General features: G+C 67.9%; 117 protein-coding genes, 3 tRNA genes, 1 other RNA gene and 2 pseudogenes (1 of these 123 running past the window's edge). 86 read left to right on the top strand and 37 right to left on the bottom strand.

The genetic code is table 11. From position 1 onward, the window contains the following. From rsmI to lpxC, 19 genes are all read left to right on the top strand, one after another. Nucleotides 1-139: the 3' end of a 16S rRNA (cytidine(1402)-2'-O)-methyltransferase gene (rsmI, locus tag F572_RS0108365; RefSeq protein ID WP_026143129.1), read on the top strand. Its footprint begins 698 nt before the window's first position; 139 of the gene's 837 nt are visible here — the last part of the coding sequence; its start codon lies beyond the left edge, outside the window; its stop codon occupies nucleotides 137-139. 273 nt (nucleotides 140-412) lie between these two features. Then, nucleotides 413-758, top strand: an RNA gene (rnpB, locus tag F572_RS14865) — RNase P RNA component class A. A 287-nt stretch (nucleotides 759-1045) separates the two neighbouring features. After that, complete coding sequence (gene mraZ / locus F572_RS0108360) at nucleotides 1046-1486, top strand: division/cell wall cluster transcriptional repressor MraZ (protein ID WP_017942776.1); 441 nt, start codon at nucleotides 1046-1048, stop codon at nucleotides 1484-1486. Between the two features lie 5 nt (nucleotides 1487-1491). Beyond that, the gene (gene rsmH / locus F572_RS0108355; RefSeq protein ID WP_026143130.1) at nucleotides 1492-2418 is read left to right on the top strand and encodes a 16S rRNA (cytosine(1402)-N(4))-methyltransferase RsmH; all 927 of its coding nucleotides are present in this window, start codon (nucleotides 1492-1494) and stop codon (nucleotides 2416-2418) included. After that, entirely contained in the window at nucleotides 2418-2702 is a 285-nt protein-coding gene (gene ftsL / locus F572_RS0108350) for a cell division protein FtsL (RefSeq protein WP_017942778.1), read from the top strand. The genes rsmH and ftsL overlap by 1 nt, the downstream gene beginning before the upstream one ends. Further along, a complete protein-coding gene (locus F572_RS0108345) occupies nucleotides 2690-4405 on the top strand; it encodes a penicillin-binding protein 2 (RefSeq protein ID WP_017942779.1) in 1716 nt (571 codons plus the stop codon). The genes ftsL and F572_RS0108345 overlap by 13 nt, the downstream gene beginning before the upstream one ends. Next, nucleotides 4402-5943 carry a UDP-N-acetylmuramoyl-L-alanyl-D-glutamate--2,6-diaminopimelate ligase gene (locus tag F572_RS0108340; RefSeq protein WP_017942780.1) on the top strand — a complete coding sequence of 514 codons (1542 nt, stop codon included), beginning with the start codon at nucleotides 4402-4404 and terminating at the stop codon, nucleotides 5941-5943. The genes F572_RS0108345 and F572_RS0108340 overlap by 4 nt, the downstream gene beginning before the upstream one ends. Continuing rightward, entirely contained in the window at nucleotides 5940-7310 is a 1371-nt protein-coding gene (murF, locus tag F572_RS0108335) for a UDP-N-acetylmuramoyl-tripeptide--D-alanyl-D-alanine ligase (RefSeq protein ID WP_017942781.1), read from the top strand. The genes F572_RS0108340 and murF overlap by 4 nt, the downstream gene beginning before the upstream one ends. Next, nucleotides 7291-8373: a phospho-N-acetylmuramoyl-pentapeptide-transferase gene (gene mraY / locus F572_RS0108330; RefSeq protein WP_018158437.1), complete on the top strand. Its 1083-nt coding sequence runs from the start codon at nucleotides 7291-7293 to the stop codon at nucleotides 8371-8373. The genes murF and mraY overlap by 20 nt, the downstream gene beginning before the upstream one ends. Nucleotides 8374-8377: 4 nt before the next feature. Beyond that, nucleotides 8378-9721, top strand: coding sequence for a UDP-N-acetylmuramoyl-L-alanine--D-glutamate ligase (gene murD, locus F572_RS0108325; protein ID WP_017942783.1), 1344 nt, complete (start codon nucleotides 8378-8380; stop codon nucleotides 9719-9721). Next, nucleotides 9718-10923 carry a putative lipid II flippase FtsW gene (gene ftsW, locus F572_RS0108320; RefSeq protein ID WP_017942784.1) on the top strand — a complete coding sequence of 402 codons (1206 nt, stop codon included), beginning with the start codon at nucleotides 9718-9720 and terminating at the stop codon, nucleotides 10921-10923. Before murD ends, ftsW begins: the two co-directional genes overlap by 4 nt. Then, nucleotides 10920-12014 carry an undecaprenyldiphospho-muramoylpentapeptide beta-N-acetylglucosaminyltransferase gene (gene murG / locus F572_RS0108315; RefSeq protein WP_017942785.1) on the top strand — a complete coding sequence of 365 codons (1095 nt, stop codon included), beginning with the start codon at nucleotides 10920-10922 and terminating at the stop codon, nucleotides 12012-12014. Before ftsW ends, murG begins: the two co-directional genes overlap by 4 nt. Beyond that, entirely contained in the window at nucleotides 12011-13441 is a 1431-nt protein-coding gene (gene murC, locus F572_RS0108310) for a UDP-N-acetylmuramate--L-alanine ligase (RefSeq protein ID WP_017942786.1), read from the top strand. The genes murG and murC overlap by 4 nt, the downstream gene beginning before the upstream one ends. Beyond that, nucleotides 13438-14400 (top strand): UDP-N-acetylmuramate dehydrogenase, encoded by a 963-nt coding sequence (gene murB / locus F572_RS0108305; RefSeq protein ID WP_017942787.1) that lies wholly within the window; start codon nucleotides 13438-13440, stop codon nucleotides 14398-14400. The genes murC and murB overlap by 4 nt, the downstream gene beginning before the upstream one ends. Next, a complete protein-coding gene (locus F572_RS0108300) occupies nucleotides 14397-15335 on the top strand; it encodes a D-alanine--D-alanine ligase (protein WP_017942788.1) in 939 nt (312 codons plus the stop codon). Before murB ends, F572_RS0108300 begins: the two co-directional genes overlap by 4 nt. A 65-nt stretch (nucleotides 15336-15400) precedes the next feature. Continuing rightward, the gene (locus F572_RS0108295) at nucleotides 15401-16123 is read left to right on the top strand and encodes a cell division protein FtsQ/DivIB (protein WP_026143131.1); all 723 of its coding nucleotides are present in this window, start codon (nucleotides 15401-15403) and stop codon (nucleotides 16121-16123) included. 23 nt (nucleotides 16124-16146) lie between these two features. After that, entirely contained in the window at nucleotides 16147-17382 is a 1236-nt protein-coding gene (gene ftsA, locus F572_RS0108290; protein ID WP_017942790.1) for a cell division protein FtsA, read from the top strand. 99 nt (nucleotides 17383-17481) lie between these two features. Then, on the top strand, nucleotides 17482-18639 hold the full coding sequence (gene ftsZ, locus F572_RS0108285; RefSeq protein WP_017942791.1) for a cell division protein FtsZ: 1158 nt from the start codon (nucleotides 17482-17484) through the stop codon (nucleotides 18637-18639). Nucleotides 18640-18763: 124 nt separating this feature from the next. Continuing rightward, a complete protein-coding gene (lpxC, locus tag F572_RS0108280) occupies nucleotides 18764-19684 on the top strand; it encodes a UDP-3-O-acyl-N-acetylglucosamine deacetylase (RefSeq protein WP_231291125.1) in 921 nt (306 codons plus the stop codon). Nucleotides 19685-19714: 30 nt separating this feature from the next. On the opposite strand, the gene F572_RS0108275 is transcribed toward lpxC, so the two are convergent. Continuing rightward, complete coding sequence (locus F572_RS0108275) at nucleotides 19715-20152, bottom strand: DciA family protein (RefSeq protein ID WP_017942793.1); 438 nt, start codon at nucleotides 20150-20152, stop codon at nucleotides 19715-19717. Between the two features lie 45 nt (nucleotides 20153-20197). Between F572_RS0108275 and F572_RS0108270 the strand changes: the two genes are divergently transcribed. The 4 genes from F572_RS0108270 (at nucleotide 20198) to F572_RS0108255 (ending at nucleotide 26188) form a co-directional block, all read left to right on the top strand. Beyond that, nucleotides 20198-21088 (top strand): M23 family metallopeptidase, encoded by an 891-nt coding sequence (locus F572_RS0108270; protein WP_026143132.1) that lies wholly within the window; start codon nucleotides 20198-20200, stop codon nucleotides 21086-21088. Between the two features lie 119 nt (nucleotides 21089-21207). Next, on the top strand, nucleotides 21208-24006 hold the full coding sequence (secA, locus tag F572_RS0108265; protein ID WP_017942795.1) for a preprotein translocase subunit SecA: 2799 nt from the start codon (nucleotides 21208-21210) through the stop codon (nucleotides 24004-24006). Nucleotides 24007-24021: 15 nt separating this feature from the next. Then, the gene (argJ, locus tag F572_RS0108260) at nucleotides 24022-25233 is read left to right on the top strand and encodes a bifunctional glutamate N-acetyltransferase/amino-acid acetyltransferase ArgJ (protein ID WP_017942796.1); all 1212 of its coding nucleotides are present in this window, start codon (nucleotides 24022-24024) and stop codon (nucleotides 25231-25233) included. Beyond that, nucleotides 25214-26188 (top strand): Nudix family hydrolase, encoded by a 975-nt coding sequence (locus F572_RS0108255; protein ID WP_018158435.1) that lies wholly within the window; start codon nucleotides 25214-25216, stop codon nucleotides 26186-26188. The genes argJ and F572_RS0108255 overlap by 20 nt, the downstream gene beginning before the upstream one ends. Nucleotides 26189-26210: 22 nt before the next feature. Here the strand turns inward: F572_RS0108255 and zapD are convergent, their stop codons facing one another. Genes zapD through pilB form a run of 5 tightly spaced genes read right to left on the bottom strand, consistent with a single transcriptional unit; the run spans nucleotide 26211 to nucleotide 31525 of the window. Further along, complete coding sequence (gene zapD / locus F572_RS0108250) at nucleotides 26211-26981, bottom strand: cell division protein ZapD (protein WP_017942798.1); 771 nt, start codon at nucleotides 26979-26981, stop codon at nucleotides 26211-26213. A 56-nt stretch (nucleotides 26982-27037) separates the two neighbouring features. Further along, on the bottom strand, nucleotides 27038-27682 hold the full coding sequence (coaE, locus tag F572_RS0108245; protein WP_017942799.1) for a dephospho-CoA kinase: 645 nt from the start codon (nucleotides 27680-27682) through the stop codon (nucleotides 27038-27040). A gap of 5 nt (nucleotides 27683-27687) precedes the next feature. Continuing rightward, nucleotides 27688-28551: an A24 family peptidase gene (locus F572_RS0108240; RefSeq protein ID WP_017942800.1), complete on the bottom strand. Its 864-nt coding sequence runs from the start codon at nucleotides 28549-28551 to the stop codon at nucleotides 27688-27690. A gap of 3 nt (nucleotides 28552-28554) precedes the next feature. After that, nucleotides 28555-29766: a type II secretion system F family protein gene (locus F572_RS0108235; protein ID WP_017942801.1), complete on the bottom strand. Its 1212-nt coding sequence runs from the start codon at nucleotides 29764-29766 to the stop codon at nucleotides 28555-28557. A gap of 43 nt (nucleotides 29767-29809) precedes the next feature. Further along, complete coding sequence (pilB, locus tag F572_RS0108230; RefSeq protein WP_017942802.1) at nucleotides 29810-31525, bottom strand: type IV-A pilus assembly ATPase PilB; 1716 nt, start codon at nucleotides 31523-31525, stop codon at nucleotides 29810-29812. Nucleotides 31526-31739: 214 nt separating this feature from the next. On the opposite strand from pilB, the gene F572_RS0108225 reads away from it, so the two are divergent. The 32 genes from F572_RS0108225 to rplQ all read left to right on the top strand — a co-directional run bounded on the left by F572_RS0108225 (nucleotide 31740) and on the right by rplQ (nucleotide 46807). Beyond that, nucleotides 31740-31824: transfer RNA gene (locus F572_RS0108225), tRNA-Tyr, on the top strand. Between the two features lie 57 nt (nucleotides 31825-31881). Continuing rightward, nucleotides 31882-31955, top strand: a tRNA-Gly gene (locus F572_RS0108220). Nucleotides 31956-32014: 59 nt separating this feature from the next. Beyond that, a tRNA-Thr gene (locus F572_RS0108215) sits at nucleotides 32015-32090 on the top strand. 65 nt (nucleotides 32091-32155) lie between these two features. Continuing rightward, nucleotides 32156-33346, top strand: coding sequence for an elongation factor Tu (gene tuf / locus F572_RS0108210; protein ID WP_018158434.1), 1191 nt, complete (start codon nucleotides 32156-32158; stop codon nucleotides 33344-33346). Nucleotides 33347-33351: 5 nt separating this feature from the next. After that, entirely contained in the window at nucleotides 33352-33663 is a 312-nt protein-coding gene (gene rpsJ / locus F572_RS0108205) for a 30S ribosomal protein S10 (protein ID WP_017941070.1), read from the top strand. Between the two features lie 110 nt (nucleotides 33664-33773). Continuing rightward, on the top strand, nucleotides 33774-34418 hold the full coding sequence (rplC, locus tag F572_RS0108200) for a 50S ribosomal protein L3 (RefSeq protein WP_017941071.1): 645 nt from the start codon (nucleotides 33774-33776) through the stop codon (nucleotides 34416-34418). A 4-nt stretch (nucleotides 34419-34422) separates the two neighbouring features. Continuing rightward, nucleotides 34423-35028: a 50S ribosomal protein L4 gene (rplD, locus tag F572_RS0108195; protein WP_017941072.1), complete on the top strand. Its 606-nt coding sequence runs from the start codon at nucleotides 34423-34425 to the stop codon at nucleotides 35026-35028. Beyond that, the gene (gene rplW / locus F572_RS0108190) at nucleotides 35025-35321 is read left to right on the top strand and encodes a 50S ribosomal protein L23 (protein WP_017941073.1); all 297 of its coding nucleotides are present in this window, start codon (nucleotides 35025-35027) and stop codon (nucleotides 35319-35321) included. The genes rplD and rplW overlap by 4 nt, the downstream gene beginning before the upstream one ends. Nucleotides 35322-35323: 2 nt before the next feature. Beyond that, nucleotides 35324-36145 carry a 50S ribosomal protein L2 gene (gene rplB, locus F572_RS0108185; RefSeq protein WP_017941074.1) on the top strand — a complete coding sequence of 274 codons (822 nt, stop codon included), beginning with the start codon at nucleotides 35324-35326 and terminating at the stop codon, nucleotides 36143-36145. Nucleotides 36146-36157: 12 nt separating this feature from the next. Beyond that, entirely contained in the window at nucleotides 36158-36430 is a 273-nt protein-coding gene (gene rpsS, locus F572_RS0108180) for a 30S ribosomal protein S19 (RefSeq protein WP_017941075.1), read from the top strand. Between the two features lie 9 nt (nucleotides 36431-36439). Then, nucleotides 36440-36781, top strand: a complete 342-nt coding sequence (gene rplV, locus F572_RS0108175) for a 50S ribosomal protein L22 (RefSeq protein WP_017941076.1) — start codon at nucleotides 36440-36442, stop codon at nucleotides 36779-36781. A gap of 2 nt (nucleotides 36782-36783) precedes the next feature. Continuing rightward, nucleotides 36784-37464, top strand: a complete 681-nt coding sequence (gene rpsC / locus F572_RS0108170; RefSeq protein ID WP_017941077.1) for a 30S ribosomal protein S3 — start codon at nucleotides 36784-36786, stop codon at nucleotides 37462-37464. Between the two features lie 10 nt (nucleotides 37465-37474). Beyond that, complete coding sequence (rplP, locus tag F572_RS0108165; protein ID WP_017941078.1) at nucleotides 37475-37888, top strand: 50S ribosomal protein L16; 414 nt, start codon at nucleotides 37475-37477, stop codon at nucleotides 37886-37888. Further along, nucleotides 37888-38082 (top strand): 50S ribosomal protein L29, encoded by a 195-nt coding sequence (gene rpmC, locus F572_RS0108160; protein ID WP_017941079.1) that lies wholly within the window; start codon nucleotides 37888-37890, stop codon nucleotides 38080-38082. Before rplP ends, rpmC begins: the two co-directional genes overlap by 1 nt. A 4-nt stretch (nucleotides 38083-38086) precedes the next feature. Continuing rightward, the gene (rpsQ, locus tag F572_RS0108155; RefSeq protein WP_017941080.1) at nucleotides 38087-38353 is read left to right on the top strand and encodes a 30S ribosomal protein S17; all 267 of its coding nucleotides are present in this window, start codon (nucleotides 38087-38089) and stop codon (nucleotides 38351-38353) included. Between the two features lie 22 nt (nucleotides 38354-38375). Next, a complete protein-coding gene (rplN, locus tag F572_RS0108150) occupies nucleotides 38376-38744 on the top strand; it encodes a 50S ribosomal protein L14 (RefSeq protein WP_017941081.1) in 369 nt (122 codons plus the stop codon). Between the two features lie 7 nt (nucleotides 38745-38751). Then, nucleotides 38752-39066 (top strand): 50S ribosomal protein L24, encoded by a 315-nt coding sequence (rplX, locus tag F572_RS0108145; RefSeq protein ID WP_017941082.1) that lies wholly within the window; start codon nucleotides 38752-38754, stop codon nucleotides 39064-39066. A 17-nt stretch (nucleotides 39067-39083) separates the two neighbouring features. After that, the gene (gene rplE, locus F572_RS0108140) at nucleotides 39084-39623 is read left to right on the top strand and encodes a 50S ribosomal protein L5 (protein WP_017941083.1); all 540 of its coding nucleotides are present in this window, start codon (nucleotides 39084-39086) and stop codon (nucleotides 39621-39623) included. 15 nt (nucleotides 39624-39638) lie between these two features. After that, nucleotides 39639-39944, top strand: a complete 306-nt coding sequence (gene rpsN / locus F572_RS0108135) for a 30S ribosomal protein S14 (RefSeq protein ID WP_017941084.1) — start codon at nucleotides 39639-39641, stop codon at nucleotides 39942-39944. Nucleotides 39945-39958: 14 nt separating this feature from the next. Beyond that, on the top strand, nucleotides 39959-40351 hold the full coding sequence (gene rpsH / locus F572_RS0108130; RefSeq protein WP_017941085.1) for a 30S ribosomal protein S8: 393 nt from the start codon (nucleotides 39959-39961) through the stop codon (nucleotides 40349-40351). A gap of 10 nt (nucleotides 40352-40361) precedes the next feature. Further along, nucleotides 40362-40892, top strand: a complete 531-nt coding sequence (gene rplF, locus F572_RS0108125) for a 50S ribosomal protein L6 (protein ID WP_017941086.1) — start codon at nucleotides 40362-40364, stop codon at nucleotides 40890-40892. 10 nt (nucleotides 40893-40902) lie between these two features. Beyond that, a complete protein-coding gene (rplR, locus tag F572_RS0108120) occupies nucleotides 40903-41256 on the top strand; it encodes a 50S ribosomal protein L18 (protein WP_017941087.1) in 354 nt (117 codons plus the stop codon). Between the two features lie 26 nt (nucleotides 41257-41282). Further along, nucleotides 41283-41789 (top strand): 30S ribosomal protein S5, encoded by a 507-nt coding sequence (gene rpsE / locus F572_RS0108115; protein ID WP_017941088.1) that lies wholly within the window; start codon nucleotides 41283-41285, stop codon nucleotides 41787-41789. Between the two features lie 3 nt (nucleotides 41790-41792). Beyond that, the gene (gene rpmD / locus F572_RS0108110) at nucleotides 41793-41972 is read left to right on the top strand and encodes a 50S ribosomal protein L30 (protein WP_017941089.1); all 180 of its coding nucleotides are present in this window, start codon (nucleotides 41793-41795) and stop codon (nucleotides 41970-41972) included. Nucleotides 41973-41974: 2 nt separating this feature from the next. Further along, nucleotides 41975-42406: a 50S ribosomal protein L15 gene (gene rplO, locus F572_RS0108105; RefSeq protein WP_017941090.1), complete on the top strand. Its 432-nt coding sequence runs from the start codon at nucleotides 41975-41977 to the stop codon at nucleotides 42404-42406. Nucleotides 42407-42409: 3 nt separating this feature from the next. Then, complete coding sequence (secY, locus tag F572_RS0108100) at nucleotides 42410-43756, top strand: preprotein translocase subunit SecY (protein ID WP_026142920.1); 1347 nt, start codon at nucleotides 42410-42412, stop codon at nucleotides 43754-43756. Between the two features lie 15 nt (nucleotides 43757-43771). Next, the gene (gene rpmJ / locus F572_RS15290) at nucleotides 43772-43885 is read left to right on the top strand and encodes a 50S ribosomal protein L36 (protein WP_018881305.1); all 114 of its coding nucleotides are present in this window, start codon (nucleotides 43772-43774) and stop codon (nucleotides 43883-43885) included. A gap of 65 nt (nucleotides 43886-43950) precedes the next feature. After that, the gene (gene rpsM / locus F572_RS0108095) at nucleotides 43951-44307 is read left to right on the top strand and encodes a 30S ribosomal protein S13 (RefSeq protein WP_017941092.1); all 357 of its coding nucleotides are present in this window, start codon (nucleotides 43951-43953) and stop codon (nucleotides 44305-44307) included. Between the two features lie 21 nt (nucleotides 44308-44328). Further along, on the top strand, nucleotides 44329-44718 hold the full coding sequence (rpsK, locus tag F572_RS0108090) for a 30S ribosomal protein S11 (protein ID WP_017941093.1): 390 nt from the start codon (nucleotides 44329-44331) through the stop codon (nucleotides 44716-44718). Nucleotides 44719-44733: 15 nt separating this feature from the next. Next, nucleotides 44734-45354, top strand: coding sequence for a 30S ribosomal protein S4 (rpsD, locus tag F572_RS0108085; protein WP_017941094.1), 621 nt, complete (start codon nucleotides 44734-44736; stop codon nucleotides 45352-45354). Nucleotides 45355-45384: 30 nt separating this feature from the next. Beyond that, nucleotides 45385-46374 (top strand): DNA-directed RNA polymerase subunit alpha, encoded by a 990-nt coding sequence (gene rpoA, locus F572_RS0108080; protein WP_017941095.1) that lies wholly within the window; start codon nucleotides 45385-45387, stop codon nucleotides 46372-46374. Between the two features lie 43 nt (nucleotides 46375-46417). Further along, a complete protein-coding gene (rplQ, locus tag F572_RS0108075; RefSeq protein ID WP_017941096.1) occupies nucleotides 46418-46807 on the top strand; it encodes a 50S ribosomal protein L17 in 390 nt (129 codons plus the stop codon). 108 nt (nucleotides 46808-46915) lie between these two features. Here the strand turns inward: rplQ and uvrA are convergent, their stop codons facing one another. Next, nucleotides 46916-49765 (bottom strand): excinuclease ABC subunit UvrA, encoded by a 2850-nt coding sequence (gene uvrA, locus F572_RS0108070; protein WP_017941097.1) that lies wholly within the window; start codon nucleotides 49763-49765, stop codon nucleotides 46916-46918. Between the two features lie 174 nt (nucleotides 49766-49939). On the opposite strand from uvrA, the gene F572_RS0108065 reads away from it, so the two are divergent. The 7 genes from F572_RS0108065 to lnt all read left to right on the top strand — a co-directional run bounded on the left by F572_RS0108065 (nucleotide 49940) and on the right by lnt (nucleotide 57263). Beyond that, a complete protein-coding gene (locus F572_RS0108065) occupies nucleotides 49940-51310 on the top strand; it encodes an MFS transporter (RefSeq protein ID WP_017941098.1) in 1371 nt (456 codons plus the stop codon). A 110-nt stretch (nucleotides 51311-51420) separates the two neighbouring features. After that, nucleotides 51421-51900, top strand: a complete 480-nt coding sequence (ssb, locus tag F572_RS0108060) for a single-stranded DNA-binding protein (protein WP_017941099.1) — start codon at nucleotides 51421-51423, stop codon at nucleotides 51898-51900. 44 nt (nucleotides 51901-51944) lie between these two features. Next, nucleotides 51945-53297, top strand: coding sequence for a tRNA (N6-isopentenyl adenosine(37)-C2)-methylthiotransferase MiaB (gene miaB, locus F572_RS0108055; protein ID WP_017941100.1), 1353 nt, complete (start codon nucleotides 51945-51947; stop codon nucleotides 53295-53297). Between the two features lie 5 nt (nucleotides 53298-53302). After that, the gene (locus F572_RS0108050; protein WP_017941101.1) at nucleotides 53303-54343 is read left to right on the top strand and encodes a PhoH family protein; all 1041 of its coding nucleotides are present in this window, start codon (nucleotides 53303-53305) and stop codon (nucleotides 54341-54343) included. Then, nucleotides 54333-54845, top strand: a complete 513-nt coding sequence (gene ybeY, locus F572_RS0108045; protein WP_026142921.1) for an rRNA maturation RNase YbeY — start codon at nucleotides 54333-54335, stop codon at nucleotides 54843-54845. Before F572_RS0108050 ends, ybeY begins: the two co-directional genes overlap by 11 nt. Further along, a complete protein-coding gene (locus F572_RS0108040) occupies nucleotides 54838-55764 on the top strand; it encodes an HlyC/CorC family transporter (protein WP_017941103.1) in 927 nt (308 codons plus the stop codon). Before ybeY ends, F572_RS0108040 begins: the two co-directional genes overlap by 8 nt. Nucleotides 55765-55769: 5 nt before the next feature. After that, entirely contained in the window at nucleotides 55770-57263 is a 1494-nt protein-coding gene (lnt, locus tag F572_RS0108035) for an apolipoprotein N-acyltransferase (protein ID WP_017941104.1), read from the top strand. A gap of 16 nt (nucleotides 57264-57279) precedes the next feature. Here lnt and F572_RS0108030 read toward each other — a convergent pair whose 3' ends face one another. Beyond that, the gene (locus tag F572_RS0108030; RefSeq protein WP_017941105.1) at nucleotides 57280-57831 is read right to left on the bottom strand and encodes a zinc ribbon-containing protein; all 552 of its coding nucleotides are present in this window, start codon (nucleotides 57829-57831) and stop codon (nucleotides 57280-57282) included. 129 nt (nucleotides 57832-57960) lie between these two features. Then, nucleotides 57961-58812, bottom strand: coding sequence for a DUF2189 domain-containing protein (locus F572_RS0108025; RefSeq protein WP_017941106.1), 852 nt, complete (start codon nucleotides 58810-58812; stop codon nucleotides 57961-57963). A gap of 251 nt (nucleotides 58813-59063) precedes the next feature. On the opposite strand from F572_RS0108025, the gene leuS reads away from it, so the two are divergent. From leuS to F572_RS0107980, 8 genes are read left to right on the top strand one after another with little or no spacing between them, the layout of a single operon-like run. Continuing rightward, the gene (gene leuS, locus F572_RS0108015) at nucleotides 59064-61655 is read left to right on the top strand and encodes a leucine--tRNA ligase (RefSeq protein ID WP_017941107.1); all 2592 of its coding nucleotides are present in this window, start codon (nucleotides 59064-59066) and stop codon (nucleotides 61653-61655) included. Continuing rightward, entirely contained in the window at nucleotides 61652-62191 is a 540-nt protein-coding gene (lptE, locus tag F572_RS0108010) for an LPS assembly lipoprotein LptE (RefSeq protein WP_017941108.1), read from the top strand. Before leuS ends, lptE begins: the two co-directional genes overlap by 4 nt. Next, entirely contained in the window at nucleotides 62191-63228 is a 1038-nt protein-coding gene (gene holA / locus F572_RS0108005; protein ID WP_017941109.1) for a DNA polymerase III subunit delta, read from the top strand. The genes lptE and holA overlap by 1 nt, the downstream gene beginning before the upstream one ends. A 4-nt stretch (nucleotides 63229-63232) precedes the next feature. Further along, on the top strand, nucleotides 63233-64537 hold the full coding sequence (locus tag F572_RS0108000; protein WP_017941110.1) for a glutamate-5-semialdehyde dehydrogenase: 1305 nt from the start codon (nucleotides 63233-63235) through the stop codon (nucleotides 64535-64537). A 9-nt stretch (nucleotides 64538-64546) separates the two neighbouring features. Beyond that, nucleotides 64547-65197: a nicotinate-nucleotide adenylyltransferase gene (gene nadD / locus F572_RS0107995; protein WP_017941111.1), complete on the top strand. Its 651-nt coding sequence runs from the start codon at nucleotides 64547-64549 to the stop codon at nucleotides 65195-65197. An 8-nt stretch (nucleotides 65198-65205) separates the two neighbouring features. Beyond that, a complete protein-coding gene (gene rsfS, locus F572_RS0107990) occupies nucleotides 65206-65598 on the top strand; it encodes a ribosome silencing factor (protein WP_017941112.1) in 393 nt (130 codons plus the stop codon). 18 nt (nucleotides 65599-65616) lie between these two features. Next, complete coding sequence (rlmH, locus tag F572_RS0107985; protein WP_017941113.1) at nucleotides 65617-66087, top strand: 23S rRNA (pseudouridine(1915)-N(3))-methyltransferase RlmH; 471 nt, start codon at nucleotides 65617-65619, stop codon at nucleotides 66085-66087. Nucleotides 66088-66094: 7 nt separating this feature from the next. After that, nucleotides 66095-66685: a nucleoside triphosphate pyrophosphatase gene (locus F572_RS0107980; RefSeq protein ID WP_017941114.1), complete on the top strand. Its 591-nt coding sequence runs from the start codon at nucleotides 66095-66097 to the stop codon at nucleotides 66683-66685. Between the two features lie 22 nt (nucleotides 66686-66707). On the opposite strand, the gene F572_RS0107975 is transcribed toward F572_RS0107980, so the two are convergent. Both F572_RS0107975 and F572_RS0107970 read right to left on the bottom strand, forming a co-directional pair. Continuing rightward, a complete protein-coding gene (locus F572_RS0107975; protein ID WP_017941115.1) occupies nucleotides 66708-67130 on the bottom strand; it encodes a DNA polymerase III subunit chi in 423 nt (140 codons plus the stop codon). Between the two features lie 16 nt (nucleotides 67131-67146). After that, complete coding sequence (locus tag F572_RS0107970; protein ID WP_017941116.1) at nucleotides 67147-68640, bottom strand: leucyl aminopeptidase; 1494 nt, start codon at nucleotides 68638-68640, stop codon at nucleotides 67147-67149. A gap of 88 nt (nucleotides 68641-68728) precedes the next feature. On the opposite strand from F572_RS0107970, the gene lptF reads away from it, so the two are divergent. The 3 genes from lptF to F572_RS0107955 are packed head-to-tail and all read left to right on the top strand — an operon-like array spanning nucleotide 68729 to nucleotide 71567. Then, a complete protein-coding gene (gene lptF / locus F572_RS0107965; RefSeq protein WP_017941117.1) occupies nucleotides 68729-69856 on the top strand; it encodes an LPS export ABC transporter permease LptF in 1128 nt (375 codons plus the stop codon). Beyond that, complete coding sequence (gene lptG, locus F572_RS0107960) at nucleotides 69853-70926, top strand: LPS export ABC transporter permease LptG (RefSeq protein ID WP_017941118.1); 1074 nt, start codon at nucleotides 69853-69855, stop codon at nucleotides 70924-70926. The genes lptF and lptG overlap by 4 nt, the downstream gene beginning before the upstream one ends. Continuing rightward, nucleotides 70923-71567: a GDSL-type esterase/lipase family protein gene (locus F572_RS0107955; RefSeq protein ID WP_017941119.1), complete on the top strand. Its 645-nt coding sequence runs from the start codon at nucleotides 70923-70925 to the stop codon at nucleotides 71565-71567. The genes lptG and F572_RS0107955 overlap by 4 nt, the downstream gene beginning before the upstream one ends. Nucleotides 71568-71822: 255 nt before the next feature. Here F572_RS0107955 and F572_RS0107950 read toward each other — a convergent pair whose 3' ends face one another. Further along, a complete protein-coding gene (locus F572_RS0107950) occupies nucleotides 71823-72359 on the bottom strand; it encodes an RDD family protein (RefSeq protein ID WP_017941120.1) in 537 nt (178 codons plus the stop codon). Nucleotides 72360-72418: 59 nt separating this feature from the next. Here F572_RS0107950 and F572_RS0107945 point away from each other — a divergent pair, with 59 nt between their 5' ends. Further along, entirely contained in the window at nucleotides 72419-72772 is a 354-nt protein-coding gene (locus F572_RS0107945; RefSeq protein ID WP_017941121.1) for a PilZ domain-containing protein, read from the top strand. 12 nt (nucleotides 72773-72784) lie between these two features. Here F572_RS0107945 and glp read toward each other — a convergent pair whose 3' ends face one another. Genes glp through mobA form a run of 3 tightly spaced genes read right to left on the bottom strand, consistent with a single transcriptional unit; the run spans nucleotide 72785 to nucleotide 75361 of the window. Continuing rightward, nucleotides 72785-74041 carry a gephyrin-like molybdotransferase Glp gene (gene glp / locus F572_RS0107940; RefSeq protein ID WP_017941122.1) on the bottom strand — a complete coding sequence of 419 codons (1257 nt, stop codon included), beginning with the start codon at nucleotides 74039-74041 and terminating at the stop codon, nucleotides 72785-72787. Between the two features lie 20 nt (nucleotides 74042-74061). Next, on the bottom strand, nucleotides 74062-74604 hold the full coding sequence (gene mobB / locus F572_RS0107935) for a molybdopterin-guanine dinucleotide biosynthesis protein B (protein ID WP_017941123.1): 543 nt from the start codon (nucleotides 74602-74604) through the stop codon (nucleotides 74062-74064). A 37-nt stretch (nucleotides 74605-74641) separates the two neighbouring features. Further along, nucleotides 74642-75361, bottom strand: coding sequence for a molybdenum cofactor guanylyltransferase MobA (gene mobA / locus F572_RS0107930; RefSeq protein WP_017941124.1), 720 nt, complete (start codon nucleotides 75359-75361; stop codon nucleotides 74642-74644). Here mobA and F572_RS0107925 point away from each other — a divergent pair. From F572_RS0107925 to F572_RS15675, 5 genes and pseudogenes are all read left to right on the top strand, one after another. Next, the gene (locus tag F572_RS0107925) at nucleotides 75360-76925 is read left to right on the top strand and encodes a nodulation protein NfeD (RefSeq protein ID WP_017941125.1); all 1566 of its coding nucleotides are present in this window, start codon (nucleotides 75360-75362) and stop codon (nucleotides 76923-76925) included. The genes mobA and F572_RS0107925 overlap by 2 nt on opposite strands. A 39-nt stretch (nucleotides 76926-76964) precedes the next feature. After that, nucleotides 76965-77777, top strand: a complete 813-nt coding sequence (locus F572_RS0107920; RefSeq protein ID WP_017941126.1) for a slipin family protein — start codon at nucleotides 76965-76967, stop codon at nucleotides 77775-77777. Between the two features lie 3 nt (nucleotides 77778-77780). Next, nucleotides 77781-78686 carry a site-specific tyrosine recombinase XerD gene (xerD, locus tag F572_RS0107915; protein ID WP_017941127.1) on the top strand — a complete coding sequence of 302 codons (906 nt, stop codon included), beginning with the start codon at nucleotides 77781-77783 and terminating at the stop codon, nucleotides 78684-78686. Between the two features lie 96 nt (nucleotides 78687-78782). Next, complete coding sequence (locus tag F572_RS0107910; protein ID WP_017941128.1) at nucleotides 78783-79496, top strand: DsbC family protein; 714 nt, start codon at nucleotides 78783-78785, stop codon at nucleotides 79494-79496. 430 nt (nucleotides 79497-79926) lie between these two features. Beyond that, a pseudogene (locus tag F572_RS15675) lies at nucleotides 79927-80217 on the top strand (OsmC family protein); the annotation flags it as partial. 176 nt (nucleotides 80218-80393) lie between these two features. On the opposite strand, the gene trxA reads toward F572_RS15675, so the two are convergent. Then, entirely contained in the window at nucleotides 80394-81269 is an 876-nt protein-coding gene (gene trxA / locus F572_RS0107900; RefSeq protein ID WP_017940708.1) for a thioredoxin, read from the bottom strand. Between the two features lie 437 nt (nucleotides 81270-81706). Here trxA and parE point away from each other — a divergent pair, with 437 nt between their 5' ends. Continuing rightward, nucleotides 81707-83593, top strand: coding sequence for a DNA topoisomerase IV subunit B (gene parE, locus F572_RS0107895; protein ID WP_017940709.1), 1887 nt, complete (start codon nucleotides 81707-81709; stop codon nucleotides 83591-83593). A 16-nt stretch (nucleotides 83594-83609) separates the two neighbouring features. Here parE and F572_RS0107890 read toward each other — a convergent pair whose 3' ends face one another. From F572_RS0107890 to F572_RS0107850, 9 genes are all read right to left on the bottom strand, one after another. Further along, nucleotides 83610-83861: a type II toxin-antitoxin system RelE/ParE family toxin gene (locus F572_RS0107890; RefSeq protein WP_017940710.1), complete on the bottom strand. Its 252-nt coding sequence runs from the start codon at nucleotides 83859-83861 to the stop codon at nucleotides 83610-83612. Continuing rightward, nucleotides 83848-84081: a hypothetical protein gene (locus F572_RS0107885; protein ID WP_017940711.1), complete on the bottom strand. Its 234-nt coding sequence runs from the start codon at nucleotides 84079-84081 to the stop codon at nucleotides 83848-83850. The genes F572_RS0107890 and F572_RS0107885 overlap by 14 nt, the downstream gene beginning before the upstream one ends. Nucleotides 84082-84162: 81 nt before the next feature. Then, nucleotides 84163-87243: an efflux RND transporter permease subunit gene (locus tag F572_RS0107880; protein WP_017940712.1), complete on the bottom strand. Its 3081-nt coding sequence runs from the start codon at nucleotides 87241-87243 to the stop codon at nucleotides 84163-84165. 12 nt (nucleotides 87244-87255) lie between these two features. Further along, nucleotides 87256-88893: an efflux RND transporter periplasmic adaptor subunit gene (locus tag F572_RS0107875; RefSeq protein WP_017940713.1), complete on the bottom strand. Its 1638-nt coding sequence runs from the start codon at nucleotides 88891-88893 to the stop codon at nucleotides 87256-87258. Next, on the bottom strand, nucleotides 88890-90149 hold the full coding sequence (locus F572_RS0107870; protein ID WP_017940714.1) for a TolC family protein: 1260 nt from the start codon (nucleotides 90147-90149) through the stop codon (nucleotides 88890-88892). Before F572_RS0107870 ends, F572_RS0107875 begins: the two co-directional genes overlap by 4 nt. Nucleotides 90150-90224: 75 nt before the next feature. After that, nucleotides 90225-90605 (bottom strand): hypothetical protein, encoded by a 381-nt coding sequence (locus F572_RS0107865; protein ID WP_017940715.1) that lies wholly within the window; start codon nucleotides 90603-90605, stop codon nucleotides 90225-90227. 94 nt (nucleotides 90606-90699) lie between these two features. Next, a complete protein-coding gene (locus F572_RS0107860; protein WP_017940716.1) occupies nucleotides 90700-91806 on the bottom strand; it encodes an alkene reductase in 1107 nt (368 codons plus the stop codon). A gap of 91 nt (nucleotides 91807-91897) precedes the next feature. Then, nucleotides 91898-93034, bottom strand: a complete 1137-nt coding sequence (locus tag F572_RS0107855) for a glycerate kinase (RefSeq protein ID WP_081601983.1) — start codon at nucleotides 93032-93034, stop codon at nucleotides 91898-91900. A gap of 10 nt (nucleotides 93035-93044) precedes the next feature. Next, nucleotides 93045-94406: a GntP family permease gene (locus F572_RS0107850; RefSeq protein ID WP_017940718.1), complete on the bottom strand. Its 1362-nt coding sequence runs from the start codon at nucleotides 94404-94406 to the stop codon at nucleotides 93045-93047. A gap of 94 nt (nucleotides 94407-94500) precedes the next feature. On the opposite strand from F572_RS0107850, the gene F572_RS0107845 reads away from it, so the two are divergent. The 4 genes from F572_RS0107845 (at nucleotide 94501) to putP (ending at nucleotide 100914) form a co-directional block, all read left to right on the top strand. Continuing rightward, entirely contained in the window at nucleotides 94501-95106 is a 606-nt protein-coding gene (locus F572_RS0107845; RefSeq protein WP_017940719.1) for a Spy/CpxP family protein refolding chaperone, read from the top strand. 74 nt (nucleotides 95107-95180) lie between these two features. After that, nucleotides 95181-95522 (top strand): cupin domain-containing protein, encoded by a 342-nt coding sequence (locus F572_RS0107840; RefSeq protein ID WP_017940720.1) that lies wholly within the window; start codon nucleotides 95181-95183, stop codon nucleotides 95520-95522. A gap of 94 nt (nucleotides 95523-95616) precedes the next feature. Further along, nucleotides 95617-99306, top strand: coding sequence for a bifunctional proline dehydrogenase/L-glutamate gamma-semialdehyde dehydrogenase PutA (gene putA / locus F572_RS0107835; protein ID WP_017940721.1), 3690 nt, complete (start codon nucleotides 95617-95619; stop codon nucleotides 99304-99306). A gap of 132 nt (nucleotides 99307-99438) precedes the next feature. Further along, on the top strand, nucleotides 99439-100914 hold the full coding sequence (putP, locus tag F572_RS0107830) for a sodium/proline symporter PutP (RefSeq protein WP_017940722.1): 1476 nt from the start codon (nucleotides 99439-99441) through the stop codon (nucleotides 100912-100914). 10 nt (nucleotides 100915-100924) lie between these two features. Here putP and F572_RS15275 read toward each other — a convergent pair. Beyond that, nucleotides 100925-101233: pseudogene (locus tag F572_RS15275) on the bottom strand (GIY-YIG nuclease family protein); the annotation flags it as partial. A 29-nt stretch (nucleotides 101234-101262) separates the two neighbouring features. Beyond that, a complete protein-coding gene (locus tag F572_RS0107820; protein WP_017940723.1) occupies nucleotides 101263-101589 on the bottom strand; it encodes a DUF3634 family protein in 327 nt (108 codons plus the stop codon). A 226-nt stretch (nucleotides 101590-101815) separates the two neighbouring features. Between F572_RS0107820 and F572_RS0107815 the strand changes: the two genes are divergently transcribed. Continuing rightward, nucleotides 101816-102175, top strand: coding sequence for an MbcA/ParS/Xre antitoxin family protein (locus F572_RS0107815; RefSeq protein WP_017940724.1), 360 nt, complete (start codon nucleotides 101816-101818; stop codon nucleotides 102173-102175). 12 nt (nucleotides 102176-102187) lie between these two features. Continuing rightward, nucleotides 102188-102934: an RES family NAD+ phosphorylase gene (locus F572_RS0107810; protein ID WP_017940725.1), complete on the top strand. Its 747-nt coding sequence runs from the start codon at nucleotides 102188-102190 to the stop codon at nucleotides 102932-102934. Between the two features lie 108 nt (nucleotides 102935-103042). On the opposite strand, the gene F572_RS0107805 is transcribed toward F572_RS0107810, so the two are convergent. From F572_RS0107805 to F572_RS0107760, 10 genes are all read right to left on the bottom strand, one after another. Continuing rightward, nucleotides 103043-103342, bottom strand: coding sequence for a type II toxin-antitoxin system RelE/ParE family toxin (locus tag F572_RS0107805; RefSeq protein ID WP_017940726.1), 300 nt, complete (start codon nucleotides 103340-103342; stop codon nucleotides 103043-103045). Nucleotides 103343-103364: 22 nt separating this feature from the next. Next, a complete protein-coding gene (locus tag F572_RS0107800) occupies nucleotides 103365-103619 on the bottom strand; it encodes a YlcI/YnfO family protein (protein WP_017940727.1) in 255 nt (84 codons plus the stop codon). Nucleotides 103620-103682: 63 nt separating this feature from the next. Then, the gene (locus F572_RS0107795) at nucleotides 103683-104186 is read right to left on the bottom strand and encodes a hypothetical protein (protein ID WP_017940728.1); all 504 of its coding nucleotides are present in this window, start codon (nucleotides 104184-104186) and stop codon (nucleotides 103683-103685) included. Further along, entirely contained in the window at nucleotides 104180-104497 is a 318-nt protein-coding gene (locus F572_RS15935) for a hypothetical protein (RefSeq protein WP_017940729.1), read from the bottom strand. Before F572_RS15935 ends, F572_RS0107795 begins: the two co-directional genes overlap by 7 nt. Before the next feature lie 6 nt (nucleotides 104498-104503). Continuing rightward, nucleotides 104504-105676, bottom strand: a complete 1173-nt coding sequence (locus tag F572_RS0107785) for a hypothetical protein (protein WP_017940730.1) — start codon at nucleotides 105674-105676, stop codon at nucleotides 104504-104506. A gap of 45 nt (nucleotides 105677-105721) precedes the next feature. Further along, nucleotides 105722-106204: a hypothetical protein gene (locus F572_RS0107780; protein WP_017940731.1), complete on the bottom strand. Its 483-nt coding sequence runs from the start codon at nucleotides 106202-106204 to the stop codon at nucleotides 105722-105724. A gap of 156 nt (nucleotides 106205-106360) precedes the next feature. Continuing rightward, a complete protein-coding gene (locus F572_RS0107775) occupies nucleotides 106361-107200 on the bottom strand; it encodes a hypothetical protein (RefSeq protein ID WP_017940732.1) in 840 nt (279 codons plus the stop codon). Next, nucleotides 107200-109311: a molybdopterin-dependent oxidoreductase gene (locus tag F572_RS0107770; protein ID WP_017940733.1), complete on the bottom strand. Its 2112-nt coding sequence runs from the start codon at nucleotides 109309-109311 to the stop codon at nucleotides 107200-107202. The genes F572_RS0107775 and F572_RS0107770 overlap by 1 nt, the downstream gene beginning before the upstream one ends. Nucleotides 109312-109525: 214 nt before the next feature. Then, nucleotides 109526-110068 (bottom strand): MFS transporter, encoded by a 543-nt coding sequence (locus F572_RS0107765; RefSeq protein ID WP_017940734.1) that lies wholly within the window; start codon nucleotides 110066-110068, stop codon nucleotides 109526-109528. Nucleotides 110069-110129: 61 nt separating this feature from the next. After that, on the bottom strand, nucleotides 110130-110378 hold a 249-nt coding region (locus F572_RS0107760), incomplete at its 5' end, for an integrase core domain-containing protein (RefSeq protein ID WP_018158313.1).

Here is a 110378-nt window from a genome sequence, read left to right as displayed (position 1 = left end):
CGAGCACGAGCGCCTGCTGGCGGCGCTGCTGCGCGAGCTCCCCCTCAAGCGTGCCGCGCGCCTGCTCTCTGACGCCACCGAGCTCCCACGCAACCGCGTCTACGCCCGCGCCCTCGCCCTCAAGGACGCCGCCGGCTAGGGCTTGTTGTTCCGCCACAGAGAGGTCAAGGGCAAGAGCCGTCGACAGGAAGGTTAGAAGAGGGGAAGAACATCATTGTTGGTAGGAGGGCTGTTGTTGCCGCATCGGCCGGATCTCGGTGTTTGGAGTCCAGTTGAGTTCCTTCCAGTCTTCATGCCTTCCTGTGAATCGCTCTTGACCTTAATCCGTGCGCCTGATGGCGGGCCAGGACCTTGTTGGCCAGGGCCTGGTGAAGCCTTGCGTTCGGGGGCGCGGCGGCGTACAAGGAGCGCGGGAGTCGGCCTGGCAGTCGCTGCATCCTCGGATGTGGAGGAAAGTCCGGGCTCCACAGGGCAGGACGCCAGGTAACGCCTGGGCGGCGCGAGCCGACGGAAAGTGCCGCAGAAAATATACCGCCGATGGCCCTCGGGCACAGGCAAGGGTGAAATGGTGCGGTAAGAGCGCACCGCGCGACTGGTAACAGTTCGTGGCAGGGTAAACCCCGTCCGGAGCAAGGCCAAATAGGGGTGCATGGTGCGGCCCGCATCGCACCCGGGTAGGCTGCTCGAGGCGTCCGGTGACGGACGTCCCAGATGAATGACTGTCTACGACAGAACCCGGCTTACGGCCGGCTCCCACTTTTTCCCACCTCTGAGCCTCCCGTCGCGTCGTCGGTTCGGGCCGGACCCGCTGCGTCCGCGGAAAACTTGTAAAGTGATGCATGAAGTTTGGGTCTCAACGCGAGGCTTTTAATACCCTTCTTTTAGTCCTTGTGCTGGCCTCGAGCGGGTCGCGCTAAGTCTCTGTGATTCAACGCTTATTTTTTGTTTTTTGGGGTCGATTTTCTTGACTCTGGAGGATGCCCGTACCTATAGTGTCGAAAAGTGGGTCAAAGTGGGGAAAGGTGGGTAACCACCGCTACCAGCCATGTTTCGAGGTGTCAGCCAGCTCAATCTGGACGCGAAGGGCCGCCTGGCCATGCCGGCGCGGTATCGCGACGACCTCGCTGCGAGCTGCAACAGCCAGCTGGTGATCACCGTTGACCCCTCCCGCTGCCTGCTTCTCTACCCGTTTCCGGAATGGGAGCGCATCGAGCAGAACCTGATGTCCCGCCCCAACATGAATCCCAAGGTGCGCAACCTGCAGCGCCTTCTGGTGGGTCACGCCACCGAATGCGAGCTGGATGGCAGCGGTCGTCTGCTGCTGCCCACGCCCCTCCGTCAGTACGCCGGCCTGGAAAAGCGGGTGGTGCTGCTGGGGCAGGGCAAGAAGTTCGAGATCTGGGACGAAGCGACCTGGGAGGAGACCTGCGCCCAGGTGCTGGGGGGTGACGTGGATGACGAAGCGCTCGAGTCCATCGCGTTGTGACGGACATGGAAGCCGCCCCCCATATACCGGTGCTGCGCGACGCGGTGCTGGAGGGCCTGGCCGTGCGTGCTGACGGCTTCTATGTCGACGGCACTTTCGGTCGTGGCGGCCACAGCCGCGCCATCCTGGAGCGGCTGGGGCCGGATGGCCGGCTGCTGGCCATGGACCGCGACCCGGAAGCCGTCGCGGCCGCCGCCGCCTTCGCCGACGACCCCCGTTTCGCCTTCGAGGCCGGCGCCTTCTCGAGCATGGCGGATGTCCTGCGTGAGCGCTCGGCCGGGCGCGGCCCCGACGGCGTGTTTCTGGACCTGGGCGTGTCCTCGCCGCAGCTCGATACCCCCGAACGCGGTTTCAGTTTCCAGCATGATGGCCCGCTGGACATGCGCATGGACCCCGCCCACGGTGAGAGCGCGGCCGAATGGCTGGCGCGTGCCGAAGAGGCCGAGATCGCCGACGTGATCTACCACTACGGCGAGGAGCGTCATTCACGGCGTATCGCCCGCGCGATCGTGGCGGCTCGCGCGGAGGCACCGATCAGCCGTACCGGCGAACTGGCCGAGATCGTCCGCCGCGCGGTGCCGAAGCGCGAGCCGGGCAAGCACCCGGCGACCCGCACCTTCCAGGCCCTCCGCATCTATGTGAACCAGGAACTGGCCGAACTGGAGCAGTGGCTGGCGACCATTCCCGACGTGTTGCCGGCCGGTGCCCGACTGGTGGTCATCAGCTTCCATTCGCTGGAAGACCGTCTGGTGAAGCAGGCCCTGCGCAAGCCGGTGTCCGACGTCCGGTTGCCGAAGGGCCTGCCGGTCATGCCGGAGGAGCCGGAGCGCAATCTGCGGCCCGTCGGCAAGCCGATCCATGCCGATCGCGAGGAACAACGGATCAATCCGCGTTCGCGCTCGGCCGTGCTGCGCGTGGGGGAGCGGCTCTGATGGTTGCGCGCGGGCTCCTGGCGGTGACCCTGGCAACTGGCGTGTTTGCGTCGGCGATTGGCGTGGTCGCGGCCAAGCACGAGGCGCGCCAGGCCTTTATCGATCAGCAGCAGGCGCTGAGTCAGCGCGATGCCCTGAACCTCGAGTGGACGCAACTGCAGATCGAGCAGTCGACCTGGGCGACCCAGGGCCGGGTGGAAGAGCAGGCGCGCGAACGCCTCGGCATGATCCAGCCCGACTCCGACCGCATCGTGGTGATCGGGGGTGATGCATGGGCGCGCTGAAGCGACAGATCAGTGGCGGGCGCCTGAAGGTCGTGATCGCCGTGTTCGCCCTCGCGAGCGTTGCGCTGCTGTTGCGCGCGGTCGACCTGCAGGTGCTGGAGCGTGACTTCCTGACCAAGCAGGGCGAGCAGCGCCAGGTCCGCACCCTGACCGAATCGGCCCACCGCGGCATGATCACCGACCGCCATGGCGAACCCCTGGCGATCTCGGCGCCGGTACAGACGGCCTGGGCCAATCCCCAGGACCTCATGGATCAGCGCGCGCGCTGGCCGGACTTGGCGGCGGCGCTGGATGTCGACCCGGAATGGCTGGCGGAGCGCATCGAGACACGCGCCACGCGCGAGTTCGTCTACCTGCGCCGCCACATGCTTCCCGAGCAGGCCGAGCGCGTGGCCGAGCTGCGCATGCAGGGTGTCGGACTGACCCGGGAGTTCCGGCGCTACTATCCGCATGGCGAGGCGACCTCGCATGTACTCGGCTACACCAATATCGACGACCAGGGCCAGGAGGGCGTGGAGCTGGCCTTCGATCAGTGGCTCTCGGGGCAACCGGGGGCCAAGCGCGTCCTGCGCGACCGCCACGGCCGCACCATTCGTGACGTGGCCAGCATCCGCCCGGCGCGGGACGGCAATACCCTGGCGCTCACGCTGGACCAGCGCCTGCAGTACCTGGCCTACCGCGAGCTGAAGGCCGCGGTCGCCGAACACAACGCCCGGGGTGGTTCCGCCGTAATGCTGGATGCCCGCACCGGCGAGGTCCTGGCGCTGGTCAACCAGCCCGGCTTCAACCCGAACAATCGCGGCGCCATCCGCTCCGACCGGGCGCGCAACCGCGCCATTACCGACACCCTGGAGCCGGGCTCGGTGATGAAGCCCTTTACCGTGGCGGCAGCCCTGGATGCTGGCGTGGTGGACGCCAACGCGACCCTGGAGACCGGGCCCGGCACGATGCGCGTCGGGCGGCTGACCGTGCGCGACCTGCGCGACTACGGGACTATCGACCTGACCACCCTGATCGCCCGTTCCAGCAACGTCGGGGCCACCCAGCTGGCGCTGAAGACCCCGGCGGACCGGTTCTGGCAGACGCTGCACCAGGCCGGCTTCGGCCAGGCCCCGGGGACCCACTTCCCCGGCGAGGCTCGCGGTCGCCTTCGTGATTTCACCACCTGGCGCGAGGTGGAGCAGGCGACGCTCGGCTATGGCTACGGCCTGTCGTTGTCGCCGCTGCAGATGGCGGCGGCGTACACCGCGTTTGCCAACGACGGCGAGCGCGTGCCGGTGCGGCTGGTGCGTACCGCCGACGACCTGCGCGATCCGGCCCGGGTGATGACCCCGCGCACCGCGCGCCAGGTGCTGGCGATGATGGAGCACGTGATCGGCACCGAAGGCACCGCCCGTCAGGCGGCGATCGATGGCTACCGGGTGGCCGGCAAGACCGGCACCAGTCGCAAGAGCGGCCCGGGCGGCTATACCGAGGACCGCTATTTCTCCAGTTTCGTTGGTCTGGCGCCGGCCTCCGATCCGCGCTTCGTGATGGCCGTGGTGATCGACGAGCCGGATGCCGGCGTCTACTACGGAGGCGCGGTCGCGGCCCCGGTATTCCAGCGCGTGGTCGGGTCGGCCCTGCGCATGTTCAACGTCCGTCCGGACGCGATGCCCGAGATCCCGATGCGTTTCGCCGCGGAACACGAGGGGGCAACATGATGGCCGCCCGCGATACCCGGAGCGAGACCGGACCGATGCTGGGCGATCTGCTTCAGGGCGTCGATCTGCGCCCCGAGGACGCCCGGATCCCGGTCACCGACCTGGTTCAGGACAGCCGTCGGGCCGGACCCGGTGCCGTCTTTGTCGCACTGGCCGGCACCCACGGGCATGGCCTGGAGCATGCCGCCGATGCTGCCGCGCAGGGTGCCAGTGCGATCCTGTGGGACGAGGGCGAGCCCTCCGAAACCCGCCTCGATGTCCCGTTGATCCATGTACCGGGCCTGCGCGAACGGCTCCCCGAGATGGCGCGCGCGCTGTTCGGGGCCTGGCCGGAGGCGGCCCCGCTGGTGGCGGTAACCGGAACCGACGGCAAGACCTCGGTCACCCACCTGATCGCGCTGGCCCTGGAGGCCCTGGGCCGGTCGACGGGCCTGATCGGCACGCTGGGTTTTGGGCGGCCGGGTCAGCTCGTCGATACCGGCCACACCACGCCGGGCGTGCTTGATCTGCACCGACAACTGGCGGCGCTGGCCGGTGCCGGCTGCGACGCCGTGGCCCTGGAGGCCTCCTCGCACGGGCTCGCGCAGGGGCGCCTGGCCGGAGCCCCGATCGGCGTGGCCGTGCTGACCCGGCTGAGCTCCGATCATCTCGATTTCCACGGCAGTCAGGAGGCCTACGCCGCCGCGAAGGCGCGGCTGTTTGCCTGGCCCGGCCTGCAAACGGCGGTGCTCAACGTCGACGATGCCTTCGGCCGTCAGCTGGCCGGGGCCCTTGCGCCCGGCGTCCAGGCCCTGACCTACAGCGCCGCCGGGGCTCCCGCCGACCTGAGTGCGCGCGACGTGGAGGCCACGCCGGAGGGGTTGCGTTTCACCCTCGTGGCGGACGGCCGGACCTACCCGGTGTGCTCCGCGCTGTTCGGGCTGTTCCAGGTCGGCAACCTGCTTGCGACCCTCGCCACGCTGCAGGCCCTTGGGGTGGAGCGCGAGGCTGCGATCACGGCGCTCAAGGAATTGCCGGGCGTGCCGGGACGCATGGAGCGTTTCCCGCTGCCAAACGGCGTCCTGGCGGTGGTCGACTATGCCCATACCGCCGAGGCGCTCGAGGCAGCGTTGTGTGCCCTGCGCCCGCATACCGCGGGCCGCCTGAGCGTGGTCTTTGGCTGTGGCGGCGACCGCGACCGCGGCAAGCGTCCGGCGATGGGGCAGGTGGCCTGCCGCCAGGCGGACGTGGTCTTCGTGACCGACGACAACCCGCGCGGGGAGGACCCGGCCGCGATTCGTGCCGAGGTCCTTGCCGGCTGTGCCAATGCCGTCGAATGCCACGAGATCGGGGATCGCGCCACCGCGATCGCCAGCGCGCTGGCCGAGGCTGCCGCGGGCGACGTGGTGCTGGTGGCCGGCAAGGGACACGAGACCACACAGGAGATTCGCGGTCAGCGCTATCCGTTCAGCGACCGCGAACAGGTGCAGGCACAGGCGGGCCGGCACCTGCAGGACGCGCGCGGCGACGACCGCGCACACAGGGAGGAGGGGCAATGATTCGGATGACCAGCCAGGAATTGGCCGAGGCGGTACAGGGGCGCCTGCAGGGGGTGCCGGACACGGCCTTCGAAGGGGCGTTCACGGACACCCGCGAGCCGCGCCCGGGTGCGCTGTTCGTCGCGCTGAAGGGGCCCAACTTCGATGCCCACCAGCAGGTGGCCAGTGACCTGCCGGCCCCGGTGCTGCTGGTCGAGCGGGCCCTGGATGTACCACAGCCGCAGGTCATCGTGTCCGATACCCGCGAGGCGCTGGGCCGTCTGGGCCGCCACTGGCGCCGCCAGAGCCGCGCCCGCGTGATCGCCCTGACCGGGTCCAACGGCAAGACCACCACCAAGGAGATGCTGCGCTGCATCCTCGAAGGTGTGGGGTCGGTGCATGCCACCGCAGGCAACCTGAACAACGAGATCGGTACGCCCATGACCCTCCTGGCGATGCCACAGGACGTGGACTATGCGGTGATCGAGCTGGGCGCGAACCATGCCGGCGAGATCGGCCGCATGGTGCGCTGGGTCGAGCCGCAGGTCGCGATGATCACCAACGCCGGGCGCGCGCACCTCGAGGGCTTCGGCAGCCTCGAGGGGGTCGCCCATGCCAAGGCCGAGATCTACTCCGGCCTCCCGGCGCAGGGCGGCACCGCCGTGATCAATCTGGATGATCCCTTCGCCGACTACTGGCTGTCGCTGAACGAACACCACCACTGCCAGCGCTTCTCGCTGGAGGGTGGCGGCGAGGTGGAGGGCATGTGGCAGGCCCCGGACCGGCTACGCCTGGCGATCCTCGGCGCCGGGCGTGATCTGCGCCTGGCCGGCCCCGGGCGGCACCTGGCGGCGAATGCCGTCGCCGCCGCGGCCGCGGCGAACGCGGTGGGTATCGGGATCGATCCCATCGTCGAGGGCCTGGCGCGCTGGAAGCCGGTGCGCGGCCGCCTGCAGGAACTGTGGCATGCCAGTGGCGCGCGGCTGTGGGACGACAGCTACAACGCCAACCCGGACTCGCTGCGGGCCGGGCTGGAGGTGCTGGCGGCCATGCCCGGGCGGCGCATCCTGGTCCTGGGCGCGATGGGCGAGCTGGGCCCGGAGACCCCGGCCCTGCACCAGGAGACCGGCCGTCTGGCCCGGGCCATGGGCATCGATCACTGCCTGGCCTTGGGCGAGGCCGCGCGCGACAGCGCCGAGGCCTTCGGCGACGGCGGTGAATGGTTCGACGATCACACTGCGCTGCGCGCCCGTCTCGAGCCCCTCCTGGCAGAGGGCACCACGGTGCTGGTGAAGGGCTCGCGCAGCCAGCACATGGAACAGATTCTCGAGGGACTGGACCTGACCTCGTCGGCGCCGGAGGTGGCGAATGCTGTACGCGCTGACTGAGTACCTGAGCCAGTTCTATTCCGCGTTCACGGTCTTTCAGTACCTGACCGTGCGCGCCATCCTCGGGGTGGTCACGGCGTTGGCGATCGCGCTGCTGATCGGCCCGGCGATGATTCGTCGCCTGACCGTCGGCAAGGTCGGCCAGCAGATCCGCGACGACGGCCCGGAATCGCACCTGACCAAGGCCGGCACGCCGACCATGGGTGGCGCGCTGATCCTGGTCGCGGTGGCGGTCGCCACCCTGCTCTGGAGCGACCTGACCAACCGTTTTGTCTGGATCGTACTGCTGACCACGCTGGCCTTTGGCGCCGTCGGCGGCTGGGACGACTACCTGAAGCTGCGCTATGGCAACAGCAAGGGCCTCTCGGCGCGCGCGAAGATCCTGTGGCAGACCCTGTTCGCCCTGATCGCGGCCGGCGTGATCATGTACACCGCGCAGGGGCCGGTGGAGACCACCTTCTACCTGCCAGTGTTCAAGGACATCCAGTTCAGCCTGGGCTGGCTGTTCGTCCCGCTGGTCTGGCTGGTCGTGGTCGGTTCCTCCAACGCCGTGAACCTGACCGACGGGCTGGACGGCCTGGCGATCATGCCGGCGGTCCTGGTGGCCGGTGCCCTGGGCATCTTCGCCTACGCGGCGGGCCATGCGGTGTTCGCGGACTATCTCGGCATCCCCGCGGTACCCGGTGTCGGCGAGGTGGTGATTTTCACTGCCGCCCTGGTGGGTGCCGGCCTCGGCTTCCTGTGGTTCAACACCTACCCCGCCCAGGTCTTCATGGGCGATGTCGGGGCGCTGGCCCTGGGCGCGGCCCTGGGCATGCTGGCGATCCTGACCCGGCAGGAGATCGTGCTGCTGATCATGGGCGGTATCTTCGTGCTGGAGACCCTGTCGGTGATGCTGCAGGTCGCCTCGTTCAAGCTCACCGGGCGGCGCATCTTCCGCATGGCGCCGCTGCACCACCACTTCGAACTCAAGGGCTGGCCGGAGCCGCGCGTAATTGTGCGCTTCTGGATCCTGACCGTGGTGTTCGTCCTGATCGGTCTTGCGACCCTGAAGGTGCGCTGATCCCATGACTCAATCCAACGGCGACAACCTGATCGTGGGACTGGGGGCAACCGGACTGTCGGTGGCCCGCTTCCTGCGTGCACGGGGTCTGCCGTTCGCGCTGACCGATACCCGGGCGGCCCCGGCTGCCCTGGATTCGGGCGAGCCGTGGCTGCAGGATGCCTGGGCCGGCCCGCTGGACACGCTCGATGCCACGGGCTTCGCCCGCATTATCGTCTCGCCCGGCGTGGCCCTGGAGCATCCGGTCCTGCAGCAGGCCCGTGCGGCGGGCGCCCGTCTGACCGGCGATATCGACCTGTTCGCCGAGCAGGCGACGGCCCCGGTAATCGCGATCACCGGCTCCAATGGCAAGAGCACGGTGACCGCGCTGGTCGGCGAGCTGCTTCGCGCCGCCGGCTGGCAGGTCGCGATCGGGGGCAACTACGGTACCCCGGCGCTGGAGCTGCTGGACGCCGCGCCCGAGCTGTACGTGCTGGAGCTGTCGAGCTTCCAGCTGGAGCGCAGCGACACCCTGGCCCCGGCGGCTGCAGCCATCCTGAACATCTCGCCGGATCACCTGGACCGCTACGCCGATCTGGACGCCTACGTGCGGGCCAAGGCGCGCATCCTGGATCGCGCCGAACGCGGGGTGCTGAACCGCGAGGACGCCTGGCTGCGCGAGATCGCGCTGCCGGAGAGTCTCAAGGTGATCTCCTTCGGTCTCGATGCCCCGCCGGGCGCGGCGGACTTCGGCGTGCGCCCTGCCCGCGAGGACGGGCCGGACCTGGTGCGGGGCGACGAGGTCCTGCTCGCTGCCCAGCGCCTGCGCCTGCGTGGACAGCACAACTGGGCCAACGCCCTGGCCGCCCTGGCCCTGGCCTGGCCCTGGATCGATGCCGGCGAGCCGCGCGCCCGCGCGCTGGCGGCCCTGGCCGAGTTCGCCGGCCTGCCGCATCGCTCGCAGTGGATTGCCGAGGTGGGCGGGGTCGACTACATCAACGACTCCAAGGGCACCAATGTCGGCGCGACCCTGGCGGCGCTGCGCGGCACCCCGGGCCCGCTGGTGCTGATTGCCGGCGGGCAGGGCAAGGGGCAGGACTTCGCGCCGCTGGCCGATTACATCCCGGGCAAGGTGCGCGGGGTGGTGCTGCTGGGCGAGGATGCCCCCGCGATCGCGCGGGCCCTGGCCTCGGTGGTCCCGGTCCAGCGGGTGGACGACATGGCCTCTGCAGTGGCCCAGGCCGCGGCCTGGGCGGAGCCCGGTGACACGGTCCTGCTGTCGCCGGGCTGTGCCAGCCTGGACATGTACGCGAACTACCAGGCGCGCGGCGACGACTTCGCGCGCGCGGTGCGGGAGCTGGCGGCATGAGTGTCTCCAGCACCCGCCTCGGACTCCCGGATCGTGGCCTGGTCGCCGGCCTGCGCGACCACGTCGATCTGCCCCTGCTGGCGGTCGCGGCCACCTTGCTGGGTATCGGCCTGGTGATGGTCGCGTCCGCCTCCATGGGGCTGGGGGAACGCTACTTTGGCAATACCTGGCACTTCTTCCAGCGCCAGGTGATCTTCGCCGCGATCGGCCTGGCGCTCGCGACCTTTCTGTGGTCGGTGCCGCTGGCCCGCTGGGAACGCGCGGGGCCCTGGCTGCTGATCCTGGTGATGGTGCTGCTGGTCGCGGTGCTGATCCCGGGGGTCGGCCGCACGGTCAACGGCGCGACCCGCTGGATCCCGCTGGGGATGTTCAACCTGCAGGTCGCGGAGCTGGTGAAGCTGCTGGTGGTGATGTACCTCGCCGGCTACATCGTGCGCCACTACTCGACGCTGCGCCTGCACTTCCTCGGCTTCATCCGTCCCCTGATCGTGCTCGGGGTGGGCACCATCCTGCTGCTTCTGCAGCCGGACTTCGGCGGCGCGGCGATCATGCTGGCGATCGGCATGGGCATGCTGTTCCTTGCCGGCGCCAAGCTGTGGCAGTTCGCCGCGCTGGGCGCGACGATCGCGATCGGCATGGCGGTGGTCGCGGTCGCCGCGCCCTATCGTGTCGCGCGCCTGACCGCCTTCCTCGACCCCTGGCAGGACCCGTTCGCTACCGGCTTCCAGCTGACCCAGTCGCTGATCGCGATCGGATCCGGCGGCTGGTTCGGCGCGGGGCTTGGCAACAGCGTGCAGAAGCTGTTCTACCTGCCGGAGGCGCACAACGACTTCCTGTTCGCCGTCTTTGCCGAGGAGTTCGGCTTCGTCGGTGTCGTGGCGCTGATCGCGCTGTTCGGCGTGCTGGTCTGGCGCTGCATCCGGATCGGGTTGTACGCGGAACGCGCCGGGCATGCCTTCGGCTCCCACCTGGCCTTCGGTGTGGCCATCTGGATGGGCCTGCAGGCATTCCTGAATCTGGCGGTGAACATGGGCCTGCTGCCGACCAAGGGCCTGACCCTGCCGTTTCTCAGTTACGGGGGCAGCTCCCTGATCGTCTCCCTGGCGGCGATCGGTCTGGTGATGCGCGTCTACCGCGAGGCGCAGGTCCCGGCACCGAGGGTGGCGTCCCCGTCCCGCCGTCGGCGCGGAGGTGCGGCATGAGTGCCCCGCGTATCCTGATCATGGCCGGTGGCACCGGCGGCCACGTATTCCCGGGGCTGGCGGTGGCGGAGGCGCTGCGGTCCCGCGGCGCCGAGGTGCGCTGGCTGGGCACCGCCCGCGGTGTGGAGGCACGCCTGGTACCGGAATCCGGCATCGAACTGACAACCCTCCCGATCGCCGGGATCCGTGGCAAGGGCCTGATCGGACTGGCCCTCGCCCCCTGGCGGCTGGGGATTTCCCTGTGGGCGGCCCTGGGCCTGATGACCCGCCTGCGTCCGGACGCGGTGATCGGCTTCGGCGGCTTCGCGGCCGGGCCCGGCGGCTTGATGGCGGCCGCCCTGGGGCGTCCGCTGGCGATCCACGAACAGAACGCGGTGGCCGGCCTGACCAACCGCTGGCTGGCGAAGGTGGCGGACCGGGTGTATTCCGGCTTCGAGCACAGCTTCCCCGAGCGGGTCGCGGTCACGGTGGTGGGCAACCCGGTGCGCGCCCGGATTTCCGCCCTGCCGGCCCCGGAGGCGCGCTTCGACGAGCGCGACGGCCCGCTGAATATCCTGATCCTGGGCGGCAGCCTGGGCGCCCGTTCGCTCAATCGCACGCTGCCCGCGGGCCTCGCCAGGGTCGCGCAGCAGCAGCCGCTGAACATCCGCCACCAGGCCGGCGAGCGCACCCTGGAGGAGGCGCGGGCGGCCTACGCCGAGGCGGGTCTGGAGGCCGAGATCAGCGCGTTCATCGAGGACATGGCCGCGGCCTATGCCTGGGCCGACCTGGTGATCTGCCGGGCCGGGGCCCTGACCGTGGCCGAGGTGGCCGCCGCCGGGGTGCCGGCGATCTTCGTCCCCTATCCGCATGCGGTGGACGACCACCAGACCGCGAACGCCGAGGCCCTGGTTCGCTCCGGTGCGGCCTGGCGCATCGCGGATGCCGAACTGAGTGCCGAACGCATCTTCGAACTGATGGCACCGCTGGACCGCGAGACCTTGCGCGGACGCGCCGCACTGGCGCGCGAGCAGGCCTGCCCGGACACCGTGCAGCGGCTGGCGGATGCCTGCATGGAGATGGCGGGTGCCCGCCCGGAGGGGTCGTCATGAGTGCCACGCGCCTGCCACGTCACGCCATGCGCCGCATTCGCCGCATCCACTGCGTCGGGATCGGGGGTTCCGGCATGAGCGGGATCGCCGAGGTCCTGCACCAGCTCGGCTATCAGGTGTCGGGTTCCGATCTCGGACAGTCGGCGATGGTCGAGCGCCTGAAGGGCATGGGCATCCCGGTGGTGGAGGCCCACACCGAGGCGAACGTCGCGGAGGCGGACGTGCTGGTGGTGTCCAGCGCGATCAACCCCTCCAACCCCGAGGTGCAGGAAGCCCGGCGCCGCGGCATCCCGATCGTGCGCCGCGCGGAAATGCTGGCCGAGCTGATGCGTTTCCGTTACGGCATCGCCGTGGCGGGGACCCACGGCAAGACCACGACCACGAGCCTGGTCGCCAGCGTGCTGGCGGAAGCGGGCATGGACCCGACCTTCGTGATCGGCGGGCGCCTGAACAGCACGGCCAGTCATTCGAACCTGGGGGCCGGGGATTATCTGGTGGCCGAGGCCGACGAGAGCGACGCGTCGTTCCTGCACCTGCAGCCGATGATCAGCATCGTGACCAACATCGATGCCGATCACCTGGGGACCTATGGCAACGACTTCGGCAAGCTGCGCGCGACGTTCCTGGAGTTCCTGCATCACCTGCCGTTCTACGGCATCGCCGTGCTGTGCGCCGACGACCCGCAGGTGCGCGACCTGTACCCGGAACTGGAACGCCCGCGCCTGACCTACGGCATCGAGCAGTCGGCCGACGTGCGCGCGCTGAACGTGCGCCAGGAAGGCGTGCGCATGTACTTCGATCTGGCCCTGCCGGGCCAGGAGGCGTTTGCGGTGACCCTGAACCTGCCGGGGCGCCACAACGTGCTGAATGCGCTGGCGGCCGCCGCCGTGGCCCATGAGCTGGAGGTGGCCCCGGCCGCCATCCAGGCCGCGCTGGAGCGCTTCCAGGGGATTGGCCGGCGCTTCCAGGTGCAGTCCTGGCAGGCGCCCAGCGGCCCGGTGACCCTGGTCGACGACTACGGCCATCACCCGCGCGAGATCGCCGCGACCCAGGCGGCCGCGCGCGATGCCTGGCCGGAGCGGCGGCGCATCACCATCTTCCAGCCGCATCGCTACACCCGGACGCGCGACCTGTTCGAGGACTTCGTCGAGGCGCTGTCCGAGACCGACGTGCTGATCCTGCTGGAGGTCTATGCCGCTGGGGAGGAGCCGGTCCCCAGCGCCGACGGACGCAGCCTGGCGCGCGCCATCCGTTTGCGCGGGCAGGTCGAGCCGGTGTTCGTCGAGCATGCCGAGGACGTGGTCGACGTGCTGCGGGGCATGCTGCGCTCCGATGACGTGGTGATTGCTCAGGGGGCCGGCGACATTGGCCGCCTGGCGGGGCTGCTCCCGCAGCAGCTGGCCGATACCGGCGAGGGGGACACATGATGGCGGCCCGCGAGGTGGACGCGATGGCGACCCCGTTCGCCCGGGAGCCGCTTGGCAGGCTGCAGACGCAGGTGCCGCTGGCCGGGTTGACGTCGTGGCGCGTGGGTGGCCCGGCCGACTGGCTGTTCCAGCCCGCGGACCTCGACGACCTGGTCGCGGCGCTGCGCGATCACGCCGTCCATGCCCCCGAGATGCCGGTGACCTTCCTCGGTCTGGGCAGCAACGTGCTGATTCGCGACGGCGGTCTGGAGGGACTGGTGGTGCACCTGTCCGGGGTGCTGAACGAACGCCGCCGACTGGATGGCGACCGGTTGTTGCTGGGGGCCGGGCTGGCCTGTGCCCAGGCGGCGCGCTTCGGCGCCCGCGAGGGGCTGGTCGGGGCCGAGTTCCTGGCCGGCATTCCGGGGACGGTGGGCGGTGCGCTGGCGATGAACGCCGGTGCCTGGGGCGGCGAGATCTGGCCGCTGGTCGAGTCCGTCGCCACGGTGGATGCCCGCGGCGAGCTGCATACCCGTACGCCCGGGGCGTACGCGATCGGCTATCGCAGTGTGCGCGGGCCCGAGGGCGAATGGTTTACCGGCTGCGTGCTGCGGCTGGCCGCCGGCGACCCCGACGTCGGTACCCGGCGTATCCGCGAGCTGCTGCGCGAGCGCTCCGCCAAGCAGCCCCTCGGGCTGCCGTCCTGCGGCTCGGTCTTCCGCAACCCGGAGGGCGACCACGCTGCGCGCCTGGTCGAGGCGGCGGGCCTGAAGGGCCTGCGTCACGGGGGCGCGGAGATTTCGCCCAAGCACGCGAATTTCATCACCCACGACGGGACCGCCCGGGCCGCCGATATCGAGTGGCTGCTGCGCCATGCCCAGGACGAGGTGCAGCGGCAGTTCGGGGTACAGCTGGAGCCGGAGGTGCGAATCCTGGGGCGCCCCGCGGGTGCGAACGAGACAAGCGAGGGAACGGCATGAGCAAGCGAAGCGCACAAGACTATGGCCGGGTCGCGGTCCTGATGGGCGGGTGGTCTGGCGAGCGCGAGGTCTCGCTGCACAGTGGCCAGGCCGTGCTGGCGGCCTTGCAGCGCCAGGGGGTGGATGCCCATCCGCTGGACCTGACTCGCGAGAATGCCCGATGCCTGGCCCTGGAGGGCTTTGACCGCGTCTTCATCGTGCTCCATGGCGAGTGCGGCGAGGACGGCACCCTTCAGGGCTGCCTGGACATGGCGGGCATGCCCTACACCGGCACCGGGGTGCTGGGTTCGGCCCTGGGCATGGACAAGCTGGCCTGCAAGCGGCTGTGGGCGGGCAGCAATCTGCCGAGCGCCCCCTATCGCCTGCTGACCCCGGGATTTGACCCCGAGGCGGTGGCCGAGGCCCTGGGCCTGCCGCTGATCGTAAAGCCGGCGCGCGGGGGTTCCAGCCTGGGGATCACCCGCGTGGATCGCGTAGCCGACCTGCCGGCGGCGTTCGAGGCCGCACGGTTGCAGCCGGGGCAGGTCTTCGCGGAGCAGTGGATCAGCGGGCGCGAGTACACCGTAGCGATTCTGGGCAACGAGCCGCTGCCGGTGGTCGAGATCCGCACCCCCGGTGGCTTCTACGACTACCACGCAAAGTACGAGGCCGACGACACCGGCTACATCTGCCCGCCGCCGCTGGATTCCAGCGCGCTGATGGAACTTCAGTCACTGGCGATCGCGGCCTTCGCGACGCTGGAGGGCTGCGGCTGGGGCCGGGTCGACATCCTGCAGGACGAGCACGGCGAGAACTTCCTGATCGAGGTGAACACCATCCCGGGCATGACCGATCACTCCCTGGTCCCCAAGGCGGCGGCGCAGGCCGGGATCGACTTCGACGAATTGTGCCTGCGCATCCTCGATTCCAGCTTCGAGTGTGGGGGGCTGCGTTGAACGCACGCCGTACAACGCGGCCCGCGCGGCGCCCGCAGCCGCAGGGGCCGTCGCCCCTGCGCCGACTGGCCGGGCCGGGGCTGCGCCTGATGGCGGGCATGGGCCTGGCCGGGGTGCTGGTGCTGGGCTCGCTGGCCTGGCTGCAGTTCGACCCGGATGCGTGGCTGCCGATCGAGCACATCGAGATCACCGGCAACCCGCAGCATGCGGACGTGGCGGCCGTGCGCGAGGTCGCGCAGGCCCATGCCCCGGGCTTTGTCGGGGTCGAGCTGGACCGTCTGCGCACGGCGCTGGAGGCGCAACCCTGGGTCGACGCCGTCCGCCTGCGGCGCCAGTGGCCGGACACGCTGGTGGTAGAGATCCGCGAGCCGGTGCCGGTCGCGCAGTGGGGCGACGATCACCTGGTCGACCGCCACGGCCGGCTGTTCGGGCCGGTGGCGCTGGAGGAGTGGAAAGGCCTGCCAGCCCTCGCCGGACCCGACGGGCGTCAGGTGGTGCTGATGCATCGCTACCTCGAGGTTTCCGCGCGGCTGGCCGATGCCGGGCTGGAGGTGGCCGGGTTGCAGGAGGGCGAGCGCCACGACTGGACCATCCATCTCGCCGACGGCGTGCGCGTGCTGATGGGGCGTGACGCGAACCTGGCCCGGCTGGGCCAGTTGGTCCGCGCGGTGCCGGCGATTCGCGACTACCGCGACGCGCCGGTGGAGCGGATCGACCTGCGTTATCCGCACGGGCTTGCGGTGGCCTGGGCGGAAGCAGCGGATGACGGTGCGGGGAACGCCCGATGACACGAACGACAGGACGCAGAAAGATGATGGCAAAGAAGTCGGAACCCGGTCTGATCGTCGGCCTGGACGTCGGGACCTCGAAGATCGAGGCGGTGGTCGGGGAGCTGACCGAGGAAGGCGAGATCGAGATTATCGGCATCGGCTCCTCGCCCTCGCGCGGGCTGAAGAAGGGCGTGGTGGTGAACATCGAGTCCACCGTCCAGTCGATCCAGCGCGCGGTGGAGGAGGCCGAGCTGATGGCCGGCTGCGAGATCCACTCGGTCTACACCGGGATCGCTGGCTCGCACATCAAGAGCTACAACTCCACCGGCGTGGTCGCGATCAAGGACGGCGAGGTGGTCGCCGGCGACGTTGACCGCGTGATCGACGCCGCGCGCGCCATCGCCATCCCGGCCGATCAGCGCATCCTTCATGTGCTGCCGCAGGAATACATCATCGACGAGCAGGAGGGCATCCGCGAGCCGATCGGGATGTCCGGGGTGCGGCTCGAGGCCAAGGTGCACCTGGTCACCGGCGCGGTCTCGGCCGCGCAGAACATCGTCAAGTGCGTGGAACGCTGCGGGCTGCGGGTCGACGACATCATCCTCGAGCAGCTCGCCTCCAGCTATTCCGTGTTGAGCGAAGACGAGAAGGACCTGGGCGTGTGCCTGGTGGATGTCGGCGGTGGCACCACCGACATCGCGGTGTTCGCCCATGGCGCGATCATGCACACCGCGGTCATCCCGATCGCCGGCGATCAGGTCACCAACGACATCGCGGTGGCGCTACGCACCCCGACCCAGTACGCCGACGAACTCAAGATCAAGTACGCCTGCGCGCTGCGCTCCCTGGCCGACCCGGGCGAGAGCATCGAGGTGCCCGGCGTTGGTGATCGTGCCGCGCGCAGGTTGTCGCGCCAGACGCTCGCCTCCGTGGTCGAGCCGCGCTACGAGGAACTGCTGCAGCTGGTGCAGGCGGAACTGCGCCGCAGCGGCACCGAGGAAATGATCGCCGCCGGGGTCGTGCTCACCGGCGGCTCGTCCCGAATGGAAGGTGTGGTGGACCTCGCCGAAGAGGTCTTTCACATGCCCGTACGCCTGGGGGTGCCGCAACGCGTCACCGGGCTCCTGGATGTTGTGAAGAATCCGATCCACGCGACGGGGGTGGGGCTGTTGCTCTACGCCCGCGAGTCGCGTGCGGAGCAGGAGGCCCGGCCCGTGAGCAGCGGGTTTCAGGGTGTATGGGCGCGCATGAAGCGCTGGTTTTCCGGGCAGTTCTGATGATCGGGACCCCGGAAGTTTAGGAGGCCGGACCGCTCTCCGGCCATGACGCAGGCAAACAGAAGTCTTGTACTACACACGCAACGAGAGGACGCACTCATGACGTTCGAACTGATGGATACCTATAGCCAGAACGCGACGATCAAGGTCGTCGGCGTCGGGGGCGGCGGCGGCAACGCCGTGCAGCACATGGTCAACTCGCAACTGGAGGGCGTGGACTTCATCTGCGCCAATACCGATGCCCAGGCCCTGAAGAGCCTGGATTCCAAGACGCTGCTGCAGCTGGGCGGCGACATCACCAAGGGCCTGGGAGCCGGGGCCGATCCGTCGGTGGGCCGCGAGGCGGCGCTGGAGGACCGCGAACGCATCCAGGACCTGCTGCAGGGGGCCGACATGGTCTTCATCACCGCCGGCATGGGTGGTGGCACGGGTACCGGCGCCGCGCCAGTGGTGGCGCAGATCGCCAAGGAGATGAACATCCTGACGGTCGCGGTGGTCACCAAGCCGTTCCCGTTCGAGGGCAAGCGCCGCATGCAGGTCGCGATGTCCGGGATCAAGGCGTTGACCGAACAGGTCGACTCGCTGATCACCATCCCCAACGAGAAGCTGCTGACGGTGCTGGGCAAGAACACCACGTTGCTGGATGCCTTCAAGGCGGCCAACGATGTGCTGTTCGGCGCCGTGCAGGGGATTGCCGAGCTCATCACCCGTCCGGGCCTGATCAACGTTGACTTCGCCGACGTGCGCAACGTGATGCGCGAGATGGGCATGGCGATGATGGGGACCGGCTCCGGCTCCGGCGAGGATCGTGCCCGCGAGGCGGCCGAGGCCGCGATTGCCAGCCCGCTGCTGGAGGATATCGATATCTCCGGTGCGCGCGGCATCCTGGTGAACGTTACCGGCGGCATGGACGTCGGGATCGGCGAGTTCGAGGAAGTCGGCGAGGCCGTGAAGGCACTGGCCTCGGAAGACGCCAACGTGGTGGTCGGTACGGTGATCGATCCGGAGATGACCGACGAGCTGCGGGTGACCCTGGTCGCCACCGGCCTGGGTGCGCCGGCCTCGCAGTCGGAGCGTCCGCAGGTTCGGGTGGTCGATGCCCAGCCGAAGAAGGCCGTCGGTTCCGACGTCGAAGTCGACCTCGATCAGCCGACCGTCAAGCGCCGCGGCGGCGACAATCTGGCGGTCGACTATAACCAGCAGCAAGGCATTGATGTGCTGGATATTCCGGCCTTCCTGCGCAAACAGGCGGATTGACAACCGCCCCATGTGCAGGACGAGCGGAATCCTGCAATAATGCGGCAATCGTTGTGTGCATGAGGAGCCCGGGAGGGCCCGGGTTCCTCTTATGCGCTCTCCTGGAAGAGAGAGGCTCAATTCGTTGATCAGGCAAAGAACGCTCAAGAACAGCATTCGGGCGACCGGGGTAGGACTGCATACCGGAGAGAAGGTAGTGCTGACCCTGCGGCCGGCCCCGGTGAACACCGGGATTGTGTTCCATCGCTGCGACCTTGATCCGTCCGTCGAGATTCGCGCCTGTGCCGACAATGTCGGCGACACGCGGCTCTCCACCACGCTGGTCAACGGCGATGTTCGGGTATCGACCGTGGAGCATCTGCTCTCGGCCATAGCCGGGCTGGGTATCGACAATCTGCACGTCGATGTGAGTGCCGCCGAGGTGCCCATCATGGACGGCAGTGCCGGTCCCTTCGTGTTTCTGTTGCAGTCCGCCGGGCTTAAGGAACAGGACGCGCCCAAGGAATTCATTCGGATCAAGCGCAGCGTGGAAGTCCGCGAGGACGACAAATGGGTGCGCTTCGATCCCTACGAGGGGTTCAAGGTCGGTTTCTGTATCGACTTCGAACACCCCATGTTTACCGACGGAAGTCAGCGTGCCGAGCTGGACTTCTCGTCCACCTCCTTCGTCAAGGAGGTCTCGCGTGCCCGTACCTTCGGGTTCATGCGTGACATCGAGGCCCTGCGGGCAAACCAGCTGGCGCTGGGCGGCAGCCTCGACAACGCGGTCGTGCTCGATGATTACAAGATTCTCAACGAGAATGGGCTGCGCTACGACAACGAGCTGGTCAAGCACAAGATCCTCGACGTGGTCGGGGACCTGTACCTGCTGGGCCACAGCCTGATCGGCGCATTCACCGGTCACAAGTCCGGGCATGCGCTCAACAATCAGTTGATCCGGCAGCTCGCGGCCGACGAGACGGCCTGGGAGAAGGTCACTTTCGAGGACCCGAACGAGCGCCTGCCGATCTCCTTCGGTCAGCTGGCGCCGACTCCGGCGGGCTGAGCCCCGGCGCGGTTGTCCTCCGGGGCGGGCTCAATCCTGTTCCGGTGACTCCGCCGCCGCGCGGGCGAGACGCTCCAGGGCGCGGGCCAGCCCGGGGTCCTGGATGCGGTTCGCGGTATCGGTGAGGATCCGGCGGGCCGAATCGGGGATCTCGCGGCGTTCCAGCTGGGCGGTCGGTTCGGGTGGGCGGGGTGTCTGGGTCAGTCGAATCCGCATCTGCTCGATGCCCTCGAAGCCCGCGGCCCGCAGGGTCTTGAGCAGTTCGCGTTGCTGGAACCGCAGCTCCGTGGCCAGCCCGCGGTCCGCGCAGATCGCGACCAGGGTGTCCTCGCGCAGGGTAAACGCCAGTCGTCCGGCCTGCAGTGCGGTGCCGGCGAGCCCGTCGAGGGCGCGCTCCACGCCGCGGTCCCGACTGGAGTGCGCGGACCAGTCGCGGGCGATGAAGCGGGTAATCCGCTGCGGTGTCATCCCGGGATCCTGGTGACGCGGGGCGGGCAGAACGAGAGGTTTCGCATGCAGTTGATCGTACTACGTCCGGACGGCCTTTGTGCACGTCTGCCCTTGTGGGGCATGGCCCTGGCGGGGGCAGTCCTGGTGCTGCTGATGGCGGTCGCGGTCGTGGCCGCCTACTTCGCGGGCCAGAGCCAGCGCGAGGTGGTTCGGATCCCGGTGACCAGCACGCTCGACCCGGTGGCCGTGGAGACCGCCGAACGCGAGGCGGCCCGGGAGGGCCTCAACCACCTGGTGGAGCGGGTCGTCACGCTGGAACGCCAGCTGTCGCGCGTCGACCGGCGCATCCGTTCGGTGGGGGATTCCCTCGGGCTGGATGTGGCCGATCTGGCGCCGGCATCCGGCGGCCAGGGCGGGCCGCTGCTGGAGGACCCGGATTCGCCGCTGGAAATGCATGACCGCCTGCTGGCGCTGGAGCATCTGCTGCGGCGTCACAGCGCCGCGGTGGAGACGGTTGATACCGAGCTGCGGCTGGATGCAGCGCGCGAAGCGCTGCTGCCCCGCCAGCGTCCGGTGGAGGAGGATTCCTGGATCAGCTCCGCGTTCGGCTATCGCGAGGACCCGTTCACCGGCAACCGCCGGTTCCACTCCGGTATGGACTTTGCGGGGCGGCCCGGTTCGGAGATCCGCGCGGCGGGCGGGGGCCTGGTGGTGTTCGCGGGGCGTCGCGGCAGCTTCGGTAACCTGGTCGAGATCGCCCATGGCGGCGGTCTGAATACCCGCTACGCCCACAACGCCGAGATCCTGGTCGAGCCCGGCCAGCGTGTGGAGGCTGGCGAGGTGATCGCGAAGATGGGGCGCACGGGCCGTGCAACCGATACCCACCTGCATTACGAGGTCGTGGATGCCGGGCGGGCCCTGAACCCCTACCAGTTCCTCCCCGATCGCGACTGACCACCCGGAGCGCTACCCCGCGCCTGGGCGAATATTCGGGTTCGCCGCGTCCCCGGCACAGCGTTTCCCCGGCGGATCGTTTATCCTAGGCGGGTTTCAGCCAACCCTTTCGGATCCCCATGGTCAAGCAGCTCGTTCAGAAGATCTTCGGTAGTCGCAACGATCGCATCCTCAAGCGCTACACCCGTGCGGTGGAGCGCATCAATGCCCTGGCCGACTCCACCGAGGCGCTCGCGCGGGACGAGCTGCGCCACAAGACCCAGGAGTTCCAGCGCCGCCTCGGCGAGGGCGAGGATCTCGAGAAGCTCCTCCCGGAGGCCTTCGCCGTCTGCCGCGCGATGAGCGCCCAGGTGCTGGGGCTGCGCCACTTCGACGTGCAGCTGATCGGCGGCATGGTCCTGAACGACGGCCGCATCGCCGAGATGCGCACCGGCGAGGGCAAGACCCTGGTCGCGACCCTCCCGGCCTATCTCAACGCCCTGACCGGCGACGGCGTGCATGTGGTCACGGTGAACGACTACCTGGCCCGGCGCGACGCGGCCTGGATGGGACGCCTGTACCACGCGCTGGGGCTTTCGGTCGGCGTGGTCAACAGCTCCGGCGGCCTGGGTGTGGACTCCGCCTCCTATCTCTTCGATCCGGAATACCAGGCCGAGGAAGGGGGCTTCGACCACCTGCGTCCGGTGACCCGCCGCGAGGCCTATGCCGCGGACATTACCTACGGCACGAACAACGAGTTCGGCTTCGACTACCTGCGCGACAACATGGCCTTCTCGGCCGATCAGAGGGTCCAGCGCGCGCTCAATTTCGCGGTGGTCGACGAGGTCGACTCCATCCTGATCGACGAGGCGCGGACCCCGTTGATCATCTCCGGCCCCAGCGGCGACAGCTCGGAGCTCTATGAACGCCTGAACACCATCCCGCCACAGCTGACCCGTCAGGAAGACGAGGAGAGCGAGGGCGACTACTTCGTCGACGAGAAGGCCAAGCAGGTCTTCCTCAGCGAGGAGGGTCACGAGAAGGCCGAGGAACTGCTGCGCCAGGCGGGGCTGCTGGAAGAGCACCAGACCCTGTACGACTCCGCGAGCATCGCGGTGCTGCATCACCTGAACGCGGCCCTGCGCGCCCATGCGCTGTTCCAGCGCGATGTCGACTACCTGGTGCGCGACGACAAGGTGCAGATCATCGACGAGTTCACGGGCCGCATCATGGCCGGACGGCGCTGGTCCGAGGGGCTGCACCAGGCGATCGAGGCGAAGGAGGGCGTGCCGATCCAGCGCGAGAACCAGACGCTGGCGTCGATCACCTTCCAGAACTACTTCCGCCTGTACGACAAGCTCGCCGGTATGACCGGTACCGCGGATACCGAGGCCTACGAGTTCAAGACCATCTATGACCTGGAAGTGGTCGTGATCCCCGGCAACAAGCCGCTGGTGCGCGACGACATGCAGGACCTGGTGTTCCTGACCCAGGAAGAGAAGTACACCGCCATCATCAAGGAGATCCAGTGGTGTGTGGATCGCGGCCAGCCGGTGCTGGTCGGGACCGCCTCGGTGGAGAGCTCCGAGCGCCTCGCAGACGCGTTGAAGAAGACCGGCATCCCGTTCGAGGTCCTGAACGCCAAGCAGCACGAGCGCGAGGCCGCGATCATCGCCCAGGCCGGCCGCCCCAAGGCGGTGACCCTGGCGACCAACATGGCCGGTCGCGGCACGGACATCGTGCTCGGCGGCTCGCTGGATGCCGAGCTGGCCGAGGTGGACCCGGAAGACACCGCGCAGCAGGAGGCGATCCGGGCCGACTGGCAGCAGCGCCACGATGCCGTAATCGAGTCCGGCGGCCTGCATATCATCGGGTCCGAGCGCCACGAGTCGCGGCGCATCGACAACCAATTGCGCGGGCGCTCCGGGCGTCAGGGTGACCCGGGTTCCAGCCGTTTCTTCCTGTCGCTGGAAGACAACCTGATGCGGGTGTTCGCCTCCGAGCGGGTGCGCGGGCTGATGCAGCGCCTGGGCATGAAGGAGGGCGAGGCAATCGAGAACGCCTGGGTCTCGCGCGCCATCGAGAACGCCCAGCGCAAGGTCGAGGCGCACAACTTCGATATCCGCAAGCAGCTCCTCGAATACGACGACGTCGCCAACGACCAGCGCCGGGTGATCTACGACCAGCGCGCCGAGCTGCTGACCACCGAGGATATCAGCGAGACCATCGACACCCTGGTCGAGGATGTCGTCAATGCCCTGATCAGCCAGTACATCCCGCCAGGCTCAATCGAGGACGAATGGGACGTCGAAGGCCTGCAGCAGGCCCTGAATGGCGAGTTCGGGCTCGACCTTCCGGTGCAGCAGTGGCTGGACGACGAGGACGACCTGCACGAGGAACCCCTGCGCGAACGCATCATCGGCCATGCCCGCGAGATGCTGGCCGGGAAGCGCGAGCAGCTGGGTGACGAGACCATGAACCGGCTGCAGCGCGACGTGATGCTCCAGGTCCTGGACAGCCAGTGGAAGGAGCACCTGGCCGCGATGGATTACCTGCGCCAGGGCATCGGGCTGCGCGGCTACGCCCAGCGCAACCCGAAGCAGGAATACAAGAAGGAAGCCTTCGCGATGTTCCAGTCCCTGCTGGAACGCATCAAGCACGATGTCGTGAAGTTCCTCCTGCGTATGCAGCTACGCTCCCCCGAGGAGGTCGAGGCCCTGCAACCGAAGAAGGCCGCGCCCGCCGAGGACGACCTGCAGTTCCAGCACCAGAACCCCGACAGCGCGCTGAAGACCGGTGCCGCGGACGAGGCGGAGGCGCGCGAGCCGGTTGCCGGTGGCGAGGCGCCGTACCGCCGCGAGGAGCCCAAGCTGGGCCGCAACGAGCCGTGCTGGTGCGGCTCGGGCAAGAAGTTCAAGCACTGCCACGGCAAACTGTAGGGAGGTCCGGACCGCATGGCCGTAGGACTGACCGCTCCGGAGGTGCTGCAACCGGTCCCGGGGATCCGCCTGGCCGCGACCGCGGCGGGGATCCGTTACGCCGGGCGTGACGACCTGGTCCTGATCGACGCCGGTCCGGAGGCGACCATCGCGGCGCTCTACACCACCAATGCCTTCCGTGCCGCACCCGTGGTGGTGGCTGCCGAGCACCAGGCCCGGGGCACCGCGCGCTGGCTGCTGATCAACGCCGGCAATGCCAACGCCGGGACCGGCGAACCGGGTCTCGCCGCGGCGCGGGCCTGCTGCGATGCGGTGGCCGCGGTCACGGGCGGTCCGGCAGAGACCGTCCTGCCGTTTTCCACCGGCGTCATCGGCGAGCCCCTCGCGGTGGAGCGCATCGTCGCCGCCTTGCCGGCGCTGCATTCCGGTCTGGCCCCCAACACCTGGATGCAGGCCGGGCGCGCGATCATGACGACCGATACCGTGCTCAAGGGTGTCAGCCGCCGCGTGACCCTCTCGCAGGGCGAGGTGACGCTGACCGGGATCGCCAAGGGCTCCGGCATGATCCATCCCGACATGGCCACCATGCTGGCCTTCATCGGGACCGACCTCGCCATTGCGGCACCGGAGCTGGAAGGCCTGCTGCGCCAGTCCAATCGCGACAGCTTCAATGCGATCACGGTGGATGGTGATACCTCCACCAACGATGCCGTCGTGGTGATGGCCAGTGGCGCCAGTGGGGCCGGTCTGGCCACTACCGCCGATCGCGAGGCGTTTGCCGCGGCACTGGACGCGGTCTGTCTGGAACTCGCTCAGGCCATCGTCCGCGACGGTGAAGGCGCAACCAAGTTCGTGACCGTCGAAGTGGCCAGTGCCCGGACCCGCGAGGAGGCGGCGCAGATCGCCGAGACCGTGGCGCTGTCGCCCCTGGTCAAGACCGCCCTGTTTGCCTCCGATCCCAACTGGGGCCGGATCCTCGCGGCTGTGGGGCGCGCCGGGGTGCCGGATCTGGTGATCGAGCGCGTCGCGATCCGTGTGAACGACGTCGAGATCGTCCGCGATGGTGGGCGCGCGCCGGACTACGCCGAGGCGGATGGCCAGCGCGCCTTCGGCGCCGACGAGATCCTGATCCGGATCGATCTCGGCCGCGGCGAGTCCCGGGCCCGCAAGTACACCTGCGACTTCTCCCACGAGTACGTGCGCATCAATGCCGAATACCGGTCCTGAGCCGGCACCTTCTGCCCCGGTCGAGGTGGCGATCGGCCTGATCTTCGACCCCGATGGCCGCGTGCTGGTGACCCGCCGGGAGGGCGAGCGTCACCTCTCCGGGCTGTGGGAGTTTCCCGGTGGCAAGGTGGCCCCCGGCGAGCCGCCAGCGGCCGCGCTGGCGCGGGAGCTGGAGGAGGAGCTGGGGCTTGCGGTCGTCACGGCCGTGCAATGCCTGACGATTGAGCATGCCTACCCGGAGCGTACCGTGCGGCTGCACGTGTTCCGGGTGACCGTCTGGTCGGGCGTGCCTCGGGCACGCGAGGGCCAGCCCATGGAGTGGCGCGCACCGGGCGAACTGGACGCGGCGGCGTTCCCCGCAGCCAATCGCGCCATGCTCACCGCCCTGCAACTCCCCGAACGTTATCTTGTCACCCCGTCGCCGGCGGATGCGGCGCAGGGCGAACATGTGGCCGAGCGCGTGGTCCGGGCCCTGCGGGCGGGGCGAGCCGGACTCGTCCAGGTGCGGGCACCCGAACTGGACGAGTCCGGCTATCGCGACTTTCTGGCCGCAATCGCGAAGCCGGCCGGGGACCTGGGGGCCCCGGTCCTGGCGAATGCGCCGCCAAAGTGGCTGAGGGGGTTTCCGGACGTGGGGCTGCATCTGCCGGAGCGGCGCTGGCGCGAGCTGGATGCGCGGCCGGCTTGTGGCGGCTGGGTGGCCGCCTCGGTGCATGACCGCAAGGGACTGGAGCGGGCCGCGGCGCTGGGGCTGGATTTCGCGGTCCTGGGACCGGTGTGTCCGACTGCGACGCATCCCGGGGCCGAGGCGCTGGGCTGGGATCGGTTCGGCGCTTGGGTGCGGGGCGCTGGCATCCCCGTCTACGCGCTGGGGGGCATGACCCCGGGCCACCTGGCGACGGCACGTGCGGCCGGTGCGCAGGGCATCGCGGCCATCCGCGGGTTACTGGATTGACCGCGCCAGGAGCGCTGTGGCGTCAGATCGCGCAGCAGCAGAGCTGGAAGGGCACGTCGCGGCTGGCCGGGGCCGGGCGCTCGCGGAAGTCGCCAGGGACGAAGAAGCGCACCGTGAAGCGTTGGCGGCCACCGCTGATTTCGGGATAGACGCCGAGGTCGGGATCCACCGTGACCCGGATGAGCTGCCACGCATGGGTGGTATCCAACTGGCGCTCGAAGTACCCGTCCTCGGCCGTGACCGGCTCCGCGTTTCCCGAGCGGCGCATGTAGCGCAGGACCTGGGCCGTCGCCTCGGCCACGGTGTTGAGCGGTTCAAACCATTCCAGTAGCAGCTCGCTACGGGCCTGTGAGGGCTGCGCCAGCCAGTAGTGGTAGATCGGCAGGTCGAAGTCGAAGGCCCCGCCCGGGAGTGCCATGCGCTGGCGCACGCTGGAGAAGAATTCGCTGCCGCGTACGCGATGGTCGAGGGCGCCGGCCTGCTCCTCCAGCGCATCGTGGAGGCGCTTCTGCGTGTCCATGGTCTCGCGGAAACGCTCGGCATCGACGCCGGGCTGGTTGGCCAGGCGGTTCAGGTTGACCGTCTGGCGTTCAATCTCGCCCATGAGTTCGCGCTTGATGTCGACGCGGGTCACCAGGGCGTAGATGTCGACCAGCGAGACCAGCGCCTCGTGATGATCGAACGGCCGGCCGGACTCCAGGGCATCGGCGAAGCGCGCGTTCAGGGCCTCCAGGCGCAGCAGGAGGCGCACGCGTTCGTGCAGCGGTTGTTCGAAGGTCAGGGTCTGGCTCACGGCGTGCCCGTTCGGCAGGAGGGCTGTAGGTGCATGGCCCGGGAATCCCGGCAGTATCAGGTATTCGGGGGGCGGATTTCCACCCGCGAGGCGGTGGCCGCGGCCAGCTGACGCAGCGCGTTGTCGCGTTCTGCTACCTGGTTCGCCAGTTCGGCCTCCGTCGTCTGTTCGGTATTGCGGATCTCGCTGTCCGCGTGCAGGCGTCGTTCCCCGGGATCCATTTGGGCCTCGAGAATGGCCTCCACCTCGGCGCTGCTGCGGCCGTCGCGCTGGGTGACCCGCGCGACCTGTTCGCCGGGCTCGCAGTGGACCACGATCACGTGATCGAAGCGTGTCTCCCAGCCGGCCTCGAACAGCAGGGGTACCACGACCAGCGCATAGGGTGTGTCGGCGGAGAGGGCGGCGAGACGTTCCTCGATTGCCTGCTCCACCGCCGGATGGACCAGCGCCTCCAGGGCCTGGCGTTCCATGGGGTCGGCGAAGATCCGGCTGCGCAGCGCACCGCGGTCCAGGTGGCCGCGGGCATCCAGGATGCCGGGGCCGAAGCGGTCCACGATGGCGGCGTACAGGTCGTGTCCCGGCGTCTGGAGCTCGCGGTTGATGGAGTCGGCGTCGAGCACCGGGACGCCGTGGCTGGCGAAGAGTCCAGCGACCCGGCTCTTGCCGCAGCCGATGCCCCCGGTGAGTCCGACGCGCAGCATGGCGTCTACAGGCCCTGCGGGAAGTAGAGGGCCAGCAGCTCGTCGCCCCAGATGAGCGCAAGCCAGCCGGCTGCTGCGAGATAGGGTCCGAACGGGATCGGGATGTTGCGATCGCGACCGCGCAGCAGGATCAGGGCGATGCCGACGACCGCGCCGACCAGCGAGGCCAGGAGCAGGATCACCGGCAACGCTTGCCAGCCAAGCCAGGCGCCCAGGGCGGCCAGCAGCTTGAAGTCGCCGAAGCCCATGCCCTCCTTGCCGGTCAGCAGGCGGAAGCCGTGGAAGATCAGCCACAGCACCAGGTAGCCGGCGGCAGCGCCTATCACGGCCGACTGCAGGTCGGTGAAGGTGCCGGGGATGTTGACCAGCAGCCCGAGCCACAGCAGCGGCAGGGTGAGCTGGTCGGGGAGCAGGGTGGTGCGGGCATCGATGCCGGCGGCGGCAATCAGAACCGCGGTGAACACCAGGGCCAGCAGGCCCGCGGCGTCCAGCCCCAGGTACCCGATCGTCACCACGAACAGCAGAGCGGTCAGGGCCTCGACCGCGGGGTACTGCCAGCTGATCCGGGTGCCGCAGCCGGGGCAGCGCCCACGCAGGAACAGGAAGCTGAGGATGGGCACGTTTTCCAGCGCCCGGATCGGGCGCTGGCATTGCGGGCAGCGCGAGCGCGGTCGGATCAGGTCGAAGCGTTCGCGTTCGCCAGCGGGTTCGGTTTCAAGGATCGCGTGCGCCTCGCGTTCCCAGTCGCGCTCCAGCATTACCGGCAGGCGGGCGATGACCACATTCAGGAAGCTGCCGATCAGCAGCCCGAACACCCCGGCGATCGGCAGCGCCCAGCTGCCCAGTTGGGCCCCGGTCTCGGCCAGCATCCCCTAGATCACCTGACCCATCTGGAAGATGGGCAGGTACATGGCGATGACCAGACCGCCGACCAGTACGCCAAGGACCACCATGATCAGGGGTTCCAGCAGGCTGGACAGGCTGTCCACCGCGTTGTCGACCTCGGCCTCGTAGAAGTCGGCGACCTTGGCGAGCATCGAGTCCAGCGAGCCGGATTCCTCGCCGATCGCGACCATCTGCACCACCATGTTGGGGAACACGCCGGTATTGCGCATGGACCACTGCAACTGGCCGCCGGCCTCGGTCTCGTCGCGCATGCGCAGGGTGGCCTCGCGGTAGACGGCGTTGCCGGTGGCCCCGGAGACCGAGCTCAGGGCATCCACCAGCGGGACGCCCGCGGAGAACATGGTCGACAGCGTACGGGCGAAGCGCGCGATCGAGGCCTTGCGCAGGATCGGACCGAAGGCCGGGGCCTTGAGGATGATGATGTCGAGGAAGCGGGCGAAGCGTGGCGAGCGCCGCTTGACCTGCACGAAGACGAAGCCGATCGCGATCAGCACCCCGAGGATGGCCCACCACCAGCTCTGGGTGAACTCCGAGAGGTCGACCACCATGCGGGTGAATACCGGGAGGTCGGCGCCGAAGCCCTGGAACAGGGCCTCGAACTGCGGGACCACGTAGATCAGCAGGATCGCGGTCACCACGATGGCGACCACGACCACGGCCGCCGGATAGAACAGGGCCTTCTTGATCTTGGCCTTCAGGGCCTCGGTCTTTTCCTTGTAGGTGGCGATCTTGTCCAGCAGGGTCTCGAGCGTCCCCGCCTGTTCCCCGGCCTCGACCAGATTGATGACCAGGTCGTCGAAGTGGCGCGGGTGCTTGGACAGGGCCTTGGCGAAGGTCTCGCCACCCTCGACGTCGGCCTTCAGCTTCAGCACAAGGTCGCGCATCGCGGGTTTTTCGTTCCCGCGGCCGACGATCTCGAAGGCCTGCACCAGCGGCACGCCCGACTGCAGCATGGTGGTCATCTGCCGCAGGAAGTAGGCAATATCCGCCGGCACGATCTTCTTGTTGCCGCCGGAAAACAGCGACTTGGGCTTCTTGCGGATCTTGACGACGTTGATGCCATTCTTGCGCAGCTCGGCGCGCGCGGTGGCCTCGTTGTCGGCCGGGGTCTCGCCCTTGACCCGGTCGCCGTTCTTGTTCAGTCCTTCCCAGGTGTAGATCGTCCCGGAGTCGGCCATCCCCCTGTCCCCCTGTAGCTGGTGACCCGTGCCCGTAGCGGCACTAGTCCTTGGTCACGCGATTGACTTCCTCGAGGCTGGTCAGCCCCCCCATTACCTTCATCAGGCCGGCGCGACGCAGGTCCTCGATGCCTTCCTTCTCCGCCTGTTCCGCGAGCTGCATGGAGTTGTAGCCCTCCAGGATCCCGCGCTGCATGTCCTCGCTGATCGGCATCACCTGGTAGATCCCCAGGCGGCCCTTGTAGCCGTTGGTGCACTGGTCGCAGCCGACGGCGCGGTAGGCGGTCACGCCGGCCTGGATGTCGGCGTCGGTGAAGCCTTCCTTGCGCAGCACCTCTTCCGGCAGCTGTTCCGGCTCCTTGCAGTTCGGGCACAGCCGGCGCGCCAGGCGCTGGGCGATGATCAACAGGATGGAGGAGGCGATGTTGTACGGCGGCACGCCCATGTTCGCCAGACGTGTCAGCGTCTGGGGCGCGTCGTTGGTATGCAGTGTCGACAGCACCAGGTGACCGGTCTGGGCCGCCTTGATCGCGATCTCGGCGGTCTCCAGGTCGCGGATTTCCCCGACCATGATCACGTCCGGATCCTGGCGCAGGAAGGCGCGCAGGGCACTGGCGAAGGTCAGGCCGACCTTGGGGTTGATGTTGACCTGGTTGACCCCCGGCATGTTGATTTCGGACGGGTCCTCGGCGGTGGAGATGTTGCGGTCCGCGGTATTCAGGATCCCGAGCCCGGTGTAGAGGGACACCGTCTTCCCGGAACCGGTCGGGCCGGTCACCAGGATCATGCCGTAGGGCCGGCTGAGCGCCTGCAGGTACGCCTCCTTCTGGTGTTCCTCGTAGCCCAGCTGGTCGATCCCCATGGAGGCGCTGTTGGGATCGAGGATACGCATCACGATCTTTTCGCCATACAGCGTCGGCAGCGACGAGACACGGAAGTCGATCGCGCGGGTGCGAGAGAGCTTCAGCTTGATGCGCCCGTCCTGCGGTACGCGGCGTTCGGCGATGTCCATGCGCGACATCACCTTGACGCGCGCGGTGATGCGCGGCGCCAGGGAATTGGGCGGATGGGCGACCTCGTGCAGCACACCGTCGATGCGGAAGCGCACGCGGAAATCCTTCTCGAACGGTTCCAGGTGGATGTCCGAGGCCTTGCGGTTGATCGCGTCCATCAGGAGTTTGTTGACGAAGCGCACCACCGGCGCATCGTCCGCGCCCTCGGCGGTATCCGAGGTCTCCTTGTCCTCGTCGCCCGATTCGATGGCCAGGCTGTCCAGGCCGTCGTCGCCCAGGTCGTCCATCAGGGACGAGGCGGCGCTCAGGGCGCTGTCGACCATGCGGTCGAGCTTGTGCGGTTCGACCAGCACGGCCTCCACCGGCATCCCGGTGGCGAACTTGAATTCGTCGGTGGCCCCGAGGTTGGTCGGATCGGATACGGCGATGTAGAGCCGATTGCCCCGCACCATCAGCGGCAGGGCATGGTGTTTCTGGATCAGCTTCTCGTTGAGATGATCCTTGGGCAGCAGTTCGGGGTCGAAGCTGGCAAGATCGAACACCGGCAGTCCGAATTCCTCGGCGGCGGCTTCCACCAACCGTGCCTCGGCAACCTGTCCCTTAGTCGCCAGCAGGGTCATCAGGGGCGTTTGCTGGGACTGGGCCTCCTCGACCAGCTGGGAGGCGATGTCCTCCGCGATCAGGCCGGCCTCGACCAGGCGCTTCGCCAGCCCGGGTAGCCGCGGTGCCGTAGTGGTGTTCGCCATGGGCCTCTACGTATACAAACCAGTGATGGGCCACACTCTACGTGCGTCCGTGGCGGAAGGGAAACGCGCTGGCGGACCATGAGCGCCCCTGCTGTGCACCCGATCATAGGAATCAACCCCGCAGAAGACAAGGCTGCTGCGATCCCGGGAAGTGCATTCCGCAGGGTGCTTGACGCTGCGCTTCGCGCTGGTTCAGAATACGCGGCTTGATCGAGGAGGGATACCCAAGCGGTCAACGGGGGCAGACTGTAAATCTGCTGGCTCAGCCTTCGGAGGTTCGAATCCTCCTCCCTCCACCATCGGGTTTTTCAAGCCAGCGGCCTGTAGCGGGCGGTGGTTAGGCAAGCCAGGGTTCTGCGGGTGTAGTTCAATGGTAGAACCTCAGCCTTCCAAGCTGATGATGTGGGTTCGATTCCCATCACCCGCTCCAGTTCTGGTGCGTCCTGTTGCCGACAGGTCGACCGAGGCCCTGGCGGCAGATGTAGTTCGGCTCATGTAGCTCAGTCGGTAGAGCACTTCCTTGGTAAGGAAGAGGTCACCGGTTCGAATCCGGTCATGAGCTCCATATTAATGTCAGCGTACAACCTGCGTCGCTGTAGAGTTTAGCGTCACGATCCGGGGAAGCGAGAGATGTCCAAGGAAAAGTTCGAGCGTAAGAAGCCGCATGTGAATGTGGGGACGATTGGTCATGTGGACCATGGGAAAACGACGCTGACGGCGGCGATGACGGCGGTGCTGGGCAAGAAGTACGGCAGCGAGGCCCGTGCGTTTGACCAGATCGACAATGCGCCGGAAGAGAAGGCGCGCGGTATTACGATTGCGACCGCGCACGTCGAGTACGAGTCGGACACGCGTCACTATGCGCACGTCGACTGCCCCGGGCACGCGGACTATGTGAAGAACATGATCACGGGTGCGGCGCAGATGGACGGCGCGATCCTGGTGGTGTCGGCGGCCGACGGCCCGATGCCGCAGACCCGCGAGCACATCCTGCTGGCGCGTCAGGTGGGTGTGCCGTACATCGTGGTGTTCCTGAACAAGGCCGACATGGTCGACGATCCGGAGCTGCTCGAGCTGGTCGAGATGGAAGTGCGCGACCTGCTGTCCTCCTACGACTTCCCGGGTGACGATACCCCGGTGGTGACCGGTTCCGCGCTGAAGGCGCTGGAAGGTGACGAGAGCGAAGTGGGCGCCCCGGCGATCTACAAGCTGGTCGAGGCGATGGACAGCTGGATTCCGGAGCCCGAGCGTGCCGTGGACGGTGCGTTCCTGATGCCGGTGGAAGACGTCTTCTCGATCTCCGGTCGTGGCACCGTGGTGACCGGTCGCGTCGAGCGGGGCGTGGTGAAGGTCGGCGAGGAAATCGAGATCGTCGGCATTCGCGACACCCAGAAGACCACCGTCACTGGCGTCGAGATGTTCCGCAAGCTGCTGGACCAGGGCGAGGCGGGCGACAACGTCGGCATCCTGCTGCGCGGTACCAAGCGTGACGACGTGCAGCGGGGTCAGGTGCTGTGCAAGCCGGGTTCGATCACCCCGCACACGCACTTCGAAGCCGAGGTGTACATCCTGGGCAAGGAAGAGGGCGGTCGTCATACGCCGTTCTTCAACGGGTACCGTCCGCAGTTCTACTTCCGCACGACCGACGTGACGGGTTCGGTGGAGCTGCCGGAAGGCACCGAGATGGTGATGCCGGGTGACAACGTGAAGATGACGGTGTCCCTGATCAATCCGATCGCGATGGAAGACGGTCTGCGCTTTGCGATCCGCGAAGGCGGCCGCACCGTCGGCGCCGGCGTCGTCTCCAAGATTATTGAGTGAACCAGATGGCTAACCAGCGCATTCGAATTCGTCTGAAGGCCTTTGATCATCGACTGATCGACCGTTCCGCGGCCGAAATCGTCGAGACCGCAAAGCGGACCGGTGCCCGGGTCAAGGGCCCGATCCCGCTGCCGACCAAGAGCGAGGCGTATACCGTCCTGGTCTCCCCGCACGTCAACAAGGACGCGCGCGACCAGTACGAGCTGCGCACGCACAAGCGACTGATGGATATCCTCGATCCGACCGACAAGACCGTGGATGCCCTGATGAAGCTCGATCTGGCCGCGGGCGTCAATGTTCAGATCAGGCTTAACTAACGTTAAATTTTCTGCCATACTATTGGGCTTTCCGTGGCCCGGCGGAATTTTCGCCGGGCCACGGCTTTAGGGCGCTTGATAGCGCCGTCTGATACGGAAGGGGTTTTGTAATGGCTCTTGGACTCATCGGTCGCAAGCTCGGCATGTCGCGCGTCTTTACCGAAGACGGCGTCTCCGTGCCGGTCACGGTGCTGCAGGTGGACAACAATCGCGTGGTCCAGATCAAGCGCACTGAAGGCGACGGCTACAACGCGGTCCAGGTGACGGCGGGCTCGCGCAAGCCGTCCCGGGTAAGCAAGCCGGAGGCCGGCCACTTCGCCGCCGCGTCGGTGGAGCCGGGCCGCGGCCTGTGGGAATTCCGCGTCGACGAGGCCGACCTTGAAGGCCTGGCCGCCGGTGACGCGATCACCGTCGACCGCTTCGAGGAAGGGCAGACGGTCGACGTGACCGCGCAGAGCAAGGGCAAGGGCTTTCAGGGTGCGGTGAAGCGTCACAACTTCCGCACCCAGGACGCGACCCATGGCAACTCGCTGGCGCATCGCGCTCCGGGTTCCATCGGTCAGAACCAGAGCCCCGGTCGCGTGTTCAAGGGCAAGAAGATGGCCGGCCACATGGGCGCCGAGCGCAAGACCATCCAGAACCTGAAGGTGGTGCGTGTCGATGCCGATCGCAGCCTGGTCCTGGTTCAGGGTGCCGTGCCGGGCGCGCCGAGTTCCGACGTGATGATCCGTCCGGCCGTGAAGGCGAAGGGTTAAGACAATGCAAGTAACGACTGCCGATACCGGGGCCAGCGTCGAGCTGTCCGCCGTCTGCTTCGAGCGGGAATTCAATGAATCCCTGGTGCATCAGAGCGTGGTCGCTCAGCTCGCCGGTGCCCGTAGTGGCACGCGCGCCCAGAAGACCCGCGCTCAGGTCAGCGGAGGCGGCATCAAGCCGTTCCGCCAGAAGGGCACCGGTCGCGCCCGGGCCGGCACGATCCGCAGCCCGCTGTGGACGGGTGGTGGCAAGGTGTTCGCCGCGCGCACCCAGGATTTCTCGCAGAAGCTGAACAAGAAGATGTATCGCGCCGCGATGGCGTCGATCCTCTCCGAGCTTCTGCGCCAGGACCGCCTGAAGGTCGTGGCCGGATTCAGCGTCGAATCGGGCAAGACCCGCGACGGTGTGGCCAAGCTCAAGGAGCTGGGGCTGGAAAAGGGCCTGGTGGTCCTGGCCGAGGAAGACGCGATGACCGAACGTGCCCTGGGTAATGTCCCGCACGTGGACGTGGTCGACGTCAACGGCGTCAATCCCGCCAACCTGGTCGGGGCCGAGACGGTCGTGATCACGGAAGGCGCCATCCGCAAGCTCGAGGAGTGGCTGGCATGAACTCGCGTCTGATGCAGATTATTCAGGGTCCGGTGGTGTCCGAGAAGTCGACCAACGCCGGGGAAGTCGGCCAGTACGTGTTCCGCGTGCTGCCGGACGCCGACAAGGCCGAGATCAAGGCCGCGATCGAGAAACTGTTCGAGGTGCGCGTGCAGCAGGTCCGTACGCTGAACCAGCAGGGCAAGAACAAGCGTTTCGGTCGCCAGTTCGGGCGTCGTAACCACTGGAAGAAGGCCTACGTCGCGCTCGCCGAGGGCGAGAGCATCGACATGGGTGAAGGAGAACAGGTCTAGTCATGGCGATTATCAAGACCAATCCGACCTCGGCCGGGCGCCGCCACGCGGTGCAGATCCGCGGCGACGGCCTGCACAAGGGTGCGCCGCATGCCGCGCTGGTCGAGAAGCAGACGCGCTCGGGCGGTCGCAACAACGCGGGCCGGATCACCACCCGTCACGTGGGCGGTGGCCACAAGCAGCGCTATCGCATCGTCGACTTCAAGCGGAACAAGGACAACGTCCCGGGCAAGGTCGAGCGCCTGGAATATGATCCGAACCGGAGCGCCCATTTGGCACTGGTACTGTACGCGGACGGCGAACGTCGGTACATTATCGCGCCTCGCGGCCTGAAGCAGGGGGACGCGGTGCACAGCGGCTCCCAGGCCCCCATCCGGGTGGGCAACGCGATGCCGCTGCGCTCGATTCCGGTCGGCACGGTGATTCATTGCATCGAGATGAAGCCGGGCAAGGGCGCGCAGATTGCGCGTTCGGCCGGCGCCTCGGCCCAGGTCGTGGCCCGCGAGGGTGCCCACGCGACGATCCGGCTGCGCTCCGGCGAGATGCGTCGCATCCCGTCGGAATGCCGCGCCACAGTCGGCGAAGTCGGGCACACCGAGCACAGCCTGAAGAAGTTCGGGAAGGCCGGTGCCAAGCGCTGGATGGGCGTTCGCCCGACCGTGCGCGGTACCGCGATGAACCCGGTCGATCACCCGCATGGCGGTGGTGAAGGTCGCAACTTCGGGCGTCACCCGGTGACCCCGTGGGGCCGCCCGACCAAGGGTTACAAGACCCGCAACAACAAACGTACCGACGGCATGATCGTGCGTCGGCGCAAGAAGTAACGGAGTGCCAGCATGCCGCGTTCACTGAAAAAAGGCCCGTTCGTCGATCACCACCTGCGCAAGAAGGTGGAAGAGGCGCACGAGAAGAACGATCGCCGGCCGATCAAGACCTGGTCGCGCCGCTCGATGATCATTCCGCAGATGGTGGGACTCACCCTCGCGGTACACAACGGGCGTCAGCATGTTCCGGTGCTGGTCAACGAAAACATGGTCGGCCACAAGCTGGGCGAGTTTGCGTTGACGCGGACCTTCAAGGGTCACATCGCCAACAAGAAGTCGCGCTGAGGACGAACGATGGAGACGATTGCAAAACTGCGCTACGCGCGCATCTCGCCGCAGAAGACGCGGCTGGTCGCCGACCAGGTTCGTGGCATGCGCGTCGAGGAAGCTCTGAACGAGCTGACCTTCAGTGCGAAGAAGCCGGCCGCCATCGTGAAGAAGGTGCTGGAGTCCGCGATCGCCAATGCGGAGAACAACGACGGCGCCGACATCGACGAGCTGCGCATCTCGCGCATCCAGGTCGACGAGGGCCCCGTGCTGAAGCGCATGCAGGCGCGTGCCAAGGGGCGCGGCAACCGCATCATGAAGCGCACCAGTCACATCGTGATTGGCGTTAGCGAGAAGGGAGCGAACTAACCATGGGTCAGAAAGTACATCCAACCGGCATCCGGCTGGGCATTTCTCGCCCGTGGTCGGCCACCTGGTACGCCGACGGCCGCGAGTTCGGCGAGACGCTGAACAATGACATCAAGCTGCGCACGTTTCTGCAGAAGAAACTTGCCCATGCTTCGGTAAGCCGCATTACGATCGAACGCCCGGCCAAGGCCGCGCACATCACCATCCATACGGCGCGTCCGGGGATCGTGATTGGCAAGAAGGGCGAGGACATCGAGAAGCTGCGCCGTGAAGTCGCGGCCGAGACCGGCCTGGACCAGGGCAACGTCAAGATCAACATCGAGGAAGTGCGCAAGCCCGAGATCGAGGCGCAGCTGGTGGCGGAAGGCATCGCCCAGCAGCTGGAGCGCCGCATCATGTTCCGTCGCGCGATGAAGCGCGCTGTGGGCAACGCGATGCGCCTGGGTGCGCAGGGTATCAAGGTCCACGTGTCCGGCCGCCTGAACGGCGCCGAGATCGCGCGTTCCGAATGGTACCGCGAAGGGCGCGTGCCGCTGCACACCCTGCGTGCGGACATCGACTACGGCTTCGCCGAGGCCCGTACCACGTACGGGATCATCGGTGTGAAGGTGTGGATCTTCAAGGGCGAAGTCTTCGGTCTGGAACCGGTCGAAGGGACGCGCGCTGCGGCCAACGCGAGCTAGGACATAGACCATGTTGCAGCCAAAAAGAACCAAATTCCGCAAGCAGTTCAAGGGCCGGAACCGGGGCATGGCCTCCACCGGCGCGAAGGTCAGCTTCGGCGAATACGGCCTGCAGGCCGTGGAGCGTGGTCGGATTACCGCGCGCCAGATCGAAGCCGCGCGGCGCGCGATGGTGCGCCACATCAAGCGTGGCGGGAAGATCTGGATCCGGGTATTCCCGGACGTGCCGGTGACCAAGAAGCCGCTTGAAGTGCGTATGGGCAAGGGCAAGGGCGGTGTCGAATACTGGGTCTGCAAGATCCAGCCGGGCCGTGTGCTCTACGAAATGGAAGGCGTGCATGAAGACGTGGCCCGCGAGGCCATGCGTCTGGCCGCCGCCAAGCTCCCGGTCAAGACGGTCTTCACCCGTCGGCAGGTGATGTAATGAAAGCAGAAGAACTCAGAAAGAAGTCGGACGACGATCTGAATCAGGAGCTGGAAGCGCTCTACAAGGAGCAGTTCGGTCTCCGCATGCAGAAGGCGGTCGGGCAGCTCGCGCGGCCGGATCGCGTCGGCAAGGTGCGGCGCGAGATCGCGCAGATCAAGACGCTGATGAATGAACGCAGAAGGGCAGGCTAAGAAGATGACCGAAGAAGGTTCCAAGAATCAGCGTTCCGTCGTGGGGCGGGTGATCAGCGACAAGATGGACAAGACCCGCACGGTCCTGGTCGAGCGTCGCGTGCGTCATCCGCTGTATGGCAAGTTCATCCGCCGCAGCACGAAACTGCACGTCCATGACGAGGAGAATGTCTCGCGCATGGGCGACCGGGTTCGTATCCGTGAATGCCGGCCGGTTTCCAAGCAGAAGCGCTTTGCCCTGATCGAAGTGGTCGGGCAGGACGCGCTCTGAATCGGCTGCCAGGAGATAAGTCATGATTCAAATGCAGACCGTGCTCGAGGCCGCCGACAACAGCGGCGCCCGACGCATCCAGTGCATCAAGGTGCTGGGCGGCTCGCACCGCCGGTATGCCCGCGTGGGCGATGTCATCAAGGTGAGCGTCAAGGACGCGATCCCGCGTGGCAAGGTCAAGAAGGGCGACGTGTACGACGCCGTTGTGGTGCGTACCGCGTCCGGCGTGCGGCGCCCGGATGGCTCGATCATCCGCTTCGACCGCAACGCCGCGGTCCTGCTGAACAACCAGCACCAGCCGATCGGCACCCGTATCTTCGGGCCGGTGACGCGTGAACTGCGAGGGGAGAAGTACATGAAGATTATCTCCCTCGCCCCGGAAGTGCTGTGAGGACGTGATGAACAAGATTCGCAAGGGCGACGATGTCGTCGTGATTGCTGGCAAGGACAAGGGCCGCCGCGGGACCATTATCAAGGTCCTGGACGGCAAGGTCCTGGTCCAGAACATCAACATGGTGAAGAAGCATCAGAAGCCGAACCCGCAGCAGGGTGTCGGTGGCGGGATCATCGAGAAGGAAATGCCGATCGATATCTCCAATGTGATGCTCTTCAACCCGGCAACCGACAAGGGTGATCGCGTGTCGTTCAAGACCCTGGAAGACGGCCGCAAGGTGCGGGTCTTTCGCTCGAACGGCGAGGTCGTGGACGCATAACGCGGGACGGACGGTTTATGGAACGCTTGAGAGAAGAATACGAATCCAACGTGAAGCAGGCCCTGCGCGAGCAGTTCGGCTATGCCAACGTGATGGAGATCCCGCGCATCACCAAGGTGACCCTGAACATGGGTCTCGGCGATGCCGTGGCGGACAAGAAGGTGATCGAGCACGCGGTCAGTGATATGACGGCGATCGCTGGGCAGAAGCCGGTGGTTACCAAGGCGCGCAAGTCGATTGCAGGCTTCAAGATCCGTGATGATTATCCGATCGGCTGCAAGGTGACCCTGCGGCGCCGGCAGATGTACGAATTCCTGGATCGCCTGATCAATGTGGCGCTGCCCCGGGTGCGCGACTTCCGCGGGTTTTCCGCGAAGGCGTTCGATGGTCGTGGCAACTACAGCCTGGGCATCAAGGAACAGATCATCTTTCCGGAGATCGATTACGACCGTGTCGACAAGCTGCGCGGCATGGACATCACGATTACAACCAGCGCAACGACGGACGCGGAAGCCAAGGCCCTTCTGGAGGCCTTCCGATTCCCGTTCCGGCAGTAAACGAGGTAGGCGCACATGGCGAAGGTATCGATGATCGAGCGCGAGAAGAAGCGCGAGCGATTGGTAAAGAAGTACGCGGCCAAGCGGGCCGAACTGAAGGCGATCCTGGTGGACGATACCAAGTCCTCCGAGGAGCGGCTGGCGGCCATGCATGCGCTGCAGAAGCTGCCGCGTGATTCGTCCCGCGTGCGTCAGAAGAACCGCTGTGGCATTACCGGCCGGCCGAAGGGCTATTACCGCCGGTTTGGCCTGGGGCGCAACAAGCTGCGGGAACACGCCATGAAGGGCGAGATTCCGGGCCTGCGCAAGGCGAGCTGGTAAGGAGATTTGAAGCGATGATGACCGATCCGATTTCCGACATGCTCACCCGCGTGCGCAATGCACAGCGCGCCAACAAGGAGCAGGTCGCCATTCCCTACAGCAAGGCCAAGGAACGCATCCTGAAGGTCTTTGCCGAAGAGGGTTTCGTGGGCGATATGCAGGTCGAGGGCGAGGCCGCGCAGAAGAAGCTGGTGGTGAAGCTCAAGTACTTCGAGGGACGGCCGGTCATCGAGACCGTCGAACGGATTTCCCGCCCGGGTCTGCGGATCTATCGCGGCAAGGACGAGCTGCCGCGGATCAACGCTGGCCTTGGTGTCGCGGTGATCTCCACGCCCCAGGGTGTCATGAGTGACCGCGCTGCCCGGGCCGCAGGCCAGGGCGGCGAGGTCCTCTGCAAGATTTACTGAGGAATCAGCCATGTCGCGCATTGCAAATCTGCCGATCAAGCTGCCCAACGGTGTCTCCGTCGAGCAGTCGGACAGCGAGATCAAGATCAAGGGCCCGAAGGGCGAGCTTCAGCTCACCTGCCCCGAGGCGGTGATGGTCACCGTCGAGGATGGGGTGGTGCGAGTGAAGGCGGCCGAGAACGCCAAGAACGTCGCCCTGGCCGGGACCATTCGCGCGCTGCTGGGCAATCATGTCCACGGCGTGAGCGAAGGGTTCGAGCGGTCCCTGGAATTGGTCGGCGTCGGGTATCGCGCGCAAATGCAGGGCGCGAAGCTTAACCTGACGCTCGGCTACTCGCACCCGATCGACTTCGAGATCCCCGAAGGGGTGACGGTCGAAACGCCGACCCCGACCGAGGTCGTGGTCAAGGGAACGGATCGCCAGAAGGTGGGCCAGGTGGCCGCGAACATTCGCGCCATGCGCCCGCCGGAGCCCTACAAGGGCAAGGGCGTGAAGTACAAAGACGAGCGCATTGTGCGCAAAGAAGCCAAGAAGAAGTAGGTAGGCACCAGTGGACAAGAAAGAGGCCAGACTTAAGAGGGCGCGTCGCGCACGGTTCAAGATCCGTGAGCTGGGGGTGCATCGTCTCTGTATCCACCGGACGCCCCGCCACATGTACGCGCAGATCATCGCCCCGTCTGGCGACGCGGTACTCGCCGCGGCGTCGACGGTGGAGAAGGATCTGAAGAATGCCGGCGGTTCGACCGGGAACGCCGAGGCCGCCGCCCGAGTGGGGCAGGCGATTGCCGAGCGTGCACGCAAGGCCGGTATTGAACAGGTCGCGTTTGACCGCGCGGGTTTTCGTTATCACGGACGGGTGAAGGCCTTGGCCGACGCCGCACGTGAGAACGGCCTGCAGTTCTAGTCAAACGGGATCGAGCGGAGAGAGATATGGCACGTAACGATGTAAGCGAAGCGCAGGACGGCCTCCAGGAAAAGCTGATTGGCGTCAATCGCGTGGCCAAGGTGGTCAAGGGTGGCCGGCAGTTCCGGTTTGCCGCGCTGACCGTGGTGGGCGACGGCGAGGGCCGCGTGGGCTACGGCTATGCCAAGGCGCGCGAAGTGCCCGCCGCGATCCAGAAGGCCATGCAGCAGGCGCGCATGGAAATGCGCAACGTTGCGCTCCACGACGGCACGCTGCATTACGCAGTCAACGGCCGTCACGGAGCCGCGAACGTGTACATGCAGCCGGCCTCCGAGGGTACCGGCATCATCGCCGGCGGCGCGATGCGCGCGGTGCTCGAAGTGGCCGGCGTGCGCAACGTCCTCGCGAAGTGCGTGGGCTCGCGCAATCCGATTAACGTCGTGCAGGCGACCATCGACGGGCTCACCACGGTGAGCTCGCCCGAGCGTGTCGCGGCCAAGCGCGGCAAGACCGTTGACGAAGTGACGAGCTAAGCCATGAGCAAGCTGAAACTGACCCTGGTACGCAGCACCGCCGGCCGAATCGCATCGCACAAGGCATGCGTTCGCGGGCTGGGGCTGCGCAAGACCCACAGCACCTCGACGGTCGAGGCCACCCCGGAGAATCTGGGCATGGTCAAGAAGGTGTCGTACCTGCTGAAGGTAGAGGAAGTGTAACGATGCGACTGAATGAGATTGCAAGCCCCGACGGCGCCCGCAAGCCGGGCAAGCGCGTCGGTCGTGGCATCGGCTCCGGTCTGGGCAAGACCGGCGGTCGCGGCCACAAGGGTCAGAAATCGCGCTCCGGCGGCTTCACCAAAGTGGGCTTCGAGGGCGGTCAGATGCCCTTGCAGCGGCGCCTGCCGAAGGTGGGCTTTCGCTCGCGCAAGCAGCAGTATGCGGCGGAGGTTCGCCTGAGCGAGCTGAACAAGGTCGAGGGGGATGTCACCCTGGAGACGCTGAAGTCCGCTGGTGTGGTGCGCAGCGATGCGCAGAGCGCCAAGATCTTCGCCTCCGGCGAAGTCTCCCAGGCGTGCGCCGTGAAGGGCGTGGGCGTCACCAAGGGCGCGCGGGCGGCGATCGAAGCCGCTGGCGGGAGCGTTGAGGCCTAAATAATGGCGCGTGGAGCGACAGCACGTTCCGGTGGTGGACTCACCGGCTTTACCGAGTTACGCCAACGCTTGCTGTTCGTGCTGGGCGCCCTGGTGGTCTACCGCATAGGGACGTTCATCCCGGTGCCGGGGATCAACCCCGTCGCCGTCTCGCAGTTCTTCGAGCAGCAAAGCGGCACGATCCTGGACATGTTCAACATGTTCTCCGGGGGCGCGCTGGAGCGGCTGTCGATCTTTGCCCTCGGCGTGATGCCGTACATCTCTGCTGCGATCATCATGCAGCTGCTGGCGGCAACGGTGCCGGCCCTGCAGCAGCTGAAGAAAGAAGGCGAGCCGGGACGCCGCAAGATCACGCAGTACACGCGCTACGGGACCGTGGCGCTGGCGCTGTTTCAGAGTATCGGCATTGGGATCGCGCTGAATGGGCAGACGATCCAGGGCATGCCGATGGCGCTGAACCCGGGCCCGATCTTCATCTTCACCGTGGTGGTGTCGCTGGTGACCGGGACACTGTTCCTGATGTGGCTGGGCGAGCAGATCACCGAGCGCGGTATCGGTAACGGTATTTCGATCATTATCTTCGCGGGCATCGTGGCCGGCCTTCCGGGTGCCATTGGCGGGACGCTGGAGCTCGCGCGTACCGGTGAACTGGCCGCGGCCTTCGTGGTGATCCTGATCGTGCTGGCGCTGGCGGTGACCGCGTTTGTGGTGTTCGTGGAACGCGGGCAACGGCGGGTCACGATCAACTACGCGAAGCGTCAGGTCGGCCGGAAGATGGTCGGGGGGCAGTCTTCGCACCTCCCGTTGAAGCTGAATATGGCGGGGGTGATCCCGCCGATCTTCGCGTCCAGTATCATCCTGTTCCCGTCGACGCTCGGTCAATGGTTCGGCCAGGCCGAGGGCATGGACTGGCTGCGCGAGATCTCGACGACGCTGGCGCCGGGGCAACCGCTGTACGTGATGTTCTACGCGGCCGCGATTATTTTCTTCTGCTTCTTTTACACCGCGCTGGTGTTCAACTCCCGGGATACCGCGGAGAACCTGAAGAAGCAGGGCGCCTTCATTCCGGGGATCCGGCCCGGGGTGCAGACCGAACGCTTTATCGACGGGGTCATGACCCGGCTGACAGCGGTAGGTGCGGTGTATATCACCGCGGTCTGTCTGCTGCCCGAGTTCCTGATCCTGTACTGGAACGTGCCGTTCTACTTCGGTGGGACGTCACTGTTGATCATCGTCATTGTGGTCATGGACTTCATGGCCCAGCTGCAGTCGCACCTGGTGTCGCACCAGTACGAAGGCTTGATGAAGAAAGCGAATCTGAAGGGTTTCGGCGGGACCGGGATCCGGTAGACCAGGAGAAAGACCATGAAAGTACGTGCATCGGTAAAGCCGATCTGCCGGAACTGCAAAGTGATTCGGCGGAACGGCGTGGTCCGGGTGATCTGTTCGGATGCCCGCCACAAGCAACGCCAGGGCTGAGCTTGGCGTAACGCAAATTCATTGCTACTATAGCCGGCTTTGCCGGATTTAGATGGAGAGGTTGGATGGCTCGCGTCGCTGGAATCAATATTCCTGACCAGAAGCACACAGTAATCGCGCTGACCGCGATCTATGGCATTGGCCCGACCCGGGCCGGCCTGATCTGCGATGCAGCCGGTGTGCGTCGGGACATCAAGGTGCGGGATCTGACTGATGCCGAAGTGGATGCCCTGCGGGCTCAGATCGACAAGATTCCCGTGGAAGGGGATCTGCGCCGGGAGGTCAGCATGAACATCAAGCGGCTGATGGATCTCGGCTGCTACCGGGGCGTGCGCCACCGCCGCGGCCTCCCGCTGCGCGGTCAGCAGACGCAGACGAACGCTCGCACCCGCAAGGGTCCGCGGCGCCCGATTCGCAAGTAATCAGACTGGGATCTCAGGTACATGGCACAAGCGCAGACTCGGACCAAGAAAAAGGTCCGCAAGAATATCGCCGAGGGCGTGGCTCACGTGTATGCCACGTTCAACAACACGATCATCACGATCACCGATCGGCAGGGCAACACGATCAGCTGGGCCACCTCGGGTGGTTCCGGATTCCGTGGTTCCCGCAAGTCGACCCCGTTCGCCGCGCAGATCGCGGCCGAGCGTGCCGGGACGACGGCAGCCGAGCATGGCGTGAAAAACCTGGACGTGATGGTTCGCGGCCCGGGTCCGGGTCGGGAGTCGGCGGTACGCGCGCTGAACAATGCCGGGTTCAAGATCACGAACATCAGTGATGTGACCCCGATCCCTCACAACGGCTGCCGGCCGCCCAAGAAACGCCGCGTTTAAGGCTGGAGTTCAAGAATGGCTCGTTACATTGGACCGAAATGCAAGCTCAGCCGTCGCGAAGGCGTCGATCTGGGCCTGAAGAGCGGCGCTCGCGCGCTGGAGACCAAGTGCAAGCTGGACAAGCCGCCGGGTCAGCACGGCGAGCGCCGTACCCGCCTGTCGGACTACGCCGTGCAGCTGCGCGAGAAGCAGAAGCTGCGCCGTATCTACGGGGTGCTGGAAAAGCAGTTCCGCAACTATTACAAGAAGGCCGCGCAGCGCAAGGGCTCCACGGGTGAGAACCTGCTGAAGCTGCTGGAAGGCCGCCTGGACAATGTCGTGTATCGCATGGGCTTCGGGACGACTCGCTCCGAGGCACGCCAGTTGGTGGCCCACCGCGCGATCATGGTGAACGGCCAGGTGGTGAACATCGCCGCCTATCAGGTGCAACCGTCGGACGTGGTGACGGTCCGCGAGAAGGCCCGCAAGCAGGTGCGCATCCAGGATGCGATGACCCTGGCGGAGCAGACCGGCTTCCCGAGCTGGGTCGAGGTCGACACCAGCAAGTTCGAGGGGACCTTCAAGGCGATCCCGGATCGTTCCGATCTGCCCGCGGACATCAACGAGTCGCTCGTCGTCGAGCTGTACTCGAAGTAATCGTTTTTCGGCCTGGCGCCAGGAGTCACAATGCAGTCGAACGAACTGGTCAAGAAACAGCAGATCGAGGTCGAGGCCGAGAATCGGAATCAGGCCAAGGTCGCGCTCGAGCCGCTGGAACGCGGCTTCGGGCATACGCTCGGCAACGCGCTGCGGCGCGTGCTGCTGTCCTCCATCCCGGGGGCGGCGATCGTCGAGGCCCGGATCGAGGGCGTGCTTCACGAGTACACGACCATCGAGGGCGTGCAGGAAGATGTTGTCGACATCCTGCTGAACCTGAAGGGTGTGGCACTTCGTATGCACAGCCGCGATGAATCCACGCTGAGCCTGAAAAAGAAGGGTCCGTGCGTGGTGACCGCGGGTGATATCCAGGTCGACCACGACGTCGAGGTGGTGAACCCGGAGCATGTGATCGCCACGATCACCAAGAATGTCGACCTGGACATCACGCTGACCGCCCGTGCCGGGCGCGGCTACGAGCCAGTGACGGCGCGGCGCCAGGTCGAAGGTAGCGATGACACGGGGATTGGCCGGTTGCTGCTGGACGCCAGCTTCAGCCCGATCCGTCGGGTCTCCTATCGTGTGGAAAGCGCGCGCCTGGCCCAGCGGACCGATATGGACCGCCTGGTGCTGGAGCTCGAAACCAATGGCGCGATTGCCCCGGATGACGCGGTGCGTCAGGCCGCGACGATCCTGCAGGGTCAGCTCGCCCCGTTCGTCGACCTGCAGGAAGAGGCCGGCGAAGTGGCCGGTGTTGCCGGGGGTGCGATTGACCCGGTGCTGCTGCGTCCGGTGGACGAGCTGGAGCTGACCGTGCGCTCCGCGAACTGCCTGAAGGCCGAGAACCTGTACTACATCGGGGATCTGGTCCAGCGCACCGAGGTCGAGCTGCTGCGTGCGCCGAACCTGGGCAAGAAGTCGCTGACCGAGATCAAGGACACGCTGGCGACCCACGGGCTGTCGCTCGGCATGCGTCTCGAGAACTGGCCGCCGCCGGGTCTTCGCGACGACAACGAGTAATCACGGCGCGCCGCGCCCATCGTTTTTCTAGAGGAAGCCTCTCATGCGTCATCGTCATTCCGGCCGTCAGCTGGGCCGTAACAGCTCGCACCGCAAGGCCACGTTTCAGGCCCTGTCCGTGGCCCTGTTCCGGCACGAACTGATCAAGACCACGCTGCCCAAGGCGAAGGAACTGCGCCGGGTCGCCGAGCCGCTGATCACCATGGCCAAGGAAGACAGCGTGCACGGTCGTCGCACCGCGTTCGCCCGCCTGCGGGACAAGGAGATCGTGGGCAAGCTGTTCAGCGAACTGGGCCCGCGCTACCAGCAGCGTCCGGGTGGTTATCTGCGGATCCTCAAGTGCGGCAACCGTCCGGGCGACAATGCCCCGATGGCCTATGTCGAGCTGGTGGATCGTCCGGAAGGCCAGGCGGGCGACGGCGAGGCCGCCTGACGCGAAAGTCCTCCGGAGAAGGAAATGCCCGCAGTGGGCGACAGAAAAGCCGGCTCATAGCCGGCTTTTCTGCGTCTGGGGGCGGCTGCGCCCTGTGGGCAGGGATTCCTAGCCGCTGGCGGCCTGCGAGGGGCTGCCGGGGAGCATGGGGGCCAGGAATTGGCCCGTATGGCTGTGGGGGGTGGCCGCCACGGTTTCCGGAGTGCCGGCGACCAGAAGTTCGCCACCGCCGCTTCCGCCTTCCGGGCCGATGTCGATCAGCCAGTCGGCGGTCTTGATCACGTCGAGGTTGTGCTCGATGACGACGATGGTGTTGCCGTGGTCGCGCAGGCGGTGGAGGACACGCAGGAGCTGGGCGATGTCCTCGAAGTGGAGACCGGTGGTGGGTTCGTCCAGGATGTAGAGGGTGCGGCCAGTGTCGCGCTTGGACAGTTCGCGAGCGAGCTTGATGCGCTGGGCCTCGCCCCCGGAAAGGGTGGTGGCGTTCTGGCCCAGCTGGATGTAGGACAGGCCCACCTCCATCAGCATCTCCAGCTTGCGGTGGATGACCGGGACGGGCTGGAAGAAATCGAGCGCTTCCTCGACGGTCATCTCCAGGACCTCGTGGATGTTCTTGCCCTTGTAGCGGACCTCCAGGGTCTCGCGGTTGTAGCGGTGCCCCTTGCAGACGTCACAGGGGACAAACACGTCCGGCAGGAAGTGCATCTCCACCTTGATCACCCCGTCGCCCTGACAGGCCTCGCAGCGGCCGCCGCGGACATTGAACGAGAACCGGCCGGGCTTGTACCCACGCGAGCGCGCCTCTGCGGTTGCCGCGAACAGCTCGCGGATGGGCGTGAACAGGCCGGTATAGGTGGCCGGATTGGATCGTGGCGTGCGGCCGATCGGGCTCTGGTCGATGTCGACGACCTTGTCGATCAGCTCCAGGCCGTCGATGCGGTCGTGGTCCTCGATGTGATGGCGTCCGCCATGCAGCTCGGTCGCAACGGCCGGGTAGAGGGTGTTGTTCACCAGGGTCGACTTGCCGGAGCCGGATACACCGGTCACGCAGGTGAACAGGCCGGTCGGGAAGGCAAAATCGCCACCCTTGAGGTTGTTGCCACGGGCGCCGATCACGCGGATCTCGCGCTCGGGGTCGGCCTCGGTGCGCTGCTCCGGCACCGCAATCGAGCGGGTGCCGCGCAGGTAGGCCCCGGTAAGCGAGTCCGGATTGCTGGCGACGGCTTCCGGCGTGCCGGAGGCCACGATGTGACCGCCGTGGCGCCCCGCGCCGGGCCCGATGTCCACTACGTAATCCGCCTGACGGATCGCGTCCTCGTCGTGCTCCACCACGATCACCGTGTTGCCGAGATCGCGCAGGTGGCTGAGGGTGTTCAGGAGCCGCGCGTTGTCGCGCTGATGCAGGCCAATGGACGGCTCGTCGAGGATGTACATGACGCCGACCAGCGCCGAACCGATCTGCGAGGCCAGGCGGATGCGCTGGGCCTCGCCGCCGGAGAGGGTGTCGGCCGAGCGGTCCAGGGTCAGGTAGTCGAGCCCGACGTCGTTGAGGAAGCCGAGGCGCGAGGAGATCTCGCGCACGATCTTCTCGGCGATCTGGGCAAAGCGACCGGGCAGGCGGAGGTCGCTGAAGAAGGCCTGGGCGTTGGCCACGCTCATGTGCGTGACCTCGGGCAGTGTCAGGTCGTTGACGAACACGTGGCGCGCGGCGGCGTTAAGGCGCGTGCCATGGCAGTCGGGGCAGGGCTGTTCCGCCAGGTAGCGGCCCAGTTCCTCGCGCACCGCGGAGGAGTCGGTCTCGCGGTAGCGCCGCTCGAGGTTCGGGATCACGCCCTCGAAAACGCGTTCGTCGGTTCGCAGACGGCCGTTGGCGGCGGGGGTCGCAAGCTTGACCTTCTCCTTGCCCGAGCCGTGCAGGACCACCGCGCGAACCTCGGCCGGCAGCTCCTGCCACGGGGTCTCCACGTCAAAACCGTAGTGCCGGGCGAGACTGGTCAGCAGGCTGAAGTACCAGGCGTTGCGCCGGTCCCAGCCGCGCACGGCCCCGCCCGCCAGGCTCAGCTCCGGCTGCGATACCACGCGCTCGGGATCGAAGAACTGGTGCACGCCGAGGCCGTCGCAGGTCGGGCAGGCGCCGGCCGGGTTGTTGAACGAGAACAGCCGCGGCTCGAGTTCGCGCAGCGCGTAGCCGCAGATCGGGCAGGCGAAGCGCGCGGAGAAGATCATCGGCTCGCGTTCGGGCTCGTCCATCCAGGCGATCAGGGCCAGGCCGTCGGCCAGTTCCGTGGCGGTCTCGAAGGACTCGGCCAGCCGCTGGCGCAGGTCCTCGCGCACGCGGAAGCGGTCGATCACGATCTCGATGTTGTGCTTGCGCTTGGGATCCAGCGCTGGCAGCGCATCCAGGTCGTGAATCTCGCCGTTAATGCGCGCGCGCAGGTAGCCCTGGGAGCGCATCGCCTCCAGCATCTTGTGGTGCTCGCCCTTGCGTCCGCGCACGACCGGCGCCAGCAGCATCACCTTGTCGCCCTCGGGCAGTTCCAGCACCTGGTCCACCATCTGCGAGATGGTCTGCGCGGCCAGGGTCTCGCCGTGTTCCGGGCAGCGCGGCTCGCCGGCCCGGGCAAACAGCAGCCGCAGGTAGTCGTAGATCTCGGTGATGGTGCCGACGGTGGAGCGCGGATTGTGCGAGGTGCTTTTCTGCTCGATGGAGATCGCGGGGGACAGGCCCTCGATCTGGTCCACGTCGGGTTTTTCCATCATCGACAGGAACTGCCGGGCGTAGGTCGACAGGCTCTCCACGTAGCGGCGCTGGCCCTCCGCGAACAGGGTGTCGAAGGCCAGTGACGACTTGCCCGAGCCGGAGACGCCGGTAAACACGATCAGCCGCTCGCGCGGCAGGTCGAGGTCCACGTTCTTCAGGTTATGGGTGCGGGCGCCGCGAATGCTGATGCTGTCCATGGGGCTGGATCGACTCCACTGGTTTGCGTCGCGCGGCGCGCCGGGTGGCCCCCGATGCGCCGCAAACCGTCCATGGTAACACCCGGGCGTCGGGCGCCATGGTTTCCGCGCCGGGGTTGCCGGTAAACTCCGCGCCATGAAGACGTCCCCGCCTCTGCGTCGGTTCCGGACGCCATGACCCCCCGCGAGTTGCGCGCCACAACGGGGCTGGCGGCGATCTATGGTGTGCGCATGGCGGGGCTGTTCATGGTCCTGCCGGTATTCATGCTGCATGCCGACCGCATCCCCGGCGCGACTCCGTTGCTGATGGGGCTGGCGCTGGGGATCTACGGTCTCACCCAGGCGGTGCTGCAGATCCCGTTCGGCCTGCTGTCCGACCGGGTGGGACGCAAGCCGCTGATCCTCGCCGGGCTGCTGCTGTTCGTGGCCGGCAGCCTGGTCGCGGCCCTCGCCGAGACCATCCACGGCATCATCCTGGGGCGTGCCTTGCAGGGGGCGGGTGCGGTGGCGGCGGTTATCCTCGCCCTGACAGCGGACCTTGTCGGCGAGGAGCGCCGCATGCGGGCGCTCGCCGTGATCGGCCTGACCATCGGCCTGACCTTCACCGCCGCGATGGCGCTAGGGCCGGTAGTGGATCGTTCCGCGGGGCTGGAGGGGATCTTCGCCCTTTCGGCGCTGCTCGGGGTGGTCGCGATCGTGATCCTGTTCCTGTGGGTCCCGGCACCGGAGCGCACCCGCGTGCATCCGGACATGGTTCCGGTATGGTCGGCGCTGCCGCGGATCCTGCGGGCTCCCGACCTGCTGCGCCTGAATCTCGGTATCTTCGTGTTGCACCTGGTGCTGGCCGCGAATTTCCTGGTGATCCCGGTCCTGCTGCTGGAGACCCTGGCCCTGCCGGGGGCGAGTCACTGGAAGTTCTATGTGCCGGTCCTGCTGGTCGGCTTCGTGCTGATGCTGCCGGGAATCATCTATGGCGAGCGCCGCCGGCGCGTGCACAGCGTGCTGCGTGGCGCGATCGCCTTGCTCGCCGGGGTGCAGGTCCTGCTGGCCTTGCTGGTGCTGGATGGTGGCGGGTTGTGGATGCTGGCGGCACTGATGATCCTGTTCTTCGCCGCCTTCAACCTGCTGGAGGCCGGGCTGCCGTCGCTGGTGGCGCGCATGGCGCCGGTGGCGCACAAGGGCACCGCCATGGGCGGCTTTGCCACCGCACAGTTCCTCGGCATCTTCGCCGGCGGCGTGCTCGGGGGTGGCCTGCTGACCGTCGCCGGGCCGGCGGGGGTGTTTCTTGCCGGGGTGCCGCTGCTGCTCTTCTGGTGGTGGAGTGCGCGCGGGATGCACCCGCACTACCGCTCCAACCGGTTGCTGGCGGTCCCCGCCCACTGGTCCGGTCGCGAGGCCGAGCTGCTGCGCATGCTGGGGGACTGGCCGGGTGTGCACGAGGCCGAGTTGTCGCCGGATGCCGGTTCCCTGTACCTGAAGGTGGAGCCCGGTGGACCGGATACCCCCGAACTGACCGCCTGGATGGCGCGTCCTCCGCCCCGGTAGTCTCCGTGGACGCGGCCCGCGTCCCCATCGCGGACCGGTGCACTGTCGCGGCGGGGGCGGGCTGCTACACTATCGGGTCTGTCTCTCCATGCCTGACTGAAGGAGGCCCCATGGCCCGCGGCGTCAACAAAGTCATCCTGCTCGGCAACCTCGGGGCCGACCCGGAAAAGCGCGAGACCCCGAACGGGGTCACGGTCACCAATCTGCGTCTGGCGACGTCCGAGCAGTGGACCGACAAGAACTCCGGCGAGAAGCGCGAGAACACCGAATGGCACCGGGTGGTGATGTTCGGGCGTCTGGCGGATATCGCCGCGCAGTACCTGTCCAAGGGCTCGCAGGTCTACATCGAAGGCAAGATCCAGACCCGCAAGTGGCAGGACCAGTCCGGCAATGATCGCTACAGCACCGAGGTGGTCGCCAGTGACATGCAGCTGATCGGCGGCCGCGGTGGCGGCGGTGGTGGCGGGTTCGACCAGGACCCGGGCTACGGCGGCGGCAATGCCTACGGCGGTGGCGGCCAGCAGAGCGGCAATCGCAGCAGTGCACCGGTCTCCGGTGGCGGCTTCGACGATGACGACGTCCCGTTCTAGCCACCGCGATCCCTGAACTCCCCAACCAGCGAAGTACCGAGAGCATGATCCGCAAGGTCTACATCCAGACGCACGGCTGCCAGATGAACGAGTACGACTCCGATCGCATGCTCGACGCGCTGCGCGAGCTGCACGGGGCCGAGCGCACCGACGATCCGGAGCAGGCGGATGTCCTGCTGATGAACACCTGCTCGATCCGCGAGAAGGCGCAGGAGAAGGTCTTCTCGCTGCTGGGCCGCTGGCGGCAGATCAAGGAGCGCCGGCCGGAGGTCATCATCGGGGTGGGCGGTTGTGTCGCCAGTCAGGAGGGTGACGCCCTGCGCGAGCGTGCCCCGTATGTGGACCTGGTGTTCGGGCCGCAGACCCTGCACCGGCTGCCGGCCATGATCCAGTCGGTGCGCCGCGAGCGTGCGCCGGTGGTGGATATCTCCTTCCCCGAGATCGAGAAGTTCGACCGCCTGCCGGAGCCGAAGGCCGAGGGACCGACGGCGTTCGTCTCGGTGATGGAGGGCTGCTCCAAGTACTGCAGCTTCTGCGTGGTGCCCTATACCCGTGGCGACGAGATCAGCCGCCCGTTCGACGACGTGATCGCGGAGGTGGTCGCGCTCGCCGCGCAGGGGGTCAAGGAGATCAACCTGCTGGGGCAGAACGTGAACGCCTATCAGGGGCCGATGGAGGATGGCGACACCGCCGACCTGGCGTTGCTGATCCACTACGTGGCGGCCGTCGAGGGCATCGAGCGCATCCGCTTCACCACCTCGCACCCGGTCGAGTTCTCCGACTCGCTGATCCAGGCCTTCGCCGACGAACCGAAGCTGGTCAGCCACCTGCACCTGCCGGTGCAGAGCGGCTCGGATCGTATCCTGGCGCAGATGAAGCGCGGCCACACGATCCTGGAGTACAAGTCCAAGATCCGCCGCCTGCGCGAGGCGCGCCCGGATCTGGACCTCTCCTCGGACTTCATCGTCGGCTTCCCCGGCGAGACCGATGCCGACCATGCGGCGACCATGAAACTGATCGAGGAACTGCACTTCGATTTCTCCTTCAGCTTCATCTACAGCGCGCGTCCGGGTACCCCGGCCGCATCGCTGCCGGACGACGTGCCGATGGCGACCAAGAAGGCCCGTCTGGCCGAGCTGCAGGCCCTGATCGAGCAGCACGGCCGCGCGCGCAACCAGACCATGGTTGGCAACGTGGAGCCGGTGCTGGTGGAAGGCCCGGCCAAGCGCAACCCGGGCGAACTGGCCGGGCGAACTGCGAACAACCGCATCGTCAATTTTGCCGGTGACCCCGGCCTGATCGGGCAGCTGATCCCGGTCGAGATCACCGAGGCCCTGGCGCACTCCCTGCGCGGGCGTACGGTGGAGCGGGCGATGCCCGCCGCCGTCGGCGCCTGACCTGAATGGCCAATCGTCTGGATTTCACGCTGGAACCCGGTGACCAGGAGACGCTCGCGCGGATCTCCGGGCCGCTGGATGCGCACCTGCGCCTGATCGAGTCGCGCCTGGGCGTGGCGGTGCACAATCGCGGTCCGCGCTTCAATCTGACCGGTCCGAAGACCGCGGTGCAGGCGGCCGGGGCGCTGATCCATGATCTGCACCGCATGGCCCAGGAGGAACCGGTCAGCCTGGAGCAGGTGCATACCGCGCTACAGACCGCCCATGTCGAGGGGCTGGCGGAGCCCGAAGGCAATGGCGGAAATGGCGGTGATCCGTCGCTGCGGCTCAAGCGGGCGGTCATCCGCGGCCGCGGCCCGCGACAGGCGAAGTACCTGGCGGCGATTGCGCAGCATGACCTCAGTTTCGGCATCGGCCCGGCCGGCACCGGCAAGACCTTCCTCGCAGTGGCGGCGGCCGTCGCCGCGCTGGAACAGGACCGGGTGCAGCGCCTGGTCCTGGTGCGCCCGGCGGTGGAGGCCGGCGAGCGCCTGGGCTTTCTGCCCGGCGACCTGGCGCAGAAGATCGACCCCTATCTGCGGCCGATGTACGACGCCCTGTACGAGTTGATGGGCTTCGACCAGACCGCCCGCCTGATGGAACGCCAGGTGATCGAGGTCGCCCCGCTGGCCTACATGCGCGGGCGTACCCTGAACGAGGCCTTCATCATCCTCGACGAGGCGCAGAACACCACTGTCGAACAGATGAAGATGTTCCTGACCCGGATCGGCTTCGGTTCCACTGCCGTGGTCAACGGCGACATCACCCAGGTCGACCTGCCGCGTGGCCAGCGCTCGGGGCTCAAGCACGCGATGCAGATTCTGAACGACGTGGAGGGCGTACATATCACCCGCTTCCAGGCGGGTGACGTGGTGCGCCATCCGCTGGTGCAGCGCATCGTGGAGGCCTACGACGCCCACGACAGCGCCTCCGGAAAACCGGATGCGGCGCCGGAGCCCGGTGCTGGCGGTGCCGCTGTGGACGGGCAGGACGCTGATGGCGCTTGAGGTCGCGGTGCAGTACGCCGTGCCGCGCGTCGGCCTGCCGGCCGCCACCACCCTGCACCGTTCGGCCCGCGCGGCCTGGCGCGGGGCGGGCGAGGCCGCGGTGACCCTGCGCCTGGTGGATGCCGACGAGGGGCGCTCGCTGAATCACGCCTTTCGCGACCGCGACTACGCGACCAACGTGCTGTCCTTCCCCGCGCCGGAACTGCCGGCCGGTCTGCCGCCCGAGGCGAACGCCTATCTCGGCGACGTGATCCTGTGCGCGCCGGTGCTGGCGCGCGAGGCGGCGGAGCAGGGCAAGAGCCTGGCCGCCCACTATCACCACATGGTGGTACACGGGATGCTGCACCTGCAGGGCATGGATCACCAGACGCCGGACGAGGCCGCGCGGATGGAGGCAATTGAGTCCTCGATCCTGGCCGGGTTAGGCTATTCCGACCCCTACGCCGAGCATCCGGCCCGCGCCCAGACGCCGCACCCAGCCGGAAACGCCCCCGATGCCTGAACCCGAACCCGACGAGCAACCGATCTGGCGGCGCTGGCTGGCCCGCGCCGGCGAGGCCCTGCGCCCGCGCCGCGAGCCGGCGACCCGCCGCGAGCTGATCGAGACCCTGCGCGGCGCGCACGCCCGCGAGCTGGTCGATCCCGAGGCGCTGACCATGCTGGAAGGCGTGCTTAACGTCGCCGACATGCAGGTGCGCGACATCATGATCCCGCGCGCGCAGATGGAAGTGGTGCGCCGGGATGCCGGGCTCTCCGAGTTCCTCCCCGACGTGGTCGCCTCCGCACACTCCCGCCTGCCGGTGGTGGGGGATCACCGCGACGAGGTCGTCGGCGTGCTCCTGGCCAAGGACCTGCTGCGCTTCTTCGGCGAGACGGACGATGCCGCCTTCGATATGCAGGAGATCCTGCGCCCGGCGGTGTTCGTGCCCGAGAGCAAGCGCCTGAACGTGCTGCTGAAGGAATTTCGCCTGAGCCGCAACCACATGGCGATCGTGGTCGACGAGTACGGCGGCGTGGCGGGCCTGGTGACCATCGAGGACGTGCTGGAACAGATCGTCGGCGAGATCGAGGACGAGCACGACGTCGAGGACTACCTGACCCAGATCATGCAGCATCCCGGCGGACGCTACACCATCAAGGCGCTGACCCCCATGGAGGAGTTCAACGCCTACTTCCAGACCGCCTACAGCGAGGATGACTTCGACACCATCGGCGGGCTGGTGCTGTCGCACTTCGGGTATGTCCCGCGCCGCGGCGAGCAGATTGTCGTGGACGGCATGCAGTTTCGCGTGCTGCGCGCGGACAACCGCCGCCTGCACCTGCTCGAGATGCGCCTGCCGGAACCGGACGCCCCGGTGGCCACCGGGACCGAGGCGCAGCCATTCGACGGGCCGGCCCCGGACGACCCTCGTACCCCCTGAGCGCCATGCGCTTGCGCGTCGCCCAACTGCCGCCCTGGGCCTCGGGGCTTGCGGCCCTGGTGGCCGGAGCGGGTGCGACTCTGGCCTTTGCCCCGGTCGGCTGGTTCCTGGCGGCCCCCCTGGCCCTGGCCGCCTGGTTTGCCCTGCTGCCCGGGGCTACCTCGCGCCGGGCCGCCTGGATCGGCTATGCCTTTGGTCTCGGGTTCTTCGGGACCGGGGTGACCTGGATCTTCAACAGCCTGCTGGTATTCGGCCAGGCCCCGCTGGTGGTCGCCTCGCTGATTACCGTGTTGTTCGTGCTGGCCATGGCGGTCTATCCGGCACTGCTGGCCGCGCTGGCGGCGCGCTTCCTGCCGCTGGAGCGCCCGGCCGGCATGCTGGCGCTGGCCGGCGGCCTGGTGCTGATGGAGCTGGCGCGTTCCTGGCTGTTCTCCGGCTTTCCCTGGCTGCTGTTCGGGCACGCGGTGCTGGACACGCCGCTGCAGCCCTGGCTGCCGCTGGCCGGCGAACTGGGCGCGGGGCTGGTGGTCGCGCTGCTGGCGGTCGCGCTGGTCAGCGTATTCCGCACCGGGCAGCGCGGGCTCGGGGCGGGTCTGGCCGCGGCGCTGGTGCTGGTGTCGCTGGCGCTGGGGGCTGTCCGCTGGGTGGAGCCGGGGGGCGAGGCGATCTCGGTGGCCATGGTGCAGGGCAATATCGACCAGGCGCGCAAGTGGGATGCCGACGGCATCGAGTATTCGCTCGGGGTCTACGAGGAACTGACGCGCGAGGCGGGGGACGTGGACCTGGTGGTCTGGCCGGAGACCGCGATCCCGGCGTTCTATGTCGAGGTCCAACGCCCACTCGGGCAGCTTGCGCAGTCGCTGGCGGAGGACGAGGCCGAGCTGCTGGTCGGGGTCTTCGACCACGCCTCGGCCGGGCGCCACGTCTACAACTCGGTGGTCAACGTGACCACGGGCGCCGGATACAACAAGCGCCAGCTGGTGCCGTTTGGCGAGTACATTCCGCTGCGTGGCCAGCTCGACTGGCTGGACCGGCTGCTCGCGATCCCGATGTCCGACCTCTCCCCCGGCACCGGTGACGGGCGTATGCGGGTGGCCGGGCAGACCGCCGGCGTCAGCATCTGCTACGAGGCGGCGTATTCGCGCCACATCCGCGCGGCGCTACCGGAGGCCGGGTTCCTGGTCAATGTCTCCAACGATGCGTGGTTCGGCGACAGTCTCGCGCCGGCCCAGCATCTGCAGATTGCGCGGGTGCGGGCGGTGGAGACCGGGCGTCCGATGATCCGCGCCACGAATACCGGCATCTCGGCCCTGATCGATGCCGACGGGCGGATACTGGAACGCTCGGGACTGTTCACCCGCGAGGTGGTGACGGGCCGGCTGCAGCCTCGCCACGGGGTGACGCCGGCGACCGCCACGGGGCCGGGGCCGGCGGTACTGGCGGCGCTGGTACTGGTCGTCGCCGGTGCCGCGGTGGGGCGCCGGCGTGACCGGACGTGACGCCCTTGTCGGCTGACTACTCCGCCTCGGTGCCGCCGGGGCCGCGCCGGAAGGTGGTGTTGTGGCAGTTGGAGCACGGCGGGATGCGGCCGACCTTCGTCATGTGCACCGGATGGCCGCATTGCTTGCAGAGCAGTTCGCCGGGGCCGGTGATCTCGCCGGTGTGCCACTCGCCCATCACCTGGGCGCGCGCGGTCAGTTCGGTGATCTCGATCCGGGTGCGATCGGCGATGCGCTCCAGGGCGCTCTTGATGCTGGCCTCGATCAGGCCGAGGTCGATCTGCAGCCAGCCCCGCCAGTCGGAACTGCGGCTGTCGAGGTAGGCACCCAGGTCCTGCAGGTCCCGGCGCAGGTAATCCATCACCTCGTGCGCCTCCTCGCGGGTCAGGTCGCTGGCCTTCTGCACGCGGTCCCGGGCGTTTTCCAGGGCCTCGGTGATGGCCTTGCTGGTCTTGTCCTCCAGCTTCTCGAGGTCCTCGGTGACCTCGTGCAGCATGCGGTGATAGGCGTCGCTCAGGCGCGATTCGCGCTCCTGATCATGGACCTGGTCCTTCTGTTCCTCGCTCATCGGCCTCTCCTTTTGGGTCGCAGTTCCGGTCGGTTGTGATCAACGGTAGCACGAGCGCACGCACCCGGAGCAGCGTTGCCTCGGGTACGTGGCATGGGGCGGGTGGACGGGGCTCGCGCCCGGACCGGGTCAGGTCGTCGCGACCAGATCCCGGTAGCCGTGCCACATGGCGAAGCCCAGCCACGGGAAGATCACGATCAGGGCCAGCAGGGCCGTCGCGACCGAGACCATGAACAGCGCCGTGATGATCAGTCCCCAGAGGATCAGGGTGCCCCGGTTGTGATTGAACGCCTTCAGGCTGACGCCGATGGACTCGATCAGACTCTTCTGCGTGGCCTCCTCGCGCACCCGGTGGTCCAGCAGGGCCGGGATCGTTGCGAGGCTCAGGGTGAACACCACCAGCCCGAAGACGATGGCGGCCACCATGACCCCGACCAGCGAGACGATGCCGGCGCCGCTGCCGAGCATTGCGCCCACCAGGTGGTGCAGCTGCCCCATCACCGCGAGCTCGCCGATGTTGAGCACCGCGATCCACATCCACACGAAGCTGGCCCAGATCACGAACAGCAAGGCCAGCAGGGCCGCGAAGCCCCAGACCGAACCGCCCAGGGTGCCCAGCCAGCCGAGACCGGCGCCACCCGGTTCACCGCGTTCCCTTTGCAGGGCGAGGTAGTTCACGCCCACGGCCAGCACGGGCCCGAGCAGCAGGATGCCGGCCAGGAAGGAAAACGCCATCCACGGCTGATTCCACGAAAGACCGATCAGGACCAGGCCGACCAGGGCAATGACCAGGCCATGTACCAGTGCCACAGGCACCTGCCAGAGGTCCCGCCAGCCCTTGCCGAGCCAGGTGCCAAGGTCCTCGGGCGTGACCTCGCGGATGGTCGGAGACTCGGTCTCCGGGGTGTGTTCGGGGTGCGTCTCGCCAAGGTCCTCGGGGTAGGCCCGCTGCACAACGGGGATCTCGTCCTTTTCGTGCATATCCAGCCTCCTTGGAAACTCGAGTTCAGTGTTTCCAGTCGATGCACTTTGTGAGGCAGTCTGGAAAGGGGCTCTGTTCCTGACGGGTTGTGATCCAGCTCACACGGCCAACGGCGGCCCGGGCGCCCGTCCGGCGCAGGATGGTGGGCAGTGCAAGCAAGCCTGTGGGGGTGTTTCCCTTGGAGGGGGTGGGGGGCGCTGGTATTCTGCGCAGTTCTTTGTTTCCGGCGACGACAGGACAGGTGAGGCGCATGCAGGAGCACTATTCCCCCGAGGCGATCGAGGCGCAGGTGCAGCGCCAGTGGGAGGAGGCCGACTGCTTCCGGGCGCACGAGGATGCTGCCGGCGAGCCGTTCTACTGCCTGTCCATGTTCCCCTACCCCTCGGGCAAGCTGCACATGGGCCATGTGCGCAACTACACCATCGGTGACGTGATCGCGCGCTTTCAGCGCATGCAGGGCAAAAGCGTGCTGCAGCCGATGGGCTGGGACGCCTTCGGCCTGCCGGCCGAGAACGCGGCGATGCAGAATCACGTGCCGCCGGCCGCCTGGACGCGCCAGAACATCGAGCAGATGCGCACCCAGCTCAAGCGCCTGGGCTTTGCCTACGACTGGTCGCGCGAGTTCGCCACCTGCGATGCCGACTACTACCGCTGGGAACAGTGGCTGTTCGTGCGCCTGCTGAAGAAGGGCCTGGTCTATCGCAAGAAGGCCACCGTGAACTGGGACCCGGTGGACCAGACCGTGCTCGCCAACGAACAGGTGATCGAGGGCCGCGGCTGGCGCTCCGGCGCGGTCGTCGAGCGCCGCGAGATGCCGCAGTGGTTCCTGCGCATCACCGACTACGCCGACGAGCTGCTGGAGGCCCTGGACGGGCTGGACGGGTGGCCGGATCAGGTGCGCACCATGCAGCGCAACTGGATCGGGCGTTCCGAGGGCGTGGAGCTGGAATTCGCGGTGGATGGCGGCGAGCCGCTGACTGTCTACACCACGCGCCCGGATACCCTGTTCGGGGTCTCCTACATGGCCCTGGCCCCGGAACACCCGCGGGTGCAGGCGCTGGCGGAGCAGGATGCCGAGCTGGCCGCGTTCGTCGCCGACTGCGCGCAGGGCGGGGTGGCCGAGGCGGATCTCGCCACCATGGACAAGAAGGGCCGCGCGCTGGGCTTCACCGCGCGCCACCCGCTGACCGGCGAGGATGTCCCGGTCTGGGTCGCCAACTTCGTGCTGATGGAGTATGGCACCGGCGCGGTGATGGCCGTGCCTGCGCACGACGAGCGCGACCACGAATTCGCGACGAAATACGGCCTGCCGATCCGCCAGGTGATCGCCCCGGCGGATGGCGCCGAGGTCGACGTGCAGCAGGCCGCGTTCACCGAGGCCGGCGTGCTGGTGAACTCCGGGGAGTTCGACGGCCAGGACTCGGAGGCCGCCAAGGCCGCGATCGCCGAGCACCTGGAGCAGGCCGGGATCGGCCGGCGCCGGCGCAACTACCGGCTGCGCGACTGGGGCATCTCGCGCCAGCGCTACTGGGGTTGCCCGATCCCGGTGATCCACTGCGACACCTGCGGTGCCGTGCCGGTGCCGGAGGCGGACCTGCCGGTGCGCCTGCCGGAGGACGTGATCCCGGACGGGGCCGGTTCGCCGCTGGCACGCATGCCCGAATTCTTCGAGGCGACCTGTCCGGAATGCGGGAAGCCGGCGCGGCGCGAGACCGACACCTTCGACACCTTCTTCGAATCCAGCTGGTACTTCGCCCGCTACGCCTGCGCCGACAATGAAATGGCCATGCTCGATGCGCGCGCCGATCACTGGCTGCCGGTGGACCAGTACGTCGGCGGCATCGAGCACGCGGTGCTGCATCTGCTGTATGCGCGCTTCTTCCACAAGCTGCTGCGCGACGAGGGCCTGCTGGCCTCGGACGAGCCGTTCACCCGGCTGCTGACCCAGGGCATGGTGATCGCGCCGACCTTCTACCGCGAGCGCGGTGACGGCGGGAAGGACTGGATCAACCCGGCGGATGTCGAGCTGGAGCGCGCCGAGGACGGCTCGGTGAAGGCCGCGCGCCACTGCGAGGACGGGCAGCCGGTGGTCATCGGCGGCATGGAGAAGATGTCCAAGTCGAAGAACAACGGCGTGGACCCGCAGGCCCTGATCGAGCGCTTCGGCGCGGATACCGCGCGGCTGTTCACCATGTTCGCCGCTCCCCCGGACCTGTCGCTGGAGTGGTCCGACTCCGGCGTGGAGGGTGCGCATCGCTTCATCAAGCGCCTGTGGCGGGCGGTCCACGAGCACGTGAACGGCGCGGTGCCGGGGACGCTGGAGGTGGACGCCCTGGACGATGCCGGGCGCGAGTTGCGGCGCAAGCTGCACGACACCATCGCCAAGGTCACCGACGATATCGGCCGGCGCCAGACCTTCAACACCGCGGTGGCGGCGAACATGGAGCTGCTGAATGACCTCGGCAAGTTTCCGCAGGACGCGGCCGGGGCCGCTGCGGTGCGCCAGGAGGTGCTGGAGGGCATCGTGCGCATGCTGGCGCCGATCATCCCGCACGTAACCGAGACCCTGTGGCAGGCCCTGGGACATGACGACCTGGTGGCGGCAACCCCGTGGCCACAGGTCGACGAGGCCGCACGCCAGGCCGCGCAGGAGACCCTGGCGGTGCAGGTGAACGGCAAGCGCCGCGCCGAGATTGCGGTGCCGGCCGGCGCCGACAAGGACGCGATCGAGAGTGTTGCCCGCAACGACGAGAACGTTCAGCGCCATATCGAGGGGCAGAACGTGGTCAAGGTGATCGTGGTCCCGGGCCGGCTGGTCAACTTCGTGGTGAAGCCGCAATGACCGGCCTGCTGCGTGCGGGGCTGGTAGTGGTGCTGGTGGCCGCGCTGGCTGCCTGTGGATTCCAGCTGCGGGGCAGTGGCGAGTGGCCGGAGGCGCTGCAGCCAGTGCAGATCACCGGCATCAATACGCGCGACTCGCTGTACCGCGAACTGGCCGTGACCCTGGGCGCCTCCGGCGTGGAGATCGTCAATCAGCGGCCGGAAGGGCAGGGTGCGATCCTCGAGATCCGCTCGGTCAACGATCAGCGCCGCACCCTGTCGGTGACCGAGGCTGCCCGGGTCTCCGAGTACGAACTGATCCGCACGGTCAACGCCCGCCTGCGCCCGGTGGACGGCGAGGCGGTGGACCTGGGGCCGCTGCGCGCCTCGCGCATCTACCTGTTCGACGGGACCGCCGTGCTCAGCCGCGGTGAGCGCGAGGCCACCCTGCGCGAAGCGATGGACCGTGACATCGTCAGCCAGCTGCAGCGCCGCATTGCGGCGCTGACCGAGCCGGACGGTACGCTGCGCGAGGCGGTGGAGGACCCGGCCCCGTAATGGCGCTGGATATCGCCCGCCTGGAGCAGGATCTGGCGCGCGGGCTCGCGCCGATCTACTTGCTGCTGGCGGAGGAGCCGCTGCAGGCGATCGAGGCGGCCGACGCGATCCGCGCGGCCGCCCGCGAGCAGGGTTTTCTCGAGCGCACGGTGCTGGATCTGACTGCCCAGTCCGACTGGGGTCCGTTCGAGGCCGCGATCCGCGACCGCTCGCTGTTCGCCGAACGCGCGGTACTGGATCTGCGCCTGGCCACCGGCAAGCCGGGCAAGACCGGCGGCGACCACCTGAAGGCCTATGCCGGCGAGCCGCAGGACGATCTGGTGCTGCTGTTGCAGCTCCCCAGGCCGGACCGCGACATGCGCCGGGCCGCCTGGTTCAAGGCCCTGGAAAACCGCGCGGTGGTGATCCATGCGCGTCCGGTGCCGCCGGCCCAGCTGGGCAGCTGGATCCGCGCGCGGCTGCAGAAGAACGGTCTGCGTATCACCGACCCGGCACTGGCGCTGCTGGTCGCGCGGGTGGAGGGCAACCTGCTGGCCGCGCGCCAGGAAATCGAAAAGCTGGCGCTGGCCGGCGTCACCGAGATCGACGAGACCGTAATGGCGGAGGCCACCACCGATTCGGCGCGCTTCGAGCTGTTCGCCCTGGCGCCGACCGCGCTGCGCGGCGATGTCCGCCATGCGCTGCGCATGCTGGAGGGGCTGCTTGAGGAGGGCCAGGCCGAGCCGCTGATCCTCTGGGCGCTGGCGCGCGAATGCCGGCTGCTGGTGCAGGCGATGGAGCGCAAGGCCGCCGGCGCGCCCGACAAGGAGGCCTTCCAGGGCAGCTTCGGCGATGGCCAGAAGGCCCTGCGCCAGGCGATGTCGCGGTTGAGCCTGACGCAGGCGCGGAGCTTGCTGGCCGAGGCCGCGCGCGTGGATCGCGTGATCAAGGGTCAGGAAAACGGCAATGCCCGGCAGGGGTTGCTAGACTTGGTGGCCCGTATGGCGGGGCGCCCGCTGACCGTGGCCGAACCCGCCCTGAACCCGGAACGAGTCTGACCGCATGAACGCTGCCGTGAACCCCACCGAATCCGTAGCCGACGATGTGATCGCCCAGGTCGAGGCGCTGGGCCGTGCCGCGCGCGTGGCCTCGCGGCGCATGGCCGAGGCCGAGCCGGGCGCGAAGAACGCGGCGCTGCACGCGATCGCCGAGGGCATCGCCGCGCGCCGTGCCGAACTGGCGGAGGCCAACAGTCGCGACCTGGAGGCCGGACGCGAGCGCGGCCTGGACGCCGCGATGCTGGATCGTCTGGCGCTGACCGATGCCCGCATCGACACCATGATCGAGGGCTGCCGCCAGGTGGCCGGGCTGCCCGACCCGGTCGGCACGATCTCCGACATGGCCTATCAGCCGAGCGGCATCCAGGTCGGCCAGATGCGCGTACCGCTGGGCGTGATCGGCATCATCTACGAGTCGCGCCCGAACGTGACCATCGACGCCGCCGCGCTGTGCCTGAAGTCCGGCAACGCCGCGATCCTGCGCGGCGGCTCCGAGGCCCTGCACTCGAATCAGGCGCTGGCCGCGATCATTCAGGCCGGGCTGGAGCAGGCCGGGCTGCCGCGCGAGGCGGTGCAGGTGGTGCCCACCACCGATCGCGCGGCGGTGGGGGCGCTGCTGCGCATGCCGCAGTACGTGGACGTGATCGTCCCGCGCGGCGGCAAGGGCCTGATCGAACGCGTCAGCAACGAGTCGCAGATCCCGGTGATCAAGCACCTGGACGGCGTCTGCCACGTGTACGTGGATGGCGGGGCCGATCTCGACAAGGCGCTGGCCGTGGCGGTGAACGCCAAGACCCAGCGCTACGGCACCTGCAACACCATGGAGACGCTGCTGGTGCACGCGGACCAGGCCGAGGTCTTCCTGCCGCGATTGGCGGCGGCCCTGGGGGAACACCAGGTGAGCCTGCGTGGCTGTGCGCGCACCCGCGCCATCCTCGCCGGCAGCGGGACGGACATCGCCGAGGCCACCGAGGACGACTGGGTGGCCGAATACCTGGGACCGATCCTCGCGATCCGCGTGGTTGACGACCTCGACATGGCGATGGACCACATCAATACCTATGGTTCGCACCATACCGACAGCATCGTGACCGAGGACTACACCCGGGCCCGGCGCTTCCTGCGCGCGGTGGACTCCAGCTCGGTGATGGTGAACGCCTCCACCCGTTTCGCCGATGGCTTCGAATACGGTCTGGGCGCGGAGATCGGCATCTCCACCGACAAGCTGCATGCCCGCGGGCCGGTCGGCCTCAACGGGCTGACCACCCTCAAGTACGTGGTGTTCGGCGACGGCCATGTACGTGGCTGAGATTAGCGCGTGATCGGGATCCTCGGCGGCACCTTCGATCCGATCCACTTCGGCCACCTGCGCCCGGCGCTGGAGATCCAGCAGCACCTGGGCCTGGAACGGGTACACTTCATCCCCTGCCACGTGCCTCCGCACCGGGCGAGTCCGGGCACCGGCAGCGATGACCGCCTGGCCATGGTGGAGAGCGCCATCGCGGATGTCCCCGGCTTCGTTGCCGATCGCCGCGAGCTGGATCGCGAAGGGCCTTCCTACACCGTGGATACCCTGCTCAGCTTTCGCGAGGAGCTGGGGCCGGAGGCACCGCTGGTGCTGATCATGGGGATGGACGCCTTCGCCGGGCTGCCGTCGTGGAACCGCTGGCGGCAGATCCTTGAACTTGCGCATATCGTGGTCTCGCACCGGCCCGGCAGTCCGGCCTCGCATGACCTGGGTGGCTGGCTGGGGAACGCCGCGACCTACGATCCGTCGGCGCTGCGCAAGGCGCCGGGGGGGCTGGTCTATTTCCAGCCGGTCACCCAGCTCGATATCTCCGCCACCGCGATCCGGGACGAACTGCAGGCCGGGCGCAGCCCGCGCTTCCTGCTACCCGGCGCCGTCAATCGTTACATTCAGGACCACGGCCTGTACCGGGCCGGGTCGAACCGCAATCACGGGACATGAGCGACACAATGAACAGCGAACAACTCCTGGAGCTGGTGACCACCGCTCTGGAAGACCGCAAGGCACAGAACATCCGTACGATCGATGTGCGCGGCAAGACCACACTGGCCGACTTCATGGTGATTGCCTCCGGGACCTCCGGGCGTCACGTGCAGTCCACCGCCGAGCTCGTGGCCGCCGAGGCCAAACAGGCCGGCGTCCAGCCGCTCGGGATCGAAGGGCAGGAAGGCCAGGAATGGGTGCTGGTCGACCTGAACGACGTGATCGTCCACGTGATGCTTCCGGAGACCCGCGACTTCTACAACCTGGAAAAGCTCTGGCTGGCGGAGGAAGCGGCCGACACCGAAAAGGCCGCGCCCGAGGACCCCAGCCTGGAGCGCGTCCGCCGCCTGCGCGGCTGAGCCCGCCGGAGCCGTCCGATGCGCCTGGACCTGATCGCCATCGGCAAGCGCATGCCGGACTGGGTGGCGGAGGGTTTCGCCGAATACGCCGGGCGCCTGCCGCGCGAACTGGAGCTCAACCTGCAGGCCCTCCCCGGGCCCTCGGGTGCGAAGTCGATGGACACCACCACGTTGCTGCGCCGCGAGGGCGAGATCCTGCTGAAGGCGGTCCCGGAAAACGCCCGCGTGATCCTGCTCGACGAGCGCGGCAAGGGTGTCGATACCAAGGGCCTGGCGAAGCGTCTGGAAGCCTGGCAGACCGATGGCCGCGACGTGGCGCTGGTGATCGGCGGGGCCGCCGGGCTGGATGACGCGGTGCGTGCCCGGGCCGAATGGGCCTGGTCGCTGTCGCCCCTGACCTTCCCGCACATGCTGGTGCGGGTGCTGGTCGCCGAGCAGCTCTACCGCGCCTGGTCGCTGCTGAACAACCATCCCTATCACCGCGCCTGAGCGCCGTATGAACCTGACACCGCCGCTGCTGCTTGCCTCGGCCTCTCCGCGTCGCCGGGAGTTGCTGGAGCAGATCCAGCTCGCCTTCGAGGTGGCGCCGATGGACGTGGACGAGAGCGCGCGACCGGACGAGACGCCGGAGGCCCTGGTCGAGCGCCTGGCGGTCGCCAAGGCGGAGGCGGCGCGCGAGCGCCTGGCGCCCGGCCAGTGGGTGCTGGCGGCTGACACCGTGGTGGCCGTGGACGACGACGCGCTGGGCAAGCCCGCGGATTTCGCCGACACCGCGGCCATGCTCGGGCGCCTGTCCGGGCGCGAGCACCGGGTGGTCTCCGGCATGGCCCTGTGGCGCCCCGGCGAGCCCATGCGTGCCCGTCACGTGACGACCCGGGTACGCCTGCGTGAGCTGAGCCCGGCCGATATCGAGGCCTACTGGGCGACCGGCGAGCCGCGCGGCAAGGCCGGGGCCTACGCCATCCAGGGCCGCGGTGCGGCCTTTGTCGAGTGGATCGAGGGCTCCTACACCAACGTGGTCGGCCTGCCGCTGTTCGAACTGGAGCAGTGGCTGCGCGAGATCCCCGAGCCGCCGCCGCGCGTTTGAATGGTCCCCGCCCCTGGTGTCCCTACTGGATGTTGTGGTGCTCCAGCGGGTAGCCGCGATCCTTGAAGAAGCGATAGCGCGCGCGCCCGGCCTCGCGCTCGGGCTCTTCGCCGCCGACGATGTCGGCGACGCGCTCGAAGCGCCCGCAGTACTCCGGGACCTCGGGGGCGAGATTGATCAGGACGTCGCAGCGATCCGAGGGGGCATGCGCCTCGTGCACGGAGACCGCGACGTCCGCATCGCGCACGTCGGTGCTGTGCGGCAGGAAGGCGGTGTCCTCGAAGGTCCACAGCCACTCGTCCAGGGTGCGCGTCAGCTCCGGCGAGCCGGTGTGGATGTGCACGCGGTGGCCCTGGCCGCTGGCCTTGCGGGCCAGGCGGCAGGCGAAGCGCAGGCGGGCCTCCGGGGCCGGGTCCTTCAGCAGGTAGAAGCTGACGTGGGTCATGCCCGCCGGACCGCGATCAGGCCTGGTCCAGCAGGTAGCGCATCAGCATCGGCACGGGCCGCCCGGTCGCGCCCTTTTCCTTGCCGCTCTTCCAGGCGACCCCGGCGATGTCGAGGTGCGCCCAGGTGTAGTCCTCGGTATAGCGCGACAGGAAGCAGGCGGCGGTGATGGTGCCGGCCGGGCGCCCGCCGATGTTGGCCATGTCGGCGAAATTGCTCTTCAGCTGTTCCTGGTATTCCGGCCACAGCGGCAGCTGCCAGGCGCGATCCCCGCTTTCCTCGCCGGCGGCCAGCAGGCCCTTGGCCAGTCGCTCGTTGTTGCCGAGCACGGCCGCGCCCTGGTGGCCCAGTGCGATGATGCAGGCGCCGGTCAGGGTGGCGATGTCGATCACCGCCTTCGGCTTGTAGCGCTCGACCCAGGTCAGGGCATCGGCCAGGACCAGGCGGCCCTCGGCGTCGGTGTTCAGGATCTCCACCGTCTGTCCGGACAGGGTGGTGATGATATCGCCGGGGCGGGTCGCGCGGCCGTCGGGCATGTTCTCGGCACTGGTGACCACGCCGACCACATTGACCGGCAGGTCCAGCTCGCAGCAGGCCTCGATCACGCCGAACACGCTGGCGGCGCCGCACATGTCGTATTTCATCTCGTCCATCTCGGCGCCGGGCTTGAGCGAGATGCCGCCGGTGTCGAAGGTGATGCCCTTGCCGACCAGTACCACCGGGGCGTCGCCCTTCTTGCCGCCGGAGTACTCCATCGCGATCAGGCGCGGCGGGCGCTCGGAACCCTTGCCCACCGCCAGGATCGCCCCGGCGCCGAGCTTCTCCAGATCCTTCTCGTCCAGCACCGTGGCCTTCAGCGACTTGTACTGCTTGGCCAACTCGCGCGCGGTCTCGGCCAGGCTCTCCGGGTAGCAGACGTTCGGCGGGGTGTTGCCGAGGTCCTTGGCGCGGTTCACGCCGGTGGCGATGGCCGCGGCCTCGCTGCAGGCCTTCTTGGCCGCGTCGGCCTCGTTGCGCTCCACGCTCAGCTGGATCTTGTCCAGCTTGACCGGCGTGGTTTCTTCCTTGCCCTTGAACGGGGTGAAGCGGTAGGCGGCATCCGAGATCGCCGCGACCAGGGTATGCACCACCCAGGCGATGTCCTTGCCGCGCGGCTGGAAGTCTGCCACCGCGATCACCGCGCTGGTGGCAGGGCGCTCGACCAGTGCCGCCGCGAGGGTCTGTGCCGCCTTGCGTGCGGCGCGGGCGTCGAAGTCCTTCTTCGCGCCCAGGCCGATCAGGAGTGCGCTACCCTTCCCTTGATTGCCTGGGCCCCCACTGCCGGGCAACAACAGCCGGCTGCCGGCCTCGCCATCCATCTCGCCGGCCTTCAAAAGGGCTGCGATCTCGCCATCGCGCGCGGCATCCAGGGCGGTGGCGCCAGCGGCCGGCTTGCGCTTGTGATGGATTCCGGCGGCGCGGATGCCGGCGCGGGGTTTGTCGAGGGTCGAGGTGGTGACGGAGAATTGCATGAATGCCTCCCGAGAATGAGTCCAGTCATGGTACCAGCGCCACGCGGCGCCCGACCACGCGCCGCGCGGGCCGCGGGGTAATGCGCGCATGATCCTCCGCCGCGCCGAGCGTTTCATTGCCCGCGAACTGCTGGTCACCCAGACCGCGGTCACCATCGTGCTGCTGCTCGTGATTGTCGGCGGCGTGCTGGGGCGGGTGCTGCGGGATGTCGCCGAGGGCAGTATCCCGGTCGACTTCCTCCCCCCGCTGGTGGCCTTCGGCGCGTTCAAGGGGATTGTTTTCCTCTGGCCGGTGGCGCTGTTCCTGGCCTTCATGCTGGTGCTGGGCCGGCTGCAGCGCGACAGTGAACTGGTCGCGCTGCAGGCCAGCGGGATGTCCTTCGCGGCGTTCTATCGCGCGCTCTTCTGGGTGGCCGTGCCGGCCTCGCTGCTGTTGCTGGTGCTGATGACGCTGGTGGTGCCGCGCACCGAGGCCCAGATCGACCAGTTCCGCGACCTCGCCGAACAGCGCTCCGATCTGGTCGGCATTACCCCCGGGCGCTTTCTGCGCTCCCGGGTAGGCGAGCAGGTGTTTTTCGCCGAGCGCCTGAGCGAGGACCGCGAGGCCCTGCTGGAGGTGTTCATCTACCGCGAGGTGGATGGCGAGGCGCAGGTCACCGTGGCCGAGCGGGCGATCCCCGATCCCGGTGCCGAGGGCAGCGGCTTCCTGGTGCTTGAGAACGGCTATCGCCATGTGGGTGTGCCCGGCGAGGTCAGCTTCCGCATGCTGGAGTTTGAGCGCCTGCGGACCCAGATCACCGAACCGGATGCCGGGGCCGGAAGACGCTCGCTGAACGCGATGTCGACGCTGGATCTCTGGGAACAGCGGCATCGCCCCGAACACCGCGCGGAACTCGAATGGCGCCTCGCCATGCCGCTGTCGATCCTGGTGCTGAGCCTGATCGCGCTGCCGCTGGCCCAGGTGCCGCCCCGTACCGGCCGCTACGCCCGCATCCCGGCCGCGATCGGGGTCTACGTGCTGTACGCCAACCTGCTGATCCTGGGGCAGGGGCAGCTGGCCGACGGGCGTACACCCCTGGCCCTGGGGCTTTGGTGGACGCACGGCGTGATGCTGGCGCTGTGGCTGGTACTGGCCTGGCGCAAGGGCATGCTGGGCCTCGGCCGGGGTGTGGACCGCGGTGCGGGTCGCACGGAGCGTGACGAGGTGACGCCATGACGACCGTGCTGGGGCGCTACATCATGCGCCAGGTCCTGATCGGGACCGCGCTGGCCGTGGTCCTGCTGGTGGCGCTGGATGCGGTCTTCGCGCTGATCGACGAGCTGCGCGACACCGGGCGTGGCAACTACGGGCTGAGCGAAGCGCTTTTGTACGTGGCGCTGACCCTGCCGCGGCGCATGTACGACATGCTGCCCTCGGCGGCACTGCTGGGCGGACTGCTGTGGCTGGGCAATCTGGCCGCGAACAGCGAGCTGACGGCGATGCGCGCGGCGGGGATGACGCTGGGCCGGTTCATCGGCTGGGTGATGCAGGCCGGGTTGGTGGTCGTGGTCGTGATGGTGGGGGTCGGCGAATTCTTCGCCCCGGCCGCCGAGAGCCGGGCGCAGAACCTCAAGGCGACGGCCTTCGACGAACAGCTGAGCGTGAGCCCGATCGGGCTGTGGGCGCGCGACGGGCAGCGCATGGTGCAGGCGGATACCGTCCTGCCGGGCAATCGCCTGATCGGGGTGCGCATTATCGAGGTGGACGAGAACCGCGAGCCGCGCGAGATCACACGGGCGCAGAGTGCGCAGTACGTAGGCGGGGCCTGGCGGCTGCAGGACGTGGAACGCTCGAGGCTGTCGCTGGAGCGCGTCGAGTCCGAGCGCCTGGAGGAGGAGATCATCGAGCGTCTGATCGCGCCGGAATACTTCGACGTGCTGGTGGTCGAGCCCAGCCAGATGGCGGCGCAGAACCTGGCGCGCTACATCGGCTACCTGCAGGAGAACCGCCTGGACTCGGCGCCCTACGAGGTCGCGTTCTGGCAGCGCCTGACCCTGCCGGCCAGCACCTTCGTGATGCTGCTGCTCGCCATCCCGTTCCTGTTCGGTTCCCAGCGTGAGGGCGGTGCCGGTCGCCGGCTGTTCATCGGGATCGCCATCGGCGTGTCCTTTGCCATCGTGATGCGCGCGATGACCCATCTGGGGCTGGTCTACAACCTGCCGCCGGTGGTGGCGGCCAGTCTGCCGGTGGTGCTGTTCCTGGTCCTCGCGCTGGCCGCGCTCTACCGCATGGGGCGCCAGACATGAAGGCCTGGCTGCGCGCGGGGTTCCTGTTCCTGCTGCCGATCGTGCTGGCGGCCTGCGGCGGCGCCGGGCCGGATGACTTCGATCCGCTCCCGCGTCAGGCCACCGTGCTCGCCTTTGGCGACAGCGTGACCCACGGCACCGGGGCGGGGGTGGGTGAGGACTACCCGACGCGTCTGGCGACGATCACCGGCTGGACGGTGATCAACGACGGGGTCCCGGGCGATCGCGCGAACGGCGCCCGTGACCGCCTGGGGCCCAGCCTGCGCGCGCACGAGCCCGACCTGGTGCTGATCTGGCTGGGTGGCAACGACTTCCTGCGCCAGCGCGATCCCGCCGCGGTGAAGGAGGACCTGCGTGCCCTAGTGGGTACCGTCCGCGGGCACGGGGCCCAGCCGGTCCTGTTGGGGGTGCCGCGGGCCTCCGCCCTGGGCGCGGCCACCGGCCGGCTTCGGGACGATCCGGTCTACCGCGAGCTGGCGCGCGAGGAGCAGGTGGCCCTGATCGAGGGGGTGCTCTCCGGCGTGCTCTCCGAACGCGAGCTGCGCGCCGACCCCGTGCATCCCAACGGCCGCGGCTACCGCCGCATCGCATCCGAGATCGCCGAGGCCCTGGACGACCTCGGCCTCTGGCTCGCCCCCTGATGGTTGTTCACCACGAAAGGTCAAAAGCGATTCACAGGAAGTTTGGAAGGCGGGAAGAAGTTCAAGGACGAAAAGCATCTACCGGAAGGCGTGAAGACGGGAAGGTTCCGATGTTGGGGCGTCAGGACAAGAACGAACGGCTATGGTGCCGTTGCACGCCCGGGCAGCCCGATCGCCCGCCCAAAAAAATTCTTCCTGTCTTCGCGCCTTCCTGTTAGCCGCTCTTGACCTGAGTCCTGGTTGAACCAGAGGGGGTCAGGTCTTGCGGTTCTGTTTCCAGCGGGGTTTGGCGAGGCCGGGGATGCGCACCAGCTCGGTGCCGGTGAGCCAGTCGTGCAGCATCCAGCGCCGCGGATGGAACTGCGACAGGCCCAGCGCGAACAGAGCGGCCGCGGTGACCACCGTGATCGCGACCGCACCGTATTCGCGCACCGCCCAGATCGCCATCAGGATCACCAGCCACTGGGCCACCGCGACCAGGTAGCGCAGCGTCGCCTGCCAGGCATTGACGGCGTACCCGCCCTCGGTGCGTAGCTGGATGTTCCAGGCCTGCATGCCGAGCGTCTGTCCGGTGCGCGTCCAGAACCAGTAGAAGAAGCCCCAGGCGACGATCAGGTTGAGCACGAAGTGCGCGCGCGGCGAGTACAGCCCGGTGGTGTTCCCGACGACGACCACCAGCAGGCCGAGGACCATCCAGATCGCCACCAGCAGCAGGGCGTCGTAGACGATGGCGGCCAGGCGGCGCAGCAGGCTGGACGGCTGGCCGTCGATGGACGAGGCGGTTTCGGTCATGAGCTTTCCGGATGATTCTGGATTTGGCCGCAGGCGCGGAGTGGGCGTAGTCTTGCCGCATGGAGCGACGCTTTCAACGTATCCCCCTGGAATTTCCGGCTACCCTGCTGACCGACGGCGGGGGCTGTTCCGTCCGGGTCGAGGACATCTCGCTGAAGGGCGTGCTGCTGGAGGCGGCGGATCTGCCGGCCATGGCCGACGGCGACGAAGTCAGCGTGGACATCCCGCTCAGCGACGAGGCGCGGATCACCTTCGAGGGTTTGGTGCGCTGGCACGAAGGCCTTTGGGTGGGCGTGGAGATCGAGGCGATGCCGCTGGAATCCGCCTCCCACCTGCGCCGCCTGGTCGAACTCAATCTGGGGGACGAGGTTCTGCTGGAACGCGAGTTCGCCGCCCTGATCGAGTCGCACTGAGCCGGGTCTGGCTCACACCTCCGGGAAGATCTCCCGGAATGGCAGGACCTCCACCCAGTCGCCCGCCCGCGCCCCGGCGGATTCGCGCGGCAGTACCACGTAGGCATTGGCCGCGCTCATCGCGCGCAACTGGTGCGAGCCCTGGCCACCGGCGGCCCGGACCACCCAGCCGCGGTCGTCGGTCTCCAGGAGCGCGCGCTGAAAGTCCTTGCGCCCCGGGGTCTTGTACAGATCCTCCAGCAGTCGCGCGTTCAGGGTCTGCGGTTCGGTCGCGTTCCGTCCGGCCAGCTGCAGGAGCGCCGGGCGCACCAGCAGGGCGAAGGTGGTTATCACGGCCACCGGATTGCCGGGCAGGCCGAAGAAGTGGGCGTTGCCGAAGTGACCGAAGGCCAGCGGACGGCCGGGCTTGATCGCCAGCTTCCAGAAGCCGACCTGGCCCGAGGCCTGGAGCACGCGGGTCACGTGATCGGCATCGCCCACCGACACGCCCCCGGTCGTGATGATCAGATCGGCCTGTTCGCCGGCCCGCGTCAGGGCGTCGCGGACCGCATCCTCGGTGTCGCGGACTACCCCGTAGTCCATGGCCTCGACCGGATAGGCCGCGAGCAGTGCGCGCAGGGTGTGGCGATTGCTGTCATGGATCTGCCCCGGACCCAGTGGCTGATCCAGCGGGACCAGCTCGTCCCCGGTGGAGAAGAAGGCCACGCGCGGCCGGCGCAGCACGCTCACCCGGGCGATACCCTGGCTGGCCAGCACCCCGATCTCGGCGGCACCGATGCGCTGTCCGGTGTCGTACAGGGGCGAACCGGCCGCCGTGTCTTCCCCCGGGCCACGGATGTTGTGCCCGGGTTTCAGGCCACCCTGTTGCAGCGTGATGGAGTCGTCGCCGCGCTCTACGTGCTCCTGCATGATCACGGCGTCGGCACCCCGCGGGACGACCGCACCGGTCAGGATGCGCACGCACTGGCCGGGCTGCAGCTCGCCGTCCCAGGGGTGCCCGGCCGCCGATGTGCCTACCAGGGCCAGGCAGGCGCCTTCCGCCGCGTCCGCCGCGCACAGGGCGTAGCCGTCCATCGCCGAGACCGCGGCGGGTGGCACGTCGATGCGTGCATGCACCGGTTGCGCCAGGGTGCGCCCGAGGACGTCTTCCAGCGTGACCTGTTCGCTCTGCGTAATCGTCCGGCAGACCTCGAGGATGGCGGCGCGGGCCTGTTCCAGGGTCTTGGCATTGGGGTCGAATTCGTCGCAGCCGGGGGCAGCCTCGGGCATGGGGTGTCTCCGCTTTCGCTTCAGGGATGGATGTCGAGGTAGTCGATGATGAAGGCGGCCACCGCATCCGGGTCGTTGACCGGCAGCAGCGGGCCTTCGAAGTCGAGGGTGGTGGCGTCGGTGGCCACCGCGACCACGCCGGGTATCTCGCGATACAGCGGGGCCTTGCCGACCGACGGCCGATGCACCTCGATCTTGGGCAGATCCCACTGCTTGAAGCCCTCCACCAGAATCAGGTCGCAGCGTCGCGGGTCCAGCCGCGCGCACAGCATGTCGAGGTCCGGCACGCGGCCATCGTCGGTCTCCGGGGTCTCCACCATCAGGGCGTAGCGCCGCCCGGAGGCGACCAGCATCTGGTCGGCGCCGGCATGGCGCAGCTCGAAGCTGTCCTTGCCGGGCTTGTCCACGTCGAACTCGTGATGGGCATGCTTGATCATCGCCGGGCGCAGGCCGCGGGCGCGCAGGGCCGGGATCACGCCCTTGAGCAGCGTGGTCTTGCCGCTGCCGCTCCAGGCGGAGAAGGCGATGCGGGGCAGGGACAGGGGACTGGTCGGTTCGATCATGGGCGTCTTTCCGGGCTGCGCTGCAGCAGTATAGCGGTCACTCCGACGATGGATGCAGGTCCTCGGGCGTGTTGATGTTGGCGAAGGCCCGGGCCTGGTCGGAGAAGTCCACCGTGACCGCGCCGACCTCGCGGAACCAGCGTCCGACCGCCAGCGAGCCGCGCGCCAGCTCCCGGTGCAGGCGATCCGCCAGGACCGGACGCAGCAGGGCGAACAGGGGCTGCAGGCGCTCGCCGTCGTGGGCGATGGCCACGGGGGCCGGACCGGTCTCCAGTGCCTGGCGCAGACGGCGTTCCAGATCCCGGGGCAGTTCGGGCGCGTCGACCGGTGCACACAGGATTTCGCAATCGGGAAAGGCCGCAAAGGCGGCCGCGATCCCGGCCAGCGGGCCGCGGTAATCCGGGAAGGAATCGGTCAGTACCGGAAACCCCAGCGCCCGATAACGGTCGATATCGGTATTGCTGCTGATGGCGAGCTGCATGGTCTGGGGCTGCAGGCGCTCGATCGCGTGTTCGATCAGGGGGCGTCCGCGGTACTCGATCCAGCCCTTGTTGCGACCGCCCATGCGGCGGCCCTGACCGCCGGCTAGGATCACGGCGGCGAGGGTTTCGGGCGGGGTCTGCATTGCCTGCGGGTCCATGTGGCTCTGCGGGTTCGGCGCCGGTCCGGCCTTTGGTTTATCGTGGTGAACGAGTCGGATGTCGCGTGTGCGCACGCAGTGTACGACGAATCCACCCTGACGGGAGAGGAAGCCCATGCGGGTTTCATTGGGACGCAAGGCGGGACCGGGCGCGGGGCGCCGCTGGCGCCACCTGCTGTGGCTGGCCTTCCTGGTGCTAGGCGCGGGCTGGCTGGCCGCCGCGAGCCTGGCGGATACCGGCGGGCGCCATGCCCTGATGCTTACGGTGGAGGACGCCATTGGCCCGGCCACCGGCGACTACATTCGCCGCGGCATCGAGCGTGCCGAGGCGGAGGACGCCGAGATCATGATCCTGATGCTGGACACCCCGGGCGGGCTGGATTCCAGCATGCGCAGCATCATCAAGAACATCCTGCAATCCGACGTGCCGGTGGTCACCTATGTCCACCCGGCCGGCTCGCGCGCGGCCAGTGCCGGGACCTACATGCTCTACGGGTCGCATGTCGCGGCGATGACCCCGGCCACCAACCTCGGCTCGGCCACACCGGTGCAGATGGGCGGTGGCGGGCTGCCGGGCATGGACCCGCCACAACCCGACGAGGATGCCCGTGACGACGAGGCCACCGACGAGTCCAATGACGACGCACGTGACGAGGAGCCGGACGCGGCGACCGAAGAGCCCGCGGACGACAACGGAACGGCCAATGGCGAGGTCGAACCGGCCAGCGAGGAGGAACTGCTGGAGGACGATCCGGAGCCGCGGCGTGGCGAGGACGCGATGGGGCGCAAGGTCCTGGAGGATGCGGTGTCCTATATCCGCGGTCTGGCCGAACGCCACGGGCGCAATGCCGACTGGGCCGAGGAGACCGTCCGCGAGGGCTCCAACCTGACCGCGACCGCGGCCCTGGAGCAGAATGTCATCGACTTCGTGGCGGACAACCTGGACGACCTGCTTGCCCAGATCGACGGCCATACCGTGCGCATGCATGACGGTGAGCGCACCCTCGCCACCGAGGGACTGGAGATCGTGCGCATGGACCCGGACTGGCGCACCCAGCTGCTGTCGGTGATCACCAACCCGAACATCGCCTACATCCTGATGTTGCTGGGGATCTACGGCATCATCTTCGAACTGGCCAACCCGGGGGCGATCTATCCCGGGGTGATCGGTTCGATCGCGCTGATCCTGGCGTTCTTTGCACTGCAGGTGATGCCGGTGAACTATGCGGGCCTGGCGCTGATGCTGCTGGGCATGATCTTCATGATCGCAGAGGCCTTTGTGCCCAGTTTCGGGGCCCTGGGCATAGGAGGCATTGTGGCGTTTACAACCGGTTCGATCATCCTGTGGGACGACCCCAACCTGAACGTGGCCCTGCCACTGGTGATCGGCACGGCCATCGCCATCGGCATTCTGTCGGTCTGGGTGCTGGGGCGGCTGTTCAGCCTGCGTGGCAAGAAACCCGCAACCGGCTACGAAGAGATGATCGGCATGATCGGCGAGGCGCGCGAGGACTTCGAGCGCAGCGGCCGGGTCTGGGTCCACAGCGAGCAGTGGAACGCCGAGACCTCGACACCCGTGCGCGAAGGGCAGAAGGTCCGCGTGACTGCCATCGACGGCCTGAAGCTGCGGGTCGAACCCGCCAGCGAAGAGGACACCCCGGGCACCGCCTCGGCCGGCTGACCGGTCGTCACGGTGCCCATAACGTAGAAGGAGCAGGACATGAACGATCTCGGTTTCTTTGTCGTCCCGCTAGTCATCCTGGTCGCCATCATCGTGATGTCGATCAAGGTGCTGCGGGAGTACGAGCGCGGCGTTGTCTTCTTCCTGGGCCGGTTCCAGTCGGTCAAGGGCCCGGGCCTTATCATCGTAATCCCGGGCATCCAGCAGATGGTCCGCATTGACCTGCGCATCATCACCCTCGACGTGCCCAGCCAGGACGTGATCTCGCAGGACAACGTGACGGTGCGAGTGAACGCGGTGCTGTATTTCCGCGTGGTGGACTCGGCCAAGTCGGTGATCCAGGTGGAGGACTACTATGCCGCCACCAGCCAGCTGGCCCAGACCACGCTGCGTTCGGTGCTCGGCAAGCATGACCTCGACGAGATGCTGTCCGAGCGTGACAAGCTGAACAACGACATCCAGGAGATCCTCGACTCGCAGACCGACGCCTGGGGCATCAAGGTCACCAATGTCGAGATCAAGCATGTGGACCTGGACGACTCGATGATCCGCGCCATTGCCCGCCAGGCCGAGGCCGAGCGCGAGCGCCGCGCCAAGGTCATCCACGCCGAGGGCGAGCTGCAGGCGGCCGAGAAGCTGGTCCAGGCGGCCCAGCAGATGGAGGCGGCACCCTCGTCGCTGCAACTGCGCTATATGCAGACGATGGCGGACATGTCCACCAACGGGAACGCCAACACCATCTTCTTCCCGCTACCGCTGGAGCTGACCAAGGTGTTCGAGAACCTGGCGGGCAAATTCCGCGCGGAGAACCCGGATGCCCCGGGTAACGCCGGGAAGCCGGGTGGTCAGTAGCGCGTGAGCGTCGCCACGGCGACATCCCCGGCCCTCGACCGTTTCCTGGACGAGCTCTGGGCGGTCGAGGGCCTGTCCGATCACACCCTGGCGGCCTACCGCCGCGACCTGGAGGGCCTGGCGCACTGGCTGGAACCGAGGGGCACGAGCCTGGAGGCCGCCGGTGCGCCCGATCTGCTGGGCTATGTCAGTGCGCGCATGCAGGCCGGGGCGCGGCCAAAGTCCATCACCCGGGCGCTGTCCAGCATTCGGCGTTTCTATCGCTATCTTGTCCATCAGGGCGAGCGCGAGGATGACCCCAGCGTCGGGATCGAGTCCCCTCGGGCCGGGCGCCCCTTGCCGGACAGCCTGTCCGAGGCCCAGGTGGAGGCCCTGCTGAGGGCCCCCGAGCTCGACGACGCGGTGGGCCTGCGGGATCGCGCGATGCTGGAATTGATGTATGCCACCGGCCTGCGGGTCTCCGAGCTGGTGGGGCTGGAACAGTCGGAGGTCAACAGCCGGCAGGGGGTGGTGCGCATTACCGGCAAGGGCGACAAGGAACGCCTGGTCCCGCTGGGCGAGGAGGCGGCTCACTGGCTGGCCCGCTATCAGCGCGAGGCACGGCCGGACCTGATGGACGGCCACCCGCCCTGCGAGGCGGTGTTCGTCACCCGGCGCGGCAGCGGCCTCACCCGCCAGGCCTTCTGGTACCGAATCAAGGCCCATGCGCGCCGTGCTGGCATCGAGTCACCGCTGTCGCCGCACACGCTGCGCCATGCGTTTGCCACCCACCTGCTGGACCACGGAGCGGACCTGCGCGTGGTGCAGATGCTGCTGGGTCACAGCAGCCTGTCGACCACGCAAATCTATACCCACGTCGCACGCGCCCGCCTGCAGGACCTGCATGCGGAACATCATCCCCGCGGCTGACGTCTATTACGCGTTCTTGCCAGTAAAAAGCCCGAGGCCCGCGCGCCCGGGACTGCTAGACTGGCCCCGTTTTTTTGTACAGCCACGAGAGAATCCATGCTCCTGAAACGCGTTCTTCCCCTTGCCGCGGCCCTGGCCGTGTTCAGCACCCCGCTCATGGCCACCGAGGCCATCGAGGAATACATGGCCCGGGTCATCCCGGATAGCGAGATCGACAGCATTCGCGAGACCCCGATGGAGGGCGTCTACGAGGTCCGCTACGGCACCGATATCCTCTACGTCTCCGAAGATGGCCGCTATCTGATCCAGGGCAGCATGGTCGATCTCGAGACCCGCGAGAACCTGACCCAGGCCGCGCTGAGTGGCGTGCGCGCTGACATGTTCGCCGCCATCGATGACGCCGAGCTGGTGACCTACTCCCCGAATGGGAGTACCAAGGGCGTCCTGAATATCTTCACCGACCCGAACTGCCCCTACTGCCGCGAGATCCACCAGGATCTGCCCGAATACCTGGCCGCCGGCATCAAGGTGCGCTACCTGATGTTCCCGGTGCTGGGCCGAGACTCCCCCGAGATCATGAACCGCATCTGGTGCGCGGATGATCGCGAAGAGGCGATGGACCGGGCGAAGGAAGGCGACAAGCTGAACGACATCGACGGCAGCTGCGCCACGCCGCAGGACCAGCACATGGCCATGGGGCAGCAGCTTGGTCTGCGCGGGACGCCCGCTCTGATCACCGAGGGCGGCCAGCAGCTGTCCGGCTACCAGGAACCCCAGGCCGTGATCGAGCGCATCCTCGGCAGTAACTGATTCCCGGCGACCCGGATCGCACGGCGGTCCGGGCAGCGGGTGGAGATGACATGCTGGAATATCAGCTGAACGTCGAACGGGTGGATGCCCACGGCAGCCTGGCGCGGGCCAAGCAAGCCGAGGTCACGCTGGACACCGACATGGACGGTCGCGACGACGCTTAGGGAGACGCTGATTGAATCGCGCATCCGCGTTGGCGCCCCAGGTTTTCCGAGACAAGGCGCGGTGCGCAGCCGGTAGTGGTGCTACCGGCAAGGGCCGTAACGCAGGATCGGGGAACCTGGGGCGCCAACCCCGAAGGGGCTCGGCCGCTTTTGCGCGCGCACGGCGTTGCGGCTCCCTTGTGCAGAATGACTGCACGGCAGTCACCGCGCCTTGTTCGCACGCAAAAGCGACTCGAGCGCGGACGCGCGATTCAATCAGCGTCTCCCTTGGCCCGCCAAAGCTGATGCTGGCGTCACTCGGGGCCTGCATGGTGCGCGGCATCCAGCGTGCCCTGCCGATGCTGCGCATGGAGGTCGACAGCATCTCCATTCAGCTGCGCGCCTGGCGCCAGGATGACCCGCCGGCCATCGCGAAGATCGAATACCGCGTCGAGGTCGGCACCGATGCCGACGAGGAGATGCTCGAGATCCTGCACCGCAACGTGCAGAAGGGCACGATCTACTCGACCCTGGCCCCGGGTACCCAACTCACCGGCGAGGTCGTCGCCAGGCAATAGGCGCTGCCGCGGGGGCGCCCCCTGTGGGAGCGAGCTTGCTCGCGAAGCCCTGGCCCGCGCTTGACCTGCACACCGCGGTTCCCGTCGCAGGGGAATCCCGGCTCGATGTTGGTTGACCAGCGCCCGATCGCGGCCCCGGACGCCAAGGGGAAATTGCCCAGGCGCCCGGAACCCGCTTAATAGAGCAGCGACGCCATCTGCCGTCGATACTGTCCCACCAGCGGGTGATCGTTGCCCAGCACCTCGAAGGCCGCCAGCAGGCCCTTCTGGCCGGCACCGTCGTTGTAGGCGCGGTGCTGCTTCATCAGTTGCAGGTACAGCCCCAGCGCCTCCTCGGCACGGCCCGACAGCATCGCGTAGGCCGCCATTTGCTCCAGCGCCTCGGGGCGCGGGTCGCCTTCCTGCAGCTCTTTTGCGACCGCTTGCGGGTCGATGCCGGCAGCGGTCTTCGCGAATCCCAGGCGCGCGCGCAGGGCCTTGGCCTCTTCCTTCTCGCTGTCGCCAAGCGGCAGCTTGCCGAGCTCGGCCTCGGCGGCCTCCGGGTCGCCGGCCTGGGCAAGCGCGCGGGCCAGCTCGATACGCAGGTCGCCGTTGTCGGGCTCATCCTCCAGCGCCGCGCGCAGCGTGGCCACGGCCCCGTCCGTGTCTCCGGCCTGGGCCTGCTCGCGGGCCTTCTCGACCAGCTTGTCGGAGGGCTTCTCCAGATACTGGTCGATCATCGCGCGGATGTTCGGCTCCGGCTGTACGCCCATGAACTGGTCGGCCGGCTTGCCGTGGCGGAAGATCATCACCGTGGGCAGGCTGCGCACGCCGTACTGCTGCGCCAGGGCCTGCTGCTCGTCGCTGTTGACCTTGGCCAGGCGGAACTTGCCGGCGTACTGCGCGGCCAGCTGCTGCAGCAGCGGCATCAGCTGCTGGCAAGGGCCGCACCAGGCGGCCCAGAAGTCCACCACGACCGGGCGCTGGTGGGACTCGTCCAGTACGGCCTGCTGGAAGCTCTCCTGAGTGACGTCGAGGATATCGTCGCCGGTTGCGCTTGCGGCTTCTGCCATGGGGAATCCTCCTGAAACGCTTGTAGACGGAATCTGCAGTGCATTGTTGGGATCGCCCCCGGGATTGCAAGCAGCCTTTCCCCCGCAGGCTTTGGTACGCTGCGCACTGTCCGGGATGAGCGTCGGGGTTTCGTCCGGAGGTTACTCGCTGCGCTCGCCCTGCGGGCCGGCCAGGGGCCGTTCAACGCGCTTCGCGCTTTTGTGCCACGGCCCCTTGCGGGGCCTCGCGATGACGGCGGCGGGCAGAAGCACCGTCATCGCGAGCGCCGCAGGCGCGTGGCGATCCCCGTGGACGGCCCCGGCGCTGGGCGGGACGGACGTCGGGGGTTTCGTTGGGAGGTTGCTTCGTCGCCTTCGACTCCTCGCAATGACGGGGCATGATGACCGATGCCGTGCTCGGTGCTGGGCGCGATCAATATCAATAAAGGGGTTCCTGCGTGAGCTATTCCGCATCCGATATCGAGGTCCTCGAGGGGCTGGACCCGGTGCGCAAGCGCCCGGGCATGTACACCGATACCACCCGGCCGAACCACCTGGCGCAGGAGGTGATCGACAACTCGGTGGACGAGGCGATCAGCGGCCACGCCAAACGCATCGACGTGATTCTGCACAAGGACGACTCGGTGTCGGTGTCCGATGACGGCCGTGGCATGCCGGTGGACCTGCACCCGCGCGAGAACCGCCCCGGGGTCGAGGTGATCCTGTCCACCCTGCACGCGGGCGGGAAGTTCTCGGACAAGAACTACCAGTTCTCCGGCGGTCTGCACGGGGTCGGCGTGTCGGTGGTGAACGCGCTGTCGAAGTTGCTGGAGATTCAGATCAAGCGCGACGGGCGCGAGTACCGCATGGCCTTCGCCGGCGGGCACAAGACCCAGGACCTGGAGGCAGTCGGCGACGTCGGCAAGCGCAACACCGGCACCACGCTGCACTTCTGGCCGGACCCGCAGTATTTCGATTCCGCGAAGTTCTCGGTACCCCGGCTCAAGCACATCCTGCGGGCCAAGGCCGTGCTGTGCCCGGGCCTGACCGTGACATTCCGTGACGAGACCACCGGCGAGGCCTGCGAGTGGTGCTATCAGGCGGGGCTGCGCGACTACCTGGTGGAGGCGCTGGACGGCCTGGAGCGCGTGCCGGAGGAGCCGTTCATGGGTTCGGTCTCCGGGGCCACCGAGGCCGCCGACTGGGCGGTGACCTGGCTGCCGGAGGGCGGCGAGGTCGTCAGCGAGAGCTACGTGAACCTGATCCCGACCACCCAGGGTGGCACGCACGTGAACGGTCTGCGCACCGGCCTGACCGATGCCGTGCGCGAGTTCTGCGAGTTTCGCAGCCTGCTGCCGCGCGGGATCAAGCTGGCCCCGGAGGATGTCTGGGAGCGGGTCTCCAGTGTGCTGTCGTTCAAGATGCAGGACCCGCAGTTCGCCGGGCAGACCAAGGAGCGGCTGTCCTCACGCCAGGCCGCGCCGTTTGTCTCCGGCGTGGTCAAGGACGCCTTCAGCCTGTGGCTGAACCAGCACCCGCAGCAGGGCGAGCGCATCGCCGAGCTGGCGATCCAGAACGCGCAGAAGCGCAGCCGCGCCGGGCGCAAGGTGGTGCGCAAGAAGGTCACCCAGGGCCCGACCCTGCCGGGTAAGCTGGCCGACTGCGCCAGCCAGGACCTGGAGCGCACCGAGCTGTTCCTGGTCGAGGGCGACTCCGCCGGCGGCTCCGCCAAGCAGGCGCGCGATCGCGACTTCCAGGCGATCATGCCGCTGCGCGGCAAGATCCTGAATGCCTGGGAGGTGGACCCGGACCAAGTGCTGGGTTCGCAGGAGATCCACGACATCTCCGTGGCCCTGGGTGTGGATCCGGGCCAGGCCAGCCTGGACGGGCTGCGCTACGGCAAGGTCTGCATCCTCGCGGATGCCGACTCCGACGGCGCGCACATCGCCACCCTCCTGTGCGCGCTGTTCCTGAAGCACTTCCGCCCGCTGGTAGAGCGCGGGCACGTCTACATCGCCATGCCGCCGCTTTATCGCGTGGATGTCGGCAAGCAGACCTTCTACGCCCTGGACGACGACGAGAAGGCCGGCGTGCTGGAGCGCATCGAGGCGGAGAAGATGAAGGGCAAGGTCTCCGTGACCCGCTTCAAGGGGCTGGGCGAGATGAACCCGCTGCAGCTGCGCGAGACCACCATGAACCCGGACACCCGGCGCTTGGTGCAGCTCACCCTCGACGCCGCCGACGACACCATGCAGCTGCTGGACATGCTGCTTGGCAAGAAGCGCGCCTCCGAACGCCGCGCCTGGCTGGAAGGCAAGGGCCACCTGGCCGACGTCGCCGTCTGACAGCCGCGTTTCACCGTTAGACCTCGCGACGGTGGCCGATCTTCACCACCGTGACGATCAGTTGCTCGTCCTGAATCTCGTAGAGGATTCGGTAGACGCCTTGCCGCACACGGTAGCGTTCCTGCGCGGAAAGCCTCTCGCCGCCCAGTGGGCGGGGGTCCTCGGCCAGTGAAGCGATGCGTTCCAGGATGCGGCGTACGGCCCTGTCGGGAACCCGTCGCAGATCCTTGGCGACGGACTTGCGGACTACAACCTCAAAGCTTGCCATGCGCCTTCAGGTCGTCGAGGAGCGCCTCGTACGACATGGTCGGCTCTGCAACGCGCTCCTCGAACGCCCGCAAGTCCTCCTGGTCCTCGATCAGGGTCTGGCGCACGGCCCGATTGACCAGATCGGAGATCGAGCACTGGGTGGAGGCGGCCTTCAGGCGCAGTGCCCGGTGCAGAGCCGGTTCGAAATACACGGTGGAACGCTTGTTCGGCTCGTTCATCGGAGTCTCCGGGATGGTGGGTACAAAAGGCACGATAGCGCTGTAACGTCATGACGTCACAGCGCTATAGCCGAACCGGCGTCAGGCCCGCACCGAGGGGCGCGACCGGACCCAGTGGTACAGGGCCGGCAGTACGATCATGTTGAGCGCGGTGGAGCCGAGCAGGCCGCCGAGGATCACGATGGCCATCGGGGCCTGGATCTCGGTGCCGGTCTCGCCCAGGCCCAGCGCCAGCGGGACCAGCGCAAGCGCGGCGGTGAGTGCGGTCATCAGGATCGGCGTCAGCCGCTCCAGCGCCCCGCGTTCCACGGCCTCGTCCAGCGGTATGCCCTCGGCCGCCAGGCTCTGGTAGCGGCTGATCAGCAGCAGCCCGTTGCGCACGGCGATGCCGAACAGGGTGATGAACCCGACCAGCGCCGCGATGGTCAGCACGCCGCCCATGGCGAACACGGCGATCACCCCGCCGATCAGCGCCAGCGGGATGTTGACCATCACCAGCAGGACCAGGGTCAGCGAGCGCAGGGCCAGTTGCAGCACCACCAGCATCGCGACCAGGACGCCGGCGGACACGATGGCGATGGTGCGGCTGGCCTGGGCCTCGGCCTCGAACTGGCCGCCCAGTTCCACGCGATAGCCCTCGGGAAGTGCCACCCGCTCGTCGATGGTGGCGCGGACCTCGTCGGCCGCCCCGCGCAGGTCGCGCCCCGCCACGTTGGCGCTGACCACCAGGCGGCGTTCGGCGTTTTCGCGGTTGATCTGGGCGGGGCCACGTTCGATGCGCGGTTCGGCCACATCGCCCAGCCGGATGCGATGCCCGGTCGGCGTGCGCATCGGGATGTCGGCCAGGCGGTCCAGCTCGCGCCGCTCCACGGGCAGCTGCACGACCAGGTCGAAACGCCGTTCGCCTTCGAAGATCTGGGCGACGCGGGCACCGCGCCATGCGGTCTCCAGCGTCTCCGCGGCGTCGGCCACGGTCAGGCCGTAGCGGGCGAGGGCGCTGCGATCGGCATGCAGCCGGACCTGGGGCACCGCCGCGACGGGCTCGATCGACAGGTCGACCAGACCGTCGATGCCCTCGAGGGTCCGTTCGACCTCGCCCGCCAGGCGCTGCAGTTCGCCCAGGCCCGGCCCGAAGATCTTCACCGACAGGTTCGCGCGCACGCCGCTCAGCATGTGGTCGATACGGTGCGAGATCGGCTGGCCAATGTTGAACTGGCCGGGGAACGCGGCCAGGCCCTCGCGCAGCTCCCCGAGAAACGCCTCCTTCCCCTGCGGCAGCGGACCCAGACGGATATCCAGTTCGCTCAGGTGGGGTGGCTGGGTGTGCTCCGCGCCCTCGGCGCGCCCGGTGCTGCGGGCCACGGTAAGCACCGCGTCGTGTGCCAGCAGCCAGCGTTCCACCTGGCTGGCCATCTCCGCCGAGGTCTCCAGGCTGGTGCCGGGCGGGGTGGCCATCTCGATGGTCAGGCTGCCCTCGTTGAAGTCGGGCAGGAAGGAGCGCCCGAGCAGCAGCGTGGCCGCCAGCGTGGCGACGGCGAGGGCCGCCGAGAGGACCACCACGCTGCGGCGAAAGCGCAGGGTGGCGCGCAGCAGCGGGCGGTAGCCGCGCTGCAGGGCCGCGGCCACTGGCGGTTCGCGGCCGGCGCGGCGTGCAGCCACCGCGGGCAGCAGCCAGCGGGCGAGGACCGGCGTCACGGTCAGGGCCACCATCAGCGACGCCGCGATCGCGACCAGGTAGGCCAGCCCCAGCGGCTGCAGCAGGCGGCCTTCCACCCCGCTCAGGAAGAACAGCGGGGCGAATGCGAGCATGATGATCACGGTGGAATAGACCACCGGGTAGCGCATCTCCGAGCAGGCCCGGCGTACGGTCTCGTCCAGGCTGGCCCGGTCGCGTTCGCCGCCATTCTCGCGCAGTCGGCGATAGATGTTCTCCACGAAGATGATGGCATCGTCGACCAGTGCGCCGATGGCGATGGTCATGCCGCCCAGGGTCATGGTGTTGATGGAGATGCCCAGCGCGTGCAGGACCAGCAGGGCGACGGTCAGCGACAGCGGGATGGCCAGCGCCGAGATCAGCGTTATCCGCACGCTCAGCAGGAACACCAGCAGGATCAGCACCACGAAGATCGCCCCGTCGCGCAGGGCCTTGCCCACGTTCGCCACTGCCGTCTGGATGAAATCGGCCTGGCGGAACAGGTTGGGCTCGATGGTGACACCCTCGGGCAGGCCGGCTTCGAGCCGCGCGAGGGTCTCGTTGATCGAATGGGTGAGTTCGACGGTATCGGCATCCGGCTGTTTGGAGATGGCCAGGACCACGCCGGGGCGGCCGTTCACGCCGCCATCCCCGACCGGGATGGAGGGCCCCATCGCCACCTCCGCGACATGCCGTACCAGGATCGGCATGCCGTCGCGCACCGCGACCACGGCCTGCTCGATCTCGTCCATGCGCTCGGCGCGCCCGAGGAAGCGGATCAGGTAATCCTGACCGCCCGCGCCCAGGCGGTCGCCGCCCGCATTGCGGCTGGCCTGCTCCAGTGCGTCGCGGACCTCCACCAGGTTCAGGTCGAACGCCGCGAGACGCTCCGGGGAGACCTGCACCTGGTACTGGCGGACCTGGCCGCCCAGGGTGGTCACCTGTGCCACCCCGGGGATGGCCTCCAGCTGGCGGGCCACCACCCAGTCGGCGATCTCGCGGGCGCGCATGCCATCGGCGCGCGCGTCGTCACGCACACCGACGAAGGCGATCTCCCCCATGATCGAGCTGATCGCTCCCAGCTGCGGGGCGGCGACGCCTTCGGGGAGTTCTGCCTGCACGCGCCCCAGCCGCTCGGTGACGACCTGCCGCGCCTGATAGATCTCCTCGCCCCATTCGAACTCCACCCATACCAGCGAGAAGCCCGCCACGGACTGTGAGCGCACGCGGCGCACCCCGCTCGCGCCGCTGACGGCGGACTCGATCAGGTAGCTGACCTGCTGTTCTACCTCCTCGGCGGCCAGGCCCGGGGCCTCGGTCATAACCGTCACGGTGGGCGCGGTCAGATCCGGGAATACGTCGATCGGCGCCTGGCTGGCCTGCCAGGCCCCCAGCAGCAGAAGGCCCAGGGCCCCGGCCATCACCAGCAGGCGGTTGGCGAGGGACCATTGAATCAGTCGATCCAGCATGTTGGTATCCCCCTAGTGTGCGTGGCCGTGGCCGATGTCACCGACATCCCGGCCTGCGAGCAGGACCGCATAGGCACCCCGGACCACCACGCGCTCGTCCGCCTCGACCCCGGCGAGGATCTCCACCCGGCCGGCGGCACGAATCCCGGTACGGACCGGGCGCCGCTCGAACGTCTCGCCCCCGGTCTGCACCATCACCACCTGCACGCCGTCGTCGTCGATCAGTGCCGCGGTCGGGAGCGTGATGCGGTGGCGCGACGGCCCGGCCGCCAGCGAGACCGTCAGCGGCATGCCGGGCCGGTACCGGGGCCCGGACTCCGCCAGCGCAAAGGCGACCGGCAGTGTCTGCCCGGGGCCATCGAACGCGCCGCCTTCCCAGACCGGCGCGCCGCCCACGGTATGCCACTCGCGGCTGCCCGGGTGGCGTACGGCGGGATCGGCCAGAGACGTGACCCGCTCCAGGTCCGCCGGGTAGAGGTGCGCCACCACCCACAGCGCCTCGCTATCGAGCACGCTGGCCAGCTGCTGGCCGGCCTGCACGACCTCTCCGGGGCTGACATCCAGGGATTCCACCCGACCACCCGCCGGGGCGCGCAAGGCCAGGGTGCCGGAGACGGCGCTACCGTCGAGCCGTTCCTGGCGATCGCGGGCGTCGTCCAGTTCGGCCCGCGCGGTGTTGCGTTCGCGGCGGGCCTCCACCACCCGACTGTCGGCGATCACGCCCTCCTCGGCGAGCGCTGTCAGACGCTCCAGATCCGCCTCGGCCGCGGTCAGACGTTCCTGTGCGCGGGCGAGATCCAGGGCCAGGCCGCTGGAGGTGCCGCTGTCCGGCAAGACCGCCAGACGCATCAGACTGTCCCCGGCGTTGACCTCGCGCCCGGGTGCCGGCCATTCCCCGTCGGCCGTGATGACGCCATCGGCGGGCGCGATCAGCCGCGTGCGCTTGCCGGGCACTTCGCGGACCGTCCCGGGGACCTCGATGCGTTCGGCGAACGGTTCATAACGGGCCGGGGTGGTGGCGAAGCGCATGCGCCACTGGGTCTCTTTGAGAAAGGTGATCGTGTCGTCCGCTTCGTGCGCGTGCCCCTCGTTGCCATGGTCGTGATCGTGTCCATGGTCATCGTGGCCGTGATCGTCCTCGCCATGGGCATGCCCGTGGTCGTCGCCCGCATGGTCATGGTCGTGACCGTGATCTTCGTCCCCGTGGTCGTGATCCCCGGGGACGTGTACCTGACCGAGCGTGTCCTCGCGCATGCCGTCGGCGTCTTCGTGGACGGCCGTCAGGTAATAGTGACCCGGCTCGGGCAGGGTCAGGGGGACCGCGAAGATGCCTTCGCGGTCGAGGCCGGCCGTGGCCTCGCTGAATACCTCCCCGTAGCGGTTATGCATCTGCAGGGTTACCTCCCCCGTGGTGACCGGCCGGAAGTCATCCAGCCAGGTGGCATGGACCACAAAGGTCTCCGTTGCCCCTGGCGCCGGGGCGCCGGCCTCCAGGAACCATTCCAGCTCGGCACCCCAGTGCGTGATCTCGAGGTCGTCGGCCAGGGCGGGACCGGTAGCGAGGGCCGTCGCGAGGGCCAGTAGGGTGGTGATGCGCGTGATCCGATGGGCGATTCCGTGGGCGATTCCCTGGGCGATTCGGTGGGTCATGGGGTGTCCTCCGCGAGGCTAAGCCCCGCTGCGATGCGCAGTTGGCGCCACTCGGCCCAGCTCTGGGCGAGCAGCTCGTGTTCCTGTTCGATCGCGTTGAAATGGGTGTTGTAGGCCTCGAGCAGCTCCAGCAGCGAGGCCTCGCCGGCCTCGTAGCCGCGGTAGGTCAGCTCGCGTACCCGCCGGGCGGGCGCCAGCGTCTCGCCGCGGTGGCGCTCGAGTTCGTCCAGCAGGTGCGCCAGGTGCACGGTGCCGACCTCGACCTGGCGGGTCAGGTCGCGGCGCAGGGCACGGACCTCGGTCTGGCGCGTGTAATGGTCCGCCACGGATTCGCGGACGCGTCCCTGGTTGCGGTCCCATAGCGGCAGCTCGAGCTGCAGCGCCACGCCGGTGGAGGTCTCCCGGCGGCCGTCGATTACCTCGCGCTCCTGAAACAGCCGGATGCCGATATCCGGGCGCCCTGCGGCACGTGCGCGGGCAATCTCCAATTGCGCGGCCTGTTGCTGTTCGGACGCGGCCCGCAGGGCGGGGTGCTGGTCCACTACCGTCTGTGGTTCGATCCTGGCGGGTGCCGGGGGTGGGTCGTCGAAGGCGGGGGCGGTGCCCAGCTCGGTGGGGCGCCGGTCGAGCCAGGCGGCCAGGGTGGCGCGGGCCTCGGTCCGCTCGCCCTCGGCGGCCTCCAGTTGGCGCATGGCCTCGGAACGGAACAGGTCGATGCGCAGCCGCTCGCGTTCGGAGAGGTCGCCGCGTTCCTGTCGCAGTCGGGCGATGCGCCCCAGGCGCTGGGCCTCGTCCAGGCGCTCGCGCGCCAGCTCGAGCCCCGCCTCCGCCTGCTGCCAGGCATGGAACGCGGCGCCGATGTGGCCTTCCAGTTCCAGGCGGTCGGCGTGGGTCTGCGCCTCGGTCGCGGCGAGACGGGCGGAGGCGGCATCACGCCGGTGTCCGATCTGCCCCCACAGCGGGAGTGGCTGGGTCACGGCGATCCCGCTCAGCGAATAGCCGCTGCGCCCGTCCTCCATTCCGAGCCGGTCGGAGGCCTCGGCCTCCAGTGTCGGGTTGGGCCAGCGCCCCGCCTGATCGCGCGCGCCGCGCTGCGCGTCGATGCGGTGTTCGAAGGCCTCGGCCTCGGGGGCCAACGCGAGCCCGTGCGTGACCGCACGCTCCAGGGTCCAGCGGTCCGTGTCCGCGTGCGCGGCGGGCAGGCAAAGCAGTCCGATCAGTCCGGCGACCGACCAGGAAAAAACCGAATTGGACATGGGAAGCACTCCCCATTGATGACGATCCAGGCTGCGCCCCGGAGGGCGTCAGCGCGCTGTGTTCGAATCAACGGGTCAGGCGGGCGGCCCGCGCAGCGGCGGCGCGAGCCAGGGAGGAGATGCGTAATGGGGCCAGGGGAGGTCCGCGTGGCGGGGGGGTGCGCGCGCCGACGCCACGGACAGGCCGCCGGCCGTGGTGGGCAGGGCGGCGCCGGGCAGATCGAACCCGGTCACCGGCTTGCCGGTGGCCTGCGGCGTCAGATCGATCTCGGCCGCCTCGTCATGATGGTGCACATGCTCGGCATCGTGCGCCGCATGCAGCGGCGAGGGGTGATCGTGATGATCGTGGTCGCCCACGTGCAGATGCAGCCCCGCGCCCTGCAGCAGGGGCACGGCCAGCACCAGGCTCAGGACCAGCAGGGCGTGCAGCCACGTATGACGGTTGGCAGTGCGCATCGAGCCGCAATCTACGCCGGGTCCAGGACAAGGGCAAGACGCCACGCGTGCATGGGTTGCGTAAATGGCGCCCGGGGACCCCCGGGGGCCGGTTTCAGTCGGATAGCGCCGGGTAGTCGGTGTAGCCGTGTTCGTCGCCGCCGTAGAAGGTGGCTTCGTCCCATTCGTTGAGCGGGGCGTCCCGGCGGAAGCGCTCGGGCAGGTCCGGGTTGGCGATGAACGGGCGGCCGAAGGTCACCAGGTCGCAGCGGCCGGCGTCGATGCGCTGGCGGGCCTCGTCGGCGGTGTAGGCGCCGTTGCCGATGTAGGTCCGGCTGAAGCGCGAGCGGATCGCGTCGATGATGGATTCCGGGCGACCGGTCTCGTGGTTGCCCTGGAAGGAGTCCTCCACCACCTCGATGTAGGTGATGCCGGTAGCGTCCAGGGCCTCGGCGAAGGCGCTGTAGGTGGCCAGCGGGTCATCGTCGTGCATGCCATTGAAGCTGCCGGTGGGGCTCACGCGGATGCCGACACGTTCCGGTCCCCAGATCTCGATCACGGCGCGCACCACCTCCAGCGGCAGGCGGATGCGGTTCTCCACCGAGCCCCCGTAGGCGTCGGTGCGATGGTTGCTGCCACTGCGGATGAACTGGTCCAGCAGGTAGCCGTTGGCCGCGTGGATCTGCACGCCGTCGAAGCCCGCCGCCTTGGCGTTTTGCGCGCCCTGGCGATACTGCTCCACGATGCCGGGTAGTTCGTCGAGCTCCAGTGCGCGGGGTTCCTGTACCTCGACCATGCCGGATTCGGCACTGATGAAGGTGTAGGCCCCCTCGGGCTGAATGGCGGAGGGGGCGACCGGCTTCTGGCCATCGGGCTGCAGCTCCGGGCGCGAGATGCGGCCCACATGCCACAGCTGTGCCTGGATGCGTCCCCCGGCGCGATGCACGGCCTCGGTGACCTTGCGCCAGCCGTCCACCTGCTCCTGCGAGTGGATGCCCGGGGTGAACGCATACCCCTTGCCCTGCGGCGAGACCTGCGTCGCCTCGCTGATGATCAGGCCGGCACCGGCGCGCTGGGCGTAGTACTCGGCGTTCAGGTCGGTGGGCACGTCGCCCGGCTGCGCCGCACGCGAGCGCGTCAGCGGCGACATCAGTACCCGGTTTGGCAACTCCAGCGGGCCCAGGGTATAGAGGCGAAAAAGGGCGTCGTCCTGCTTGTTCATGGGGCTTCCTTGGGGTTCGTATCGATCCGTGCTGCGGTTCGGACCCGGATCAACCGAACACGTTCCTTTCAGACGGGAGCATTCCGCTGCTTCACGGTCGGATACCCGGCTCGGCCGCCTCGATCAGGGCACGGGTGCGCTCGGCGATGTAGTGTGCGGGGCGGGCCAGGGCCTGGTCCAGGGTGATGCTGCCGTCGCACAGGGCGCGGGCGTCGCTCAGGCCGAAGGCGGCCAGTTCGGCCGCATCGCAGGCAATGGAGCCGGCGACCGCCACCACCGGAACCTGTTGCTCCCGGGCGCGCCGGACGACCTCCGCGACCACCTTGCCGTGCGAGGTCTGGCCGTCCAGCTGGCCCTCGCCGGTGATGACCAGGTCGGATTCGCGGATCGCGGCATCCAGTCCGATCAGCTCGGCCAGGTAGCCCGCGCCCATGCGTGAACGGCCCCCGAGGACGCAGTCCAGGGCGAACCCGATCCCGCCGGCGGCGCCGGCGCCGGGGGTTTCGATGGGACGTTGGAGGTGCCCGGCGGTCTCGATGCATTGGGCCAGGCGTTCCAGGTGGGCATCCATTGCCGGGATGTCGTCTGCCTTAATGCCCTTTTGCGGGCCGAATACGGCGGCCGCGCCATGGGCTCCGGTCAGCGGGTTGTCGACGTCGTTCAGGATGGTGATGTCCGCCGTCTTCAGGCGTGGATCCAGCCCCTCGAAGTCCACCCGCTGGAGGGTCTCGAGGCCCGCGGGGTGCGGCGGGAGGACCTGCCCGTGACCATCCAGGAAACGCACGCCTAGGGCGGCCAGCATGCCTGCCCCGCCATCCACCGTGCCGCTGCCGCCGAGGCCAATCAGCAGGTGTTCCGCGCCCGCGTCCAGGGCCGCCCGCATCAGTTCGCCGACACCGAAGCTGTGGAGCTGCCAGGGGGCGTGCCGGTCGTCCGGGATCTGGTCCAGCCCGCAGGCGGAGGCGACATCAATGACCGCCCGTTGCTCGTGGTGGTCACAACCCCAGCCAGCGCTCAGGTGGGCGCCGGTGGGGCCGGTCACATCCGACAGGTGCCAGTCCCAGCCAAGGGTGTGGCTGACGAGTCGGGCCGTGCCCTCACCGCCATCCGCCATGGGCAGGGAGCGTACCCGGGCATCCGGTCGGGCGGCATGCACCCCGCGGGCCATGGCGGCGGCCACGTCCTCGGCCTCCAGGCTGCCCTTGTAGCTGTCCGGGCATACCACCACCCGGAATTGGTCAGACAAAAATGAGCCCCAGGATGTAGATGGTGATCATTGCGCTGATGCCCTGTAGCAGCGTGGCGGTGGTGAACACCTTGTACGCGGTGGACACCTTCATGCGGCTGAACTGGGTGACCACCCAGAAGAAGCTGTCGTTGGCGTGCGAGACGGTCATCGCACCGGCACCCACCGCCATCACGGCCAGGACCATTCCCATGGTCGAATCCAGCCCCAGCGAGGCCAGCATCGGCGCGATCATGCTGGAGGCGGTGACCAGTGCCACGGTGGACGAGCCCTGGGCGGACTTCAGCGCCGCCGCGATCAGGAACGGCACCAGCAGGCCCAGGCCCAGACCGCTCAGCAGGTCGCCCAGCTGATCGCCGATCGGGGTCTCGCGCAGCACGTTGCCGAAGGCGCCGCCGGCCCCGGTGATCAGGATGATCGGGGCCGCCAGCAGGATGGCGTCGACCGTCATCTGGTGGAAGCGATCCTTGATGCCGGCGCCCTTGATCAGCAGCAGGGCGAAGATCACGCCGATCGCCAGCGCCACCACCGGGGTCCCGAGGAAGATCAGCGCGGCGGCGAACAGGCCGGCGTCGGTATCGCGGGTGGCCAGCGAGGCAACGGAGCCGATGGAGATCAGCACGATGGGCGCCAGGATCGGCATGAACGCGCCCAGGGTCGTCGGACGGTGCTCCAGCTTGATCTCTTCCCTCTCGACCTCCTGCCCGGTGGCCTCGCTGATCGGGTCCGGTTCCAGCAGCTCTTCGTCATTGGCATGCGCGTAGCGGCTGGCCCACAGCCAGCCCACTGCGGCCGCTACGGCCGAGACGAACAGCCCGACCAGGATCACCAGGCCCAGGGCATCGGCGATGCCGATGTTGCTGGCCGCCGCAATCGGGCCGGGGGTGGGCGGCACGAAGTTGTGCGTGGCGAACAGCCCGGTCGCCAGCGCGACACTCATGGCCACCACCGAGATGCCGGCGGTCCTGGCCAGCGCGTTTTTCAGCGAGTTCAGGATCACGTAGCCGGAGTCGCAGAACACCGGGATGGACACGATGTAGCCGATGATCGAGACCGTCAGGGTGGGGAAGCGGTCGGACAGCGCGCGGATGATCGCCTCCGCCATCACCACGGCCGCGCCGGTGCGGTCGAGGATGACCCCGATGATCGTCCCCAGGGCGATCACGATGCCGATGTAGCCCAGGGTGCTGCCGAAGCCGTCGTTGATGACGCTGATCGCCTCGCGCGGCGCGATGCCGCCGATGATCGCCATCGCGAAGGCGGCGATCAGCAGGGCGAGAAACGGATGTACGCGCAGTTTCGCGGTGGCGAACACCAGCGCGGCAACGACCACAATCAGTCCGATAATCAGCATGTCGCGTCCATTCTGTTTTGGTTGTTCTGGGTGCCGCTCTGGAGTCTAGACGTCCCGTAGTGATCCCGCGCCCCGAGATCGCCCGTGATCTACAATGCGCACACTTTTTACCGTCGAGGGTTCCATCATGCATCCCGTACTCCGTTTTTCCGGGTGGCTGGTTGTGGGGCTTGCCCTGGTCGTTGCGGCGCCGGCTGCGGCCAATCCGTATTCCGGGCTGCAGGAGCGCGAGATCAAGGCACTCTCAGCGCAGGAAACCGAGGACCTGCTGGAAGGACGCGGCATGGGCATGGCACTGCCGGCCGAGCTGCACGGCTACCCGGGCCCGCTGCATGTGCTGGAGGTGGCGGAGGAGCTGGATCTGACCGTCGAACAACACCGCGAGACCGAGCGGCTGTTCGAGACCATGCGCGAGCAAGCGCGCGAACTGGGCCGGCGCATCGTGGAGCGCGAAAGGGGACTGGACGCACGCTTCGCGGAGGGTGGGATCTCCAGCGAGACCATCGAGACGCTCGCGCTCGAGATTGGCGAGCTGCGAGGCCGCCTGCGCCACCTGCATCTGTCCTATCACCTGAAGATGGATGCGCTGCTCGACGAAGAGCAGAAGGCGCGCTACCGCGAGGCCCGCGGTTATCACGCCGATCACCCGGGGGATGACTCCCATGACCCTCATCACGGCCACTCGGGTCATCACCACTGAATGCCCGTCACCTTCCTGGCAAGGAACTAACCGGATGGCACCGCGTACGATTGGAAAGGACGATCGGAGTGCGCATGACGGAAGCCCTGAACCTGGAACTGGATACGGTGGTGGTCGTGGAGACGGCGGCGCAGCCCTGGAGCGGCAGCCGCGCCGAGGGCGTGGTGCGCAAGCCGCTGGAACGCGAACAGGCGGAAGCGGGTCGCGCGACCAGCATCGTTCAGTTCGAGCCGGGCGCCCGCTTCCCGCCGCACACGCACGCGCTGGGCGAGGAGATCCTGGTGCTGTCCGGCGAATTCATCGACGATCACGGGCGCTATCCGGCCGGCACCTGGATGCGCAGCCCGCACTTGAGCCAGCACAACCCCTGGGTGGAGCAGGAGACCCTGATCTACGTGAAGACGGGGCACCTGTGAACCCGCCCGTCCCGGTCTACGCCTCCAGGCAGGGACCGGGACCTGGCAAGGCGAAGCCTGGTCGAGCCATTGCCGACAACGCAGGAGCAGGCCGATGACGCAGCCCGACGCACGCCAGGATCCGGTAATCGACCCGGCGCTCGATCCCCACCGCGCGCGCATCCGCGAGGCCTATCGGACCGACGAGGCGGCCGTGCTGCGCGAGCTGCGGGCGGGCATCCGGCTGGATGCCGAGCCCCGGGCCCGCATCGCTGCCGAGGGCGCGCGGATCGTCGAGCGGGTTCGTGCCGAGACGTCGCCGTCGATGATGGAGAGCTTCCTGGCCGAGTACGGCCTGTCCACCGAGGAGGGGGTCGGCCTGATGTGCCTGGCCGAGGCCCTGCTGCGGGTGCCGGATGCCGAGACCATCGACGAGCTGATCCAGGACAAGATCGAGCCGTCTGACTGGGGTGCCCACCTCGGGCGTTCCTCGTCGTCGCTGGTGAACACCTCCACCTGGGCGCTGATGCTGACCGGCAAGGTACTGAACGACGACCCGCAGCGCCCGGCCGCCGCACTGCGCGGTCTGATCCGGCGCGTGGGCGAGCCGCTGGTGCGCACCGCGGTGGCGCAGTCGATGAAGCTGCTGGGCCGCCAGTTCGTGCTCGGCGAGACGATCGCGCAGGGGATGCGCAATGCCCGCGAGATGGAGCGCGAGGGCTATGCCTATTCCTACGACATGCTGGGCGAGGCCGCGCGCACCGATGCCGATGCGCGGCGCTATCACCAGGCCTATGCCGCGGCGATCGCCGAGATCGCGAAACAGGCGCAGGGCGACGTGCGCTCCAGCCCCGGCATCTCGGTCAAGCTCTCCGCGCTGCACCCGCGCTACGAGTACACCCACCGCGAGACGGTGATGGCGGAACTGGTTCCGCGGGCGCGGGAACTCGCCCGGCAGGCCGCGCGCGCCGGGATTGGCTTCAACATCGACGCCGAGGAGCAGGATCGCCTGGACCTGTCGCTGGACGTGATCGAGGCCCTGCTGGCCGATCCGGAGCTGGCTGGCTGGGAGGGCTTTGGCGTGGTCGTGCAGGCCTACGGCCGCCGCGCGGCGCCGGTGATCGAGGCGCTGTACGCGCTGGCGGAACGCCTGGACCGGCGGATCATGGTGCGCCTGGTCAAGGGCGCCTACTGGGATACCGAGATCAAGCTGGCGCAGGAGCTGGGCGTGGAACACTTCCCGGTATTCACGCGCAAGGTGAACACCGACGTTAGCTACATCGCCTGCGCGCAGATGCTGCTGGACCGGCGCGACCGCATCTACCCGCAGTTCGCGACCCACAACGCGCACACCTGTGCGGCGATCCTGGCGATGGCCGGGGACGACCGCGACGGCTTCGAGTTCCAGCGCCTGCACGGCATGGGCGAGTCGGTGCACGCCATCGTCAAGGCCACGGCCGGCACCCGCTGCCGTATCTACGCCCCGGTAGGCGCGCATCGCGATCTGCTGGCCTATCTCGTGCGCCGCTTGCTGGAGAACGGCGCGAACAGCTCCTTCGTCAACCAGGTGGTGGACAGCGCGATCCCGCCGGCGGAGATCGCCCGCGATCCGCTCGCCGATCTGGATGCCCTGGGCGACGCCATTCCCAACCCGGCCATCCGCGACCCGGCCGATCTCTACCGGCCGCAGCGGCAGAACTCGCGCGGCTACCGCGTCAACGAGCCCGCCTCCATCCTGCCGCTGCTGGAGGCGCGCGAGGCCTTCGTGCAGAGCCGCTGGCGCGCTGCACCGATGCTGGCGGCCGGCCACGCGGCGCAGGGCGAGTACCGTGACGCGGTCGCGCCCGCCAATCCGGACGACGTGGTGGGTGAGGTGCGCGAGGCCACGGTGGAGGAGGTCGAACAGGCGCTGGGAACGGCGCTGTCCGGATTCGTCGACTGGTCGGCGCACTCGGTCGCGGCGCGGGCGGACCTGCTGCGCGCCATCGCGGATCGCTACGAGGCGCATGCCCCCGAGCTGATCGCCCTGGCCAATCGCGAGGCCGGCAAGACCGTCTGGGACGGCATCGCCGAGGTACGCGAGGCGGCCGACTTCCTGCGCTACTACGCCGGCGAGGCCGAGCGGCTGGCGCAGGAGGCGGAGCTTGAGCCGCGCGGGGTGTTCGTTTGCATCAGCCCGTGGAACTTCCCGCTGGCGATCTTTACCGGTCAGGTCGCCGCAGCCCTGGCGATGGGCAATACGGTAGTCGCCAAGCCCGCCGAGCAGACCCCGCTGATCGCTACCCGCGCGGTGGAACTGATGCGCGAGGCCGGCCTGCCGGAGACCGCTTTGCAGCTGCTTCCGGGTGATGGTCCGACCGTAGGCGGGCCGTTGACCGCCGATCCACGGATCGCCGGGGTTTGCTTCACCGGTTCCACCGAGGTCGCGCAGCTGATCCACCGCAGCCTGGCGGACAACGCCGGGCCGGATGCCGCGCTGATCGCCGAGACCGGCGGGTTGAACGCGATGATCGTGGACAGCTCCGCCCTGACCGAGCAGGCCGTGCGCGACATCCTCGCCTCCGCCTTCCAGTCGGCCGGCCAGCGCTGCTCGGCGCTGCGCATGCTCTACGTGCAGGACGAGGCCCATGACCGCCTGATGGAGATGCTGCGGGGCGCGATGGATGCCTTGACCATCGGCGATCCCTGGCAGCTGGCAACCGACGTCTCCCCGGTGATCGATGCCGAGGCACAGGCGGATATCCGCGACTACCTGAAGGCACAGGCGGAGAACGGCCGGCTGGTGAAGTCGCTGCCGGTGCCGGAGGCGGGGCGCTTCGTCGCCCCCTCTATCGTCAGGCTCCCGGGGATCGAGGCGCTGGAGCGCGAGGTGTTCGGGCCGGTCCTGCATGTCGCGCGCTTTCGCGCCCGGGATCTGGACGCCGTGGTGGATGCCATCAATGCCCGTGGTTACGGCCTGACCTTCGGCCTGCATACCCGCATTGATGATCGCGTGCAGCAGGTGGTGGAGCGTCTGCGGGTCGGCAACCAGTACGTCAACCGCAACCAGATCGGCGCCATCGTCGGCTCCCAGCCGTTCGGCGGCGAGGGACTCTCCGGCACCGGCCCGAAGGCGGGCGGGCCGCTGTACCTGACCCGTTTCGGGCGCCGGCCCGGCACACCCGCGGAAGTACCCGCCGCGCCGGAGCCGGGGGGCGCAGGCGTCGCGCGCAAGGTTCTGCAGCAGGCCCTGGACGCGCTGGATGCCGATGACTGGGCCGCGCGCACGGATCGCATGGAGGTACTGCGCCGCGCACTGCCGGAGCGCACGGGCCTGCTGCGCAAGGCGCTGGCCGCGACCGCGGCGTTCGACATGAGCCCGCAGACGCTGCCGGGCCCGACCGGCGAGAGCAACCGCCTGAGCCTTTATCCCCGCGGCCCGGTGCTGTGCCTGGGGCCGGGTGCGGCGCTCGCGCTGGCGCAGGCGGTGCAGGCGCTGGGGGCGGGGTGTCCGGTGGTCATGGTGGCCCCGGGCGCCGACCGCACGGCGCGCACGCTGCACAAGACCGGCGTGCCCGTGACGGGGGTCGATGGCGCGGTGGAACCGGAGACGCTGGCTGCACTGGACGGGCTGGTCGCGGTGGCCGCGTCCGGCGCCAGCGACTGGACCCGTGCGTTGCGTCAGGCGCTGGCGCAACGCGATGGGGCGATTGTCGCGCTGGAGACCGCCCCCATCGCGCCCGAACGCTACGTGGTCGAGCGCCACCTGTGCATCGACACCACCGCCGCCGGCGGCAACGCCAGCCTGCTGGCGGCGGCCGACTGACCGTGGGCGTGAGGATCACGCTTCGCTGACGACCCGGGGCCGCCGGGCGGCACGGCGTCTTCTACACTCGATCGAGACGCGACCGCGCACCACGACAACAAGGGCCATCGGCCTGATACGAGGAGAAGCTCCATGGATATCAACATGCCGATGCCCACCCTGGTGACCTTTGCCGCCTATCTGGCGGCCATGCTGATCCTCGGGATCGCGGCCTATCGCACGACCACCACGCTGTCGGACTACGTGCTCGGCGGGCGCCGCCTGGGGCCGGGGGTGGCGGCGCTGAGTGCCGGGGCCTCGGACATGAGCGGGTGGCTGCTGCTCGGGCTGCCCGGTGCGGTCTATGTGTCCGGGCTGTCCGAGTTGTGGATCGGGGTGGGCCTGGTGGTCGGGGCACTGCTGAACTGGCTGTTCGTGGCCGGGCGCTTGCGGCGCTTCACCGAGCTTGCGAAGGACTCGCTGACCATCCCGGACTTCCTCGAGAACCGCTTCGAGGACCGCACGCGCATCCTGCGGGTGGTCTCCGCGATCGTGATCCTGGTGTTCTTTACGCTCTACATCTCGGCCGGTCTGGTCGGTGGCGGGCTGCTGTTCCAGAGCTCGTTCGGCATGGACTACGAGACCGCGGTGTGGGTCGGCGCCATCGTGATTATCAGTTACACCTTCCTCGGCGGCTTTCTGGCGGTCAGCTGGACCGACTTCCTCCAGGGCATCCTGATGTTCCTGACGCTGCTGGTGGTACCGATGTTCGCGGTGGTGCTGGTCGGTGGCTGGGGCAGCGTGCAGAGCGAGGTCGCCGCCGTGGACCCGACGCATGCCCAGGTGCTCCAGGGTATGACCTTCCTTGGCATGCTCTCCCTGCTGGCCTGGGGTCTGGGCTATTTCGGTCAGCCGCATATCCTGGCGCGCTTCATGGCGCTGCGCTCTGAACGGGATGTACCGCGTGCCACGTTGATCGGCATGACCTGGATGGTCCTGGCCCTGATCGGCGCGGTGGCCACCGGTTACATGGGGATCGCCTACTTTGCCGACGCCCCGCTGGCTGACGGCGAGACCGTGCTGATCGAGCTGATCCGCGCGCTGTTCAACCCCTGGGTGGCGGGCATCCTGATGGCGGCGATCCTCGCCGCGATCATGAGCACCATCGACTCGCAACTGATCGTCTCCGCCAGTGCCATCACCAACGACTTCTATCGCGGCATCCTGCGCAGCGAGGCCGGGGCAACCGAGCTGGTGTGGATCAGCCGTGCCGCGGTGCTGGGGGTCTCGCTGATCGCGCTGCTGCTGGCCATGGCGCCGGAGGCCGGGGTGCTGGATCTGGTGGCCTACGCCTGGGGCGGGTTCGGCGCGGCCTTCGGCCCGGTGATCATCCTGGCGCTGTACTGGTCGCGGATGACGCGCAACGGGGCACTGGCGGGAATGGTGGTCGGCGCGGTCACCGTGATCCTCTGGAATCAGGCCGAAGGTGGCCTGTTCGACGTCTACGAGCTGCTGCCCGGCTTCATCTTCGCCACTGTGGCCATCGTCGTCGTCAGCCTGCTGACCGGCGGTCCGTCCGAGTCGGTGCAGCGCCAGTTCCAGGAGTCGCGGCGGCGCCCGGCGGAGTAATCCCGGTGCCAGGGGACCGGTCGATGGCGGCCTCCCGGGCCCACTGGAGGGCCAGGGCTCGCTTGGCCCGCGGCGAGGTCTGCTTGATCCGGTGTTCCTCCCGCAAGGCCTCGTTGCGCGAGGCAAAGCCCCGGGCCGCCAGTAGCTGCACGGGCCGGTGCATGCGGGTGAAGCGGGCCCCGCGGCCGGCGGCATGGGCGGCCATGCGCGCCGCCAGCTGCGGCGTGATCCCGGTGTAGATGCGACCGCCCCGGCACTCCAGCAGGTAGACGTACCAGGTCCCGTCGCGCTGTTCCGGCGCGGCCACGGCTGGCGCCATGGTCACGGGCTGTGCCGGTGCGGTCGGGTTCACCGGCGCTTCTTGCGGCGCTTCTGGCCGACCTTGATGCGCTGCAGCGCGGCCTGCAGCTCGGCATGCGCCTCCTTCGGGATGGAGGCCGAGCCGCGCAGGCGCAATCCGTTCTGGCGGCGGATCGCGGTCAGCCGGCCCTTCTGGATGCCGTAGCGCCGCGCCACATCCCGCACCGTGTGCTGGAACGTCTTTGGCGGATCACCGCGGCGGGTCCGCGGATGACCGTCCTCGATCTCGATGCTGAAGATGATGCTGACCTGCCAGATCAGCAGGGCGCCCGCGACCAGCAGCAAGGCAATCATCAACAGCAACGAGATCAGCATGGCGTCCCCTCCAGTGGGATGGGCCCGAAGGACACGGGCCTTGTGCAAATGGACTGGGCCGATCGTAGCACCCGAGTGCGGTTATGCGGGCCCGTGGGCGCGTCAACCGGGCGGCACAGGTCCGAACTTCCGCGTGCTGGCCGGAGGGCGGTGATGTGGAAACAGAATGTTCGGTTTGCACAATTAATAGTACAATGTGCGATATGCACTGACTTGGAGGTGCGCCATGAACGCTGCGGAAGCCCTGGCTCCGGAACGCGCCGATATCCTGCGCGAGGCGCTGGTCAATGCCGGGAAGGCGCTGGGTCTGACCCAGGCGGAGCTGGGTCAGGTCGTCGGGCGCGGGCGCACGGACATCAGCCGCGGCAATATCGATCCGTCCAGCAAGCCGGGCGAACTGGCACTGTTGTTGATCCGCTGCTATCGCGCCCTGTACGTTCTGACCGGTGGGGATGCCGCGGCCATGAAGCACTGGATGCACACGCCGAATCATCACACCGGCGGTGTGCCGGCCGAGCAGATCCGCACGGTGCAGGGGCTGGTGGGCGTGCTTGAGTATCTCGACGCCATCCGCGGCAAGCTGTGAGGCGGGGCTGACATGCCGGACTGGAATGCGCTGATCGAGGCCGCGCCGCGCGTCACGCTGCGAGGCGAGGTCCTGCGTCTGGTCGAGAGCCAGGAGCAGGTGGCCACCAACCAGCTCGTTTCCTCGCTCGACCGCCAGGCCGTGCTGGAGGCGATGCTGGAGGCGACCAAGCCGCCCCTGCGCCCGGGTACGGAACGGCTGCACTACCTGCTGGCGACCCCGTTTCGGTATCCGCCGCTGCGCCATGGTTCGCGCTTCGGCCGTCGCCACGAGCCCAGCCTGTTCTACGGTGCCCTGCGCGAGCGCACGGTCCTCGCTGAGGCGGCCTTTTACCGCTTCGTTTTCTGGTACGGCATGGCGACCCCGCCGCCCTCCAAGCTCGACACGCAGCACACCCTGTTCGCCGCGCGCTACCAGAGTGTTAACGGCCTGCAGCTCCATCAGCCCCCGTTCGCTGAACACGCGGACCTGTTGCGTCACCCCGCCGACTATCAGGCCACCCAGGCTCTGGGTGCCGCGCTGCGCGAGACCGACATCGACCTGTTCGAGTACGCATCCGCCCGCGATCCGCATGGCGGCCCCAATCTGGCACTGTTCGATCCGCGCCCGTTCACCCGTCTGCGGCCCACCCGCCAGGACGCCTGGCTGTGCCAGCTCACCGCCGACCACGTCCGCTTCCTCAAACCCCGCGACGGTGCCCTGCACGACCTCCCCCTGACCCAGTTCCACTACCAGGGCCGGCTGCCGCTCCCCGCCTGACAGCCGTACCCACACCCGTCATTGCGAGGCCTCGCAGAGGCCGTGGCAATCGGTCGGACCCGCCCACAGGGCCCCGTTCTTTCGATGGCGTATGCCTGCAGGAAAATGTCAGAAGTAGTCGTCTTCGCGCTGATGACGAAACGCGAGGAGGGTCACCCTTTCGGCATCGTCAATTTCGAACAGGGCCACGTAGCCCGAACGGCCAAAAGGGATCAGGAGCTCTCGGATGTGGGGATGGGCGGGGTCCAGCGTACGGCAGCTCAGCGGGAAAGTTTCCAGTAGGGATACGGCCTGGCCAATGGCCGTGCGGGCGCGGTTTGCGGCTGTCGGATCCTGTTCTGCCAGGAATGCGACAAGCCGCATCAGGTCGTCGCGTGCCTGCGCCGTAAAGCGGACCGAGTAACTCATCCTTGAGCCTCCGGTGGACGGGCTATTTCGTGCTCAACATCTGGTCGAGCTCGTCCAGGACCGATTGCGCCGGATAGTACACACCGGTCTCCCGGGCGTTACGCGCGGATTCCAGCCCGCGCTCCAGAAATTGGGCGCGCGCCTGGCGGCGGTGAATCTCGTGACGCACGGCATCCTCGATAAACGCCGATAGCGTTTCTTCCTCGCCCAGGGCCTGCTCGACCTGGTGGCGAAACGCATCACTGACCCGCAGGGCGGGTAACGTCGCATTCTTCATGGTCCGTCTCCGGCTCAACCTCCCGGTACTGTATCGCATATGCGATACAGTACCCAGGCGCACTTATTCCGAACCCTTTGACGGTTCAGATAGTCCCTTTCCGGCCGCGGCGTCTGAGGTGTTCAGCCACCAGATGGTGAATAGCAGCATGGCGGTGATGATCGGGTACTTTGCGAGCGTTATGCCGGTAGACGGAATGGCAAGAGACGCCAGAATGCCCGCGACCAGCCCCATCTTGATAGCCAGTGGCACCTTGCCGAAAGGCCGGTTCATCATGAACGCGCCCGCATAGAGGGCGATCCAGCCCCACAATCCTGCGAGTGCGGCGAACAGGCTTCTCGCTTCAAAGAGGAGCCGGGCCCCCATGAATTCCTCTTCGCTCAGGCCCTGTTCCCGCGCAAAGCGCTGCGACGCTTCGTCGAAGAGCTGGTTGAGTCCTTGATCCGGCGAGAAATAGTCGTTGGCCAGCCAGAAAACCCAGGCCAGGAACCAGACAAAAATCACGCTGGAGACGGCCAGCGCCACGAGCGTGGCGACCTTGAGCACTATTCTCACGATTTTCACCATTCCCTCCCCTTGAATGCACGCAGTCCGTTACGCATGGATCCGCGGAACACAAATAGGGTGCGGACCAGGTACGGCATCAGGACCGGGATGTAGAACACGAGCGTCATCTTGAGCCATCGAGGTGCCCCGTCGGCCACATGCAAGATTCCCAGGAAAAGCACCGAAAACGGGGCCAATAATGCCAGGCCCGCGTAGAACGCCCGTGTACCCAGGCGAGCGCGGCTACGCGAGCCAAGGATTATCAGCGCGAAGAGAGTCGCGTAAATAGAAAGAAAAGACAGCCACCATGTGAGAAGAGCCAGACTGTACATGGACCATTATTTCCCGTCGTAGGGCGCGTTTTGGATATTCGGAAGCGCGGCATGCATCTGGATCCAGGGAACGCCGAGCCGGCCTGGATATTCCTCCAGTAGCAGCTGGTCCCCCTCGCGTACCGACCGGTAGAGCGCACCACCGACCTGCACCCCCATCCGCGACTGAGGACCGTCCCAGCCAGCCACGCGCAGGTACCGGCGCGTGCCGCCCCGCCCGCGCCGGACGGTCTTTTCCTGTAAACCCACCACGTACTGGTTTGGTGCCGCATGATCAAGCGCCATATTCACTTCTCGCAGCAGGCCGTAGCTGGTCATCAGGGCACCGAGGTACCCCACCAGGGCCAGTTCGAGCAGGACAAGATGCGTTCGTGAAGTCCGTCCGAGCAGCACGATGGTCAGCACCATCAGCGAGCCGATTACGATCGCGGCGACGGGGAGCGCAAGCGACAGGAGGCCAGCCATGCTGGCAGGCGCCGGCAGGGGCGAAAGCATGATCGGTGCCAACAGAACGAGTCCGCCGAACAGCAGGGCCGTGCTGGCACCCGTGAAAAGCGCGGCCTTCCATGCAAATGGTTCCCTGCGACCGCGCACTGCGGCAGGAATCTCCGCCTCCAGCGCCTCGGAGATGTCGCGCAACAGGGGGACGAATGCCCGGGCGAGCAGGATCGGTCGCGGCTCCTTGCGCCACCTCGACGATTTAACCTCCACCCAGATCCGTTGGCGTCGAACGCGGATCTGACGAAACCGGACGTTCTGTTTTTCGCATTCATCGAGGAGGCGCAGCATCCGCGCCTGGGTCGTGGCGCAGCCCTTGAGTGCGCGGCAGATGCTTCGCTGCTCCGTGACCTGGTAAAAGGCCCGGTCGAATGAGCGGTTCCCTGTGCGGCAGGCCACGGAGAGTCCGATCGCCGTAAATGGGTAGTCCCACCAGCGCCGGGCCTTGACGCGCATTTCGATATCCGGCGCCCGGTCAAAGCCGATGCGTTGCAAGGGGGCGCGTCGACTTCCGGTTTCTTGCTCACTGTAAAGCGCACCCTCGGGTGGATCCCCCATCCGTTTGCCCGTGTACGGGTTGATGAGCGTGAGGGCTTCCAGTTTCCAACGGTCTTCCATTCGGGCGCGATAGCCAATGACCGCCATTCCGATCATCGTGACCAACCCGGCCAACATCCACATATGCACGTCCCCTGTGGCAGCGTGTGACAGCGAACCCGTCGGGTCCTACTCGGTGTCATTCCGGGGTGAGCGGCCCGGACGCCACTCGGCCTGCAACGCGAACAGCTCGATCAGTGCCCGGGCGTTCGGATCGTCACAGCCGTGTTCGTCGATGCGCTGCCCCACCTGGGACTGGATGTCTTCCTGGCCACGCATCAGGGTTGCCGCGATCTGTTGTTGGGTAGCTTCGGGGTGCTGATCTTCCAGCGCCATGACGGAGCGCAGATAGATCATCTGCTGGTTGGCCAGAAAGGAGATCATCTGATCCCCATCGACTTCCGTGCAGCGCATGGCGGCCGTACTGGCGGCGACGAACTGGCTCAGGATGTGCAGGATCTCGGGGGAGTCATCGGCCTCTGCCGGGACAATGAGGCCCAGCAGCAGCAACCACACGAGCGTCGCGGCCCCGATGGTGGAAGCGCAAAGGCGGTGCGATCGCGTGCACGAGGCAAGGCCCGGACGGGCCGAACTGCGGCGGGTCTTCTCCATCGTTTCCCTCCCTGGAAACATTGCGGGCCCGTTGATCGGGTGCACCCCTAATCTAGATGCCCGGTGCAGGCCTGTCACCCCTTGATCTGCCCGCGCGGATGGGAGGCATCGAGGTGGCCGAGTTGACCCGGGCCGCCCGTACGTGAGTTGTCGCCGCTACAGGGCGTGGCCGGTGATGCGCTGGTAGATGGAGAAGCCGGCGTCCCGGTCCTGGCAGCGCAGGATGGCGGCGCGGCCCGGGGTGGACGGGTCTGGCTGCAGGTTCACGCCGGCCGCCTCGGCGGCCCGGAAGTCGGCATCCCGCAGGTCGGCCTCGCCGAACACCGAGATCACGAAGCCACCGGGGATGGGCGGCGGCGGGGTGAACGCCTCGCCGTCGGCCAGCGCGACCCAGGCTGGGATGAACGCCGGGCCGTAGAAGTCGAAGAAGCCGTTGGAGCCGCGCAGGTGGGCCTCGATGGGCTGGCCGCCGATCAGTTCGATGTTGCAGATGCCGCTGTAGCCGGCCAGGTTGCGGCGCACCCAGTCGGTGATCCAGGGCTCGATTTCGGGTACGGCGGCGCCGATCTCCCAGTAGACCGGGCGCGCGGCGTCCTTCTGTTCCGAGCCGCGGGTGTGGGCGAACCAGCGCACCGCGCCGTTTTCTACCAAGCAGTCGGTGCTGGTGTGGGTGCCCTCCAGCCGCTGGCACCAGAAACTGCCGGGTTCGGCCGGCACCTCGGCGACGGGCATGGCGCGCGCATCCAGGCCCATGCCGGCCAGGTTTGTGATGGGCTTGACGAAGACGGTGTCATCCTCCGTCAGCCCCATATCGGTTGGCGCGACGCCGCAGGGGGCCGCCGCGAGCCCGGCATCCAGGGCGAGGCGTAGCTTGTCGTAGATGTGGCGGTGGTCCGGGTTGAGCCGCCAGGCGGCGGCATCGGATACCGCCACTTCGCGCCGGGGCTCGGGCCGGAAGATGTGCCGGCGTTCAGGGAGGACACCGACGAACGGCACTAGCCGGCCTCCGGCAGCCGCTGTTCGTGGCTCGCGCGCAGGCGTTCCACCTCGCACAGCAGCGACTTGAAGGCGGGGAAGCCGCTGATCGGGTCCAGCGAGCGGTCGTCGGTCAGTTCGTTCACGTTGGCATGGTTCCAGCCGTGCTGGCAGTGGGCCACGCCGGGCTTGATGCGGGCCGTGACCCGGGCCACGAATGCGACGCGCCCGCGCGGCGAGCGCACCTCGACCGTGTCGCCGTTCGCGATGCCGCGCGCGGCGGCATCAATCGGGTGCAGTTCCACCAGGGGTTCGGGCATGGCCCGGCGCATGCGCTCCAGGAACTGGTGCTGCGAGTGGGTGGCATGCTTGTGGCGCGCGCCACTGGTCAGCACCAGCGGGTAGTCGCGGGCGAGCTCCGGCGTGGAGACCGGGCTCTCCGCCGGTTCACGGTAGAGCGGGAGGCCGTCGTGCCCGGCCGCGCGCAGTTCTTCGGCGTCGAACTCCACCTTGCCGCTGACCGTGCGAAACCCGTCGATCCGGTACTGGCGGTCGCCATCCTCGAAGCCGTGCGCAAGCATGTCGTCCAGTGCCTTGGCGAACACGGTGACGCCGTCCGGGTCGTTATAGACCTGTTCGCGGATGGCCTCCGGTATGCCCTCGGCGGCCTCGGCCCAGCTGGCCTCCAGGTCGCCGTTCCAGAACTGATCCGCCATGCCCAGACGCACGCCCAGCTCCAGAAACGCCTCGCCATCCGGGCGCGCCTCGCCGCGCGGGGCGACGGCCGGGCGGCGATAGCGCAGCTCGCCGCGGAAGTTGCAGCCGGGGTAGGCGATCAGCGCCGCGCGCTCCAGGCTGGTGGCGGCCGGCAGCACGATGTCGGCCATGCGCGTGGCCGGGTTGTGGAAGAAGTCCGACGCGGCGAAGAAATCCAGGGCGCCTAGCGCCTGTTCCATGCGCTTCGAGTTCGGCCACATCGCGGTGTTGATGCCCATCGCCAGCAGGGCGCGAACGGGCTGTGGCTGCCCCTCGAGGATGGCATCCGGCAGCAGCATGCTTTGCGCCGCCGGCCAGTGGGCCGTCCACACCGGGTAGGTCTCGTCGCCGATGCGCGGCGGCAGGTTCTCGCGGCAGTGGTCGAACAGGTCGATCGACTTCGGCGTGATCTTGTCGTTGAAGAAGCGGTTGCCGCCCTCGCGGTCGATGTTGCCGGTGACCGCCGCCAGCAGGACCACCGCGCGGTGATTCTGGAAGCCGTTGGAGTGCTGCACGGTGGCGGTGGGCGAGAGCATGATCTGCGCCGGGGCGTGGGTGGCGTACAGCTCGGCGGCGCGCTCCAGGTCGGCGGCATCGATGCCGCAGATTCGTGCGACGCGCTCGGGCGGGAAATCGGCCACATACTCGCGGAAGGCCGCCACCCCGTTGCCCCATTCGTCGAGGAAGGCCTGGTCCTGCCAGCCGTTCTCGAAGATCAGGTGGTGCATGCCCAGTGCCAGTGCCCCGTCCGTGCCCGGCCGGATCTGCAGGTGCACCTCGGCCTGTTCCGCCAGCGGGGTCACCCGCGGGTCCACTACCACGGTGGCGCAGCCGGGACGGGCCGCCGCCAGGGGGTGCTGGTGGAACGGCGGGATGGAACCGCGCGGGTTGGTGGACCACACCAGCAGGCAGCGGGTGGCATCCGAGGCCACGGTGGAGGAGGTCTTGATCTTGGTGCCGAAGGTCACTTCCTCCGCCACCTTGGTGGAGGAAAAGCAGCAGCCGCTCTCGGTCAGGTAGTTGGGCGAGCCGAAGGCGTGCGCCAGACGCTGGAGCTGCGGGCGTGCCTCCTTGGTGTAGCCGGCGAAGAAGGCCGCCGCCGGGGCGCCGTGCTCCTCGCGGGTCGCGAGCAGGCGCTCGGCGATGGTGTCCAGCGCCTCGTCCCAGGAGATGCGCTCGAATTCGCCGCTGCCGCGCGCCCCGGTCCGCCGCAGCGGGTAGAGCAGGCGTTCCGGGTGGTTGCGCCGATCCAGCTGCACGTAGCAGCGCGGGCAGTCGGGACCGTCGATCTTGACGGGCTCGCCGTCCGTGTCGAGGTGCACGTCGATCGCGCAGTTGGCATCGCACTCGTAGCAGGTACTTTTTACACTCGCCATCGCGCGACGTTCCTTGTTCTGCCGGCAGTCCCGTTCGCTGGATAGGGATTATGCCGGTAGTCCCCGTCCCTCTCGAACAACGCCTGGAATCACGGGGCTTCCGGTCTGCCGAGCGGGCGGTTCAGCATGCTGCCGAAGGCAGGCATTGTTCAGTTTCCCGGGGACAGCTCGGAGCAACCGCCCTCTACGCCGGTGCGCAACGACCCGGATCTTTTTAGTGTCTTCCGGAGTGGGTTCGGAGGCCGTGACGGGCGAGCATCGAGGCGGCCGCGGCATAGGCGGCGAGCAGCAGCACCACGTGTTCCATCGACCACGCCAGGTCCAGCAGTGCACCGGCCGCGACGGGCGCCGCGGCGGTGGCGAAGATCATCGCGGACTGGGCCACGGCGCGGATCGCGCCCAGGTGGGTGGTGCCGTAGAGCTCCGCCCAGATCACGCCCATCAGGGTATTGGCGATGCCCATGCCGAGCCCGGCCAGTGCCAGGTAAACCGGCGCAAGCCAGATGCCGTCGAGCAGGCTCAGTGCCAGCAGGGCCAGGATCAGCGGGGCGAGGTGCCAGGGCAGCAGGCGCCGCGAGCCAAAACGGTCCACCAGCGGCCCGGCTACGAACAGCGACAGCAGGTGCGTGGCGGCAAAGGCCACGAAGCTGGAGGCCAGCCAGGCCAGTGTCCAGTCCTTGGATTCCGCCAGCGGCACCTGGTGGAAGAACACTGCTGTAATGATGAAGGGCGCACCCATCAGCGCCGGAAGCACCATGTAGAAACGCGGATCGCGCAGGACCTCGCGGTGTTCTGGTCAAGTGAGAACGGACACCCCTCTAAGCAACGGCCTTTTCCCACTCCCGGGGGGTAAGTTGGCCCAGGGCCGTGTGGGGTCGGACGCTGTTGTACTGCATTTCGATGTACTCCACGACATCCAGTCGGGCGGCCTCGCGGGTACGGTAGGTCCGGGCGTCGGTCCACTCGCTTTTCAGTGCGCCGAAGAAGCGCTCCATCACCGCGTTGTCCCAGCAGTTGCCCTTGCGGCTCATGGAGGGCACGAAGCCCAACGCATCCAGCCGTTCCTG

The sequence above is a fragment of the Thioalkalivibrio sp. ALE14 genome (assembly GCF_000376845.1).
In the GTDB taxonomy this organism is placed as follows: domain Bacteria; phylum Pseudomonadota; class Gammaproteobacteria; order Ectothiorhodospirales; family Ectothiorhodospiraceae; genus Thioalkalivibrio.
The sequence above is the reverse complement of the archived record's forward strand: the minus strand, read 5'-3'. Positions and strand labels throughout refer to the sequence as shown.

Bases quoted from the DNA above. Each gene is read 5' to 3' on its own strand.
- mraZ (WP_017942776.1), top strand. From the start codon at position 1,046: ATGTTTCGAGGTGTCAGCCAGCTCAATCTGGACGCGAAGGGCCGCCTG.
- rsmH (WP_026143130.1), top strand. From the start codon at position 1,492: ATGGAAGCCGCCCCCCATATACCGGTGCTGCGCGACGCGGTGCTGGAG.
- ftsL (WP_017942778.1), top strand. From the start codon at position 2,418: ATGGTTGCGCGCGGGCTCCTGGCGGTGACCCTGGCAACTGGCGTGTTT.
- F572_RS0108345 (WP_017942779.1), top strand. From the start codon at position 2,690: ATGGGCGCGCTGAAGCGACAGATCAGTGGCGGGCGCCTGAAGGTCGTG.
- F572_RS0108340 (WP_017942780.1), top strand. From the start codon at position 4,402: ATGATGGCCGCCCGCGATACCCGGAGCGAGACCGGACCGATGCTGGGC.
- murF (WP_017942781.1), top strand. From the start codon at position 5,940: ATGATTCGGATGACCAGCCAGGAATTGGCCGAGGCGGTACAGGGGCGC.
- mraY (WP_018158437.1), top strand. From the start codon at position 7,291: ATGCTGTACGCGCTGACTGAGTACCTGAGCCAGTTCTATTCCGCGTTC.
- murD (WP_017942783.1), top strand. From the start codon at position 8,378: ATGACTCAATCCAACGGCGACAACCTGATCGTGGGACTGGGGGCAACC.
- ftsW (WP_017942784.1), top strand. From the start codon at position 9,718: ATGAGTGTCTCCAGCACCCGCCTCGGACTCCCGGATCGTGGCCTGGTC.
- murG (WP_017942785.1), top strand. From the start codon at position 10,920: ATGAGTGCCCCGCGTATCCTGATCATGGCCGGTGGCACCGGCGGCCAC.
- murC (WP_017942786.1), top strand. From the start codon at position 12,011: ATGAGTGCCACGCGCCTGCCACGTCACGCCATGCGCCGCATTCGCCGC.
- murB (WP_017942787.1), top strand. From the start codon at position 13,438: ATGATGGCGGCCCGCGAGGTGGACGCGATGGCGACCCCGTTCGCCCGG.
- F572_RS0108300 (WP_017942788.1), top strand. From the start codon at position 14,397: ATGAGCAAGCGAAGCGCACAAGACTATGGCCGGGTCGCGGTCCTGATG.
- ftsA (WP_017942790.1), top strand. From the start codon at position 16,147: ATGATGGCAAAGAAGTCGGAACCCGGTCTGATCGTCGGCCTGGACGTC.
- ftsZ (WP_017942791.1), top strand. From the start codon at position 17,482: ATGACGTTCGAACTGATGGATACCTATAGCCAGAACGCGACGATCAAG.
- F572_RS0108275 (WP_017942793.1), bottom strand. From the start codon at position 20,152: ATGACACCGCAGCGGATTACCCGCTTCATCGCCCGCGACTGGTCCGCG.
- F572_RS0108270 (WP_026143132.1), top strand. From the start codon at position 20,198: ATGCAGTTGATCGTACTACGTCCGGACGGCCTTTGTGCACGTCTGCCC.
- secA (WP_017942795.1), top strand. From the start codon at position 21,208: ATGGTCAAGCAGCTCGTTCAGAAGATCTTCGGTAGTCGCAACGATCGC.
- argJ (WP_017942796.1), top strand. From the start codon at position 24,022: ATGGCCGTAGGACTGACCGCTCCGGAGGTGCTGCAACCGGTCCCGGGG.
- F572_RS0108255 (WP_018158435.1), top strand. From the start codon at position 25,214: ATGCCGAATACCGGTCCTGAGCCGGCACCTTCTGCCCCGGTCGAGGTG.
- coaE (WP_017942799.1), bottom strand. From the start codon at position 27,682: ATGCTGCGCGTCGGACTCACCGGGGGCATCGGCTGCGGCAAGAGCCGG.
- F572_RS0108240 (WP_017942800.1), bottom strand. From the start codon at position 28,551: ATGCTGGCCGAGACCGGGGCCCAACTGGGCAGCTGGGCGCTGCCGATC.
- F572_RS0108235 (WP_017942801.1), bottom strand. From the start codon at position 29,766: ATGGCCGACTCCGGGACGATCTACACCTGGGAAGGACTGAACAAGAAC.
- pilB (WP_017942802.1), bottom strand. From the start codon at position 31,525: ATGGCGAACACCACTACGGCACCGCGGCTACCCGGGCTGGCGAAGCGC.
- tuf (WP_018158434.1), top strand. From the start codon at position 32,156: ATGTCCAAGGAAAAGTTCGAGCGTAAGAAGCCGCATGTGAATGTGGGG.
- rpsJ (WP_017941070.1), top strand. From the start codon at position 33,352: ATGGCTAACCAGCGCATTCGAATTCGTCTGAAGGCCTTTGATCATCGA.
- rplC (WP_017941071.1), top strand. From the start codon at position 33,774: ATGGCTCTTGGACTCATCGGTCGCAAGCTCGGCATGTCGCGCGTCTTT.
- rplD (WP_017941072.1), top strand. From the start codon at position 34,423: ATGCAAGTAACGACTGCCGATACCGGGGCCAGCGTCGAGCTGTCCGCC.
- rplW (WP_017941073.1), top strand. From the start codon at position 35,025: ATGAACTCGCGTCTGATGCAGATTATTCAGGGTCCGGTGGTGTCCGAG.
- rplB (WP_017941074.1), top strand. From the start codon at position 35,324: ATGGCGATTATCAAGACCAATCCGACCTCGGCCGGGCGCCGCCACGCG.
- rpsS (WP_017941075.1), top strand. From the start codon at position 36,158: ATGCCGCGTTCACTGAAAAAAGGCCCGTTCGTCGATCACCACCTGCGC.
- rplV (WP_017941076.1), top strand. From the start codon at position 36,440: ATGGAGACGATTGCAAAACTGCGCTACGCGCGCATCTCGCCGCAGAAG.
- rpsC (WP_017941077.1), top strand. From the start codon at position 36,784: ATGGGTCAGAAAGTACATCCAACCGGCATCCGGCTGGGCATTTCTCGC.
- rplP (WP_017941078.1), top strand. From the start codon at position 37,475: ATGTTGCAGCCAAAAAGAACCAAATTCCGCAAGCAGTTCAAGGGCCGG.
- rpmC (WP_017941079.1), top strand. From the start codon at position 37,888: ATGAAAGCAGAAGAACTCAGAAAGAAGTCGGACGACGATCTGAATCAG.
- rpsQ (WP_017941080.1), top strand. From the start codon at position 38,087: ATGACCGAAGAAGGTTCCAAGAATCAGCGTTCCGTCGTGGGGCGGGTG.
- rplN (WP_017941081.1), top strand. From the start codon at position 38,376: ATGATTCAAATGCAGACCGTGCTCGAGGCCGCCGACAACAGCGGCGCC.
- rplX (WP_017941082.1), top strand. From the start codon at position 38,752: ATGAACAAGATTCGCAAGGGCGACGATGTCGTCGTGATTGCTGGCAAG.
- rplE (WP_017941083.1), top strand. From the start codon at position 39,084: ATGGAACGCTTGAGAGAAGAATACGAATCCAACGTGAAGCAGGCCCTG.
- rpsN (WP_017941084.1), top strand. From the start codon at position 39,639: ATGGCGAAGGTATCGATGATCGAGCGCGAGAAGAAGCGCGAGCGATTG.
- rpsH (WP_017941085.1), top strand. From the start codon at position 39,959: ATGATGACCGATCCGATTTCCGACATGCTCACCCGCGTGCGCAATGCA.
- rplF (WP_017941086.1), top strand. From the start codon at position 40,362: ATGTCGCGCATTGCAAATCTGCCGATCAAGCTGCCCAACGGTGTCTCC.
- rpsE (WP_017941088.1), top strand. From the start codon at position 41,283: ATGGCACGTAACGATGTAAGCGAAGCGCAGGACGGCCTCCAGGAAAAG.
- rpmD (WP_017941089.1), top strand. From the start codon at position 41,793: ATGAGCAAGCTGAAACTGACCCTGGTACGCAGCACCGCCGGCCGAATC.
- rplO (WP_017941090.1), top strand. From the start codon at position 41,975: ATGCGACTGAATGAGATTGCAAGCCCCGACGGCGCCCGCAAGCCGGGC.
- secY (WP_026142920.1), top strand. From the start codon at position 42,410: ATGGCGCGTGGAGCGACAGCACGTTCCGGTGGTGGACTCACCGGCTTT.
- rpmJ (WP_018881305.1), top strand. From the start codon at position 43,772: ATGAAAGTACGTGCATCGGTAAAGCCGATCTGCCGGAACTGCAAAGTG.
- rpsM (WP_017941092.1), top strand. From the start codon at position 43,951: ATGGCTCGCGTCGCTGGAATCAATATTCCTGACCAGAAGCACACAGTA.
- rpsK (WP_017941093.1), top strand. From the start codon at position 44,329: ATGGCACAAGCGCAGACTCGGACCAAGAAAAAGGTCCGCAAGAATATC.
- rpsD (WP_017941094.1), top strand. From the start codon at position 44,734: ATGGCTCGTTACATTGGACCGAAATGCAAGCTCAGCCGTCGCGAAGGC.
- rpoA (WP_017941095.1), top strand. From the start codon at position 45,385: ATGCAGTCGAACGAACTGGTCAAGAAACAGCAGATCGAGGTCGAGGCC.
- rplQ (WP_017941096.1), top strand. From the start codon at position 46,418: ATGCGTCATCGTCATTCCGGCCGTCAGCTGGGCCGTAACAGCTCGCAC.
- uvrA (WP_017941097.1), bottom strand. From the start codon at position 49,765: ATGGACAGCATCAGCATTCGCGGCGCCCGCACCCATAACCTGAAGAAC.
- F572_RS0108065 (WP_017941098.1), top strand. From the start codon at position 49,940: ATGACCCCCCGCGAGTTGCGCGCCACAACGGGGCTGGCGGCGATCTAT.
- ssb (WP_017941099.1), top strand. From the start codon at position 51,421: ATGGCCCGCGGCGTCAACAAAGTCATCCTGCTCGGCAACCTCGGGGCC.
- miaB (WP_017941100.1), top strand. From the start codon at position 51,945: ATGATCCGCAAGGTCTACATCCAGACGCACGGCTGCCAGATGAACGAG.
- F572_RS0108050 (WP_017941101.1), top strand. From the start codon at position 53,303: ATGGCCAATCGTCTGGATTTCACGCTGGAACCCGGTGACCAGGAGACG.
- ybeY (WP_026142921.1), top strand. From the start codon at position 54,333: ATGGCGCTTGAGGTCGCGGTGCAGTACGCCGTGCCGCGCGTCGGCCTG.
- F572_RS0108040 (WP_017941103.1), top strand. From the start codon at position 54,838: ATGCCTGAACCCGAACCCGACGAGCAACCGATCTGGCGGCGCTGGCTG.
- lnt (WP_017941104.1), top strand. From the start codon at position 55,770: ATGCGCTTGCGCGTCGCCCAACTGCCGCCCTGGGCCTCGGGGCTTGCG.
- F572_RS0108030 (WP_017941105.1), bottom strand. From the start codon at position 57,831: ATGAGCGAGGAACAGAAGGACCAGGTCCATGATCAGGAGCGCGAATCG.
- F572_RS0108025 (WP_017941106.1), bottom strand. From the start codon at position 58,812: ATGCACGAAAAGGACGAGATCCCCGTTGTGCAGCGGGCCTACCCCGAG.
- leuS (WP_017941107.1), top strand. From the start codon at position 59,064: ATGCAGGAGCACTATTCCCCCGAGGCGATCGAGGCGCAGGTGCAGCGC.
- lptE (WP_017941108.1), top strand. From the start codon at position 61,652: ATGACCGGCCTGCTGCGTGCGGGGCTGGTAGTGGTGCTGGTGGCCGCG.
- holA (WP_017941109.1), top strand. From the start codon at position 62,191: ATGGCGCTGGATATCGCCCGCCTGGAGCAGGATCTGGCGCGCGGGCTC.
- F572_RS0108000 (WP_017941110.1), top strand. From the start codon at position 63,233: ATGAACGCTGCCGTGAACCCCACCGAATCCGTAGCCGACGATGTGATC.
- rsfS (WP_017941112.1), top strand. From the start codon at position 65,206: ATGAACAGCGAACAACTCCTGGAGCTGGTGACCACCGCTCTGGAAGAC.
- rlmH (WP_017941113.1), top strand. From the start codon at position 65,617: ATGCGCCTGGACCTGATCGCCATCGGCAAGCGCATGCCGGACTGGGTG.
- F572_RS0107980 (WP_017941114.1), top strand. From the start codon at position 66,095: ATGAACCTGACACCGCCGCTGCTGCTTGCCTCGGCCTCTCCGCGTCGC.
- F572_RS0107975 (WP_017941115.1), bottom strand. From the start codon at position 67,130: ATGACCCACGTCAGCTTCTACCTGCTGAAGGACCCGGCCCCGGAGGCC.
- F572_RS0107970 (WP_017941116.1), bottom strand. From the start codon at position 68,640: ATGCAATTCTCCGTCACCACCTCGACCCTCGACAAACCCCGCGCCGGC.
- lptF (WP_017941117.1), top strand. From the start codon at position 68,729: ATGATCCTCCGCCGCGCCGAGCGTTTCATTGCCCGCGAACTGCTGGTC.
- lptG (WP_017941118.1), top strand. From the start codon at position 69,853: ATGACGACCGTGCTGGGGCGCTACATCATGCGCCAGGTCCTGATCGGG.
- F572_RS0107955 (WP_017941119.1), top strand. From the start codon at position 70,923: ATGAAGGCCTGGCTGCGCGCGGGGTTCCTGTTCCTGCTGCCGATCGTG.
- F572_RS0107950 (WP_017941120.1), bottom strand. From the start codon at position 72,359: ATGACCGAAACCGCCTCGTCCATCGACGGCCAGCCGTCCAGCCTGCTG.
- F572_RS0107945 (WP_017941121.1), top strand. From the start codon at position 72,419: ATGGAGCGACGCTTTCAACGTATCCCCCTGGAATTTCCGGCTACCCTG.
- glp (WP_017941122.1), bottom strand. From the start codon at position 74,041: ATGCCCGAGGCTGCCCCCGGCTGCGACGAATTCGACCCCAATGCCAAG.
- mobB (WP_017941123.1), bottom strand. From the start codon at position 74,604: ATGATCGAACCGACCAGTCCCCTGTCCCTGCCCCGCATCGCCTTCTCC.
- F572_RS0107925 (WP_017941125.1), top strand. From the start codon at position 75,360: ATGCGGGTTTCATTGGGACGCAAGGCGGGACCGGGCGCGGGGCGCCGC.
- mobA (WP_017941124.1), bottom strand. From the start codon at position 75,361: ATGGGCTTCCTCTCCCGTCAGGGTGGATTCGTCGTACACTGCGTGCGC.
- F572_RS0107920 (WP_017941126.1), top strand. From the start codon at position 76,965: ATGAACGATCTCGGTTTCTTTGTCGTCCCGCTAGTCATCCTGGTCGCC.
- F572_RS0107910 (WP_017941128.1), top strand. From the start codon at position 78,783: ATGCTCCTGAAACGCGTTCTTCCCCTTGCCGCGGCCCTGGCCGTGTTC.
- trxA (WP_017940708.1), bottom strand. From the start codon at position 81,269: ATGGCAGAAGCCGCAAGCGCAACCGGCGACGATATCCTCGACGTCACT.
- F572_RS0107890 (WP_017940710.1), bottom strand. From the start codon at position 83,861: ATGGCAAGCTTTGAGGTTGTAGTCCGCAAGTCCGTCGCCAAGGATCTG.
- F572_RS0107885 (WP_017940711.1), bottom strand. From the start codon at position 84,081: ATGAACGAGCCGAACAAGCGTTCCACCGTGTATTTCGAACCGGCTCTG.
- F572_RS0107880 (WP_017940712.1), bottom strand. From the start codon at position 87,243: ATGCTGGATCGACTGATTCAATGGTCCCTCGCCAACCGCCTGCTGGTG.
- F572_RS0107875 (WP_017940713.1), bottom strand. From the start codon at position 88,893: ATGACCCACCGAATCGCCCAGGGAATCGCCCACGGAATCGCCCATCGG.
- F572_RS0107870 (WP_017940714.1), bottom strand. From the start codon at position 90,149: ATGTCCAATTCGGTTTTTTCCTGGTCGGTCGCCGGACTGATCGGACTG.
- F572_RS0107865 (WP_017940715.1), bottom strand. From the start codon at position 90,605: ATGCGCACTGCCAACCGTCATACGTGGCTGCACGCCCTGCTGGTCCTG.
- F572_RS0107860 (WP_017940716.1), bottom strand. From the start codon at position 91,806: ATGAACAAGCAGGACGACGCCCTTTTTCGCCTCTATACCCTGGGCCCG.
- F572_RS0107850 (WP_017940718.1), bottom strand. From the start codon at position 94,406: ATGCTGATTATCGGACTGATTGTGGTCGTTGCCGCGCTGGTGTTCGCC.
- F572_RS0107845 (WP_017940719.1), top strand. From the start codon at position 94,501: ATGCGCACACTTTTTACCGTCGAGGGTTCCATCATGCATCCCGTACTC.
- F572_RS0107840 (WP_017940720.1), top strand. From the start codon at position 95,181: ATGACGGAAGCCCTGAACCTGGAACTGGATACGGTGGTGGTCGTGGAG.
- putA (WP_017940721.1), top strand. From the start codon at position 95,617: ATGACGCAGCCCGACGCACGCCAGGATCCGGTAATCGACCCGGCGCTC.
- putP (WP_017940722.1), top strand. From the start codon at position 99,439: ATGGATATCAACATGCCGATGCCCACCCTGGTGACCTTTGCCGCCTAT.
- F572_RS0107820 (WP_017940723.1), bottom strand. From the start codon at position 101,589: ATGCTGATCTCGTTGCTGTTGATGATTGCCTTGCTGCTGGTCGCGGGC.
- F572_RS0107815 (WP_017940724.1), top strand. From the start codon at position 101,816: ATGAACGCTGCGGAAGCCCTGGCTCCGGAACGCGCCGATATCCTGCGC.
- F572_RS0107810 (WP_017940725.1), top strand. From the start codon at position 102,188: ATGCCGGACTGGAATGCGCTGATCGAGGCCGCGCCGCGCGTCACGCTG.
- F572_RS0107805 (WP_017940726.1), bottom strand. From the start codon at position 103,342: ATGAGTTACTCGGTCCGCTTTACGGCGCAGGCACGCGACGACCTGATG.
- F572_RS0107800 (WP_017940727.1), bottom strand. From the start codon at position 103,619: ATGAAGAATGCGACGTTACCCGCCCTGCGGGTCAGTGATGCGTTTCGC.
- F572_RS0107795 (WP_017940728.1), bottom strand. From the start codon at position 104,186: ATGGTGAAAATCGTGAGAATAGTGCTCAAGGTCGCCACGCTCGTGGCG.
- F572_RS15935 (WP_017940729.1), bottom strand. From the start codon at position 104,497: ATGTACAGTCTGGCTCTTCTCACATGGTGGCTGTCTTTTCTTTCTATT.
- F572_RS0107785 (WP_017940730.1), bottom strand. From the start codon at position 105,676: ATGTGGATGTTGGCCGGGTTGGTCACGATGATCGGAATGGCGGTCATT.
- F572_RS0107780 (WP_017940731.1), bottom strand. From the start codon at position 106,204: ATGGAGAAGACCCGCCGCAGTTCGGCCCGTCCGGGCCTTGCCTCGTGC.
- F572_RS0107770 (WP_017940733.1), bottom strand. From the start codon at position 109,311: ATGGCGAGTGTAAAAAGTACCTGCTACGAGTGCGATGCCAACTGCGCG.
- F572_RS0107765 (WP_017940734.1), bottom strand. From the start codon at position 110,068: ATGGTGCTTCCGGCGCTGATGGGTGCGCCCTTCATCATTACAGCAGTG.